Annotated in this window: 99 protein-coding genes (2 of these 99 running past the window's edge); 60 read left to right on the forward strand and 39 right to left on the reverse strand. The window is 69.8% G+C overall.

All coding sequences use genetic code 11. The features are described 5' to 3' along the window. Both rng and JR064_RS02125 read right to left on the reverse strand, forming a co-directional pair. Window positions 1-1,247, reverse strand: partial view of a ribonuclease G gene (gene rng / locus JR064_RS02120; protein ID WP_179563786.1) — the 5' portion only. It extends 244 nt beyond the left edge of the window; 1,247 of the gene's 1,491 nt are visible here — the first part of the coding sequence; it begins with the start codon at window positions 1,245-1,247; its stop codon lies beyond the left edge, outside the window. Then, the gene (locus JR064_RS02125) at window positions 1,247-1,813 is read right to left on the reverse strand and encodes a Maf family nucleotide pyrophosphatase (RefSeq protein ID WP_206228638.1); all 567 of its coding nucleotides are present in this window, start codon (window positions 1,811-1,813) and stop codon (window positions 1,247-1,249) included. The genes rng and JR064_RS02125 overlap by 1 nt, the downstream gene beginning before the upstream one ends. Window positions 1,814-1,945: 132 nt before the next feature. On the opposite strand from JR064_RS02125, the gene JR064_RS02130 reads away from it, so the two are divergent. The 3 genes from JR064_RS02130 to JR064_RS02140 all read left to right on the forward strand — a co-directional run bounded on the left by JR064_RS02130 (window position 1,946) and on the right by JR064_RS02140 (window position 6,524). Next, window positions 1,946-2,683 carry an SIMPL domain-containing protein gene (locus tag JR064_RS02130; RefSeq protein WP_206228639.1) on the forward strand — a complete coding sequence of 246 codons (738 nt, stop codon included), beginning with the start codon at window positions 1,946-1,948 and terminating at the stop codon, window positions 2,681-2,683. A gap of 238 nt (window positions 2,684-2,921) precedes the next feature. After that, a complete protein-coding gene (locus JR064_RS02135) occupies window positions 2,922-3,593 on the forward strand; it encodes an energy transducer TonB (RefSeq protein ID WP_206228640.1) in 672 nt (223 codons plus the stop codon). A gap of 219 nt (window positions 3,594-3,812) precedes the next feature. After that, the gene (locus tag JR064_RS02140) at window positions 3,813-6,524 is read left to right on the forward strand and encodes a TonB-dependent receptor (protein ID WP_338123853.1); all 2,712 of its coding nucleotides are present in this window, start codon (window positions 3,813-3,815) and stop codon (window positions 6,522-6,524) included. 171 nt (window positions 6,525-6,695) lie between these two features. Here JR064_RS02140 and rlmH read toward each other — a convergent pair whose 3' ends face one another. The 8 genes from rlmH to JR064_RS02180 form a co-directional block, all read right to left on the reverse strand. Further along, the gene (gene rlmH / locus JR064_RS02145; protein WP_064540057.1) at window positions 6,696-7,166 is read right to left on the reverse strand and encodes a 23S rRNA (pseudouridine(1915)-N(3))-methyltransferase RlmH; all 471 of its coding nucleotides are present in this window, start codon (window positions 7,164-7,166) and stop codon (window positions 6,696-6,698) included. Between the two features lie 178 nt (window positions 7,167-7,344). Next, window positions 7,345-8,475 (reverse strand): J domain-containing protein, encoded by a 1,131-nt coding sequence (locus tag JR064_RS02150; protein WP_206228642.1) that lies wholly within the window; start codon window positions 8,473-8,475, stop codon window positions 7,345-7,347. A 28-nt stretch (window positions 8,476-8,503) separates the two neighbouring features. Continuing rightward, complete coding sequence (gene rsfS / locus JR064_RS02155; protein WP_179563780.1) at window positions 8,504-8,917, reverse strand: ribosome silencing factor; 414 nt, start codon at window positions 8,915-8,917, stop codon at window positions 8,504-8,506. A gap of 59 nt (window positions 8,918-8,976) precedes the next feature. Beyond that, window positions 8,977-9,723: a nicotinate-nucleotide adenylyltransferase gene (gene nadD, locus JR064_RS02160; RefSeq protein WP_338123854.1), complete on the reverse strand. Its 747-nt coding sequence runs from the start codon at window positions 9,721-9,723 to the stop codon at window positions 8,977-8,979. Between the two features lie 50 nt (window positions 9,724-9,773). After that, on the reverse strand, window positions 9,774-10,808 hold the full coding sequence (gene holA, locus JR064_RS02165) for a DNA polymerase III subunit delta (RefSeq protein ID WP_179563778.1): 1,035 nt from the start codon (window positions 10,806-10,808) through the stop codon (window positions 9,774-9,776). Window positions 10,809-10,894: 86 nt separating this feature from the next. After that, entirely contained in the window at window positions 10,895-11,497 is a 603-nt protein-coding gene (locus JR064_RS02170; protein ID WP_191824765.1) for an LPS-assembly lipoprotein LptE, read from the reverse strand. A gap of 151 nt (window positions 11,498-11,648) precedes the next feature. Beyond that, window positions 11,649-14,291, reverse strand: a complete 2,643-nt coding sequence (gene leuS, locus JR064_RS02175) for a leucine--tRNA ligase (protein WP_206228644.1) — start codon at window positions 14,289-14,291, stop codon at window positions 11,649-11,651. Window positions 14,292-14,557: 266 nt separating this feature from the next. Further along, window positions 14,558-15,181, reverse strand: coding sequence for a DUF998 domain-containing protein (locus tag JR064_RS02180; RefSeq protein WP_206228731.1), 624 nt, complete (start codon window positions 15,179-15,181; stop codon window positions 14,558-14,560). A 210-nt stretch (window positions 15,182-15,391) separates the two neighbouring features. On the opposite strand from JR064_RS02180, the gene trxA reads away from it, so the two are divergent. From trxA to JR064_RS02200, 4 genes are all read left to right on the forward strand, one after another. Continuing rightward, window positions 15,392-16,255 (forward strand): thioredoxin, encoded by an 864-nt coding sequence (gene trxA / locus JR064_RS02185; protein ID WP_206228645.1) that lies wholly within the window; start codon window positions 15,392-15,394, stop codon window positions 16,253-16,255. 157 nt (window positions 16,256-16,412) lie between these two features. After that, complete coding sequence (locus tag JR064_RS02190) at window positions 16,413-18,092, forward strand: FecR family protein (RefSeq protein ID WP_206228646.1); 1,680 nt, start codon at window positions 16,413-16,415, stop codon at window positions 18,090-18,092. Next, entirely contained in the window at window positions 18,089-19,738 is a 1,650-nt protein-coding gene (locus JR064_RS02195; protein ID WP_206228739.1) for a CHASE2 domain-containing protein, read from the forward strand. The genes JR064_RS02190 and JR064_RS02195 overlap by 4 nt, the downstream gene beginning before the upstream one ends. Window positions 19,739-19,940: 202 nt before the next feature. After that, on the forward strand, window positions 19,941-20,393 hold the full coding sequence (locus tag JR064_RS02200; protein WP_206228647.1) for a DUF4442 domain-containing protein: 453 nt from the start codon (window positions 19,941-19,943) through the stop codon (window positions 20,391-20,393). A gap of 234 nt (window positions 20,394-20,627) precedes the next feature. On the opposite strand, the gene JR064_RS02205 is transcribed toward JR064_RS02200, so the two are convergent. Next, entirely contained in the window at window positions 20,628-21,962 is a 1,335-nt protein-coding gene (locus tag JR064_RS02205) for a hypothetical protein (RefSeq protein ID WP_338123855.1), read from the reverse strand. A gap of 87 nt (window positions 21,963-22,049) precedes the next feature. Between JR064_RS02205 and JR064_RS02210 the strand changes: the two genes are divergently transcribed. The 3 genes from JR064_RS02210 to JR064_RS02220 all read left to right on the forward strand — a co-directional run bounded on the left by JR064_RS02210 (window position 22,050) and on the right by JR064_RS02220 (window position 25,677). Further along, a complete protein-coding gene (locus JR064_RS02210; protein ID WP_179563772.1) occupies window positions 22,050-22,727 on the forward strand; it encodes a DUF502 domain-containing protein in 678 nt (225 codons plus the stop codon). A gap of 10 nt (window positions 22,728-22,737) precedes the next feature. Continuing rightward, on the forward strand, window positions 22,738-23,511 hold the full coding sequence (locus JR064_RS02215; protein ID WP_206228648.1) for a queuosine precursor transporter: 774 nt from the start codon (window positions 22,738-22,740) through the stop codon (window positions 23,509-23,511). 294 nt (window positions 23,512-23,805) lie between these two features. Continuing rightward, window positions 23,806-25,677: a DUF885 domain-containing protein gene (locus tag JR064_RS02220; protein WP_206228649.1), complete on the forward strand. Its 1,872-nt coding sequence runs from the start codon at window positions 23,806-23,808 to the stop codon at window positions 25,675-25,677. Between the two features lie 166 nt (window positions 25,678-25,843). On the opposite strand, the gene mmuM is transcribed toward JR064_RS02220, so the two are convergent. Next, a complete protein-coding gene (gene mmuM / locus JR064_RS02225) occupies window positions 25,844-26,797 on the reverse strand; it encodes a homocysteine S-methyltransferase (RefSeq protein ID WP_206228650.1) in 954 nt (317 codons plus the stop codon). A gap of 225 nt (window positions 26,798-27,022) precedes the next feature. Here mmuM and JR064_RS02230 point away from each other — a divergent pair, with 225 nt between their 5' ends. The 19 genes from JR064_RS02230 to JR064_RS02320 all read left to right on the forward strand — a co-directional run bounded on the left by JR064_RS02230 (window position 27,023) and on the right by JR064_RS02320 (window position 47,343). After that, a complete protein-coding gene (locus JR064_RS02230) occupies window positions 27,023-27,388 on the forward strand; it encodes a VOC family protein (protein WP_191824771.1) in 366 nt (121 codons plus the stop codon). Next, entirely contained in the window at window positions 27,385-27,780 is a 396-nt protein-coding gene (gloA2, locus tag JR064_RS02235) for an SMU1112c/YaeR family gloxylase I-like metalloprotein (protein ID WP_206228651.1), read from the forward strand. Before JR064_RS02230 ends, gloA2 begins: the two co-directional genes overlap by 4 nt. A 152-nt stretch (window positions 27,781-27,932) precedes the next feature. After that, window positions 27,933-28,826: an ABC transporter ATP-binding protein gene (locus tag JR064_RS02240; RefSeq protein ID WP_206228652.1), complete on the forward strand. Its 894-nt coding sequence runs from the start codon at window positions 27,933-27,935 to the stop codon at window positions 28,824-28,826. Between the two features lie 13 nt (window positions 28,827-28,839). Next, window positions 28,840-32,445, forward strand: coding sequence for an ABC transporter permease/M1 family aminopeptidase (locus JR064_RS02245; RefSeq protein WP_206228653.1), 3,606 nt, complete (start codon window positions 28,840-28,842; stop codon window positions 32,443-32,445). Between the two features lie 222 nt (window positions 32,446-32,667). Then, window positions 32,668-33,120 (forward strand): DUF2147 domain-containing protein, encoded by a 453-nt coding sequence (locus JR064_RS02250; RefSeq protein WP_191824773.1) that lies wholly within the window; start codon window positions 32,668-32,670, stop codon window positions 33,118-33,120. A gap of 181 nt (window positions 33,121-33,301) precedes the next feature. Continuing rightward, window positions 33,302-35,368 (forward strand): methionine--tRNA ligase, encoded by a 2,067-nt coding sequence (metG, locus tag JR064_RS02255; protein WP_206228654.1) that lies wholly within the window; start codon window positions 33,302-33,304, stop codon window positions 35,366-35,368. 80 nt (window positions 35,369-35,448) lie between these two features. Next, on the forward strand, window positions 35,449-36,051 hold the full coding sequence (locus tag JR064_RS02260) for an HAD family hydrolase (RefSeq protein ID WP_206228655.1): 603 nt from the start codon (window positions 35,449-35,451) through the stop codon (window positions 36,049-36,051). A 43-nt stretch (window positions 36,052-36,094) separates the two neighbouring features. Further along, window positions 36,095-36,511: an Rnf electron transport complex subunit RnfB gene (gene rnfB / locus JR064_RS02265; protein ID WP_206228656.1), complete on the forward strand. Its 417-nt coding sequence runs from the start codon at window positions 36,095-36,097 to the stop codon at window positions 36,509-36,511. Window positions 36,512-36,800: 289 nt separating this feature from the next. After that, window positions 36,801-37,589 carry a hypothetical protein gene (locus tag JR064_RS02270; protein WP_206228657.1) on the forward strand — a complete coding sequence of 263 codons (789 nt, stop codon included), beginning with the start codon at window positions 36,801-36,803 and terminating at the stop codon, window positions 37,587-37,589. Between the two features lie 88 nt (window positions 37,590-37,677). Continuing rightward, window positions 37,678-38,049 carry a DUF4345 domain-containing protein gene (locus JR064_RS02275; protein ID WP_206228658.1) on the forward strand — a complete coding sequence of 124 codons (372 nt, stop codon included), beginning with the start codon at window positions 37,678-37,680 and terminating at the stop codon, window positions 38,047-38,049. Between the two features lie 58 nt (window positions 38,050-38,107). Further along, window positions 38,108-38,665: a sigma-70 family RNA polymerase sigma factor gene (locus tag JR064_RS02280; protein WP_206228659.1), complete on the forward strand. Its 558-nt coding sequence runs from the start codon at window positions 38,108-38,110 to the stop codon at window positions 38,663-38,665. Further along, a complete protein-coding gene (locus JR064_RS02285; RefSeq protein ID WP_206228660.1) occupies window positions 38,662-39,444 on the forward strand; it encodes an anti-sigma factor in 783 nt (260 codons plus the stop codon). Before JR064_RS02280 ends, JR064_RS02285 begins: the two co-directional genes overlap by 4 nt. Window positions 39,445-40,446: 1,002 nt before the next feature. Then, window positions 40,447-41,439: an acyl-CoA desaturase gene (locus JR064_RS02290; RefSeq protein ID WP_206228661.1), complete on the forward strand. Its 993-nt coding sequence runs from the start codon at window positions 40,447-40,449 to the stop codon at window positions 41,437-41,439. Next, window positions 41,436-42,698, forward strand: coding sequence for an NAD(P)/FAD-dependent oxidoreductase (locus tag JR064_RS02295; RefSeq protein ID WP_206228662.1), 1,263 nt, complete (start codon window positions 41,436-41,438; stop codon window positions 42,696-42,698). The genes JR064_RS02290 and JR064_RS02295 overlap by 4 nt, the downstream gene beginning before the upstream one ends. Beyond that, on the forward strand, window positions 42,695-43,558 hold the full coding sequence (locus JR064_RS02300) for a DUF1365 domain-containing protein (RefSeq protein ID WP_206228663.1): 864 nt from the start codon (window positions 42,695-42,697) through the stop codon (window positions 43,556-43,558). Before JR064_RS02295 ends, JR064_RS02300 begins: the two co-directional genes overlap by 4 nt. Beyond that, the gene (locus JR064_RS02305) at window positions 43,555-44,916 is read left to right on the forward strand and encodes an SAM-dependent methyltransferase (RefSeq protein ID WP_241092796.1); all 1,362 of its coding nucleotides are present in this window, start codon (window positions 43,555-43,557) and stop codon (window positions 44,914-44,916) included. The genes JR064_RS02300 and JR064_RS02305 overlap by 4 nt, the downstream gene beginning before the upstream one ends. After that, complete coding sequence (locus JR064_RS02310) at window positions 44,913-45,464, forward strand: DUF2878 domain-containing protein (RefSeq protein WP_191824781.1); 552 nt, start codon at window positions 44,913-44,915, stop codon at window positions 45,462-45,464. Before JR064_RS02305 ends, JR064_RS02310 begins: the two co-directional genes overlap by 4 nt. Next, window positions 45,461-46,243: a DUF1295 domain-containing protein gene (locus JR064_RS02315; RefSeq protein ID WP_206228664.1), complete on the forward strand. Its 783-nt coding sequence runs from the start codon at window positions 45,461-45,463 to the stop codon at window positions 46,241-46,243. The genes JR064_RS02310 and JR064_RS02315 overlap by 4 nt, the downstream gene beginning before the upstream one ends. A 23-nt stretch (window positions 46,244-46,266) precedes the next feature. Then, a complete protein-coding gene (locus tag JR064_RS02320) occupies window positions 46,267-47,343 on the forward strand; it encodes an SAM-dependent methyltransferase (RefSeq protein ID WP_185820547.1) in 1,077 nt (358 codons plus the stop codon). A gap of 163 nt (window positions 47,344-47,506) precedes the next feature. Here JR064_RS02320 and JR064_RS02325 read toward each other — a convergent pair whose 3' ends face one another. Then, window positions 47,507-47,851, reverse strand: coding sequence for a RidA family protein (locus JR064_RS02325; protein WP_179563752.1), 345 nt, complete (start codon window positions 47,849-47,851; stop codon window positions 47,507-47,509). Next, entirely contained in the window at window positions 47,848-48,534 is a 687-nt protein-coding gene (locus tag JR064_RS02330; protein ID WP_206228665.1) for a DUF998 domain-containing protein, read from the reverse strand. The genes JR064_RS02325 and JR064_RS02330 overlap by 4 nt, the downstream gene beginning before the upstream one ends. A gap of 281 nt (window positions 48,535-48,815) precedes the next feature. Here JR064_RS02330 and mprF point away from each other — a divergent pair, with 281 nt between their 5' ends. Continuing rightward, entirely contained in the window at window positions 48,816-51,392 is a 2,577-nt protein-coding gene (gene mprF, locus JR064_RS02335; protein ID WP_206228666.1) for a bifunctional lysylphosphatidylglycerol flippase/synthetase MprF, read from the forward strand. Window positions 51,393-51,600: 208 nt separating this feature from the next. Here the strand turns inward: mprF and JR064_RS02340 are convergent, their stop codons facing one another. From JR064_RS02340 to JR064_RS02360, 5 genes are all read right to left on the reverse strand, one after another. Continuing rightward, window positions 51,601-53,052 carry a virulence factor family protein gene (locus tag JR064_RS02340; protein WP_206228667.1) on the reverse strand — a complete coding sequence of 484 codons (1,452 nt, stop codon included), beginning with the start codon at window positions 53,050-53,052 and terminating at the stop codon, window positions 51,601-51,603. 133 nt (window positions 53,053-53,185) lie between these two features. Further along, window positions 53,186-53,374 carry an oxidoreductase-like domain-containing protein gene (locus JR064_RS02345; protein WP_179563748.1) on the reverse strand — a complete coding sequence of 63 codons (189 nt, stop codon included), beginning with the start codon at window positions 53,372-53,374 and terminating at the stop codon, window positions 53,186-53,188. Between the two features lie 70 nt (window positions 53,375-53,444). Beyond that, window positions 53,445-54,050, reverse strand: coding sequence for an HD domain-containing protein (locus JR064_RS02350; RefSeq protein WP_179563747.1), 606 nt, complete (start codon window positions 54,048-54,050; stop codon window positions 53,445-53,447). Then, window positions 54,047-54,688 (reverse strand): 2'-5' RNA ligase family protein, encoded by a 642-nt coding sequence (locus JR064_RS02355; RefSeq protein WP_206228668.1) that lies wholly within the window; start codon window positions 54,686-54,688, stop codon window positions 54,047-54,049. The genes JR064_RS02350 and JR064_RS02355 overlap by 4 nt, the downstream gene beginning before the upstream one ends. A 223-nt stretch (window positions 54,689-54,911) precedes the next feature. After that, window positions 54,912-55,367, reverse strand: coding sequence for a PA2169 family four-helix-bundle protein (locus tag JR064_RS02360; protein WP_179563745.1), 456 nt, complete (start codon window positions 55,365-55,367; stop codon window positions 54,912-54,914). Between the two features lie 573 nt (window positions 55,368-55,940). Here JR064_RS02360 and JR064_RS02365 point away from each other — a divergent pair. After that, window positions 55,941-56,936, forward strand: coding sequence for a tetratricopeptide repeat protein (locus tag JR064_RS02365; RefSeq protein WP_206228669.1), 996 nt, complete (start codon window positions 55,941-55,943; stop codon window positions 56,934-56,936). Window positions 56,937-57,063: 127 nt separating this feature from the next. Here JR064_RS02365 and JR064_RS02370 read toward each other — a convergent pair whose 3' ends face one another. Further along, window positions 57,064-58,272 (reverse strand): MFS transporter, encoded by a 1,209-nt coding sequence (locus JR064_RS02370; RefSeq protein ID WP_179563744.1) that lies wholly within the window; start codon window positions 58,270-58,272, stop codon window positions 57,064-57,066. A 314-nt stretch (window positions 58,273-58,586) separates the two neighbouring features. Here JR064_RS02370 and JR064_RS02375 point away from each other — a divergent pair, with 314 nt between their 5' ends. Further along, window positions 58,587-59,675 (forward strand): alkene reductase, encoded by a 1,089-nt coding sequence (locus JR064_RS02375; protein WP_206228670.1) that lies wholly within the window; start codon window positions 58,587-58,589, stop codon window positions 59,673-59,675. A gap of 45 nt (window positions 59,676-59,720) precedes the next feature. Here JR064_RS02375 and JR064_RS02380 read toward each other — a convergent pair whose 3' ends face one another. Together JR064_RS02380 and JR064_RS02385 are read right to left on the reverse strand one after the other, a co-directional pair. Beyond that, a complete protein-coding gene (locus tag JR064_RS02380) occupies window positions 59,721-62,228 on the reverse strand; it encodes an alpha/beta hydrolase family protein (protein WP_206228671.1) in 2,508 nt (835 codons plus the stop codon). Window positions 62,229-62,311: 83 nt separating this feature from the next. Further along, window positions 62,312-63,190 carry a LysR family transcriptional regulator gene (locus JR064_RS02385; RefSeq protein WP_206228672.1) on the reverse strand — a complete coding sequence of 293 codons (879 nt, stop codon included), beginning with the start codon at window positions 63,188-63,190 and terminating at the stop codon, window positions 62,312-62,314. Between the two features lie 113 nt (window positions 63,191-63,303). Between JR064_RS02385 and JR064_RS02390 the strand changes: the two genes are divergently transcribed. Both JR064_RS02390 and JR064_RS02395 read left to right on the forward strand, forming a co-directional pair. Further along, window positions 63,304-64,497, forward strand: coding sequence for a serine hydrolase domain-containing protein (locus JR064_RS02390; RefSeq protein WP_206228673.1), 1,194 nt, complete (start codon window positions 63,304-63,306; stop codon window positions 64,495-64,497). Further along, on the forward strand, window positions 64,494-65,705 hold the full coding sequence (locus tag JR064_RS02395; RefSeq protein WP_206228674.1) for an MFS transporter: 1,212 nt from the start codon (window positions 64,494-64,496) through the stop codon (window positions 65,703-65,705). Before JR064_RS02390 ends, JR064_RS02395 begins: the two co-directional genes overlap by 4 nt. A 134-nt stretch (window positions 65,706-65,839) precedes the next feature. Here the strand turns inward: JR064_RS02395 and JR064_RS02400 are convergent, their stop codons facing one another. Then, a complete protein-coding gene (locus tag JR064_RS02400; protein ID WP_206228675.1) occupies window positions 65,840-66,181 on the reverse strand; it encodes a zinc ribbon domain-containing protein YjdM in 342 nt (113 codons plus the stop codon). A 101-nt stretch (window positions 66,182-66,282) separates the two neighbouring features. On the opposite strand from JR064_RS02400, the gene JR064_RS02405 reads away from it, so the two are divergent. The 9 genes from JR064_RS02405 to JR064_RS02445 all read left to right on the forward strand — a co-directional run bounded on the left by JR064_RS02405 (window position 66,283) and on the right by JR064_RS02445 (window position 72,813). Beyond that, entirely contained in the window at window positions 66,283-67,239 is a 957-nt protein-coding gene (locus JR064_RS02405; protein ID WP_179563737.1) for a cation diffusion facilitator family transporter, read from the forward strand. Window positions 67,240-67,362: 123 nt separating this feature from the next. Further along, complete coding sequence (locus JR064_RS02410; RefSeq protein WP_179563736.1) at window positions 67,363-67,833, forward strand: FKBP-type peptidyl-prolyl cis-trans isomerase; 471 nt, start codon at window positions 67,363-67,365, stop codon at window positions 67,831-67,833. Window positions 67,834-68,003: 170 nt separating this feature from the next. After that, window positions 68,004-69,362 carry an Hsp70 family protein gene (locus JR064_RS02415; RefSeq protein WP_206228676.1) on the forward strand — a complete coding sequence of 453 codons (1,359 nt, stop codon included), beginning with the start codon at window positions 68,004-68,006 and terminating at the stop codon, window positions 69,360-69,362. A gap of 244 nt (window positions 69,363-69,606) precedes the next feature. After that, window positions 69,607-70,287: a class I SAM-dependent methyltransferase gene (locus JR064_RS02420; RefSeq protein ID WP_179563734.1), complete on the forward strand. Its 681-nt coding sequence runs from the start codon at window positions 69,607-69,609 to the stop codon at window positions 70,285-70,287. Next, window positions 70,284-70,619 (forward strand): YkgJ family cysteine cluster protein, encoded by a 336-nt coding sequence (locus tag JR064_RS02425; RefSeq protein WP_179563733.1) that lies wholly within the window; start codon window positions 70,284-70,286, stop codon window positions 70,617-70,619. Before JR064_RS02420 ends, JR064_RS02425 begins: the two co-directional genes overlap by 4 nt. A 16-nt stretch (window positions 70,620-70,635) precedes the next feature. Then, window positions 70,636-70,833, forward strand: coding sequence for a hypothetical protein (locus JR064_RS02430; RefSeq protein ID WP_179563732.1), 198 nt, complete (start codon window positions 70,636-70,638; stop codon window positions 70,831-70,833). Window positions 70,834-70,930: 97 nt separating this feature from the next. Next, window positions 70,931-71,725, forward strand: a complete 795-nt coding sequence (locus JR064_RS02435; protein ID WP_191824796.1) for an EAL domain-containing protein — start codon at window positions 70,931-70,933, stop codon at window positions 71,723-71,725. Window positions 71,726-71,857: 132 nt separating this feature from the next. Then, a complete protein-coding gene (locus tag JR064_RS02440) occupies window positions 71,858-72,436 on the forward strand; it encodes a mechanosensitive ion channel family protein (protein ID WP_206228677.1) in 579 nt (192 codons plus the stop codon). Between the two features lie 104 nt (window positions 72,437-72,540). Beyond that, complete coding sequence (locus JR064_RS02445) at window positions 72,541-72,813, forward strand: DUF2789 domain-containing protein (protein WP_191824797.1); 273 nt, start codon at window positions 72,541-72,543, stop codon at window positions 72,811-72,813. A gap of 6 nt (window positions 72,814-72,819) precedes the next feature. On the opposite strand, the gene JR064_RS02450 is transcribed toward JR064_RS02445, so the two are convergent. Next, window positions 72,820-73,086, reverse strand: coding sequence for a DksA/TraR family C4-type zinc finger protein (locus tag JR064_RS02450; RefSeq protein ID WP_179563728.1), 267 nt, complete (start codon window positions 73,084-73,086; stop codon window positions 72,820-72,822). Between the two features lie 174 nt (window positions 73,087-73,260). After that, window positions 73,261-74,193 (reverse strand): LysR family transcriptional regulator, encoded by a 933-nt coding sequence (locus tag JR064_RS02455; protein WP_241092797.1) that lies wholly within the window; start codon window positions 74,191-74,193, stop codon window positions 73,261-73,263. 270 nt (window positions 74,194-74,463) lie between these two features. Between JR064_RS02455 and JR064_RS02460 the strand changes: the two genes are divergently transcribed. Further along, window positions 74,464-75,243 (forward strand): SDR family NAD(P)-dependent oxidoreductase, encoded by a 780-nt coding sequence (locus JR064_RS02460; RefSeq protein ID WP_179563726.1) that lies wholly within the window; start codon window positions 74,464-74,466, stop codon window positions 75,241-75,243. A gap of 172 nt (window positions 75,244-75,415) precedes the next feature. Here the strand turns inward: JR064_RS02460 and JR064_RS02465 are convergent, their stop codons facing one another. Further along, window positions 75,416-75,952, reverse strand: coding sequence for a DUF2058 domain-containing protein (locus JR064_RS02465; RefSeq protein WP_179563725.1), 537 nt, complete (start codon window positions 75,950-75,952; stop codon window positions 75,416-75,418). A gap of 124 nt (window positions 75,953-76,076) precedes the next feature. Between JR064_RS02465 and JR064_RS02470 the strand changes: the two genes are divergently transcribed. From JR064_RS02470 to JR064_RS02480, 3 genes are all read left to right on the forward strand, one after another. Next, a complete protein-coding gene (locus JR064_RS02470; RefSeq protein WP_179563724.1) occupies window positions 76,077-76,583 on the forward strand; it encodes a YgjP-like metallopeptidase domain-containing protein in 507 nt (168 codons plus the stop codon). 70 nt (window positions 76,584-76,653) lie between these two features. Continuing rightward, window positions 76,654-77,364, forward strand: coding sequence for an rRNA pseudouridine synthase (locus JR064_RS02475; RefSeq protein WP_206228679.1), 711 nt, complete (start codon window positions 76,654-76,656; stop codon window positions 77,362-77,364). A 159-nt stretch (window positions 77,365-77,523) separates the two neighbouring features. Then, window positions 77,524-78,615: a S41 family peptidase gene (locus JR064_RS02480; RefSeq protein WP_206228680.1), complete on the forward strand. Its 1,092-nt coding sequence runs from the start codon at window positions 77,524-77,526 to the stop codon at window positions 78,613-78,615. A gap of 109 nt (window positions 78,616-78,724) precedes the next feature. Here JR064_RS02480 and JR064_RS02485 read toward each other — a convergent pair whose 3' ends face one another. Together JR064_RS02485 and JR064_RS02490 are read right to left on the reverse strand one after the other, a co-directional pair. Continuing rightward, entirely contained in the window at window positions 78,725-79,519 is a 795-nt protein-coding gene (locus JR064_RS02485; RefSeq protein WP_206228734.1) for an SGNH/GDSL hydrolase family protein, read from the reverse strand. A 285-nt stretch (window positions 79,520-79,804) separates the two neighbouring features. After that, a complete protein-coding gene (locus JR064_RS02490) occupies window positions 79,805-80,941 on the reverse strand; it encodes a sensor histidine kinase (protein ID WP_206228681.1) in 1,137 nt (378 codons plus the stop codon). Window positions 80,942-81,762: 821 nt separating this feature from the next. Here JR064_RS02490 and JR064_RS02495 point away from each other — a divergent pair. Next, the gene (locus tag JR064_RS02495) at window positions 81,763-83,496 is read left to right on the forward strand and encodes an outer membrane protein assembly factor BamB family protein (RefSeq protein WP_206228682.1); all 1,734 of its coding nucleotides are present in this window, start codon (window positions 81,763-81,765) and stop codon (window positions 83,494-83,496) included. Between the two features lie 170 nt (window positions 83,497-83,666). Here the strand turns inward: JR064_RS02495 and JR064_RS02500 are convergent, their stop codons facing one another. The 5 genes from JR064_RS02500 to JR064_RS02520 form a co-directional block, all read right to left on the reverse strand. Then, window positions 83,667-84,416: a FadR/GntR family transcriptional regulator gene (locus JR064_RS02500; protein ID WP_206228683.1), complete on the reverse strand. Its 750-nt coding sequence runs from the start codon at window positions 84,414-84,416 to the stop codon at window positions 83,667-83,669. Window positions 84,417-84,659: 243 nt separating this feature from the next. Further along, window positions 84,660-87,878, reverse strand: coding sequence for a glycoside hydrolase family 2 TIM barrel-domain containing protein (locus tag JR064_RS02505; protein WP_338123856.1), 3,219 nt, complete (start codon window positions 87,876-87,878; stop codon window positions 84,660-84,662). A gap of 139 nt (window positions 87,879-88,017) precedes the next feature. After that, window positions 88,018-89,553: a glycoside hydrolase gene (locus JR064_RS02510; RefSeq protein ID WP_206228684.1), complete on the reverse strand. Its 1,536-nt coding sequence runs from the start codon at window positions 89,551-89,553 to the stop codon at window positions 88,018-88,020. Between the two features lie 22 nt (window positions 89,554-89,575). Next, complete coding sequence (locus tag JR064_RS02515; RefSeq protein ID WP_206228685.1) at window positions 89,576-89,737, reverse strand: hypothetical protein; 162 nt, start codon at window positions 89,735-89,737, stop codon at window positions 89,576-89,578. 138 nt (window positions 89,738-89,875) lie between these two features. Continuing rightward, complete coding sequence (locus tag JR064_RS02520) at window positions 89,876-92,692, reverse strand: TonB-dependent receptor (RefSeq protein WP_206228686.1); 2,817 nt, start codon at window positions 92,690-92,692, stop codon at window positions 89,876-89,878. A 467-nt stretch (window positions 92,693-93,159) separates the two neighbouring features. Here JR064_RS02520 and JR064_RS02525 point away from each other — a divergent pair, with 467 nt between their 5' ends. Beyond that, the gene (locus JR064_RS02525; RefSeq protein ID WP_191824810.1) at window positions 93,160-94,560 is read left to right on the forward strand and encodes a trypsin-like serine peptidase; all 1,401 of its coding nucleotides are present in this window, start codon (window positions 93,160-93,162) and stop codon (window positions 94,558-94,560) included. Between the two features lie 136 nt (window positions 94,561-94,696). Next, complete coding sequence (locus tag JR064_RS02530; protein ID WP_164914505.1) at window positions 94,697-94,849, forward strand: hypothetical protein; 153 nt, start codon at window positions 94,697-94,699, stop codon at window positions 94,847-94,849. A gap of 113 nt (window positions 94,850-94,962) precedes the next feature. Here the strand turns inward: JR064_RS02530 and JR064_RS02535 are convergent, their stop codons facing one another. Then, window positions 94,963-95,544, reverse strand: coding sequence for a glycoside hydrolase family 108 protein (locus JR064_RS02535; protein WP_206228687.1), 582 nt, complete (start codon window positions 95,542-95,544; stop codon window positions 94,963-94,965). Between the two features lie 213 nt (window positions 95,545-95,757). Here JR064_RS02535 and JR064_RS02540 point away from each other — a divergent pair, with 213 nt between their 5' ends. After that, window positions 95,758-96,246, forward strand: a complete 489-nt coding sequence (locus JR064_RS02540) for a pyridoxamine 5'-phosphate oxidase family protein (protein WP_206228688.1) — start codon at window positions 95,758-95,760, stop codon at window positions 96,244-96,246. 254 nt (window positions 96,247-96,500) lie between these two features. On the opposite strand, the gene JR064_RS02545 is transcribed toward JR064_RS02540, so the two are convergent. The 4 genes from JR064_RS02545 to JR064_RS02560 form a co-directional block, all read right to left on the reverse strand. Further along, window positions 96,501-97,178, reverse strand: coding sequence for a hypothetical protein (locus tag JR064_RS02545; RefSeq protein ID WP_206228689.1), 678 nt, complete (start codon window positions 97,176-97,178; stop codon window positions 96,501-96,503). Between the two features lie 174 nt (window positions 97,179-97,352). After that, window positions 97,353-98,285: an HDOD domain-containing protein gene (locus JR064_RS02550; RefSeq protein WP_241092798.1), complete on the reverse strand. Its 933-nt coding sequence runs from the start codon at window positions 98,283-98,285 to the stop codon at window positions 97,353-97,355. Between the two features lie 325 nt (window positions 98,286-98,610). Further along, window positions 98,611-99,090 carry a nuclear transport factor 2 family protein gene (locus tag JR064_RS02555; protein WP_179563710.1) on the reverse strand — a complete coding sequence of 160 codons (480 nt, stop codon included), beginning with the start codon at window positions 99,088-99,090 and terminating at the stop codon, window positions 98,611-98,613. Between the two features lie 165 nt (window positions 99,091-99,255). Then, entirely contained in the window at window positions 99,256-102,900 is a 3,645-nt protein-coding gene (locus JR064_RS02560; protein WP_206228690.1) for a methylmalonyl-CoA mutase family protein, read from the reverse strand. Window positions 102,901-103,129: 229 nt separating this feature from the next. On the opposite strand from JR064_RS02560, the gene JR064_RS02565 reads away from it, so the two are divergent. The 3 genes from JR064_RS02565 (at window position 103,130) to JR064_RS02575 (ending at window position 105,649) form a co-directional block, all read left to right on the forward strand. Beyond that, on the forward strand, window positions 103,130-103,447 hold the full coding sequence (locus tag JR064_RS02565; protein WP_241092799.1) for a YXWGXW repeat-containing protein: 318 nt from the start codon (window positions 103,130-103,132) through the stop codon (window positions 103,445-103,447). A 271-nt stretch (window positions 103,448-103,718) separates the two neighbouring features. Next, window positions 103,719-104,273 carry a hypothetical protein gene (locus JR064_RS02570; RefSeq protein ID WP_206228691.1) on the forward strand — a complete coding sequence of 185 codons (555 nt, stop codon included), beginning with the start codon at window positions 103,719-103,721 and terminating at the stop codon, window positions 104,271-104,273. Window positions 104,274-104,548: 275 nt separating this feature from the next. Beyond that, a complete protein-coding gene (locus tag JR064_RS02575) occupies window positions 104,549-105,649 on the forward strand; it encodes a Glu/Leu/Phe/Val dehydrogenase (RefSeq protein WP_179563706.1) in 1,101 nt (366 codons plus the stop codon). A gap of 498 nt (window positions 105,650-106,147) precedes the next feature. Here the strand turns inward: JR064_RS02575 and JR064_RS02580 are convergent, their stop codons facing one another. Beyond that, a complete protein-coding gene (locus JR064_RS02580) occupies window positions 106,148-108,988 on the reverse strand; it encodes an autotransporter serine protease (RefSeq protein WP_206228692.1) in 2,841 nt (946 codons plus the stop codon). Between the two features lie 195 nt (window positions 108,989-109,183). Here JR064_RS02580 and JR064_RS02585 point away from each other — a divergent pair, with 195 nt between their 5' ends. The 6 genes from JR064_RS02585 to JR064_RS02610 all read left to right on the forward strand — a co-directional run. Continuing rightward, complete coding sequence (locus tag JR064_RS02585) at window positions 109,184-110,359, forward strand: thiolase family protein (protein WP_179563704.1); 1,176 nt, start codon at window positions 109,184-109,186, stop codon at window positions 110,357-110,359. 123 nt (window positions 110,360-110,482) lie between these two features. Continuing rightward, entirely contained in the window at window positions 110,483-110,824 is a 342-nt protein-coding gene (locus JR064_RS02590; protein WP_179563703.1) for a hypothetical protein, read from the forward strand. A gap of 210 nt (window positions 110,825-111,034) precedes the next feature. After that, complete coding sequence (locus JR064_RS02595) at window positions 111,035-112,723, forward strand: molecular chaperone HscC (protein ID WP_179563702.1); 1,689 nt, start codon at window positions 111,035-111,037, stop codon at window positions 112,721-112,723. Beyond that, window positions 112,720-114,282, forward strand: coding sequence for a J domain-containing protein (locus JR064_RS02600; protein ID WP_206228693.1), 1,563 nt, complete (start codon window positions 112,720-112,722; stop codon window positions 114,280-114,282). Before JR064_RS02595 ends, JR064_RS02600 begins: the two co-directional genes overlap by 4 nt. A 90-nt stretch (window positions 114,283-114,372) precedes the next feature. Then, complete coding sequence (locus JR064_RS02605) at window positions 114,373-114,732, forward strand: hypothetical protein (protein WP_179563700.1); 360 nt, start codon at window positions 114,373-114,375, stop codon at window positions 114,730-114,732. Between the two features lie 187 nt (window positions 114,733-114,919). Continuing rightward, window positions 114,920-115,343, forward strand: the start of a protein-coding gene (locus tag JR064_RS02610; protein ID WP_206228694.1) for a diguanylate cyclase. 1,286 nt of this gene lie beyond the right edge of the window; 424 of the gene's 1,710 nt are visible here — the first part of the coding sequence; it begins with the start codon at window positions 114,920-114,922; its stop codon lies off the right edge, out of view.

Raw genomic sequence — 115,343 nt, forward strand, 5'->3', positions numbered from 1 at the left:
CTGCATTCCGGGCACGGCTCGGACAGCTGCCGCTCCAGGCTCTCGACGGTGCGCTTGCGGGTCATCTCGACCAGGCCCAGCGGCGAGAATTCGTACACCGTGGTCTTGGCGTGGTCGCGCGACAAGGCCTTTTCCAGCGTGCGCAGCACCTGGCGGCGGTGCTCGGCGTCGTCCATGTCGATGAAGTCGATGATGATGATGCCGCCCAGGTTGCGCAGCCGCAGCTGCCGCGCCACCGCCTGCGCCGCCTCCAGGTTGGTGCGGAACACCGTTTCCTCGAGGTTGCGCTGGCCCAGGAACGAGCCGGTGTTGACGTCGATGGTGGTCATCGCCTCGGTCTGGTCGATCACCAGGTAGCCGCCGGACTTCAGCGGCACCTGCTTGTCGAGCGCGCGCGCGATCTCGTCCTCCACGCCGTACAGGTCGAAGATCGGGCGGTCGCCGGTGTACAGCTCCAGGCGCTCGGCCAGGATCGGCATGTACTTGGCGACGAACGCCTGCAGCCGTTCGAAGGTCTCGTGCGAATCGACCTTGACCTTCTCCACGTCCTTGCGGATCAGGTCGCGCACCGCGCGCAGCGGCAGGCTCAGGTCTTCGTAGATGATGCTGGCCGGGGCGCCGTCGCGGCCGCGCCGCTCGACCACGTTCCAGACCCGCGACAGATAGGCGATGTCCTCGGCCAGCGCCTCGGCCGGCTGGCCCTCGGCATTGGTGCGGATGATGTAGCCGAAGCCGCCGTGGCTGGCGGCCAGGTCGGCGACCAGGGTCTTCAGGCGCAGCCGCTCGGCCTCGTCCTCGATCCGCGCCGACACCCCGATCACCCGCGACTGCGGCAGCAGCACCAGGTAGCGCGAGGGAATGCTGATCTGCGTGGTCAGCCGCGCGCCCTTGCTGCCGATCGGGTCCTTGACCACCTGCACCACGATGTCCTGGCCGTCGCGCAACAGCTCCACGATCGGCACCCCCGCCGCCACCGGCAGCGGCGGCGCCTCGTCGGTGTCGCCGTTGGCCACCGGCGCCGGCCGCACCACGTCGTTGGCGTGCAGGAACGCGGCGCGCTCCAGCCCGACCTCGACGAACGCCGCCTGCATGCCCGGCATGACCCGCTGCACCCGGCCCTTGTAGATGTTGCCCACCACCCCGCGGCGCCAGCCGCGCTCGATGTGCAGTTCCTGCAGCATGCCGTTCTCGATGACGGCCACCCGGGTCTCGCGCGGTGTGACGTTGACCAGGATCTCTTGCGACATCAAAGCACTCCGAAGGCGCGCAGCAGTTGGGAAGTTTGGTGCAGGGGCAGGCCCATCACCCCGGAATAACTGCCGTCCAGGCGGCTGACGAAGCGCTCGGCGCCGCCCTGGATCGCATAGGCGCCGGCGCGCCCCATCGGCTCGCCGCTGGCCACGTAGTCGGCGATGTCCTGCGCCGACAAGGCCGCGATGCTGACCTGGGTCGGCACCAGCAGCACGTCCTCGCGCGCCGCGGCGACCAGCGCCACCGCAGTGATCGCCTGGTGGGTGCGCGCGGACAACGCGGCCAGCATCGCCGCCGCGTCGGCGGCGTCGGCCGGCTTGCCGAACACGCGATCGTCCAGCACCACCTCGGTGTCGGCGCCGAGCACCACCGCATCGGCCGCACCGGCCAGCTGCGCCATGCCGGCGCGGGCCTTGTCCAAGGCCACGCGGCGCACATAGGCTTGCGCAGATTCGTCGACCGCGCGCACCTCCGGCACCTCCAGATCGAGGATCCGGAACGGCACGCCCAGGCGCGTCAGCAGTTCGTTTCTGCGGGGGGAACGGGAAGCGAGATACAGCATGGCTGAAGGATAACCCGGCGGGCCTGACTGAACGATCGCTAATTCCGGAGGCGCACACTCGACCCCGCTCCGAATCACGACGCGTTCATCGTCGCGGCAACACCCTCGCCTCACTTTCAAGGAGAACCTCCAATGCGTGCACCCTCCATCCGTCCGCTGCTGCTGGCCCTGACCCTCGCCCTAGGAGGCACGATGACCGCCCATGCCCAAACCTCCGCACCGGGCTACGCCGTGCCCGCCGACGGCACCCTGCTCAACATCGCCGCCCAGGCCGAGGCCAGGCACGCGCCGGATGTGGCCACGCTGTCGGCCGGCGTGGTCACCCAGGCCAGCGACAGCGCCGCGGCGATGCGCCAGAACGCCGAGCAGATGACCAAGGTGCTGGCCGCGGTGCGCGCCGCCGGCATCGCCGACAAGGACGTGCAGACCAGCGGCATCAATCTCAGCCCGCAGTACAAGTACGTCGAGAACCAGGCGCCGCAGATCCTCGGCTACCAGGCCAGCAACTCGGTCAACCTGAAAGTGCGCGACATCGCCAAGCTCGGCAAGGTGCTGGACGCGCTGGCCGCGCAGGGCGCCAACCAGATCAACGGCCCCACCTTCGAGATCGACGATCCGGAACCGCTGTACGACCAGGCCCGGGTCGATGCGCTGAAGAAGGCGCAGTCCCGCGCGCAGACCTACGCCAAGTCGCTGGGCCTGCGCGTGCGCCGCATCGTCAGCATCTCCGAAGGCAGCGGCGGCGGCGTGCGCCCGATGCCGATGATGCGCACGATGGCGATGAAGGCGGAGATGGACAGCACCCCGGTGGCGACCGGCGAAAGCAGCGTGTCGGTCAACCTGGACGTGGTGTTCGAACTGGGCAAGTAAGCCCCGCTCGCACCAGCTTGCCGACGACGGCGCCTGCGGGCGCCGTCGTCGTTTCTGCGCCCATGCGATGCCGTGGCGCCGGTCTGGCGTGCGGGTCCGCCGGCGATGCTTGCCATGGCGACGGCAACAGGCGCAATGTCGAAGGCGCGGGCGGGTGCCGCATCGACCCCGTCCGCCGCGCTGGCGCGTTTGGTCGTACCGCAAGTCCACAAGACGCACTTCATCATGGAGGTGGATCATGGTTCGCACGCAACTCCCCGCTCCCTCGTTCGGTATCGACCTGTCGCGGATCCTGGCGCTCAGCGCCGCGATCGGCCTGCACCTGTTGGCCATGCTGCTGTTGCTGATCCCGCTCTCGCACGTGGCGCCGCCGCAGGAGCCGGCCAAGCCGCAACCCATCTGGCAGCAACCGATCGTGGTTCCGGTCACTCCAACGCCGCCGCAAGCCACGGTGCAGCCCGAGAAGCGGCCGATGACCCAGCCGCGGATGCCGACCGCCGTGCCGGTCCCGACCCCGGTGCAGGCGCCGCTGGCCGACGCCAGCCCGATGCCGATGCAGGCCGAGGCCGCCGATCCGGCCCCGACCGCGGCCGAGCCGAGCGTGCCGCCGGATCAGGTCAGCGCACCGGTCGCCGGCATGCAGCTGCAGTACCTGCGTGCGCCGGCCCCGCCCTACCCACGCGATGCGCTGCGCGACGGCTTGCAGGGCAGCGTGTTGCTGCGCGTGCTGGTCGGCGTCGACGGCCAGCCGCTGGAGGTCAGCATCGCCAAGAGCAGCGGCCACCGGATCCTGGACCAGGCCGCGCGCGAGCAGGTGCTCAAGCGCTGGAAGTTCCATGCCGCACTGCAGCAAGGCGTGCCGGTTCAGGCTTACGGGTTGGTCCCGGTGGATTTTTCCCTGGGCCGTTGAATGCTGGTGCGACCCCGGTGCAGGAATGCGCATCGGGGCCGATTTAATTTAAAATTCACAATTCATTCACGTTAAATACACCTAGATGGCATCAGCCGACCGTTTGTGCCGGCGTTTGGCAAAAATTAGAAATCAAAACTTGCGCTTCCAGTTAGGAGAGAGACTGTGAACACCCAGAACCAACGGCGTGCAACCCGCCGCCTTGTCCTATGCGCGTGCGTGACCAGCGCCCTTGCGACCACCGCGGCAGCACCGGCGGCATTCGCCCAGGAAGCGGCGACCAACCTCGACCGCATCACCGTCACCGGCTCCAACATCCCCCGCACCAATACCGAAACCCCGTCCCCGGTCCAGGTGGTCACCCGCCAGGAAATCGATCGTACCGGCAAGAGCACGGTGGCCGAATACCTGCAGACGCTGACCTCCGACGGCGCCGGTTCGATTCCCAAGAGCTTCGGCAACGGCTTCGCCGGCGGCGGTGCCGGCATCTCGCTGCGCGGCCTGGGCGCCGGCTCCACCCTGGTGCTGTTGAACGGCCGGCGCATGGCCACCTACGGCCTGGCCGACGACGGCCAGAAGGTCTTCACCGACCTGAGCACCATCCCGCTGGACGCGGTCGAGCGGATCGACATCCTCAAGGACGGCGCCTCGGCGATCTACGGCTCCGACGCCATCGCCGGCGTGGTCAACATCATCCTGCGCAGCGACTTCGAAGGCGCGATCCTGCGCGGCTCCTACGGCATGTCCGGCGACAGCGACGGCAACACGCGCAAGGCGACCCTGACCGCCGGCACCGGCAACTTCGCCAACGACGGCTGGAACGCGTTCTTCAGTCTGGACGTGGGCAAGTCCGACGCGATCAAGATCAGCGACCGCAAGGACCGCAAGTGGATCGGCACCGGCGACATCCGCCGATACGGCTACGACGCCGCCGACGCACAGTTCCTCGGTGGCGCCTACCTCAGCGGTGGCACTGCCGGTGGCACCGGTCCGAACGGCTCGGTGTTCGACAACACCGCCCACCTGGTCGCCCTGCCCGGCTGCGCCGGCCTGACCACCATCCCCGGCCAGACCGATGCCACCGCGCAGGCCCAGGGCTGCCTGTGGGATCCGGCGCAGCAGTACCGCGACCTGAGCCCGGAAGAGAAGTACGTCAACGTGTTCGGCCGCGCCAGCTTCGCGTTCGGCGAAGGCGGCGAGATCTACACCGAGATCGGCTACTCGAAGAAGGAGACCGTGTTCTCCAACACCCCGTCCGGCGTGTCCGGCGGCTGGGGCTATCCCGGCGGCCCGGTCAACGCCAACAGCGGCGCCGGCGCCACCGTGCTCTACGCCGGCCATCCCGACAATCCGCTGCCCTACGCTGCGCGCCTGCGCTACAGCGCCTGGGACGTGGGCCCGCGGGTGACCGACAACACCAACGAGTTCAACCGCTTCCTGGCCGGGGTCAAGGGCAACTGGGGCGAGTGGAGCTACGACACCGCCTACCTGCATTCGGGCACCGACCTGGTCAACAAGCGCACCGGCTTCCTGCGATACAGCGCCGTGCGCTGCGTTCTGGGTAACCCGGCCTGCCCAGCTGGCACCTGGCGTATCGGCGACAACGCCGGTCTGAACTCGCAGGCGCTGTACGACTACATCTCGCCGACCATCAGCGCACGCGCCAAGTCGAGCCTGGACATGTTCAACTTCACCGTCTCGCGCAGCCTGGCCGACCTGCAGGGCGGCCCGCTGGGCCTGGCGCTGGGTACCGAGTGGCGCAAGACCAGCAACAGCCTGACCCCGCAGACCTACACCGACATCGGCGACATCATCGGCCTGGGCTACTCGGCCTATGACGGCACCCAGAACGTCTACGCCGCCTATGCCGAGCTGTCGGCGCCGGTGCTGGAGCAGCTGGAACTGTCGGCGGCGGTGCGCTACGACAAGTACGAGAGCGGCGACAGCAAGGCCACGCCGAAGCTGGGCGTGAAGTGGACACCGGCCACCTGGATCGCCCTGCGCGCCAGCTACGCCGAAGGTTTCCGTGCGCCGAACCCGGCCGAGAACGGCGATGGCGGCCTGGCCGCGTTCTCCAACGCACGCGACCCGGTGCGTTGCGCGATCGATCCGGCCAACGAATGCACCGCGCGCTCGGTGGCGATCATCACCCGCCCCAACCCGGCGCTGACCCCGGAAGAGTCGAAGAGCTACTCTGTGGGCTTCGTGCTGCAGCCGACCGCCAGCACCTCGCTGACCGTTGATGCGTGGCAGATCAAGCGTACCAACGAAATCGCCCAGGGCAGCACGGCCGACGCAATCGCCGCCGGCAACGTCCTGCGCGACAGCAACAACATCGGCGGCGTGGCCAACAGCGGCACCATCCTGGCGGTCAACACCGACTACGTGAACGCCAACTCCTCGCGCGTGCGCGGCGTCGATACCGACATCCGCCAGACCTTCGAGATCGGTCCAGGCCAGTTGGAAATGGACCTGCAGTGGAGCCATCTGCTCAAGTTCGAGCGCACCGAAGGCGACACCACGGTCGACTACGTCGGCACCCACGGCAACTGCGACGTGACCAACTGCATCGGCACCCCGCAGGACCGCATCAACTTCGGCACCACCTGGAAGCAGGGCAGCTGGAGCGTCAGCGGCGTGGTCAACTACATCGACAGCATCGAGAACAAGGACCGCCGCGGCGGCGACTACCTGGCGTTCTATGCGGACGGCAGCCCGGTCGAGAAGATCGCCTCGTTCACCACCTTCGATATGTCGGGCCGCTGGAACGTGACCGATGCGTTCGAACTGAACGCTTCGGTGCAGAACGTGTTCGACCGGATCGCCCCGCTGGATCCGTCCACCTACGGCGGCGTCAACTACAACCCGCTGCACTTCAGCGGCGCGGTCGGCCGCTACTTCACTGTGGGCGCGAAATACACGTTCAACTGATCGAACGCGTTGCGATACACGAAAAAGCCCGGGCGCGAGCCCGGGCTTTTTTGTTTGTGCCGACCTGCGCAGGTCGCGTGGCGATTGCGTTGCCGGCGTCGCGCCGGCGCCGCGGGCGACGCGCGGCTGGCGCGTCGTGCACGCGAGGGGCGAATCAGGCGAGCCTGGCGGTCATGCGCGATGGTAGGGATGGTTGGCCAGCATCGCCGCGGCGCGGTACAGCTGTTCGGCCACCACCAGCCGCACCAGCATGTGCGGCAGGGTCAGCGGACCCAGCGACCAGGATTCGCCGGCCACTGCCAGCACCTCGGGCGAATGGCCTTCGGGACCGCCGATCAGCAGCGCCAGGTCGCGGCCCTGGCCGCGCCAGTGTTCCATGCGCTGCGCCAGCTGTTCGGAACTGTACGGTTTGCCGGGTACGTCCAGCGCCACCACCAGCGCGTTCTTCGGCAGCGCGGCGAGCACGCGGCGGCCTTCGTCCTCGATCGCGCGCTGCGCGTCGCGGCCCTTGCCGCGCAACCCCGGTTCGATCTCGACCAGTTCCAGCGGCAGCCAGTGCGACAGGCGCTTGCGGTATTCGGCGAAGCCCTGCGCGACCCAGGCGGGCGCGCGTTCGCCGGTGGCGATGAGTCTGCATTTCATGCGGGCATGATAGCCGCGGCGCGGCCTGGCGATCGGCGCGCGGCTGTCGCGCCCTGATCGTGGAGCCAACCGCCCTCCCTGTAGGAGCGGCTTCAGCCGCGACCGCTTTTACCGGCCGCGCCCATAGCGCGCCATGGGCAGACCGCCCGCCATCGCACTTGCACCTGCCTGCTGCGCGCTACTCGTCGCGCTGCGCGTCGTCCAGCATGGCCTGGAACAGCATGGCCTCGCGCGAGATTTGCGGCGGCTGCGGGCGCTGCCGCTTGAGCCAATGCCGCAGCGTCGGCGCCTGCCGCAGTTCGCGCAGGTCTTCGGCCAGTTCGTCGATCTCGTCCTGCAGCGCGCGCTTGATCTCGGCCATCGCCGCATGCAAGCGCTCCGGCTTGAGCCGGCGCGTGCCGAACACCGCGTAGTCGGCCTTGAACGCGGCATCGATCCGCCGCAGCTCGTCCTGGGTGGTCTGCAATTGCTCGCCGAGCATGCGGTTGTAGCGCTCGATGCGGGGTTCGGCCATCGCCGCCAGCGCGGCGGCGTCGAGCTGGCCGGCCTGCAACTGCAATTCGAGCAGGCCGAGCAGGTCGGCATCGGCATAGGCCGCGTTGAGCCGTTGCATCAGCGCGGTCTTGCGCTCGCGCTGCAACGGATCGGCCTCGCGGTCCGGATGCAGCGCCGCGGCCAGCCTGCGGTACACCTCGCGCAACGCGGTCTGCGGATCGAACGCCGGCGCCGGCGCCGCCGAGGCGGCGCGCTGCGCCTTCTTCGCCTTGCGTGCGACCGCCGCGACCTGGGTCTGCCGGCGGCGCTGCTGCAGGCGCTCGAACAACGCCTGCGGCGATGCCAGATACGGCAGGGCATCGGCGTCCACACCGAAATGCACGGCGATCAACCCGCGCAGCGCCGCATCCGAGGCGGCGATACGTTCGTCGTAGGAGGTTTCCGCATGGCGGTCGTAGAGCGGCTTGAGGTCATGCAGGCCAACCTCGTCGATCAACGGCTCGATCAGCGCGCATAGCTGCGCCGACAGCGCGGCGCGGTCGCTCTTGCCCAGCTTCTGCGCCATGCCCGCCGCATCCAGCGCCAGCACGCGCTCGACGTGCAACTGGTCGCGCCGCTGCAGCAGGGGCTGCACCTGTTCGTGGAAGCGCTGCTGCCAGCGCGGCAGGGCCTCGCGCCAGGCGGCGAGTTCGCCGCGGCTGCGCTCCAGCTGCACCACCAGGCTGTCGAAGCGCTCGCCGGCGGCGCTGCGCAGCGCATTGCCGGCGCCCGGCAATGCGGCCGACAGGGTCAGGCCCGGGCTTGCATCCGCCACCGGCGCGTCATCGCGCCGGGGCGTCGGATCAGGCATCGCGCGCGTCGTCGTCCGCGTCGCTCGGCGGCTGGTCGCCGACCGTCCACAGCCGCTCCAGCGCATAGAACTCGCGCACCCGCGGCAGCATCACGTGCACCACCACGTCGCCGAGATCGACCAGCACCCACTCGGCCTCGCGCTCGCCTTCCACGCCCAGCGGCATCACGTCCAGCTTCTTGGCGTGCTTGATCACTTCGTCGGCGATCGACTTGACGTGGCGGGTGGAGGTACCGGAGACGACGATCATGTAGTCGGTGACGCTGGACTTGCCGCGCACGTCGATTTCCACCGCGTCCTTGGCCTTGAGCTCGTCGAGCGCGTTGCGGACGTGGGCGAGCAGTACCGGCAACGACGGCGGCGGGTTGGGCAGTTGGGTCTTGATGACGTGGGCTTGACTGGACAAAGGTGCGAACTCGATGGAATGGGCGAATTATAGGGAACTACGCGAAGACGCGTATTCAGCTAGTCGGCGCGGGCGCCGCTGGGGGCCGCCGCATACAGCCCGGCGGCACGGATGTAGTCCGCGACCGCGGCCGGCACCAGCGCCGCCCAGTCGCCGCCGGCGGCGATGCGCTCGCGCACCTGGCTGGCCGATTCGCTGCGCAGCGGCTGCCGCAGGCACCACAACAGGCCGCCCGGCGCGCCGGCCAGCGCCTGCGGCGACGCCGCCCAGCGCCCGGCCACCGCCTGCGCCAGTTCGGCCGGCAAGGCGCGTTCCCAGCCGCTACCGGCACGGTCGGCGACGACCAGGTGCGCCGTGTCGAGCAGGCTGCGCCAGTCGCGCCAGGCGTTGAAGCCGACGAAGCTGTCGGCGCCGATCAGCAGCGCCAGCGGCGCGGCGGCGCCGAGTTCGGCGCGCAGCTCGCGCACCGTGTCGATGCTGTACGAGGCCACGCCCGGCTGCGCCAGCGCTCGCTGCAGTTCGTGCCGGTCGAGCAACAGCCCGGCTTCGCCGTCGATCGCCAGCGCCAGCATCTCGCAGCGCTGCCGGGCATTGGCGCCCGGCGCGTCGCGATGCGGCGGATCGGCCGCCGGCATCAGCCGCACCGGCACCTCGAACGCATCGCGCGCCGCCCGCGCGATCGCCAGGTGGCCGTTGTGGATCGGGTCGAAGGTGCCGCCGTAGATCAGGCTGAGAGGCCGGGATTGGGGATTCGGGATTCGGGATTCGTCAACGGCGGCAACCTCTGCGCGGACATCCGACGCCACGGGATCGCCGCTGTTGCCAATCCCGAATCCCGAATCCCCAATCCCGGCCGTCATACCACCAACAACCGCACCGCCCGCGCCTCGGCGATGGCCAGCAGCAGGCGCTCCAGCGCGATCCAGGCGTCGCCGTCGGCGCGGCCCTTGGCGATGCGGTCGATGCGTCCTGCTTCGGCGGCGAAGCGCTCCCAGCGGCGCGGTTCGGCATGCCGCTGCAGGGCGCGCTTGAACGGCGCCTGGCGCGACTCCCAGATGCCCTGCCCCTTCATCTCCGCGGCCAGGTTGCCGCCGGCCGCCTGGACCTTGGCCAGCGCCGCGGTGCGCAGCAGTTCCTTGATCAGGATCGGCAGCAAGGCCGCCACCGCTTCGCCCTCGGCGCGCAACCCGGCGAGCATGCGTCCGACCACCGGCGCCTGCCCGGCCAGGGTGGCCTCGGCCAGGCGGAACACGTCGTAGCGCGCGGCGTCGGCGACCAGCGACTCCATCGCCGCCACATCCAGGCTCTGCCCGTCGGCCAGCAACGCCAGCTTGTCGATCTCCTGCGCGGCGGCCAGCAGATTGCCTTCGACCCGCTCGGCCAGGCGCTGCACCGCGCCGGCATCGGCGCGCAGGCCCTTGCTGCGCAGGCGGCGCTCGATCCAGTCGCCCAGTTCGTGCGGCTTGATCGCCCAGGCCACCGCGATCACCCCGAGCCGGCCGACCGCGTCGGCCCACTTGCCCTGGTGCGCCTTGCTCCATTCGTTGCAGGTGATCAGCAGCACCACGTCCGGCGGCGGATCGGCGCAGAACGCACTGATCACCTCGCCGCCTTCCTTGCCGGGCTTGCCGCTGGGCAGGCGCAGTTCGATCAGCCGGCGCGGGCTGAACAGGCTCGGCGCATTGAAACTGGAATACAGCTGGCTCCAGTCGAACTCGCGGCCGTCGGCGTCGAACACCTCGCGCTCGCCGATGCCTTCGGCGCGCGCACGCGCACGCACCGCGTCGGCGGCCTCGAGCACGCGCAGGGTTTCCGGGCCGGCGATCAGGTAGACCGGATGCAGCGGCTGCGCGGCCGGCTGGGTGACGAGCTGTTCGGGACGCAATTCCATGGCGGCAGCCTAGGGCCTGTCGCTGCGCGCCGCCAGCGGATCGCCCGCGACGGGCGAGCGGCGGGCGGCGGGCGGTGGCCGGCGGATCAAGGCTGCGGCGAGGTCGCCGGCGGCGTGCCGGTGGCCGGCTTGCCTTCGACCGGCGTGCCGGTGGCGGCGGGCGGCGCCTCGTTGACGTTCTTGCCGTTGCGCACTTCGGCGCGCACCACGCTGTCGATCCGGCGCAGCATCGAGGCCGACATCTCGCGGCGCAACTCGTCGGCGAGGATCTCGCGCTCGGTGGTGGTGCCGGTGGCGTCGGTCGGCGGCGACACGTAGTCGCGCGACAGCTCGATCACCTGCTGCGGCACCAGCACGCTGCCGTCGGCGCGGCGGAACACGAAGATCGCCGCATAGCGCAGGCTGTATTCCTGGGCGCGGCCTTCGGCATCGAGCGCGATCGGCAGGTCGCCCCAGCGCTCGGACAGCACTTCCAGGCGCGCCACGCCGGTGTTGACCTCTTTCGGCGCGATCTCCGCGCCGGCGGCGCGCAGGCCGCGTTCGAGCAGCTTCACCAGCTCGCTGTACGGCGCCGAGGAGACCACCTTCACCGAGGGCGTGCCGGCCGGCAGGGTCAGCTTGTCGCGCAGATGGAAACCGCAGGCGGTCAGGGTCGTCGCGAGGACGAGGGCGAGCAGGAGTCGGGTCATGGACACAGTCTGGAGGAGCCGGCTGGGCGCGGCAACAGGCGGCTAGCCTGCCCGATGCCGCGTGAACGAGGGTTGAGACGTGCCGAAGCGCGCGCCGACGGCGCCGCCGCCGCTGGCGCGGCGGCAACGCGTGCGACCGCGGCGGCGCGGTTCACGCCGCCACCAGGTTCACGATCTTGCCCGGCACGATGATGATCTTGCGGATGCTCAGGCCTTCCAGGAACTTGGCGGTGTTCGGCTCGGCCTGGGCCAGCGCCTCGATCTGCTCGCGCGGGGCGTCGGCCGCGACCTCGATGGTGCCGCGCAGCTTGCCGTTGACCTGCACCGCCAGGGTCAGCGCGTCGCGCACCAGCGCGGCCGGGTCCGGCTGCGGGAACGGCAGATCTTCCAGCAGGGTCGGCGCATGTCCCAGCGCCTGCCACAGCGCGTGGCTGGCATGCGGGGTGATCGGGTTGAGCAGCAGCACCGCCGCTTCCAGCGCTTCCTGGCGCACCGCGCGGCCCTGGTCGCCGGCGTCGTCGAACTTGGCCAGTGCATTGGTCAGCTCCATCACCGCGGCGATGGCGGTGTTGAAGCTGTGGCGGCGGCCGTAGTCGTCGGCGACCTTGCCGATGGTCTCGTGGGTCTTGCGCCGCAGCGCCTTGTGTTCGGCGCCCAGCGCGGCCGCATCCAGCGCCGGGGCGGCACCGTCGGCGACATGCTTGTGGACCTGCGCCCACAGCCGGCGCAGGAACCGCGCCATGCCGTCCACGCCGGCCTCGTTCCACTCCAGCGACTGCTCCGGCGGCGCGGCGAACATCGAGAACAGGCGCACCGTGTCGGCGCCGTACTTGCCGACCATCGCCTGCGGGTCCACGCCGTTGTTCTTGGACTTGGACATCTTCTCGGTGCCGCCGATCTGCACCGGCGCGCCGTCGGCGATCAGGGTCGCGCCGACGATGCGGCCGCGCTCGTCGCGCTGCACGTCCACGTCGGCCGGGTTGATCCAGTCCTTGGAACCGTCGCCGTTGTCGCGGTAGTAGGTCTCGGCGATCACCATGCCCTGGGTCAGCAGGTTGGTCGCCGGCTCGTCGCTATCCACCAGGCGCGCGTCGCGCAGCAGCTTGTGGAAGAAGCGGAAATACATCAGGTGCAGGATCGCGTGCTCGATGCCGCCGATGTACTGGTCCACCGGCAGCCAGTAGTTGCCGCGCTTGTCGACCATGTCCTTGGCGCCGGGCGAGGTGTAGCGCGCGTAGTACCAGCTCGACTCCATGAAGGTGTCGAAAGTGTCGGTCTCGCGCTCGGCCGCCGCGCCGCACTGCGGGCAGGTGGTCTTGCGCCATTCCGGATCGGTCTTCAGCGGCGAACCGGTGCCGCTCAGCGCCACGTTCTCCGGCAGCAGCACCGGCAGCTGGTCTTCCGGTACCGGCACCGCGCCGCAGCTGGCGCAGTAGATCACCGGGATCGGGCAGCCCCAGTAGCGCTGGCGGCTGACGCCCCAGTCGCGCAGGCGGTAGTTGATGCGGCGCTGGCCCTGGCCCTTGCGCTCGAAGCGCTCGGCCAGCGCCTCGAACGCGCCGTGGTAGTCCAGGCCGTCGAACTCGGCCGAGTTGACCAGTTCGAACTCGCGGGTCTTGTCGGTGTACCAGTCGCGCCAGACGCTCGATTCCCAGGTGCGCTCCTCGTCGTTCTTCGGCGCCGTCAGCGCGATCACCTGGCGGATCGGCAGCGCGTACTTGTTGGCGAACTCGAAGTCGCGCTGGTCGTGGCCGGGCACCGCCATCACCGCGCCGGTGCCGTAGCCCATCAGCACGAAATTGGCGACCCACACCGGGACCTGCTCGCCGCTGATCGGATGCACCGCCACCAGGCCGGTGTCCATGCCGCGCTTTTCCTGGGTCTCCAGTTCCGCCTCGGATACCCCGCCCTGCTTCAGCTCGGCCAGCAATGCGGCCAGTTGCGGATTGGATCTGGCCGCGTGCAGCGCCAGCGGATGTTCGCTGGCGATGGAGACGAAGGTCACCCCCATCAGCGTGTCCGGGCGCGTGGTGAACACGCGCAGCGGATCCAGCGCCGCGCCGTCGGCGTCGCGCACCTCGAACTGGATCTCCAGCCCTTCCGAACGGCCGATCCAGTTGCGCTGCATGGTCTTGACCGATTCCGGCCAGCCAGGCAACTGGTCCAGGCCGTCCAGCAGCTCCTGCGCGTAGTCGGTGATGCGCAGGAACCACTGCGGGATCTCGCGCTTCTCCACCAGCGCGCCGGAGCGCCAGCCGCGGCCGTCGATGACCTGCTCGTTGGCCAGCACGGTCTGGTCGACCGGATCCCAGTTCACCACCGCATTGCGGCGATAGGCCAGGCCCTTGCGCATCAGCCGGGTGAACATGCGCTGCTCGTGCACGTAGTACTCGGGACGGCAGGTGGCGAATTCGCGCGACCAGTCGATCGCATAGCCCAGCGACTTCAGCTGGCTGCGCATGTGCTCGATGTTGGCGTAGGTCCACTTCGCCGGCGCGGTCTTGTTCTTGATCGCGGCGTTCTCGGCCGGCAGGCCGAACGCGTCCCAGCCCATCGGCTGCAGCACGTTCTTGCCGTTCATCCGCTGGTAGCGGCTGATCACGTCGCCGATCGTGTAGTTGCGCACGTGGCCCATGTGCAGCGCACCGGACGGATACGGCAGCATCGACAGGCAGTAGAACTTGGGCTTGTCGGAGGTCTCGTTGACCTCGAAGGCGCGGGTGGCGTCCCAGAACTGCTGGGCGGACGATTCGACCTGCTGCGGGTCGTAGGCTGTGGGCTCGACGGCGGACATGGAAACGGGCAAGGGCCAGGCGGCAACAAAGCAGGCAAGGGTACCGCAGCGCAGCAGGCGGCTCCAATCGTGGCGACGAGCGGTGCCGGCGGCGCTCGCCTGCGCCCGGCCCGGCGAGCCCGACGCGCATCGCTGCCAGTGCGTCGGATACGGGGAAAACCACGCTGACCGCGCCGGCCGGCGCGGCGGACGGACCGCGCAACGGCCTCGCGCCAGGCCGGTTCGATGCGCTGCGGGACGGCGCCGATTGCGCGGCGGCGACGGTTTCAGCCGCGGCGCGGCAGCGCCTGCGGGCCGGACCAGCAGGCCAGCAGCGCCAGCCAGGCCCACCACAGCGCGAACACCAGCCGCTGCGCCACCGCCGCCGACAGCAGCGCGTCCAGCGCGAACGCGCCGAGCGCGGCCAGCAGCGCCACCGCCAGCGCGGCCCGCGCCCAGCCGCGCGCGCCGGGCTGGCGCCAGGCGCCGACGGCCAGCAGGCTGGTCGCCGCCACCAGCGCCACCACCCACAGCAGCCAGGCGCTGGCATGCAACTGAGTGGCGCGCGATTCCAGGTCGGCCGGATCCAGCGGCAGCAGGCCCATGCCGGCGAAGGCCAGCCCGGCCAGCAGCAGCAACTGGCCGCCGACGCGCAGCGACCAGGGCGCGCCACGGCCACTGCGCTGCAGCAGGCGCAGCGCCAGCGCCACCGCCAGCGCCCCGGGCAGCACGAAGGCCAGCAGGTCGAAGGCCCAGGCATGGGGGATGCCGCTGGCGCCGAGCAGCGCGACCGGATGCGACCACGGCAGGTAGCCCGGCAGCGCCCGTCCGAAGCCGACCACCGCGGCCACGGCGGCCAGCGCCAGCAACGGCCCTGCATAGCGCAGCGCCTGATCGTATCGGTTGGCCATCGTGTCTCCGGGCACCTGCGCCGCCACGCCACCGCGGCGCGCCAAGCGCCCATTGTCGCCGCTGCGGCCGCGGCTGGCACCCTGCGTGCCCGACACGGTCGCGATCGCCGCGGCGCCGGCATGGAGGCCATCGCCGGCCTGCGCGCCCTTGCGTCGCCGCCGGTCTGCCACCATAGAACCCATCATTCTTCGCCAGCCACGATGCCCCCCATGTCCGACATGCCCCACGTTTTCGACGCCAAGACCGAGACCTTCGAAGCGGAAGTGCTGCAGAAATCGCTGCAGATCCCCGTGCTGGTGGACTTCTGGGCGCCCTGGTGCGGCCCGTGCAAGACCCTGAGCCCGATCCTGGAGAAGCTGGCCGCCGAGTACCACGGCGCGTTCGAGCTGGCCAAGGTCGATGTGGACCAGGAGCAGCAGATCGCCGCCGCGTTCCAGATCCGCTCGGTGCCGACCGTGTTCCTGGTCAAGGACGGGCAGCTGGTCGACGGCTTCCCCGGCGCCATGCCCGAAGGCCAGCTGCGCGAGTTCCTGACCCAGCACGGCATCGCGCCGCTGCCGGCGCCGGCCGAGGTCCAGGACGACGCCCCCGCGGCGCCGCTGGACCCGCAGGCCGAGGTGCTGCGCCTGCGCGACGCGGTGGCCGCCGAGCCGGACAAGGACGAACTGAAGCTGGACCTGGCGCTGGCACTGGTGAAGACCGGTGCGGCCAGCGAAGCCGAGGCGTTGATCGACGCGCTGCCGGCCAACCTGGCCACCGACGAGCGCGCGGTGCGCGCGCGGGCGCGGCTGGGCTTCGTCAGCGCGTTGCAGGCGGCGCCGCCGGTGCAGACCCTGCAGGCGGCGATCGCGCAAGACCCGGCCGACCTGAAGTCGCGCTACCTGCTCGGCGTGCAGCGCCTGGTCGGCGGCGAGGACGAAGCGGCGCTGGAGCAGTTCCTGGAGATGCTGCGCCAGGACCGCAGCTTCGAGGACGGCCTGCCCAGGAAGTCGCTGATCGACGCGTTCCGGGTGATCGAGGACGAGGACCTGGTCGGCCGCTACCGGCGCAAGATGTCGGCGCTGCTATTCTGAGATTCATGTCACGGACGGGATCGGTTGGCGATGATCCCGCGGTTCGGCCACCCAGTGGCGGGACGAGTGGTCCGGCTCCCTCCGCGACATCACGACCAGGGGAAATCCACAGGCCCGGCCCGTCCGGCGTCGCGCACCCGGTCCTTGCCAGGGCGAGATGTTGAGCAGCCAGAACCGCACCCCCTCCCGCCGTGCCCTGCCCCTGCCCGTCTGGCGGCTGCTCGCCTTGCTGCTGGCCTGCGCGGTGCTGACCGCCGCGCCTCCGGCCGCGGCCCAGGATTGGATCTATCGCGTCCGCCCCGGCGACACCCTGTGGCAACTCAGCGACCGTTACCTCAAGCCCGGCCTGGACTGGCAGCGCCTGGGCCGGCACAACGGCGTGTCCGACCCCTATGCGCTGCCGCCGGGGCAGCCGTTGCGCTTCCCGATCGCCTGGCTGCGGGTGCAACCGGCGCCGGCGCGGGTGATCGCGCTGCGCGGCATGGCCAGCGTGCGCGGCATCGGCGCGGCGCCGGCACCGGTCCATGAGGGCATGTTGCTGCCGATCGGCAGCGCATTGCAGACCGAGGCCGAGGCCAGCGTGACCGTGCAGTTCGCCGACGGTTCGCAGATGCAGGTGCGCGAGAACAGCCGCGTGCGCTTCGACCAACTCGCCCGCTACGGCGCCACCGGCATGGTCGATACCCGCGTGCGGCTGGAACAGGGCCGCGCCAGCAACGAGGTGGTCCCGGCCCAGGGCCCGGCGTCGCGCTACATCATCCACACCCCGGCCGGCACCAGCAGCGTGCGCGGCACCCGCTTCCGCGCCGCCGCCGGCGGCGACGGCCAGTTGGCCGCCACCGAGGTGCTGCACGGCGTCGTGCAGGTCGGCAATACCCACGGCCGGCAGGTGCTGCATCCCGGCGAGGCCTCGCGCATGGCCGCCGACGCCTCGCCGCTGCAGGAACAGTTGCTTCCCGCGCCGGCGCTCGACGAGCCGCGCAGCCGCCTCGACCGCGCGCCGTATCTGTTGGCCTGGCAACCGCTGCCGGGCGCGGCCGCGTACCGGGTCGAAGCGGTTGATGCCGAGCGCCGCCAGGTGCTGCGCTTCGCGCGCCAGACCACGCAGGCGCAGATCGCCCTGGACGACCTGCCCGCCGGCCGCCTGCTGTTGCTGGTACGCGGCATCGCCGCCACCGGCGTGGAAGGCGAGGACGCCGAACGGCCGCTGCAGGTGTGGGCCACGCCGCTGCCGCCGCTGACGCTGCAACCCTTGCAGCAGCAGCAATTGCGCACGCCGCATCCGCGCTTCGAATGGACCCGCAGCACCGATGCCACCGCCACCGTGCTGCAGCTGGCGCGCGATGCCCAGTTCAGCGAGCTGCTGTTCGAGCGCGCGACCGACGCCACCCGGCTGCGCGCGCCGGTGCAGTTGCCTCCCGGCGAATACTTCTGGCGCGTGGCCTCGCGCGATGCGCAGGGGCGCCAGGGCCCGTTCGGACAACCGCTGCTGCTGCGGATCAGCGACGCGCCGCTGGACCCGTCGCTGCAACCGCCGGAAGCGGCCAAGAGCCAGCTGACGCTGCGCTGGCAGGCCGGCGAGCCGGGCCAGCGCTACCACGTGCAGATCGCGCGCACGCCGGACTTCGCCGCGCCGCTGCTGCTCGACCGCACCCTCGACACCCCGCAGATCTCGCTGCCGCGTCCGCGCGGCGGCACCTGGTACGTGCGCGTGCAGGAGGTGGACGACGACGGCTACGCGGCGCCGTTCTCGCCGACCCAGGCGATCTCGCTGCCGTGCCGCGGCTGCTATCTGGGCGGCGGTGCCGGCGCGCTGCTGTTGTGGTTGCTGCTGTGAAGGCGCCCACGCCGCTACGCTGGCTTGCGGCCGCGGCGGCGGCACTGCTGGCCGCCGCGCTCGGCCTGTCCGACGGCCTGTGGCGGCTGGACAACACGCTCTACGACACGCTGGTGACGCACTGGCGCTACACCCCCGATTCCACGGTGGTGCTGGTGCTGGTCGACGACCGCAGCCTGCAGGCGCTCGGGCAGTGGCCGTGGCCGCGCAGCACCCACGCGCGACTGCTCGACCGGCTGAGCGAGGCCGGCGTCAAGCGCGTGGCGCTGGACCTGGTGCTGAGCGAACCCGACCAGGCCGACCCGGACAACGATGCGCGACTGGCCGCGGCGCTGCGCCGCAACGGCAACACCGTGCTGCCGGTGACCACCAGCAGCACCGACGCCGGCGAGATGCCGCAGGAACTGCTGCCGGTGCCGGCCATCGGCCGCGCCGCGGCCGGGCTGGCACATACCGACATCGAGATCGATGCCGACGGCGTGTCGCGCGGCATCTACCTGCGCGCCGGCCTGGGCAATGCGCACTGGCCTGCCCTGGGCGTGGCCCTGGCCGGCCTCGCCCCGCCGTGGCCCGGCCTGGCATCGGATGCCGGACAAGCGGACGCGATGCCGTATCGCTGGCATCGCGACGACTACGTCGGGGTCCGCTACGCCGGGCCGCCCGGCAGCTTCCCGCAACTGTCCTACGTCGACGTGCTGGAAGGTCGTGTGCCGGCGCAAGCGCTGCGCGGCCGGCGGGTGATCGTGGGCGTCCGCGCCACCGGCCTGGGCCAGCGCTTCCTGACCCCGATGTCGCACGAAAGCTGGATGAACGGCGCCGAATATCAGGCCAACGTGGCCGCGATGCTGCTCGGCGGACATGCGATCACGCCCTTGTCGAAGAACCAGCAAATCGCCACCTCGGCGCTGCTGGCCCTGCTCGCCGTGCTCGGCATGACCTATTCGGTCCGCCAGCGGCGCTGGCCGTGGCTGGCCTTGCCGGTGATGCTGGCCTTGATCGTGGCCGGCAGCCTGCTGTGCGTGCTGACCACCGGCCGCTGGTTCGCGCCGACCGCATGCCTGGCGGCAGTGACGCTGGTGTCGGCCTGCTGGCTCGGCCTGCGCATCGCGCACTGGCGGCGCCAGGCCCATCGCGATGGACTCACCGGGCTGGCCAACCGCCACAGCTTCGAACTCGCCTTCCATCAGGAACTGGCGATGGCGCAGCGCAGCGGCAAGCCGCTGACCCTGATCGTGGTCGACGTCGATCATTTCAAGCGCTACAACGACGCCCTCGGCCACCACAGCGGCGACCGCGCGCTGACCCTGGTCGCCGCGGCGGTCGCACGTCATGCGCGGCGTGCGCACGACGTGGCCGCGCGCTTCGGCGGCGACGAGTTCGCGATGATCCTGCCCAACACCGCGCTGGACGATGCGCGCCAGATCGCCGAAGCGCTGCTCGAGGACATCCGCCGGCTGACTGTGCCCGGACCACAGGGCCCGGTGCCGATCACCGCCACCCTCGGCGTGCACAGCACCACGGTCGATGCGGATACCCGCCAACGCGACTTCTTCGCCCAGGCCGACGCGGCGCTGTACCGGGCCAAGACCGCCGGCCGCGACGGCTATGCCTGCAGCACGCCCGGGCAGCGTCCGGCACAGCGATGAAATAGCCCACGCCGCGGTTCGGCGTGCACGCGGCAAGGAACAACGCGGAGCCGACGGGCGATACGCGAGGGCGCGACGCCACCGGCCGCGAACGTGGCACGTTGCAAAACCGTGGGCAGCCGCACCCACGGATGCCGAAGACCCCAGCACACCATACCCATGCGAATGGTAAGCTCGCCGCTTCGTCCCGCCTCCACCCGTCATGAACAACGCTTCGCTGTTCCGCTTTGGCCTGAACCTGTGGCCGCCGTTCCTGTTCGCCGGTATCCACCTGGTGGAGCTGAGCCCGGACTACCGCTACGCGCGGGTCGAGCTGCGCATGCGGCCGTGGAACCGCAACTACGTCGGCACCCATTTCGGCGGCAGCCTGTTCGCGATGACCGATCCGTTCTGGATGCTGCTGGCGATGCAGAACCTGGGCAGCGCCTACTACGTCTGGGACAAGGCCGGCAGCATCGAGTTCGTGCGCCCGGGGCGCGGCACGGTGAGCGCGCAGTTCCGCCTGGACGACGCGCTGCTCGACGAACTGCGCACCGCCACCGCCGGCGGCGACAAATACCTGCGCTGGTTCGACAACGAGATCCTCGACGCCCAGGGCGAGGTGGTGGCGCGCACGCGCAAGCAGCTGTACGTCAAGCGCAAGCCGGCGCGGTAGCCGTTCGACGCCGAGGGCATCAGAGCCGGGATGCGCGCAAACGCGCGACGCTGCCTGAGCGGCGGCCCTGGCCTCGCAGGAAAGGCTTCAGCCCGATGCTGTCCCCTGCTTCGTTCGTCGCGGTTGCACCGCTCCTGCCCAGGGGCAGTAACCGGCATGGCCGGCATGCCGTGCCTGCGAAGAACTCACGGCGCGAGCGCCGGACCATCCGCTCCCGCGCCGGCACGCAGCGCGTCAGGGCCGCAGCCTGCTGCCCGGCGACGGCAAGCGCAGCACATCGCCCTCGCTGTCGGCATAAAGCGCCACCTGCACGCCCTGCCCGTCGGCTGTCGCCTGTAGCGGCCGCTGCTCCCCGCGCAACTCGGGCGGTAGCGCTGCCAGGCGCTGCGGCAGCGGCTGCGTGCCGGGATGCGCACGCAGCCACAGCAATGCCGAGGTCAGCCGCATCGCCGCAGCGGTATCCTGCAGCCTCCATTGCGGACCGCCGGCGACGGCGGACGGCGGCAAGCTCACCATCGCGCATCCGAACTGATTGGCCAGGCAGGCGAACGGCGAGCCCACCGATGCGGTCATCTGCGCCGGCGCCAGGCGCCGGTCTTCGCGCAGGCTGGCGCGCACATCGGCCGCGCACAACCGGGTGTAGGCCGGTGCGACCAGCGCCTCGCTACGCGCGCGGTCGAACAAGAGCGTCAAGCCCATCGATTCGTACCAGCGCTGGCGCGGCGCAGCGCGCGTGCGGTCGAGTTCGTCCAGCGCCGCGAACAGCGCCTGCGCCTCGCCGTGCATCGGCCGGCATAGGCTGACCTCGTCGACCGACAGCGGCGCGAAGGCCTGCGCGCACTGCGCCGGCAGCGCCTGCTGCGCGGGCAGCTCGGCGAGCATGGCGGCGAACAGGCGCGCATTGCCGCGCAACATCGCCGCCCCGATCGTCGTCGTCAGCACGTTGTCGCCACCGCGCAGCAAGACCCGCGCCACACTGGCGTCGTTGCAGACTCCGGCCAGGGCCGGAGCGGTCCGGCCCTCGACGAAATCCAGAGCGCGGCGCATCTGCGGCGTCTGCAGCACCGAGAACGCAGGCAGCGCCCCTTCCTGGTGGGCCGGGAATGGCGTGCGATAGCCCGATGCCGCCGTCGGCACCGGCATGCGCGCCAGTAAGGCGTCCTGCGTGGCCAGCGCCTGCGCATAGTCCCGCGGCCGCGCACGCACCTTGGCCAGGCAATCGTCGGCGTTCCAACTGCAACGCGGCACGCGCTCGGACGGCCAGTCCGGCGTGCGCGGATAATCACTGGCCGCACTGCGCAACGGCTGCCCGGCCAAGCCCTGGCGGAACCTGCGCAAGTCTTCGTCGAGCACCGCCTGCCGCTGTGCCGGCGGAATGGCGTAAGGCAGCAGCCACAGGTCGACGAACAGGTTCGGCCCCTGCAGCGGCGGCGGCGGTTGCCGCAGCTGCGCCAGCGCAGCGCGCTGCGCCGCTGGTACCGGCCACAACCTCGATGCCAGATACAGCGCCACGGCCAGCAGCAGCACCGCGCCGAGCCCTCCCCCGATCCACTTGCCGATCCTTGCCACGCCGCTTCCCCAATCGCACCTGCACGGAGTGCGCCATCTTAGCCGTCGGGCGCAGCGGCAGGCGCAGCGCGCCGCTACACTAGGCGGATGTCGCCCGATACCCCCGCTCCGCACCCCCGCCCGTCCCTGCAACGGCTGTTCTTCACCGGCCTGCTGACCCTGCTGCCGATCTGGCTGACCTGGGTCGTGGTCAAGTTCGTGTTCGTGCTGCTGTCGGGCATCAGCAGCCCGTGGGTGGTGCCGCTGTCGGCACGCATCGCCGCCTCGTTCCCGCACGAGATGGGCTGGGCCACCGCGCTGTGGGTGCAGAACACCATCGCGCTGGTCGCCACCCTGGCGGTGATCCTGCTGGTCGGCATCCTCAGCCGGCGGGTGATCGGGCAACGCCTGCTGCGCTGGTTCGAGGCGGTCATGCGCCGCATCCCGCTGGCCAGCGTGGTCTACGACAGCGCGCGCAAGCTGCTGGACATCCTGCAGACCCAGCCCGGCAGCACCCAGCGCGTGGTGCTGATCGACTTCCCGCACCGCGACATGAAGTCGGTGGGCCTGGTGACCCGGGTGATCAAGGAACAGGGCACCGGCCGCGAGCTGGCCGCGGTGTACGTGCCGACCACGCCGAACCCCACCTCCGGCTACCTGGAGATCGTGCCGGTGGAGCTGCTGACCCCCACCGACTGGAGCGTGGACCAGGCGATGAGCTTCATCATCTCCGGCGGCGCGGTGGCGCCGGACAGCGTGCCGTTCACCCGCACCATGGACCGCTGAGGGAAGACGCATGCGCAACGGCACGCTCGACGATCGCGCCGTTCGCCTGTTCATCGGCCTGGCCGCGTTCTTCTGCGTCAATGCCGCGCTCGCCGAATTCATCGGGGTCAAGATCTTCGCGCTGGAAGACACCCTGGGCATCGCGCCGCTGAACTGGGACCTGTTCGGCCAGACCGGCTCGATGAACTTCACCGCGGGCACGCTGCTGTGGCCGCTGGTGTTCATCCTCACCGACACCATCAACGAGTTCTTCGGCCGCCGCGGGGTGCGCTTCATCTCCTGGCTGGCGGTGGCATTGATCGGCTACGGCTTCCTGTTCGCATTCGCCGCGATCGCGCTGGCGCCGGCCGGGTTCTGGGTCGGCGCGGCGCAACACCAGGGCGTGCCGGACTACCAGGCCGCGTTCGCGGCGGTGTTCGGCCAGGGCCTGTGGACCATCGCCGGCTCGCTGGTCGCGTTCCTGGCCGGGCAGCTGATCGACGTGGCGGTGTTCCACCGCATCCGCAACGTCACCGGCGAAAAGCACGTGTGGCTGCGCGCCACCGGCTCCACCGCGGTGTCGCAGCTGATCGACAGCTTCGTGGTCATCTACATCGCCTTCGTGCTCGGCCCGCAGCACTGGTCGATCCCGCTGTTCCTGGCGGTGAGCACGCTCAACTACATCTGCAAGATGCTGCTGGCGGTGCTGCTGATCCCGCTGCTGTACCTGATGCGGCGGCTGATCACCGACTACCTGAGCCCCGAACGCGCCGAGCAGCTGCGCGAGGAAGCCGCGGCCGACTGAGTGCGCGGATCGGCCGCGCCGGCGCGGCAACGAGCGGATCCGCGCGCCCGGATGCATCCCGTATTCGCACGGCCGTCGCACCGCTGGCGCGGCCGTCTTCTCGCCCATGCACGGCCGGCGCAAACGCCGAAGACAACCGCCCCGCCTGGGTCGCGCGCGCCATGCGCACCCGCCGCCCCGGCCGCACCTGCCCTCTGGCTTCCCGGGTTTTTCCTGACCGCGCGCGCGGCGGTGGGTGGCCTCCACGGTGCGGATCGGGCAAGCTCCCGTGCTCGCTTGTCGTTGGAGCCCGCAATGCCGCCCAGCTTTCCCCGCCTGCTGTCGCTCGCCATCGCCGCCGTCCTGAGCCTGTCGCTGGCCGCACCGGCGGACGCGGCCAAGAAGAAGGCCGTCAAGAAACAGCAGACCGTGCAGACCCGCAGCAAGGCCAAGAAGGCGCGACCGGCACCGGCGCCGGTGGTGCGCAGCAAGGCCGAGCAGCTCAACCGCCTGTACGACGACTACTGGGAAGCGTCACTGAAGCTCAATCCGCTGCAGGCCACGTTCCAGGGCGACAGCCGCTACAACGACCAGTTGCCCAACTTCCTGTCGCCGGCGTTCCGCCAGCAGTCGCACGACTTCACCGTGCTGTGGCTGGGCAAGGCCGAGGCGATCGGCAAAGAAGGGCTGAGCGGGCAGGACCTGCTCAGCTACGAGATCTTCGTCAGCGATGCGCGCACTGCGCTGGAAGCGGAGAAATACCCGAGCTGGATGCAGCCGGTGAACCAGTTCTACAACGTCGGCAGCATCATGGTGATGCTCGGCTCGGGCACCGGCGCGCAGCCGTTCCGCACGGTCAAGGACTACGACAACTGGTCGCGGCGCGCGCTCGGCATTCCCGCCCTGTTCGACCAGGCCATCGCCAACATGCGCGACGGCATGAAGGCCGGCGTGGTGCAGCCGCGCGCCTTGATGGAAAAGGTGCTGCCGCAGCTGGACGCGATCATCAAGCCCACCGCCGAGGAGAGCCTGTTCTGGGGTCCGGTGCGCAACCTGCCGGCGGACATGCCCGAGGCCGACAAGCAGCGCATCACCGCCGACTACAAGCGCCTGATCGAATACCGGATCATGCCGGCCTACCGCGCGCTGCGCGGCTTCATCGCCACCGAATACCTGCCGGCCACGCGCAGCACCGCCGGCGTCGGCGCGCTGCCCGGCGGCGCGGACTGGTACGCGTACAACGTGCGCCAGAGCACCACCACCGACCTGAGCCCGGCGCAGATCCACCAGATCGGCCTGGACGAGGTCGCGCGCATCCAGGCGCAGATCCAGGTGGTGATGAAGCAGGTGAAGTTCCGCGGCTCGATGCCGAAGTTCTTCAAGTTCATGCAGACCGACAAGCGCTTCACCTTCAAGAGCGAAGACGAACTGCTGAACTACTACCGCGGCCTGGAGACGCGGGTGGACGTGGCGGTGCCGCGCCTGTTCGCGCTGAAGCCGAAGGCGGCGTTCGAGATCCGCCCGGTGGAGCCGTACCGCGCGCAGTCGGCGGCCAGCGGCTCGTACATGCGGCCCAGCGAAGACGGCACGCGCCCCGGCATCTTCTACGTCAACACCTACGACCTGCCCAGCCGCAAGACCTGGGACGCGGAAGACCTGTATCTGCACGAGGCCATCCCCGGCCACCACTTCCAGCTCGGCCTGCAGCAGGAGCTGAGCAACCTGCCCAAGTTCCGCCGCTTCGGCGGCGAGACCGCCTACATCGAAGGCTGGGGCCTGTACACCGAATCGCTGGGCAAGGAACTGGGCCTGTACCAGGATCCGTACAACTACTTCGGCTACCTGCAGAACGAATTGTGGCGGGCGATCCGCCTGGTGGTGGATACCGGCCTGCACAGCAAGGGCTGGACCCGCGAGCAGGTGATCGACTACATGCTCGAGAACTCGGCCACCAGCCGCACCGATGCCGAAGCCGAGGCCGAGCGCTACATGGCCATCCCCGGGCAGGCGCTGTCCTACAAGATCGGCGAGATGAAGATCCTGCAGCTGCGCGAATACGCCCGCACCCAGCTCGGCGCCAAGTTCGACATCCGCGAGTTCCACGCCGAGATCCTGAAGGACGGATCGGTACCGCTGGACGTGCTGCAGGAGAAGATCGAACGCTGGGTGGCGAGCAAGAAGGGTTGAGCGACGCGGCCCGGCTCGTATGGGAGGGGCTTCGGCCCCGACCGGGCCTTGCCGATAAAAAGCGGTCGGGGCTGAAGCCCCTCCTACAGTGGACTCCCGGCGCGTCGGGGCAGCCTGCGTTGCTCCCCAGAGCCGGCGTCGGTACAGCGCCGACAGGTTCGCCGGATCAACCACCGTGCAACGCGTTCGCGCGCAACCGCTGCGCCAGCTGCGCGATAGCGCGCGGCGTGGTGCGGCAACAGCCGCCGATCAGACGCGCGCCGGCAGCGCGCCAGGCATCGACACGGCCGGCCAGACCGCAGGCATCGCCGCCGTCGCCATCCCAGCGCTTGCCAGCGGCGTCGTAGCGCTCGCCGGAGTTCGGATACGCCACCAGCGGCAACCGGGTCAGCGTCGCCAGATGCTGCAGCGCCGGGGTGCACAGCGCCGGCGCGATGCAGTTGACGCCGAGCGCGACCACCTGCGGATGGCCATCGAGCAGCGCCGCCACCTCGCGCAGCGGCGTGCCGTCGCTGAGGTGCATGGCATCGCGCAGGGTGAACGAAAACCACGCCCTGCCCTGCGGAAACTCCCGCAGCAACGCCAGCAGCGCAGCGACCTCCGCCGCCGACGGCTGCGTCTCGCAGGCCAGCAGGTCCACGCCCGCGTCGACCAGCGCGGCGATGCGCGGGCGGTGGAAGTCCAGCATCTGCGCCTGCGGCAGCGCATAGTCGCCGCGGTATTCCGAACCGTCGGCCAGATAGGCGCCATACGGCCCCACCGAGCCGGCGACCAGCAGTGGGCCGGCCTCGGGATGCGCGGCCCGATGCGCGTCGCGCGCCTGCAGCGCCAGCTTTGCGCTCAGCACGATCAGCCGCCGCGACTGCACCGGATCGATGCCGCGCGCGGCGAACCCCAGCGGCGTAGCCTGATAGCTGGCGGTGATCGCGCATTGCGCGCCGGCTTCGAAATAGTCCAGGTGCACCTGGCGGATCAGCTGCGGCTGCTCGAGCAGCACCTTGGCCGACCACAGCGCATCGCCGAGGTCGCAACCGCGCGCCTCCAGCTCGGTGGCCAGTGCGCCGTCGAGCGCGATGCAGCGGTCGTCGGCCAGCAGCGCGGTCAACGGGTTGTGCGGCATGCTCGCGTCCTCGCCGGCGAAACGTGATGCCGCCATTGTGTCAGGCGGTGGCCGCTGCGCGGAATGTGGGCGGTCGCGCGCACCGCCATTTGCGCACACGCAGCGGACGGCACCGCCGCCGTATGCGAACGCATATCCCGCGCCACGCATCGCACAGACTCACACCTGACGCTGCGCTATGCTCGGCGCATGGCCGACCCTCTTCCTTCCTTGCCGGAGCAGCGCATGACGTTCACCGCGTTGACGCCGATGCTGCGCAGCGCCGACCTTGCCGCGGCGCTGGCGTTCTACACCGACACGCTGGAGTTCCGTCTCGACAGCGGTGGCGCGGACGCCGGCTGGGCCTCGCTGCGACATGGGTCGCTGGCGCTGATGCTGGCCGCGCAGCAGGCCACCACCGAGACTGCCGTAGCCGGTTTTCCCGGCTCGCTGTACTTCCGCACCGACGACGTCGACGCCTGGTGGCAGCGGCTGCAGCCGCGCGCGCGCATCGCCTATCCGCTCGAGGATTTCGCCTACGGCATGCGCGAGTTCGCGATCCACGATGCGGACGGCCACCTGCTGCAGTTCGGCCAGGCGCTGTGCCGATGAGCCTGACCCTGCGCGGCGTGCACCACGTGGCGATCATCGCCTCCGACTACGCCCGCTCGAAGGATTTCTACTGCCGCATCCTCGGCCTGCGCGTGATCGCCGAGGTCTACCGCGACGCGCGCGACTCCTGGAAGCTGGACCTGGCCCTGCCCGACGGCACCCAGATCGAACTGTTCTCGTTCCCCGCGCCACCGCCGCGGCCCAGCCGTCCGGAAGCCTGCGGCCTGCGCCACCTGGCGCTGCGCGTGGCCGACCTGGACGCCGCCGTCGCCCATCTGCAGGCGCACGGCGTGGTGACCGAGCCGATCCGCATCGACGAATACACCGGGCGCCGCTTCACCTTCTTCGCCGACCCGGACGACCTGCCGCTGGAGCTGTACGAGACCGGCTGAGCGGCGCCATGCCCGGGCGGTCCGGCCCTGTCGCACATCCACCCGCAGGCGCGCTCGCCGGCACGCAGCGTCGCCGATGGCAATGACTTCCGGCGCATGCGGCAGCGCACGATCGCACCAACAATCGGATATCGACCAGGGGAAGGTACGCCATGCTGCAGATCCGCGAGCTGTCCAAGACCTACGCCAATGGCGTCCATGCGCTCAAGGGCGTGACCCTGGACATCCCGCGCGGCATGTTCGGCCTGCTCGGCCCCAACGGCGCCGGCAAGTCCTCGTTGATGCGCACCCTGGCCACGCTGCAGGAAGCAGATTCCGGCAGCGCCACGCTCACCACCGCCGATGGCCAGACGATCGATGTGCTGCGCGACAAGGACGCGCTGCGGCGCAAGCTCGGCTACCTGCCGCAGGATTTCGGCGTCTATCCCAAGGTCAGCGCGCTGGACCTGCTCGACCATTTCGCAGTGCTGAAAGGACTCACCGAGCGCCGCCAGCGCAAGGAGCTGGTCGAGGGACTGCTGCAGCAGGTCAACCTGTGGGACGCGCGCAAGCGCAAGCTGGGCACCTATTCCGGCGGCATGCGCCAGCGCTTCGGCATCGCCCAGGCGCTGCTCGGCAATCCGCAGTTGGTCATCGTCGACGAACCCACCGCCGGCCTGGATCCGGAGGAACGCAACCGCTTCCTCAACCTGCTGGCCGAAATCGGCGAGAACGTGGTGGTGATCCTGTCCACCCACATCGTCGAAGACGTCACCGACCTGTGCCCGGCGATGGCGATCATGAACAAGGGCCAGGTCCTGCTGACCGGCCGCCCCACCGACGCCATCGCCACGCTCAGCCAGCAGGTCTGGCGCAAGCAGGTGCCCAAGAGCGCGCTGGCGGAGTACGAAGCGCGCTTCACCGTGCTGTCGACCCGGCTGGTGGCCGGCAGCCCGGTGATCCATGTGTTCAGCGCCGAGTGCCCGGAAGCGGGCTTCGAACCGGTCTCGCCCGACCTCGAGGACGTGTATTTCCAGCGCCTGCGCCAGCAGGCGCGGGCCGCCTGACGGAGCGACGACCATGATCCTGGCTTTCCTGCGCTTCGAGCTGCGCGAGCAGCTGCGTTCTCCCCTGCTGTGGCTGCTGGCCGCGCTGCTCGCCCTGCTCGCCTTCGGCGCCAGCTCCAGCGACGCGGTGCAGATCGGCGGCGGCATCGGCAACGTCCACCGCAATGCGCCCTCGGTCGTCGCCACGATGATGACCGTGTTCACCCTGGTCGGCCTGCTGGTGGCCACGCTGTTCGTCAGCAATGCGCTGCTGCGCGACTTCGAGCTGGGCACCGCCGAACTGGTGTTCTCCAGCCCGGTAAGGCGCCGCGACTATCTGCTCGGACGCATCGGCGCGGCCTTGCTGGCCTGCATGGTGATGTACCTGGTCATTGCGTTCGGCATCTTCATCGCCCAGTTCATGCCATGGATCGACCCGGTCCGGCTGGGGCCGGTGGCCGTCTCGTCCTACCTGTGGACGCTGGCGGTGATGGTGCTGCCGAATGTGCTGTTCGCCACCGCACTGTTGTCGCTGCTGGCGGTGACCGCGCGCAACATCCTGTGGGTGTATGTCGGCGTCATCGTGTTCCTGGTGCTGTACGGGGTCAGCCGCGCGGTGCTGGCCGACCTGGACAACGTCTGGGCGGCCACCCTGTCCGAACCGCTCGGCATCCGCGCGCTGGCGCAGACGCTGCGCTACTGGTCGGCGGAAGAGCGCAACCACAACCTGCCCGAACTCGGCGGCTATCTGCTGGCCAACCGTGGGCTGTGGCTGGGCGTGTCGGTGCTGCTGTTCGCGGCGACCTTCGCCCTGTTCCGCACCGAACGCAGCGGTACCCGCCGCCGTTTCGGCCGCAAGCCGCCACCGCCGGTTGTCGCGGCGCCCATGGCTGCAGCCGCGACCGCTGCGCGCGCCGTGCGACTGCCGGCAGTCGTCCCTTTCGCGCAAACCGGCGCCGGCTGGCGGCAACTGCTGCGGCAGGTGCGCTTCGACACCCTGGGCGTGTTCCGCAGCGCGCCGTTCGTGGTCCTGCTGCTGCTCGGCATCGCCAACTTCGTGCCGCAGGCCTTGTTCGGCGGCACCTACTACGGCACCGACATCTGGCCGGTGACCTCGATCATGTTGCAGGGACTGCAGAACAGCTACAGCTTCCTGCTGGTGATCATCGTGCTGTTCTACGCCGGCGAACTGGTGTGGAAGGAACGCGGCGTGCGCATCGACGGCATCACCGATGCGATGCCGGTCCCGAACTGGGTGCCGCTGCTGGGCAAGCTGTTGACCCTGATCGCGGTGATCGCAACGTTCCAGGCGGTTGGCGCGCTGGCCTCGATCGCGGTGCAGTTGGGCAAGGGCTATACCCAGATCGAACCGCTGCTGTACCTGAAGACGCTGGCGCTGGGCTCGGTGTTCTACGTGCTGATGGGCGGCATGGCGCTGGTGCTGCAGGTGCTGAGCAACAACAAGTTCCTCGGCTATGCGCTGCTGATCCTGCTGCTGATCGGGCAGGTGGCGCTGTCGATGCTCGACTATACGCAGAGCCTGTACAACTTCGGCAGTTGGCCGAATGCGCCGTATTCGGACATGAACGGCTTCGGCCACTTCCTGCCTGGGCAGCTGTGGCTGCAGGGCTACTGGGGCCTGTTCCTGCTGACCTTGCTGTTGCTGGCGGCCGCGTTCTGGCCGCGCGGCGTCGGCCACGGACCGCGCCAGCGGCTGCGGCTGGCACGGCAGCGCCTGCGCGGCGGCGCCGGGGTCGCGGCCGCGCTGTCGCTGCTGGCGTTCGCCGCGGTCGGCGGCTGGATCTACTGGAACACCAACGTCTACAACACCTTCCGCTCGCCCGACCAGGAACTGGACCTGCAGGCCCGCTACGAGCGCGACTACCGCAAGTACAAGGACCTGCCGCAGCCGCGCATCGTCGCCGTGTCCAACCAGGTCGATCTGCACCCGGAAACGCAGTCGGTCGTGGTGGATGCCACCTGGACCGTACGCAATACCCACGCCACGCCGATCGGCGACGTGCACCTGGGCATGAGTGGCGAGGACGGCGACGACACCCTGGTCGCGGTGGACCTGGGCGGGCAGACCCTGGTCAAGCACGACAAGACGCTGGGCTATCGCATCTACCGGCTGACCACGCCGCTGCAGCCCGGCGAGCAGCGCACGTTCCGCTTCCGTGTCGATCGCCACCCGCACGGGCTCACCGTGCGCCAGGCGCAGAGCGAGATCGTGGGCAACGGCAGCTTCTTCAACAGCAGCATGCTGCCGTGGTTCGGCTACAACGAACGGCAGCAGATCGAGGACCGCAACGAGCGCCGCAAGCGCGGGCTCGGCGAGCCCACGCGCATGCCCAAGCTCGAGGACCAGGCCGCGCGCGCCAACACCTATATCAGCGACGATGCCGACTGGATCGATTTCGCCACCACCATCTGCACCGCGCCGGATCAGATCGCACTGGCGCCCGGCTATCTGCAGAAGGAATTCAGCCGCCAGGGCCGGCGTTGCTTCAGTTACGCGATGGACCGGCCGATGCTGAATTTCTATGCCTACCTGTCGGCACGCTGGCAGGTGAAGAAGGCGCGCTACAAGGACATCCCGATCGAGGTCTACTACGACGCCAAGCATCCGTACAACGTGCAGCGCATGATCGAGGGCGTGCAGAAGTCGCTGGCCTACTACGAGCAGCACTTCACCCCGTACCAGCATCATCAGGTACGCATCATCGAGTTCCCCGGCTACCAGAGCTTCGCCCAGTCCTTCGCCAACACCATCCCGTACTCGGAGTCGATCGGCTTCATCGCCGACCTGCGCGACCCGGACGACATCGACTACGTGTTCTACGTCACCGCGCACGAAGTGGCGCACCAGTGGTGGGCGCACCAGGTGATCGGCGCCAACGTGCAGGGCGCGACGATGCTGTCCGAATCGCTGGCGCAATACTCGGCGCTGATGGTGATGGAGCAGGAGTACGGGCGCGCGCACATGCGCCGCTTCCTGAAGTACGAACTGGACCGCTACCTGAGCGGACGCGGCGGCGAGAGCCTGGAGGAGCTGCCGCTGTACCGCGTGGAGAATCAGCAGTACATCCACTACCGCAAGGGCTCGCTGGTGTTCTACCGGCTGCGCGAGGAGATCGGCGAGCAGGCGCTGAACCGCGCCTTGCACAAATTCCTGCTGGCAAAGGCCTTCCAGCAGCCGCCTTACACCACGTCGGCCGAGCTGCTGCAGTTCATCCGCGCCGAGGCGCGCCCCGAGCAGCAGGCGCTGATCACCGACCTGTTCGAGAAGATCACCTTCTACGACAACCGGGTCGAAGCGGCGACCGCGCGCAAGCGTGCCGATGGCCGCTACGACGTGACCCTGCAGTTGCACGCCGCCAAGCACTACGTGGACGGCAAGGGCAAGGAGCGCGACGGCGCGCTGGACGACTGGATCGAGGTCGGCGTCTTCGCCAAGGGACCATCGGGCAAGGAACGCGACGAGAAGGTGCTGTACCTGCAGCGCCTGCACGTGACCACCGCCGCGCCGACGATCACGGTGACCGTGGAGCGCTTGCCCAGCGAAGCCGGCTTCGATCCGTACAACAAGCTGATCGACCGGGTCTCGGACGACAACCGCAAGCAGGTGACGCTGCAATAGCCAGGGCTGCCGCTTCGGCGGCGGCGGGTACGCCGCCGGCCAGCCGGGACCCCTCGCGCCGCGGCCCGGATCGCGCGGCGCCGCCAGCCGCCGGCCCGGCAGCGCTGCCGACTCGCTGAACCGCCCGCGTCCGGCGATTCCCAGCACCATACGCTTGGGTATACAGTCGGCTCCAGGTCGGCATCGCGCCGGCCGCTTCGCACACACCCTGGGAGGGGACACATGCGCACCACCTTCAAGACCCTGCTGCTGGCCCTGCCGCTGAGCGTGGCCGCGTTCGTCGCGCAGGCCGCCGACACCTCGCCGGTCGGCCGCTGGCAGACCATCGACGACGAAACCGGCAAGCCCAAGTCCATCGTGCAGATCGAGCAGGCCGGCAACGGCACGCTGAGCGGCAAGGTCGTCGAGATCCTGCAGTCCAACCACGGCCCGAACCCGATGTGCGACAAGTGCGACGGCGCGCAGAAAGGCAAGCCGATCAAGGGCATGACCATCCTGTGGGGACTGAAGCCGGACGGCACCGCGGTGTGGAGCGGCGGTTCGGTGCTGGACCCGGCCAAGGGCAAGACCTACAAGGCCAAGGTCACCCTCACCGACGGCGGCAAGAAGCTGCAGATGCGCGGCTATATCGGCATCGAGGCGCTGGGGCGGACGCAGACCTGGATCAGGGAGTGAAGAGCCGGGATTCGGCATTCGGGATTCGGGATTGGTAAAAACGGGGCGCCTTCGGGCGCCCCTTTTTTTGCAGGCAGCTACTACGCCCCTGCAGGTACTGGGATATCTCCAATCCCGAATCCCCAATCCCGGCTTTCCAGACTAGTGCGATAATCGCGATCCCCCAGGATCGCCGTTCGCCATGACCCGCACCGCTCTCGTCACCACCGCCCTGCCCTATGCCAATGGTCCGCTGCACCTGGGCCATCTGGTCGGCTATATCCAGGCCGACATCTGGGTGCGCGCGCGGCGGCTGCGCGGCGACCGCACCTGGTTCGTCTGCGCCGACGACACCCACGGCACGCCGATCATGCTCGCCGCGGAGAAGGCCGGGGTCACCCCGGAGAACTTCATCGCCAACATCCAGGCCAGCCACGAGCGCGATTTCGCCGCGTTCGGCGTGGCCTTCGACCATTACGACTCGACCAACTCGGCCGCCAACCGCGCGCTGACCGAGGCGTTCTACGCCAAACTCGAGGCCGGCGGCCACATCGCGCGGCGCTCGGTGGCGCAGTTCTACGATCCGGCCAAGGGCATGTTCCTGCCCGACCGCTACATCAAGGGCATCTGTCCCAACTGCGGCAGCGCCGACCAGTACGGCGACAACTGCGAAGTCTGCGGCGCCACCTATGCGCCGACCGAGCTGAAGGAGCCGAAGTCGGTGATCTCCGGCGCCACTCCGGAATTGCGCGACTCGGAGCACTTCTTCTTCGAGGTCGGCCGCTTCGACGGCTTCCTGCGCGAATGGCTGGCCGGCGACGTGGCCCTGCCCGGGGTCAAGGCCAAGCTGATGGAGTGGCTGGACAGCGAGGGCGGGCTGCGCGCCTGGGACATCTCGCGCGACGCGCCGTACTTCGGCTTCGAGATCCCCGGCCAGCCGGGCAAGTACTTCTACGTGTGGCTGGACGCGCCGATCGGCTACCTGAGCAGCTTCCAGACCCTGTGCGCGAGCCTGGGCGAAGCGTTCGAACCGCACCTGGCCGCCGGCACCGCCACCGAACTGCACCATTTCATCGGCAAGGACATCGTCAACTTCCACGGCCTGTTCTGGCCGGCGGTGCTGCACGGCACCGGCCACCGCGCGCCGACCCGGCTGCACGTCAACGGCTACCTGATGGTGGACGGCGCGAAGATGTCCAAGTCGCGCGGCACCTTCGTGATGGCGCGCACCTACCTGGACGTGGGCCTGGAGCCGGAAGCGCTGCGCTACTACTTCGCCGCCAAGTCCTCCGGCGGCGTGGACGATCTGGACCTGAACCTGGGCGACTTCGTGGCGCGGGTCAATGCCGACCTGGTCGGCAAGTTCGTCAACCTGGCCAGCCGCTGCGCCGGCTTCATCGACAAGCGCTTCGGCGGCCGGCTGGCCGATGCGCTGCCGGACCCGGCGCAGTACGCGCGCTTCGCCGCCGCGCTGGCGCCGATCCGCGACGCCTACGAGCGCAACGACGCGGCCAGCGCGATCCGCCAGACCATGGCCCTGGCCGACGAGGCCAACAAGTACATCGACGAACACAAGCCGTGGGTGATCGCCAAGCAGGACGGCGCCGACGCGCAGTTGCAGGCGGTGTGCACGCAGGGCCTGAACCTGTTCCGGGTGCTGGCCGGCGCGCTGAAGCCGGTGCTGCCGCGCACCAGCGCCGAGGCCGAAGCCTTCCTGTCCGCGCCGCTCACCGCCTGGGAAGATCTCGACGCGCCGCTGCTGGCGCACGTCATCCAGTCCTACACCCCGCTGTTCACCCGAATCGACCCCAAACTGATCGACGCCATGACCGACGCCTCCAAGGACACCCTCGCCCCCGCGCCCGCCGCCAAGCCGGCGCCGGCCAAGACCGAAGCGAAAGCCGCCGCGAATCCCGAATCCCCACTCCCCAATCCCGGCCTAATCGGCATCGACGATTTCGCCAAGCTCGACCTGCGCATCGGCAAGGTGCTGGTCTGCGAATTCGTCGAGGGTTCGGACAAGCTGCTGCGTTTCGAACTGGACGCCGGCGAACTGGGCAAGCGGCAGATCTTCTCCGGCATCCGCGGCAGCTACGCCGAGCCGGAAAAACTGGTCGGCCGCAGCGTGGTGTTCATCGCCAACCTAGCCCCGCGCAAGATGCGCTTCGGCCTGAGCGAAGGCATGATCCTGTCGGCCGGCTTCGACGGCGGCGCGCTGGCGCTGCTCGACGCCGACAGCGGCGCGCAGCCGGGGATGCCGGTGCGTTGAATGCCGGGATTGGGGATTGGGGATTCGTTGAAGCGGATCCCTTGCCCGATCCGCTCCATGACGCGCTTTGCGAATCCCCAATGCCGAATCCCCAATCCCTTGCTCTTTTCGACTTCGACCACACAGTCACCACCACCGATACCTATTCGCGGTTCCTGCGTCGCGTCGCCACGCCGCGGCAGCTGGCGCGGGCGAAGTGGTCGGTGGGGCCGTGGCTGGCCGGGTATCGGCTGGGCCTGGTGTCGGCGCAGGCGATCCGCAGGCGGGTCACGCGGATCGTGTTCGCCGGCCGGGCCGTAGAAGAGATCGCCGCGCACGCCCGGGCGTATGCGCACGAGGTGCTGCCGACGCTGCTGCGGCCGGAGATGATGCAGCGCATCGCCTGGCATCGCGCGCAGGGCGACCGCGTGGTGCTGGTGTCCGCGTCGCTGGACCTGTACCTGCAGCCCTGGTGCGAACAGCACGGGCTGGAGCTGATCTGCAACCGCCTGGAAGCGCGCGACGGCCAGTTGACCGGGCGCTATGCCGATGGCGATTGCGGACCGCACAAAGCGCGGCTGATCCGCGCGCGCTACGATGTGGCCGCCTATCCGCGCGTCTACGCCTACGGCGACAGTCGCGAAGACCGGCCGATGCTGGCGCTGGCCCACGAGCGCTGGTACGGCGGACGCCGCATCGTCTGACCCTCGCCCTGCAGCGCGCCGCATCCGACGCGCCGAATCCGCCATGAAGCCCGCCCACGACACTCTGCTGGAACGCCTCGATCGCCTGCTGCCGCAGACCCAATGCGGCCAGTGCGGCTTCGATGGCTGCCGCCCGTACGCTGAGGCGATGGCGCGCGGCGCGGCGCAGGTGGACCGTTGCCCGCCCGGTGGCGATGCCGGTGCGCGGGCGCTGGCGCGCGTACTGGGCACGGTGCCGCTGCCCTACGACCGCGGCCGCGGCACGCACACGCCGCCGCAGGTGGCGTTCGTGATCGAGGCCGACTGCATCGGCTGCACCAAATGCATCCAGGCCTGCCCGGTGGACGCCATCGTCGGCGGCGCCAAGCACATGCACACGGTGCTGGCGCCGCTGTGCACCGGCTGCGAGCTGTGCGTGCCGGCCTGCCCGGTGGACTGCATCGAGCTGCGCCCGGTCTAGGCGCGCGATCCGCCCCCGCGCAGATCGCGCCACGCTTGCGCATGCATGGGGCAAGCAAGTGGGATGAACATGTGTCCACGCCCGCGAGCAGCTGCAGCACCGCGCGGGCGCCGGAGCGCTCCTGCGCCGGGCTTGCCGGGACAGTCACCGCCCCGCACCGCGTGACCTGACGCGGCCTGCCCGGACTGGACGACGCGCCCTGGCGCCCGGCATCGGCCGACCTTCAGCGCATCCGGATCGGCGTCCGCTGCGTATTGCCAGCTGTCACCGTTTCGCGGAAGCGCCACGCATGCCCATGCCGATCGCCACGTCCCCCCTCGCCCGCGCGCGCCTGCCGCTGGCCGCCGCTGCGTGCCTGGCCGCGCTGGGCGTCGCCGCCCCGGCGCGGGCGATGCTGCACTACGACGGCCTGGCCTATGCGCCGAACGGCCAGCAACTGCTGTACCGCGAGAGCCACTGGGTGCGCGACGACGGCGCGCGGCTGGTGCTGTACCGCTGCGCCGACGGCACGCCGTTCGCGCGCAAGCGCATCGCCGACGGCGGCATCGCCCCGGATTTCGAACTGGTCGACGCGCGCAGCGGCTACCGCGAAGGCGTGCGCCGTGCCGGTGGCGGCCGGGTGATGTTCAGCCAGCGAGACGGCGAGCCGGAACGCAGTGCGCCGTTGCCGGCGACGGCGGCGCCGCAGGTGATCGATGCCGGATTCGATGCCTTTCTGCGCCTGCACTGGGACGCGCTGAGCCAGGGCACACCGCAACGCGTCGCCTTCGTGTTGCCCAGCGCCCTGCGCACGCTGGAGTTCCAGATCAAGCCCGCGGCGGCCGACGCCGGCGTGCAGCGCTACACCCTGTCGGTGGACGCCTGGTACGGCGGCGTGCTGCCGAATATCGCGGTCGCCTACACGCGCAACGACCGCCGCCTGCTCGAATTCCGCGGCATCGGCAACGTCCGCGACGCGCGCGGCCGCTACGCGCAGGTGCGCATCGATTTTCCCGAGCGGCTGCGCGGCCAGGCCGACGCCGCCGCATGGAACCAGGCGCTGCAGCAACCCCTGGTCGCGCAATGCGCCGCGCGCTGAATCGCGCCGGCGCCACCTTCACGTCCGTCTGCGTCGCGGCCGCTACACCTATGCAGCGGTCCCCCACACCTCCCGACAAGGAACATCCATGGCCAAGGCCTATCTATGGTTCAACGCTGCGCTCTACGCAGTCCTCGCGCTGTGGTGCACGCTGTTGCCGGCGCAGACCGCCGCCGCGGTCGGCTACATCGGCCTGGACCGCTCCGGGCAGTCCGAATACCTGGTCATCTACGGCGGCCTGCAATTGGGGATGGCGTTCCTGTTCGGCTATTTCGCCCGTAGCGGGCAGACCCGTAACGGGCTGGTGCTGGCGCTCGCCTTCTACGTACCGATCGTGCTCTACCGCAGCGCCAGCCTGCTGCGGCTGTGGCCGGTCGGACCGACCACCACCGGCCTGGCCGTGTTCGAGATCGCGCTGCTGCTCGCCGCGCTCGCGCTGTGGCGCGGGCAGCGTCGTTGAGCGACGCGCGCGCCGAAAGCCTGTAGCATCGCTGCCACCTTCGCCACCGCTCCCCGGCATGACCGAGACGCCCGATCACGACGAAGCAGGCCAATTGCTGGTCGCCACTGCGGCCGGCGACAGCGCCGCGTTCGAACGCCTGTACCGCACCACGTCGTCGCGCCTGTTCGGCGTGTGCCTGCGCATCGTGCCGCAGCGCGGCGAAGCCGAAGACGTGCTGCAGGAAGTGTTCACCTCGGTCTGGCGCAAGGCCGCGCAGTTCGATCCGCAGCGCGCGCGCGGCCTCACCTGGCTGACCATGATCGCGCGCAACAAGGCCATCGACTACCTGCGCGCGCGCGCGCCGGCGCGTCAATCCGTGGCGCTCGACGACGCCGGCGAACTGCACGACGACGGCCGCGACCCGCTGGCCGAGACCGAGTGGCGCGTCGCCGGACGGCGCCTGGACGTGTGCATGGGCGAACTGGAGCCGCCGCGCGGCGACCTGATCCGCACCGCGTTCTTCGAGGGCATCACCTACGAGGAACTGGCTCACCGCAGCGGAACGCCATTGGGCACGGTCAAGAGTTGGATCCGGCGTGGTCTGGCCAAGCTGAAGGCGTGCCTGGAACGATGAACGCATCCGTGCCCGATCCGCAGGAAACCCCGCCGCCGCGCGACGTGCTGGCCGGCGAATACGTGCTTGGCGTGCTCGATGCAAGCGAACGCCGCGCCGCCGAACAACGCATCGACGCCGACGCCGAGTTCGCCGCGGCGGTGACGCAATGGCAGAAGCACCTGATGCCGCTGGCCGACGAGATCGCGCCGGTCGCGGTGCCGGAGCGCGTGTGGGTGCGCATCCGCGCATCGCTCGGCCTGGATGCGCCGGTGCCGCGCGCGCCGACGGCATCGCCTGGCTTCTGGGAAAGCGTGCGCACCTGGCGTTGGCTGAGCGCCGGCGGTTTCGCCACCGCAGCGGCGTGCATGCTCACGCTGATGGTCGCGCGGCAGCCGCTCCCGCCGCAAACGCCCACCCCGCCGGTCGCCACGGCGCCAGCCGACACCGGCATCGCGATGACCTCGACGCTGATGCAGGACGACGGCAAGCCCGGCTACGTGGTGCTGATGGACGCCGACAAGAAGCGCATCACCCTGACCCCGCTGGCCGGCAGCCGCGATCCCGCGCGCGTGCCGGAGCTGTGGCTGATCCCGGCCGACGGCAAGGCGCGCTCGATGGGCGTGTTCGACGACGCGCAGGCGCGCGCGGCGCGCATTCCCGACGCGCTGATGCCGTTGCTCAGCGACGGCGCCTTGCTGGCGGTGACGATGGAACCACCCGGCGGCGCGCCCGGCGGCGTCGCCACCGGTCCAATCGTGGCAAAGGGCGGTATCAGCACGCTGCGCCTGGCGCCGTAGCCAGGCCGCCGCGGCGCCAGCTGTTCCTTCTCCCTGCAGGAGAAGGTGCCCCGAAGGGGCGGATGAGGGTATGGGCGAAGCCTCAAAGATCCAGACGCGCCCGCCTGCCCGTGCCGACGTACCCTCACCCCAACCCTCTCCCGGTGGGAGAGGGGCTACTGCGGCTCGCAGACAATGCAACGCAGACTGCGCACCTCCCTTCTCCCTGCGGGAGAAGGTGCCCCGAAGGGGCGGATGAGGGTACGGGCGAAGCCTCAAAGATCCAGACGCGCCAGCCTGTCCGTGCCGACGTACCCTCACCCCAACCCCTCTCCCGGCGGGAGAGGGGCTACTGCGGCTCGTAGACAATGCAACGCAGACTGCGCAGCAACGCAGACTGCGCACCTCCCTTCTTCCTGCGGGAGAAGGTGCCCCGAAGGGGCGGATGAGGGGACGGGCGAAGCCTCACAGATCCAGATGCGCCCGCCTGTCCGTACCGACGTACCCTCACCCCAACTCTTCTCCCGGCGGGAGAGGGGGCTACTGCGGCTCGTAGACAATGCAACGCAGACTGCGCACCTCCCTTCTTCCTGCGGGAGAAGGTGCCCCGAAGGGGCGGATGAGGGTACGGGCGAAGCCTCACACATCCAGATGCGCCAGCCTGGCCGTGCCGACGCACCCTCACCCCAACCCCTCTCCCGGTGGGAGAGGGGCTTGAGCGCCGTGTGTCGGTGACACGCTCGGCGCTCGCGCTGCGCGTGATCATCAGAAGCACCGCGAACCCGCACGTTCACCCGGCCACCACTCGCGCGCAGGCAGCATCGCCGCAGCCGTCGCGCATGCGCCGGGCAGCCTGATCCTCCGACGATTCGACCTGCGTGGACGCCGCCGCTAGCGGCGACCGCATGCGCTGCCGTGGCCGGCCATCGATGCCGGCCGCAGCGCGCACAGACGCCGCGACGCGAGTGCATCCGTCTTCCGGTTTTGTCCGTATCGCTATCCGAATCCCCACGAGATGCGCTTGTGCCAAGCCCCGTTCCGGACCAGCCCCGTGAACCCACCGCTGCGCCTGCCGAGGCGCCCGCGCGCCGCGGCGGCGTGGCGCGCACGTTGCGGCGCTGGTTCGACACCGGCGCGGAGATCGAACTGGACGAGGCCCGCGCCGATCGCATCGACTGGCTGCGCGCCGCGCCCTATTTCGCCCTGCACCTGGCCTGCCTGGGCGTGTTCTGGGTCGGCGCGTCGTGGTTCGCAGTGGGCATGGCGGTGGCGATGTACGCCGTGCGCATGTTCGCGCTCACCGGTTTCTACCACCGCTACTTCGCGCACCGCGCGTTCAAGACCTCGCGCGTGGTGCAGTTCCTGTTCGCCGCGCTCGGCGCGACCTGCGTGCAGCGCGGGCCGCTGTGGTGGGCCGCGCACCACCGCAACCACCATCGCCACACCGATACCCCGGCCGACCCGCATTCGCCGCGGCAACACGGTTTCTGGTGGAGCCACAGCGGCTGGTTCCTGACCCCGCGCGGCTTCCGTACCGACTGGGAGGCGATCCCGGATCTGCGCCGCTTCCCGGAACTGCGCTTCCTCGACCGCTTCGACCTGCTGCTGCCGGTGCTGCTGGCGCTGGCGCTGTTCCTGCTCGGCGGCTGGCTGCAACGCCACCATCCGCAACTCGGCACCGACGGACCGCAACTGCTGGTGTGGGGCTTCTTCGTCTCCACCGTGGCGCTGTTCCATGCCACCTTCACCATCAACTCGCTGGCGCACCGCTTCGGCAGCCGCCGCTTCGACACCCGCGACGACAGCCGCAACAACGCCTGGCTGGCACTGCTGACCTTCGGCGAGGGCTGGCACAACAATCACCACTTCTTCCCCGGCGCGGCGCGGCAAGGCTTCCGCTGGTGGGAAATCGACCTGACCTGGTATGGCCTGAAGGCGCTGTCGTGGACCGGCCTGATCCGCCAGTTGCGGCCGTTACCGGCAGGGCTGGTACGGGCGCAGGCGCGCGCACGATGAGCCGCATCGCGGTAGTGGGCTCGGGCATCGCCGGGCTGGGCTCGGCCTGGCTGCTGTCGCAACGGCACGAGGTCACCCTGTACGAGGCCGCCAATTACTTCGGCGGGCACACCCATACCCATGCGATCGAACTGGGCGGCGTGGAGTACGCGGTGGACAGCGGCTTCATCGTGTTCAACCCTCAGCACTATCCGCTGCTGAGCAAACTGTTCGCGCAGCTCGGCGTGGCCGCGCAACCGACCACGATGAGCTTTTCGGTACACGAAGCGCGCAGCGGCCTGGAATACAACGCAGGCAGTCTCGGCGGCCTGTTCTGCCAGCCCGGCAACCTGGCCAGCCCGCGCTTCTGGCGCATGCTGGGCGATCTGCGCCGCTTCTACCGGCAGGCGCCGCAGGTGCTGGCCGATGCCGCGCAGGCGCAGCTGACGCTGGGCGAATTCCTGCAGCGACATGGCTATTCGGACGTGTTCCGCGACGCGCACCTGGTGCCGATGGCGTCGGCGCTGTGGTCTTCGCCGTCGCAGCGGATCCTGCAGTTCCCGATGCGCCAGCTGATCGGCTTCATGGCCAACCATCACATGCTGCAGATCAGCGGCCGGCCGCAGTGGCAAGTGGTGCAAGGCGGCTCCAACAGCTACGTGCGCGCGCTGCGCAGCCGCTGGCGGGTGCACGAGCGCATCGGCACGCCGGTGCGTTCGGTGCAGCGGCTGTCGCAGGGCGTATCGGTGCTGACCGAGGCCGACAGCGATGCCAATGCGCAGCACTACGATCACGTGGTGCTGGCCTGCCACGCGGACGACGCCCTGCGCCTGCTCAACGACGCCAGCGCCGCAGAGCGCGAGATCCTCGGCGCGATCGCCTACCAGGACAACGACACCGTGCTGCACACCGATGCGCGCGTGCTGCCGCGTAACCGCCGCGCCTGGGCCGCCTGGAACGCGCACGTGCCGGCCGATCCGGACGCGCCATGCACGGTCAGCTACTGGATGAACGCGCTGCAGTCGATCGCCTCGCCGCAGCCGTTCATCGTCAGCCTCAACCGCAGCGACGACATCGATCCGGCCAAGGTGCTGCGGCGCATGCGCTACCGGCACCCGCTGCAAACCCACGCTTCGGTCGCCGCGCAGGCGCGCAAGGGCGAGATCCAGGGCCAGCGCGGCACCTGGTTCGCCGGCGCCGGTTGGGGCTTCGGCTTCCACGAGGACGGTCTGCGCAGCGCGGTCGACGTCGCCGCCGGGCTAGGGGTACCCTGGCCATGAATCTGCTGCGCAGCGCTACCGTGTCCGCCCCGCCGGCTGGCGCCGTCTCGACAACGCCGGCGGCGGCGGGCACGACCAAGCGCGGGCTGCATAGCGCGCTCTACTGCGGCTGGGTCCGGCACCGCCGCCATGCGCCCAAGCCGCTGGCGTTCCGCTATCCGATCTTCCTGATGTACCTGGACTTGGCCGAACTCGAGCAGGTGTTCGCGCGGCGCTGGCTGTGGTCGGTCGGCCGCCGCAACCTGGTCGAATTCCGCCGCAGCGACTACCTCGGCGATCCGGCGCAGCCGCTGGACGAAGCCGTGCGCGACCGCGTGCAGCAGCACTGCGGCGAACGTCCGCTCGGCGCGGTGCGCATGCTGACCCACCTGCGCTACTTCGGCCACTGCTTCAATCCGGTCACCTTCTACTACTGCCACGACGCGCAGCAGCGCCTGCACAGCATCGTCGCCGAGATCACCAACACGCCGTGGAAGCAGCGCCACGCCTACGTGCTGCCAGTGGCCGCCGCGCGCAGTCACGGCAGCGTGCATGCCTGGCGTTTCGACAAGCGCTTCCACGTCTCGCCGTTCATGGCGATGGCGCACGAGTACGCATGGCGCTGCAGCGAGCCGGGCGCGCAGTTGCGCGTGCACATGGACGTGCTGGATGCGCAGCCGGCGGCCAGGCGCTTCGACGCCACGCTGGTGCTGCAGCGACGCGAACTCTCCGGCGCCAGCCTGGCGCGCGCGCTGCTGCGCTATCCGGCGATGACCCTGCAGGTCGTGGCCAAGATCCACTGGCAGGCGTTGCGCCTGTGGCTGCGCGGCAATCCGGTGCACGACCACCCCGACCATTCCCTTCCGCGAGAACGCCGATGAACGCTCCGCACGCGCCCTCCTCCGCTTCCGTCGCGCTGACCCCGGCCGCGCCGCCGCTGCGCGGTCTCGACCGCCTGCTGCGGCGGCGCCTGCTGGCCACGCTCGACGGCTTGCGCGACGGCCAGCTGCGCATCGAGGAAGCCGGCGCGATCACCACGTTAGGGAGCGCCACGTTAGGGAGCGCCACGTCAGGGAGCGCCCCCCTGGGCAGCGCCACGCAGGCGGACAGCGCACTGCACGCGCACCTGCGCATCCGCGATCCGCGCTTCTACCGCCAGGCCGCGCTGAACGGCAGCGTCGGCGTCGGCGAGGCGTACATGGACGGACTGTGGGAATGCGACGATCTGGTCGCGCTGGTGCGCCTGCTGGTGCGCAACCGCGAGCGCCTGGACGCGATGGAGACCGGCCTGGCCCGTCTCGGCGGCATGGCGATGCGCGGCCTGCACGCGCTGGCGCGCAACACCCGCGCCGGCAGCCGCCGCAACATCGCCGCGCACTACGACCTGGGCAACCCGCTGTTCGAACTGTTCCTGGACCGCAACCTGATGTATTCCTCGGCGATCTTCCGCGATGACGACGCCGCGCTCGGCGACGCCGCGCTGGAGCGCGCCGCCGAGCGCAAGCTGCAGCGCATCTGCGCCAAGCTCGACCTGCAGCCGCACCACCATGTGGTCGAGATCGGCACCGGCTGGGGCGGTTTCGCGCTGCATGCCGCCAGACATCACGGCTGCCGCGTTACCACCACGACGATCTCGCGCGAGCAGTACGAACTGGCCCGCCAGCGCGTGGACGCGGCCGGCGTGTCCGATCGGGTCGAGGTGCTGTTGCGCGACTACCGCGACCTCGACGGCCGCTACGACCGGCTGGTCTCGATCGAGATGATCGAGGCGATCGGCCACCAATACCTGGACACCTATTTCGGCAAGGTCGGCAGCCTGCTCAAGGACGACGGCCAGGCGCTGATCCAGGCCATCACCATCGAGGACCACCGCTACGCGCAGGCGCTGAAATCGGTGGATTTCATCAAGCGCCACATCTTCCCCGGCAGCTTCATTCCCTCGGTGGCGGCGATGACCGGCGCGATCGCGCGGGCCAGCGACCTGCGCCTGTTCAACCTGGAAGACATCGGCCCCAGCTATGCGCTGACCCTGCGCGCCTGGCGCCAGCGTTTCATGGCCAAGTTGCCGCAGGTGCGCGCGCTGGGCTACGACGAGCGTTTCATCCGCATGTGGGAGTTCTACCTGGCCTATTGCGAGGGCGGCTTCCTGGAGCGCTCGATCGGCGACGTGCACCTGTGGCTAAGCAAGCCGGGCGCGCGCCCGGCGCAGTTTGCGCCGGCGTTGGCAGGCGACGCATGAGCAACCTCGCCAACTACGTCGCGCTGCAGCTGCTGTGGCTGGCGGCCGTGATGGGCGCCGGGCACGGGCTGGCCTGGGCCGGCCCGGCGGCGCTGGCGCTGTTCGCGCTGTACCAGTTGCAGCCGCGCCGCCGCGCGCGCGGCGATGCGGCGCTGATGGCGCTGGCGCTGCTGCTCGGTGCCGGCGTCGATACCGTGCTGGCCGCGGGCGGCTGGGTACGCTACGCCGCGGCGCTGCCGCCGGCGCCGTGGGCGCCGCTATGGATCCTGGCGCTGTGGGCCGGCTTCGCACTGACCTTCAACCATTCGCTGGCCTGGGTCATGCGACACCCGTGGCGCGCGGCGCTGTTCGGCGCGGTGTTCGGCCCGCTCGGCTACGTGCTGGCCGCGCGCGGCTGGCAGGCGGTGACGCTGAGTGCGCCGCTGCTGCACCCCGTGCTCGCGCTGGCGTTGGCCTGGGCCGCGGCGCTGGCCGTGCTGAGCGTGGCGACGCGGCGGTTGTCCGCGACCGCGCAGCCCGCGCCACGCATCGCAGGCGCCGCGCCATGAACGCCTGGCCGCTGCTGCACGTGGGTGCGTTCACTGCGCTGGTCATGCTCGCCGGCTGGGCCTGGCAGCGGCGCAGCGGCAACGCCGGCGTGGTCGATGTGCTGTGGGCGGCATGCATGGCGCTGGCCGCGCTGTACTGCGCCTGGCGTGCCGACGGCGCGACGCTGCCGCGTGTGCTGACCGCGGCGATGGGCGGCCTGTGGGGCGCGCGCCTGGCCTGGCACCTGGGCGTGCGCGTGTTCGGCGATGCGCACGAGGACGGCCGCTATCGCGCGCTGCGCGAACACTGGCACGGCGACCAGCGTCGCTTCCTGCTGTTCTTCCTCGGCCAGGCGCTGGTGGTGGTGCTGTTCGCGGTGCCGCTGTCGATCGCCGCGCACGCTCCGCTGCCGCAATGGAGTGTGTGGACCACGCTGGCGCTGGCGACCTGGCTGCTGGCGGTGGGCGGGGAAAGCCTGGCCGACCGCCAGCTGGCCGCCTTCCGCGCCGATCCGGGCAACAAGGGCAAGACCTGCCGCCGCGGCCTGTGGCGCTACTCGCGGCATCCGAACTATTTCTTCGAGTTCGTGCACTGGTTCGCCTACGTGTTCCTGGCGGTGGGCAGCGGCGCGCTGTGGGTCGGCATCGCCGCGCTGGGGCCGCTGCTGATGTTCGCGTTCCTGTACCGCGTCACCGGCATTCCCTATACCGAACAACAGGCGCTGCGCTCGCGCGGCCAGGACTACGCCGACTACCAGCGCAGCACCAGCGCCTTCTTTCCGTTGCCGCCACGGCAATGACCCCGCTTCCAGGAGATTGCCCGATGTCCAGCACCCTCGCCCCTTCGCCTGCGCCCGCGCTGCCGGCCGAACCGCTGGCCACGCGCGTGGCCGAATCCGGCCTGCTGCCCGATGCGTTGCTGCGCGCCGCAATGCGCAAGCTGTGCACGCAGCGCCTGCGCGATGAGCGCAGCGGCGGCGCCGACGCGGCCTGGGAACGCCAGCGCGCCTTCGTCGAGGCCCTGCGCGGCAGCGCCATCGCGATCGAGACCGATGCCGCCAACCGCCAGCATTACGAACTGCCGCCGCGCTTCTTCGAGCTGTGCCTGGGCAAGCGCCTGAAGTACAGCAGTTGCTACTGGGACGCCGGCACCCAGGACCTGGACGCGGCCGAGGAACGCATGCTGCACCTGTACGCCGAACGCGCGCAGTTGCGCGACCGCCAGCGCATCCTCGAACTGGGCTGCGGCTGGGGTTCGCTGACCCTGTGGATGGCCGAGCACTATCCCGGCGCGCGCATCACCGCGGTGTCCAATTCGCGGCCGCAGCGCGAGCACATCGAGGCGCAGTGCCGCGCGCGCGGGCTGCGCAACGTGGAGGTCATCACCCATGACGCGAACACCCTGACCCTGCCGCACGCGAGCTTCGACCGCGTGGTGTCGATCGAGATGTTCGAGCACATGCGCAACTACCGCGAACTGCTGGCGCGCATCGGCCAGTGGCTGGTGCCGGGCGGCCGGCTGTTCGTGCACATCTTCTGCCACCGCGACCTGGCCTACCCGTTCGAGGTGCAGGGCGAGGACAACTGGATGGGCCGGCACTTCTTCACCGGCGGGCTGATGCCGGCCGCCGACACCCTGCTGCAGTTCCAGGACGACCTGGCGCTGGAACGGCGCTGGCTGCTGTCCGGCGAACACTACGAGAAGACCGCCAACGCCTGGCTACGCAACCAGGACCGGCACCGCGCCGAACTGATGCCGGTGCTGCAGGCCACCTACGGCCGCGACGCGAAGATCTGGTGGCAGCGCTGGCGCATGTTCTGGATGGCCTGCGCGGAGCTGTTCGGCTACGAGCAGGGCCAGCAGTGGGGCGTGGCGCATTACCGGTTCGTCAGGCGCTGAAGCGCCGGGATTGGGGAGTCGGGATTGGGGATTCGCAAAGGCGGGGCTGCGTGCCCTGAAGGGCGACGTGATGCGGAGCGGCCCTTGCAGCGATCGCATGGTTCAGGCAGCCGGAAGTGGGGATCGAATCCCGACTCCCCAATCCCCAATCCCGGCTTTCCACTCACACGGCAGCGGTGATCACGATCTCGATCTTCCACTCCGGGTTGGCCAGCTTGGCCTGCACGGTGGCGCGTGCCGGGGTGCTGCCCGGGCAGACCCAGGTTTCCCAGACCTTGTTCATCTCGGCGAACTCGGCCAGGTCGGTCATGTAGATCTCCGCGCGCAGCACCTTGCTCTTGTCGCTGGCGGCGCGCGCCAGCAGTTCGTCGATCGCCGCCAGGACCTGGCGGGTCTGGCCGGCGATGTCGGCGCTGGCGTCGTCGGCGATCTGCCCGGCCAGGTAGGCCACGCCGTTGTGCACGGTCATTTCCGACATGCGCGGGCCGGTATCGAATCGCTGGATCATGAGGCGGTGTCCTGAAGAGGGGAAACCCGGACATTGTCGCGCGATTGCGCCAGGCCTGCAGGCCGCCACAGCCGGTAGGCGACCAGCAGCAGCCAGGCCAGGATCAGCACGATCGCCAGCTTCTGGGTCAGCCCGCGCGGCGGCGCGCGCCACAGCACATGCACCCACAGCGCCACGAACGCCGCCACCGCCAGGGCCATCACCGTGCCGGCATGCCCCTGCCACGGCGCTTGCCGGCGCAGCCAGGCGCTCTGCAGCAGCATCGCGCTGGTCGCGCACAGGAACGCGGTCTGCGCGAACAGCGCGTGCAACAGCGGCGCCAGCAAGGGAGCGCGCTGCGGCAGGTAGCTGTCGCCGATCGCCACCCCGCACAGGCCCAGCCCGGCGACCGCGAACAGCAGCAGGGGCGCGGCGCTGCGTGCCGGCGGCGGGGCCTGCGCATACAGGCCGGCGGCCAGTGCAACGATCCCTGCCGCCAGCAGCACGTAGACAATCCGCAGCAGCAGCCCGCCGGGGCCGTGCAGGTACAGGCTCAGCGTCGCCTGCTGCCAGTGCAGGTCGGCGCGCAGCAGCTGCAGCGCCAGCGCCACGCCGAGGAACAGCAGGCACAGCAGCGTGGCGAGGGCGCCGGCGGCGCGCGGCCAGTGCGGCGGCGCGGCGGCGCGGGCCAGGGGCGTCGGCATGGGATCGGCTCCGGGTCGTAGCGGGAAACGCGATGCGCGACGCATGCGCGCGCCCGCACCCTCCGCGCACACCGACGCGGTGCCGACGTGCGATTCCACTATGATGCGCGTCGCCGGTGTCGCCGGTACAGCCCCAGGCCACCCGATATCGCGATGCACCAGCCCCGTTCCGCCTGCAGGCGCGCCATCGCGCTGGCCCGCACCGCCAACGCCACATGCCTGCGCGACGCCGCCGGCGCCTGCGCACAGTTCCCTCTCTCCTTCGCTTACGCTCCCCTGCAATGACCGACGCCGCGCCCCCCGTTTCCCCGCCCCCCTCCGCCGCTGGCTGGCGCCGTGCGCTGCCGGTGGTGTTCAGCCTGGCGATCCTGGCGCTGGCGCTGCGCGCGCTGGCCACCGAGTTCAGCACCCACGGCTACGCCGCGATCCGCCATGCCTTCAACCAGCTCAGCGTGGGCCAGATCGCGTTGACCCTGCTGCTGGGGCTGAGCAGCTACGCCTGCCTGATCGGCTTCGACGCGGTCGGCCTGCACCGCAGCGGGCGCAAGCTGCATCCGATGCGGATCGGCGTCACCGCGTTCCTGGCGCACGCGGTCGGACAGACCCTGGGCTTCGCCGCGCTCACCGGCGGCGCGGTGCGCCTGCGCGGCTACGGCCGGGTCGGGCTGAGCCTGGCCGAGATCGGCCAGGTGGTGCTGATGAGCACGCTCGGCTTCGTGTTCGGCGCCTGGCTGCTGCTGGCATTGGCGCTGACCCTGGAACCGGCGTCGGCGTCGGCGGCGCTGGCGCTGCCGCTCGGCGCCTCGGCGGTGCGCGCGTTCGGCATCGCGCTGCTGGCCGGCTTCGGCCTGATGCTGCTGCTGGCCGGGCGCGAAGGCCGCACCCTGCGCTGGCGCACCCACGAACTGTGGCTGCCGGACCGGCGCACCGCGCTCGGCGTGACCGCGCTGAGCGTGGTCGAACTGGGCCTGGCCAGCGCCGCGTTCTACGTGCTGCTGCCGAACGAATCGGGCATCGAGTTCGTCGGCTTCGTCGGCCTGTACCTGGTCGCGGTGGTGGCCGGCCTGATGTCCACCGTGCCGGCCGGCCTGGGCGTGTTCGAATGGAGCCTGCTCAAGCTGCTGCCCGGCGTGGCCCCGGCCGCGGTATTGGCGGCGGCGCTGATCTACCGCATCACCTACTACGTGGTGCCGCTGCTGCTGTCGGTGCTGATGGCCGCGGTCTCGGGCCTGCGCCGGCCGCTGGCGGCCAGCGCCGGCGGGGTGCGCGTGGCCTGGGGCACGCTGCGCCCGTGGCTGCCGCAGATCATCGCGATGGCGGTGTTCGCGGTCGGCGCGGCGCTGGTCATCGACGGCACCCTGCCGACGCCGAAGCGGCGCCTGGGCATGGCGCCGCTGTCGATCGTGGAGACCTCGCACCTGCTGGCCAGCCTCGGCGGCGTGGTGCTGCTGCTGATCGGCCAGGGCCTGCAGCGGCGCAGCCATGCGGCCTGGGTGCTGGCGATCGGCATCTGCGTGCTGCTGCCGCTGCCGGCCTGGCTGCGCGGCGGCCACGCCTCGGTGGCGCTGTCCTCGCTGGTGGTGGCGGCCGGGCTGTGGGGCGCGCGGCGCGAGTTCTACCGCCAGGGCGCGCTGCTCGACGAGGCCTGGTCGTGGCCGTGGCTGCGCAATCTGGGGCTGGTGCTGATCGCCACGGTGTGGCTGCTGTTCTTCGTCTACAGCCACGTCGAATACCAGAACGAACTGTGGTGGCAGTTCGCCACCTCGGCCAATGCGCCGCGGGCGCTGCGCGCGGTGCTGCTGGTCAGCGTGGCGGTGGTGGTGTTCGGGCTGGCGCGGCTGCTGCACAGCACGCGTTCGCCGCTGCCGGCGGCCGACGCGGCGCAGCTGGACGCGCTGGCGCCGGTGCTGGCCGCGGCCACCGACACTCAGGCCTGCCTGGTGCTGACCGGCGACAAGGCGCTGCTGCCCGACGAAGGCGGCCAGGGTTTCGTGATGATGCAGCGCTACGGCGGCTCGCTGGTGGCGATGGGCGACCCGGTGGGGCCCACGGAGGTCGCGCGGGCGCTGATCTGGCGCTTCCGCGAGGAAGCCGACCGGATGGGCCTGCGCCCGGTGTTCTACCAGGTCGGCGAGCAGCACTGGCAGACCTACCTCGACCTGGGCCTGACCCTGGTCAAGCTCGGCGAGGAAGCGATGGTGTCGCTGGAAGACTTCCACCTGGAAGGCCGCGACCGCGCCGACCTGCGCCAGGCCTGGAACCGCGGCAAGCGCAGCGGGCTGAGCTTCCGCATCGTGCCGCTGGAGGAGATCGACGCGCTGATGCCGGTGCTGGCCGACGTCTCGCAGCAATGGCTGGAGGAAAAGGCCGGCGAAGAGAAGGGCTTCTCGCTGGGCAGCTTCGACCCGGCCTATCTGCGCCGCTTCCCGATCGCGGTGGTCGAGGCCGAGGGCAAGGTCGTGGCCTTCGCCAACCTGTGGCAGGCGCCGGCCGGACACGAGCTGTCGGTGGACCTGATGCGGCACATCGCCGATGCGCCGAAGGGCACCATGGATTTCCTGTTCATCGAGCTGTTCCTGTGGGGCCGCGAACAGGGCTACAAGCGCTTCTCGCTGGGCATGGCGCCGCTGTCGGGCCTGGCCCAGCACCGCCTGGCCGGACGCTGGAACCGCTTCGGCAACCTGATCGTGCGCCATGGCGAGCGCTTCTACGGCTTCACCGGCCTGCGCCGCTTCAAGTCCAAGTTCGCGCCGGCCTGGCGCACCCGCTACCTGGCCGCGCCCGGCGGCATGCATCTGCCGGCGGCGCTGCTGGACGTGACGCGGCTGATTTCGCTGGATCCGCGTAAGCCCGATTGACGGCCGGGATTGGGGATTCGGGATTGGGGATTGGTAGCCAATCGACTGCGGACGCAGGGATTCGGAGACCTTGGATGGCGTCTCCGCGGCAACTGCCGGGTTGTGGGAGGGGCTTCAGCCCCGACGCTTTAGCGGCAGTGCGTCGGGGCTGAAGCCCCACAAATGCCGCTCTTGCGAATCCCAAATCCCCAATCCCCAATCCCGGCCTTCAATCGATGCGCTGCAGGATCTGCTTGGCCAGTTCCGCGTAATCGCCCTTGAAGTGATGGTCGCCCGGCAGCTTCACCTGTTGCGCGCCGCCGTGCGGCAGGTCCGGGCACAGCGTGTCGTCGTCGTCTTCGCCGTAGATGCACAGGGTCTGCGCGCCCGGCATCTTCGCCACTTCCGGGGCGATCGGCAGGCCGTCGTCGCCGGAGCTGATCCAGTTGGAGACGTGGAATTCGTAGTCGGCGGTCTTGCCCAGCGACAGCAGCGCGGTGGCCTGCACCTGCTCGCGCATCGCCGGCGGCAGTTGGTTGTAGGCCGCCGGCAGCACGTCGGCGCCCTGCGAGAAGCCGATCAGCACCACGCGTCCGCGCTGCCACAGGTGGCTGTAGTGGCGGTAGATGCGATCCAGGTCGGTGGCGAAGCCCTGCGGGGTGCGCTCGCTCCAGAAATAGCGCAGCGAATCCACGCCGACCACCGGGATGCCGGCCTGGGCCAGCGCGCCGGCGACCTGCTGGTCGAGCCCGGCCCAGCCGCCGTCGCCGGAAACGAAGATCGCGAACACCTGGTCGTTGGCGTTGCCGGTGGCTGCTGCGCCTGCCGCGGCCGGCGCAGCGACTGCAGGCACCTCGACCACCGGCAGCCCGGCCAGGTCGACCGGCGTCGGCGGCAGGCTGACCCCGCGCTGCGCGCCCAGCGAACGCACCGCCGCGCGCAGTCCGGGCAGCGGATCGCCGCTGGCGCTGCGGCGGAACTGCCGCGCCTGCGGCACCTTCTGCAAGAACGCATCGCTCTGCTGGGTGCAGCGGCGCTTGCCCGGCGCATCGATCGCCGCCAGCCACGGCAGCGGCAGCGTCGCCGGCTGCAGCGCGCGCGCCGGCGCGGTGATGCCGGCGCCGCAGATCTGGTCGTCCAGCACCTGCACCGGACAGAAATCCTCGGTGACCAGGCCGGCCAGCAGGTGCTTGGGCGCCTGCGCCGCGACCGCATAGGCCAGCGCGGCGCCGTCGCCATCGCCGACCAACAGGGGCAGGCGGTAGGTCGGCACATGGTAGTAGGCTTGCACGTAGCGCGAGAAGTTCTCCACGTCGCCGGCGGAGAAGCCGCAGGTGCCGGGGATCTTGGCCAGCACCGCCTGCAGGTGCGCGCCATCGATCACCACCACCATCGCGCCGTCGTCGCGCAGCGCCTCGATCTGGCGCATGCGCGCCGCCTCGCCGTGCTTGCCGCCGGCGAACCACAGCACCACGCGCTGCGCCTCGCCGTGCGGCAGCAGCACCGGGACCTGTTCGAAGCGGCCGTGGCTGAGTTTCTCCGGGACCGCAGCCGGTGTCGCCGCTGGCGCGGCTGGCGCTGGCGCCGCTGCCGTCGTCGCAGGCGCCGCCGAGGCGGCAACCGCGGCGGCCAGGCCGGCCAACGCACATCCCCACATCCATCCGCCACGCATTCGCATCATCCGGCAATCCTGAAAAGGCGTGTAAAGATAATCCCGAACGGCGGCGGCGCGAAGCACGGCGCGGGCGCCGGTTCATGCGGGGTACGCCGGGACGTTGCACGCGGGGCCGGCACGGCCGCCCGCAGGCGGGCGCTCACGCGCCCGGGTCGGCCTCGGGATGGCGCAGCCGCCACGCCGCCAGCGCCAGCCGATAGCGCGCCACTTCGTCGTTGTACAGGTCGTGGACGCACAGCGGGCAACCGCTGTTGCAGCAATCGCTGGGCAGCGGCGGCTGCGGCGCTTGCGGGCACGGATCGGCAGGGGCGGAATCGGGATCGGACATCACGGTGCGCGGCGGGTGGCACGCCAGCGGCGTGAACAGGTGCGCATTGTAGAACGCCGGCGCGACCGGCTCAGCCGATCGCCTGGCGCAGGTTGGCGCGCGCCGCCGCGTCGTAGCGCGCATGGAACCAATCGCTGAGGAAGATGCGCGGCTGCGCCAGCACCGTCTTCAGGAACGCCCGGCGCTTGCGCCGATACAGCCAGCCCGGCACCACGCCGCGGTATTCCTCGGCGATGGCGCGATCGTAGGCGGCGAACCCGGCGGGATCGGCGCCGAGAATGGCCATGTCGCAATCCAGGAACAGCGCCGCCTCGGCATCCACCGCAGCGGCGGACAGTTGCCCATGGCGCGCCGTCAGCTCGATCAGCGCGGCGACGCGCGCCGCGTCCAGCCCGGCAGCCGGCAGCCACTGCGCGATCGCCGCCTGCGCCATGCGTGCCGACTGCGCCTCGTTGTCGCCACGCCCGGCCTGATACACCGCGTCGTGATAGAGCACGGCCAGATAGACCTCGCGCGGCTGCCGCCAGCCCAGGGCCGCGGCGACCTCGGCATAGTGGCCCAGCACCGCCTGCACATGGCCGAAGTGGTGATAGGCGCGCGGCGGCGTGGCATAGGCCGCCTGCAACTGCTCCCATTGCGCGGCGGGCAGGGTCAGCGGCGGCGCCGGTTCGCTCATCGGATCGCCTCGCCGCCGGCAGACGCAGGCCCGGCCGCATCCGCCGACAGCGGCCAGGTCGCCTCGTGCACATAGCGTCCCTGCCCTTGCACGCTGCGGATCAGGCTCAGCGCGGCGACCGTGCAGCGCAGTTCCGGCACGGCTTGCGGCGGCACCGTCTGCTCGTCGTAGCTCAGGGTGATATGCGGGACATAGGCCGCGTCGGCGCGCGTGGCCACGCCCTGGCGGCCGAGTTGCCGCTGCAGCGCCTCGCGCAGCCGGCGCAGCGCGGGCGGCTCGGCGTCGCCAAGCAACACCAGCGGCCGCGTGCGCGCGCGGCCGCCGAAGCTGGCGACCCGATCGAAACACAGCTCGAACGGCGCCGCCGCCAGCGCCTGTCCGGCGGCATGCGCCTGCTGCAACAGCCGTGGCGGAATGCCGGCGTATTCGCCGAGGTAATGCAGGGTCAGATGCAGACGTTCCACCGGCAACGCGCGACCGCGCAGATCGTGCGCGGCACGCAGGCGCTCGCCAATCGCGAAGGCGCGCTGCGCGGTGGCCGGGTCCGGCAGCACGGCGAAGAACAGGCTCTCGCGCGGCGCGGGCGCAGCGAAGCCGAGCGAGAACTGCGCGTTTGCGGAAGAAGGATCGTGGGCCATCGGCAGGGTGCGGACGCCGCGGGCGCTGCGGCGACGGGACAGGGACCGCCATGGTAGCAAGCGCGTTGCGCCCGGCGCGCGACCGCTCGCTGCGCAACGCAAAAGGCCGACCGGATGGACTCCGGTCGGCCTTTGCGCCTTTCGGCATCGGCACGTTGCGATCCGCGCGGATCGCAACGTGCGTTGCCGTCGATGAAGGCCAGGCGGGAGCCCGGCCTGCGGCTCAGGCCGCGTTCTTCATCGCCAGCTTGCGGTTGCGCATCACGTCGTGACAGGCACGCACTTCCGGCAGCAGCTTGGTGGCGGCATCGCGCGCGGCGACCGGGGTATCGCTGTCGGCGATGGTCTCGTTGAACGCCTTCAACAGGCGATCCTCGGACTCTTCCAGCTCGGCCACGTAGCCGTACTTGGTGTCGCCCAGCGTCGCGCGCACCTTGCCATACATCTGCTGCATGCTGCCCACCAGCGTGCCGTGCTCGTCGGGCTTGCCGCCGACCGCCTGGACCACGGCGCTCAGGCTGCTGACGATGTCGGACTTGACCCCGGCAATGCGCAGGAACAGCGCGGACAGCTCGGTATCGCCGACCTTCTGCGCCGCTTCTTCGTAGAAATCCTTGCCGTCGCGGGAAATGGCGATCAGGTCGTTGAGGCTGTGGGTGGTCTTGCTCTGAATGCTCATGGATGGAACTCCTTCTGCAATGGGCCGGCGAACATCGCGCAACGGGCACGTCGGGTCGTGTTCCCTGGATGTCGCTTGGCCGCGGGATGAAGAGTCTTGCCGCGTTGCGTCGTGGGAGAGATGCTGGACGCCGGGGCATAAAGTGCACGTGAGCCGAAACGGCTGCGTCCTCACGCGACGCTGGCAGGCATGAACGAACATTCATCACCAGCACGCGGCACTCACTGGCGATATTTTCGCCAGGCCGTGCATGCGCCCGGCACGGCACGCCGCGGCGGAGTTATCCACATGCTTGCCCCGCACTCATCCACAATCGCTGTGGATGAATACGCGGCGCCGGCCAGCCGGCAGACACGACATCGCTCGCGGCCGCGATGGCCGCATTCCCTGGCACGTGCGACGCGCCGGCAAAGGGCTATATTTGCCGAAAGACCCTCCCATCCGGGATTCCCCACGAGGTGCGCCATGTTCGGCTGGACCGCATTCGCTCTGGTCGCCGCGACGGCGATCGCGCCGCCGCCCGCACCGCCGTCGCTGCCTGCCCCATCTGCGCCACTCGTCCCAGAAGAGATCATGCGCGTCCCGCCCGCGCTGCATGCGCTGGTGCAGCAGCGCATCGACCGCCACAGCCCGCCCGAGCAGCGCCTGCAGCAGTTGGTGCGGCTGGCCTTCGACGTGGACGGCCTGGATCTGCAGTACGACGCCAAGGCCACCAACAGCGTTGCCGAGAGCTATACGACGCGGCGCGTCAACTGCCTGTCCTTCACCCTGCTGTTCGTGGCCCTGGCGCGCGACGCCGGGGTGGACGCGCAGGTGCAGGAAGTCGGCCGCGTCCTGAGCTGGTACGAGGACGGCAACGCGCTGTACAACGCCGGCCACGTCAACGTCCTGGTGCGCATCGACGGCAGTCGCCGCAGCGTGGACCTTGACCGCAGCGTGCTGATGGACCGGCGCGGTCCGCAGCCGATTTCCGACCGCCGCGCACTGGCGCACTACTACAACAACCGCGGCGCCGAGCTGATGGCCAACGGCGACCTGCCCGCCGCGCAGCAGCACATGGAGATGGCGCTGCGGATGGATCGCGACTTCGCCGCCGCCTGGAACAACCTCGGCGTGCTGGCGCTGCGCCAGGGCGATCCGCAGACTGCCGCGAACAACTACGCGACCGCGCTGTCGATCGATCCCGGCCACGTGTCCGCGCTGTCCAACGCCGCCATCCTGTACCGGCACCTGGGCGACAGCCGGCACGAAGCGGCGATGCTGGCGCGGCTGCAACGGGTGCAGCTGACCGACCCGTTCCACCAGTACCTGCTCGGCAACGAGGCGGAACGGCGCCAGGACTATGCCGCGGCGATCGGCTACTACCGGCATGCGCTGCGTCTGTACGACAACGCGCACCTGCTGTATTTCGCCCTGGCCCGCGTCTATCTGCTCAATGGCGATCCGCGCCGCGCCAACTGGGCGTTGCAGCAAGCCGTGGAGCACGCCGACAAGACCGCGCAGCCGCGCTACCAGGCCAAGCTGGAGGCGTTGCGGCGGTTGACGCACAACACCCAGGCGCAGCGCTGAGCCGCAGCGGGCGAGCCGATCGGGCCGCGCGCGTGGCGTCGGCGTCGCGCATCCACGCAGCCACACCTACCACAGCGCGCCGCCCCACCCGCCTGGCGCGATCGCACCAGGCCCTATGCCGCCCGGCTCAACAGGCTTGCGCCAGGCGCTGCGCACGGCGCGCGTCGTGGCGCGCCCACAGGTACACCAGCAGGCCGCCCAGCGCCGCCGCCGCGCCGACGTAACCGGTCGACGTCCAGCCCAGCCCGGCACTGATCGCGATCCCGCCCATCCACGGTCCCAGCGCGTTGGCCAGATTGAAGGCGGCATGGTTGGACGCCGCGGCCAGGGTCTGCGCCTCGCTGGCCACGTCCATCAGCCGGGTCTGCAACACCGGCGCCAGCGCGCCCATCGTGCCGACCGCGACCACCGCCGGCAGCACCGCCCAGGGCGAGTGCGCGGCCAGCGGCCAGGCCAGCAACACCGCCATCGACCACAGCAGCACCAGCGGCACCGCACGGAACTGCAGCCGGTCGAACAACCAACCGCCGGCGAGGTTGCCGAGCAGGCCGCCGAAGCCGAACGCGCACATCGCGAACGGGATCCAGCGTTCGGACACCCCGGTGACCTGGGTCAGGGTCGGCGCCAGATAGCTGAACACGCAGAACATGCCGGCGAAGCCGACCGAGCCGATGCCCAGCGCCAGCCACACCTGCGGACGGTTGAACGCGCGCAGTTCGCGCAGCGGCTGCTGCCGCGGCTCCTGCGGATCGGCCGGCAGCAGGCGCGCGACCAGCACCACGGTCAGCACCGCGATCGCCGCCACCAGCGCGTACGCGTAGCGCCATTGCGCCACCTGGCCCAGCCAGGTCGCCAACGGATTGCCGACCAGCACCGCCAGGTTGAGCCCCAGCAGCACCCGGCTCACCGCCGCGCCGCGCTGGTCGGGGCGACTGATCGACGCGGCGACCAGGGTAGCCACGCCGAAATAGGCGCCATGCGGCAGCCCGGCGATGAAGCGCACCAGCAGCATGCTGTGGTAATCCGGCGCCAGCGCACTGGCCAGGTTGCCGACCGCGTAGAACCCCATCAGCGCCAGCAGCAGCGTGCGCCGCGGCCAGCGCGCGCCGACGATCGCCAGCAGCGGCGCGCCGACCACCACGCCCAGCGCGTAGGCGCTGATCAGGTGCCCGACCTGCGGTTCGTCGATCGCCAGCCCGCGCGCGATGTACGGCATCAGGCCCATCGTGGAGAACTCGCTGGTGCCGATCGCGAAGCCGCCCATGGCCAGCGCGAACAGGATCAGCACGTAGCCGCGGCGCGACAGCGGCGCCTGGGGAGTGACGGGAGTGGACATGCCCTGGGACCTGATCGAGGGCTGCCCATTATTGTGCATCGCAGCATGCAAAGGTACCCATGCGCGTGCAACACCGCGTTGCGCGCGGTCCTCGCCGGCGTCGCGCCAGCCGTCCGCCTCGCGCCTGGCGAGGCCGGCCGCGCAACGCCGCCAGCACGGCGCCGCCGTCGCTGGCGAGCCTGGCGCCAGCAACGCACTGTCCCATCGCGGCGACGCGCAACCGCGGCGACCATCCCCATGTCTTAGCGGGAGACGGCGACGCCTTCGGCGCTGTGCCGTCCATGCCCCCATTCCTAGTTCGAGAAACCCTGCCGATGACCGCTACCGCTTCCCCCCTGTTCGCCCCGCTGCGCCTGGGCGCGATCGAACTGGCCAACCGCATCGTGATGGCGCCGCTGACCCGCAACCGCGCCGAAGGCGAAGGCCGCATCCCCTCGCCGCTGGCGCCCGAGTACTACGGCCAGCGCGCCGGCGCCGGGCTGATCGTCGCCGAGGCCACCCAGATCAGCCCGATGGGCCAGGGCTACATGGATACGCCCGGGATCTACAGCGAGGCGCAGGTCGCCGCCTGGAAACAGGTCACCGCCGAGGTGCACCGCCGCGGCGGCAGGATCGTGCTGCAGCTGTGGCACGTCGGCCGCATCTCGCACGTCAGCCTGCTGCCGGACGGCGCCGCGCCGGTGGCGCCGAGCGCGCTGCGCGCCAACGCCAAGACCTATACCGCCGAGGGCTTCAGCGACGTCTCCGCACCGCGCGCGCTGCGCCTGGACGAGATTCCGGCGCTGCTGGAGGACTTCCGCCACGCCGCGCGCAACGCCATCGCCGCCGGCTTCGACGGCGTGGAAGTGCACGCCGCCAACGGCTACCTGATCGATCAGTTCCTGCGCGACGGCAGCAACCACCGCGACGACGCCTACGGCGGCAGCATCGAGAACCGGACCCGGCTGCTGTTCGAGGTGGTGCAGGCGGTGGCGCAGGAAATCGGCGCCGAGCGCACCGGCGTGCGCCTGTCGCCGGTGACCCCGGCCAACGACGCGCACGACAGCGACCCGCAGCCGCTGTTCGAGCGCGCGGTCGAACGCCTGGATCCGCTGGGCCTGGCCTTCCTGCACGTGATCGAGGGCGCCACCGGCGGCCCGCGCGACAACATCGCCTTCGACTACGCCGCGCTGCGCGCCAAGTTCCGCGGTCCGTGGCTGGTCAACAACGGCTACGACAAGGCGCTGGCCGAACGGGTGCTCGGCGCGGGCGCTGCCGACGCGGTCGCGTTCGGGCGTCCGTTCATCGCCAATCCGGATCTGGTGGAGCGGCTGCGCCGCGACGCGCCGCTGAACCCGCTGGATGCGGACACGCTCTACGGCGGCGGCGCCAAGGGCTACACCGACTACCCGACGCTGGACTGAGAAACCAGACGCGCGGCGGCACACGCGTGCCGCCGCCGCTGCACCTCAAGGCGTCGCCGCCTGCTGCGGCGGCGCATCCGCAGACAGATGCGCCTGCAGGAAGCCGGCCACGCCGCTCCACAGCGCGGCACGGTGATCGACGTCGGCGAAGCCGTGGCCCTCGCCCGCGAAGGTCAGACCCACCGGCGGGTTGCCGGCCATCTCCAGCATCCGCAGCATGCGCCGGGTATGTTCGTAGTCCACGCGCCGGTCCTCCAGCCCGTGCGCCAGCAGCACCGGCACCTTGATCGCCTCGTAGCGGTACAGCGGCGAAGTGCGGGTCATCTGCTCCAGCTGCGTGTTCGGATTGCCCAGCAGCCGCTCCAGGTCGGCGCGACTGTCGGCATCGCGCGCGCCGTCGCTGGCGGTGTATATCAGGATCCGGTCGGCGACCCCGGCGATCGACGCCACGCAACGGAAACGCGCCGGCCAGCGCATCGCCATCACCAGCGCCGAGTACCCGCCATAACTGGCGCCGAGCACGCACATGCGCTGCGCATCCAGCGGATAGCGCGCCAGCGCCTGTTCGATCGCCGCGTCGATGTCGTCCTCGATCAGCGTGCCGAAACCGTCGCGCCCGGCTTCGCGGAACGCGCGGCCGTAGCCGTCGGAGCCGCGGAAGTTGACCCGCAGCACCGCATAGCCGAGCGAGGCCAGGAACTGGGTGTCCGGATCGAAGCCCAGCGAATCGGCCACGCCGATCGGCCCGCCGTGCGGGAACACCACCAGCGGCTTGCGTCCGCCGCCCGGCGGCAGGGTCAGGAACGCCTCCAGCGGCAGCCCGTCGCGGCCCTTGAACTTGAGCACCTCGCTGGGCGCGAAATGCAGGCCCTGCAGCCACGGCATGTCCTCGGCGATCGGCGTGGCGGCGCGCTTGTCCAGGTCCAGGTGGTACAGCTGCGGCGGCTGGTCGGCGGCGTCGGCCCACAGGATCATCTGCCGTCCGTCCGCGTTGCGCGCGGCGATCTGCACGTTGCGCCCGGGCAGTGCGGCGCTCAGCGCGCGGCCGAGGCGTTCGTCGGTGCTTTCGAAGTAGTGGCTGACCAGGCGCCCGCTCTCGTAGTAGGTGACCCCGATCGGCGTGCGCCGCGGGCCCTGGATCAGGTCGACCACATCGACCCCGGGCTGGCTGAACAGGGTGCGCACGATCTTGCGCGCGGCGACGTCGTAGGCGACCAGATCGCGCTGGCCGCGCCCCTCGTCGGTCACCGCGTAGATCTCGCCGGCATCGAAGGACAGCCCGACCGGCTGGAAATCGCGCAGGTCGCTGAGCCTCATCACGTCGCGGTAGGTCGCGCCCATGCCGTCGCGGTACAGCAGCACGTAGTCGTCGTCGCGCCGCACCACCGCCAGGCGCAGCCGCCCGTTGCCGTCGGTCAGCCAGCCCACGTCGCGTTCCAGGCCGATGTTCAGCCGTTCCTGGAAACGCGGCCGCCAACGGTCGATCGCCGCCTGGCTGGACACGTCCATCAACTGCACCGCGTTGTCGCCGTTGCGCAGCGTGGTGGCGTACAGCACCGTGTTGGGCGCCTGCGGCAAGGCATCGACGATGTAGCCGCCATCGGGCAGGGTCAGCGCGCTCCACTTGCGCTTGCCGTCGGCGCCGACATCCACGCGCATGCCGCGCACCACGTCCTGGCCATGCGGCACGCGCACGGTGAACAGCAGCGCATCGTTGCCGGCCCACAGCAACTGCTTGATCGGCTCGACGCTGGTGGCCAGCAGGCGCTGCTGGTTGCTGGCCAGATCCAGCAGTTCGATGCGCCATTCGTCCTTGCGCTCGTGCAGCTGCAGCGCCAGCAGGTCGCCGCGCGGATTCAGCTCCAGCGCGTTGACCAGACCGCCGCGGAACACGGTGGCGGGGGCGATCGGCATTGCGGCCGGCGGCGGCGGCGCGCGCAACGCCACCTTCGCCGCCGGCGTGGCGTTGGGATGCTGGGCCAGCGCCTGGCGGTAGAACTGCGGGAACGGATCGGGATAGTGCCCCGAATAGCCCAGTTCGTAGTGCGCCCACACTGCCGGATGGGTCTGCTGCAGCCAGTCCATCGCCGCCAGCGAACGGTTGACCATGCCCAGGTCGAAATTGAACAGGGACTTGGGCCGGAACAACAGGTCGCCCGGATAGGTGATGCGTCCGGGCTGGATGCGGAAGCGGAACTCGTCGCTGTCGCGCATGTTGTAACTGAATCCCGGCAGCAGCGAGATCTTGCGCCAGGCGTAGTTGCCGACCGGCGCGATGTACAGCCGGTAGCTGATCCCCGGCTTGAGCTGGGACATGGTGCCGGCGCCGAAGATCTTGCCGTCCTTGTTCAACTCCACGCCGTACAGGTCGACATCGGTATCCACCGCGACCAGCACCAGGCCCTCGTCGGGCGCCAGCTGCGGCGTCTGCCCGGGTTTGACTTCCTGCATCCGCGCCCACGCCGGCAATGCCAGCGTGCACAACGCCAGCAGCAACAGCCACGCCAGCCGGCGCCCCACGCGACCGCCGGCCGCGACAACGTGCTTTTCCATGATGTCCCCTGTTTCCTTGCCGGGCGGCAGCCCCCTGCGCCCAGCGCGCATCATAGCCGCGCCGCAGCCGCCTACGGCAGCCGCTAGAGCACCAGCCGCGCGCCGAGGAAATCGACGAACACGCGCAGCTTCGGCAGCATGTGCCGGCCGGACGGCCACAGCAGGTGGAAGGTGCCGGTGGAGTCGACGTAGTCGTCGAGCAGCGTGCGCAGCGTGCCGGCCGCAAGCTCCGCGCGCACCGAGTGCTCCGGCAGGAAGGCGATGCCGCAGCCGCGCAGGGCGAAGCTCAGCCGCGTCTCGATGTTGTTGCAGACCATCGACACCGGCAACTGCAGGCCGGCTGTCGCCGCGCCCATCGGCCAGGCTTCCAGGCGTCCGCTGCTGCGGAAGCGGTAGTGCAGGCACTGGTGGGCGAGCAGGTCGGCCGGCCGCAGCGGCGTGCCGCAGCGCTGCAGGTAGTCCGGCGCGGCGACCAGGCAGCGGCGGAAGCGGCCCAGGCGGCGCGAGGCCAGCCGCGAGTCGTCCGGCTCGGCCACGCGCAGCACCGCATCGAAGCCCTCCTCGATCACGTCCACCAGGCGGTCGTCGAAATCCAGGTCCAGCTGGATCTGCGGATAGGCGCGCATGAAGTCGGCCAGCACCGGCAGCAGCACGTTGTTGTTCATCGGCAGGCTGATCCGCAGCCGCCCCTTCGGCGTCGTGGCCAGGCTGCCCAGCTCGCCGCGCGCCGCTTCGGCCTCGGCCAGGATGCGCCGGCAGCGCGGCAGGAACAGCTGGCCTTCGGCGGTCAGGGTCAGGCTGCGGGTGCTGCGATGGAGCAGGCGCACCCCCAGCGACTGCTCCAGCCGCGACACGCTCTTGGCCATCGCCGACGCGGACAGGCCCTGCACCCGCCCGGCCTCGGCGAAGCCGCCACTCTCCACCACCTGTACGAAGCCGCGCAGGCTGCCCAGACTGTCCATCGCACCGCCACCATTGCGGACATTTACGTCCTCGTAGCCAGGAACTCTACCCGTCTTTTTCCGCAATCGGCATGCGCCCACGCTGCACCTCCCCCCCTCCACGAGTCGCGCCGATGCCCACGTCCTCCACCGCCGCTCCTGCTTCGACGCTGTCGCCGCACCACGCCGCACCGCTCGATGCCGCGATCGACGCCGCGCTGCGCCAGCAACGTCTGGTCGGTGCGGTGGTGCTGGTCGCCCACCGCGGCGCCTGCCTGTACCGCCGCGCCGCCGGCTGGGCCGACCGCGAGGCGCAGCGGCCGATGCGCGAGGACACGACGTTCCGCCTGGCTTCGGTCAGCAAGCTGGTGGTGGCGACGGCGGCACTGGTGCTGGTCGCGCAGGGCCGCCTGGCGCTGGATGCGCCGGTCGCGCGCTGGCTGCCCTGGTTCCGTCCCGCATTGCCCGACGGACGGGTGCCGGACATCAGCCTGCGCCAGTTGCTCAGCCACAGCGCCGGACTCGGCTATCGCTTCCTGGAGCCGGCGGACGGCGCGCATGCGCGTGCCGGCGTCTCCGACGGCATGGACAACAGCGGGCTGAGCCTGGAAGACAACCTGCGCCGCCTCGCCGGGGTGCCGCTGCAGTACGCGCCCGGCACCGGCTGGGGCTATTCGTTGTCGATCGACGTGCTCGGCGCGGTGCTGCAGGCGGCCAGCGGCCAGGCGTTGCCGGCATTGGTGCGCGACCTGGTCACCGCGCCGCTGGGCATGCACGCCACCGCCTTCCATGCCGAGGACACGGCCCGCCTGGCCGTGCCCTACGTCAACGGCGCCCCGGCGCCGCACCGGCTGGGCGAAGGCGAAGTCGTCGCGCCGTTCGCCGAGGGCGCCGGCATCGTGTTCCATCCCTCGCGCGCGCTGGACCGCGACGCGTTCGCTTCCGCCGGCGCGGGCATGGTCGGCAACGCCGGCGACGTGCTGCGCCTGCTCGAGACGCTGCGCGGCGGCGGCGCGCCACTGCTGCCGGCCGCGCTGGTCGCCGAAATGGGCCGCGCGCAGGCCGGCGACTTCGGCCCGCCGGACGGGCCCGGCTGGGGCTACGGCCTGGGCTTTGCGGTGCTGCGCGATCCCGCGCCGACCGCGACCCCGGAAGCGCCCGGTACCTGGCGCTGGGGCGGCGCCTATGGGCACAACTGGTTCGTCGATCCGGCGCGGCAGCTGAGCGTGGTGGCGTTGACCAACACGCTGTACGAAGGCATGTCCGGGGCGTTCGTGGTCGAGCTGCGCGACGCGGTCTACGCCAGCCTGCGCGAGGTGTCGGCATGAGCGGCGAATGCCTCGCGCCGCGCCCGGCCGGGTCCGCTGCGGCCGCGCCGCCGGCGGCGCGGCGCCTGCCCTGGAGCGGATTGCTCGCGCTGGCCTGCGCCGGCTTCATCACCATCCTCACCGAAGCGCTGCCGGCCGGCCTGCTGCCGGCGATGGCGGCGGGGCTGGGCGTCGGCGAAGCCTGGGTCGGCCAGTTGGTCACGCTCTACGCGCTCGGCTCGCTGCTGGCGGCGATCCCGCTCACCGCCGCCACCCGCCGCTACCGGCGGCGCCCGTTGCTGCTGCTCGCCATCGCCGGCTTCGCGCTGGCCAACACGGTCACCGCGATCTCCGCCAGCTATCCGTTGATCCTGGCCGCGCGCCTGCTCGCAGGGGTCAGCGCCGGATTGCTGTGGGCGCTGCTGGCCGGCTACGCGCGCCGGATGGTGGCCCCGGCGCAGCAGGGCCGCGCGATCGCGGTGGCGATGGTCGGCACGCCGCTGGCGCTGGCGCTGGGCGTGCCGGCCGGCACCCTGCTCGGGCAACAGTGGGGCTGGCGCTGGACGTTCGGCGCGATGTCGCTGCTGAGCCTGGGCCTGCTCGGCTGGGCGCGCGGCGCGCTGCCCGATTTCGCCGGCCAGGCGGCGACTGCGGCGCTGCCGCTGCGTCGCGTGCTGGGCCTGCGCGGCGTGGCCCAGGTGCTGGCGGTGATGCTGTTGTTCGTGCTCGCGCACAACCTGCTCTACACCTACGTGGCGCCGCTGCTGGCGCTGTCGACCGCGGCGGCGGCGCTGGACCGCTACCTGCTGTTGTTCGGCGCGGCCTCGCTGCTGGGCATCGTCGTGGTCGGCGTGTGGATCGACCGCTGGATGCGGCCGCTGCTGCTGGCCAGCATCGGCCTGTTCGCGCTCGCCGTGCTGGCGATGGCGCTGTGGCCGCGTTCGCCGGCGTTGCTGGCGGTGGCGCTGGCGACCTGGGGCGTGGCGTTCGGCGGCTGCGCCACGTTGTTCCAGACCGCGATCGCGCGCCGTGCCGGCGACGCCGCCGATCTGGCGCAGTCGCTGGTGGTCACCGGCTGGAACCTGGCGATCGCCGGCGGCGGCATGCTCGGCGGCGCATTGCTGCAGCGTTCCGGCGCCGCCGCCCTGTCCTGGGTGGCGCTGGCGCTGCTGGCGCTGGCGTGGGCATTCGCGCAACGCCGGCACGGCTGGGCGAACGCCGACGAGTGAGCCGCAGCGCCACCACCGGCGCCGGCCATGCGCGTGCCGAGTGCCGGCGTCCCGTGCGCAACGCCCGCTACGCGGCGCCGCGCACCGCCGCTGCTCGCCGCGAACGCGATGCCGGCGCCGGCGGCCGACGCGGCTCAGGCCTTGCGCAGGAAGCAGGTCTTCAGCACGAGGCCCTTGATCTTGTCCGAATTGCCTTCGATGTGCTCGGCATCGTCCTCGACCAGGCGGATGCCGCGGATCACCGTGCCCTGCTTCAGCGGGATCGACGAGCCCTTGACCTTCAGGTCCTTGATCACCACCACGGTGTCGCCGGCCTGCAGCACGTTGCCGTTGCTGTCGCGCACCACCATTTCCGCGGCGGCTGCGGCGTCCGCCGCCGCCGGCCATTCGTAGCCGCAGTCGGCGCAGATCCACAGCGCCCCGTCGACATAGGTGTTTTGCAGGGTGCATTGCGGACAGGCGGGTGCGGCGGACATGGCGTTCCTTGATACGGCGACGACGGGAGGACGCCTATTGTAGCCGCCCGCTCCACGCCGCCGCGTGCCGCGGCCCCGGCCGCTCTTCCCGCAGGAATCCCATGTCCGCCGCTTCCGGTTCCCGCTTCGCGATCTATGCCGCGCTCGCCGGCAACCTGGCCATCGCCATCGCCAAGTTCGTCGCCGCCGCGTTGTCCGGCAGTTCGGCGATGCTCAGCGAAGGCGTGCATTCGCTGGTCGATACGGTCAACGAGCTGTTGCTGCTGTACGGCCTGCGCCGGGCCGCGCGGCCTGCCGATGCCAGCCATCCGTTCGGCTACGGGCGCGAGCTGTATTTCTGGAGTTTCATCGTCGCCCTGCTGGTGTTCGCGCTCGGCGCCGGGGTGTCGCTCTACGAAGGCATCGCGCATGTCCGCAATCCGGAGCCGGCCAGCAACCACACCCTCAACTACGTGGTGCTGGGCCTGTCGATCCTGTTCGAGGGCGGTTCGTGGTGGGTGTCGCTGCGCGAGTTCCGCGCGCGCAAGGGCGCCATGGGCTACGTGCAGGCGTTCCGCGAGAGCAAGGACCCGAGCCTGTTCACCGTGCTGCTGGAAGACAGCGCCGCGCTGATCGGCCTGTTCATCGCCTTGCTCGGCCTGCTGGCCGCGCAGTGGCTGCAGATGCCCGAACTGGACGGCGTGGCCTCGATCGGCATCGCCGCGGTGCTGGCCTGCTCGGCCTTCGTGCTGGCGCGCGAGAGCAAGGGTCTGCTGATCGGCGAACCGGCGGCACGGCCGCTGAGCGATGCCTTGCGCCGCATCGCCGGCGCCGATCCGGACGTGCGCGCGGTCAACGGCGTGCTGAGCGTGCAGATGGGGCCCGAGCAGGTGGTCGCCGCGCTCAGCGCCGAGTTCGAGGACCAGCGCAGCACCGCGCAGATCGAGGCCTGCATCGAACGCATCGAACGCGCCGCGCGCGCCGAGCACCCCGAATTGCAGTCGCTGTTCGTCAAGCCACAGACGCCCGAGGCGTGGCGGGCGCGACGCAGCGCGTTGCGCGCCCCGCCGCCGGCCTGAACGCGCGATCCGGCGCACAGACTTGCGATCCGCCGCCGCTTTTCGTTAGGGTATTCGGGTAGCACCTCCCATCGCGCTGTGACTGTGCCGGCGTATCCCACTTCCTACTGAATGAGGTTTCCCATGGAGATCGCCAATGGCCTTGTCGCCACCATCCACTACACCCTGACCGACGACGCCGGCGAGGTGATCGATCAATCCGCGCCGGACAATCCGCTGAGCTATCTGCACGGCGCCGGCAACATCGTGCCGGGGCTGGAAAAGGCGCTGACCGGCAAGCGCCCCGGCGAACGCGTGCAGGTCGACGTGATTCCGGCCGAAGGCTACGGCCCGCGCCACGAGCAACTGCAGCAGCAGGTGCCGCGCAGCTCGTTCCCGGATGCCGAGGGCCTGCAGCCCGGCATGCAGTTCCAGGCGCAGACCGACCAGGGCCCGCTGCTGGTCACGGTCACCGAGGTCGGCGCCGAGCTGGTGACCATCGACGGCAACCATCCGCTGGCCGGGCAGGTGCTGCATTTCGCGGTGGAAGTGGCCGGCGTGCGCGATGCCACCGAGCAGGAAAAGAACCAGGGCCACGCGGGCGCGGCGCTGTAACCGCCCGCATCCCGGCTGCAACCGCACGAGGCCCGCAATCGCGGGCCTCTTGCATTGTGCGGCGGCGGCGGCCACAGGCGCGGCCACCTCCCTGCAGCGGCCGCCGCCGGCTTGCGCCGCGCTGCGGCTTGCCGCACAGTGCGCGGCCCCCTGCCCGGCCCCGCAGCGACATGAGACTCGGCATCGACTTCGGTACCAGCAACTCCGCCGCCGCCGCGGTGATCGATGGCCGCGTGGTGCCGATCGGCTTCGGCGACCAGCACCAGTTCCGCACCACCGTGTACTTCCCGGAAGTGATGCGCGATCCGTCCGATTTCGAGCTGACCCCTGTGCTGGAGCGGCAGGTGGACGAGCTGATCGAGGCCGGCCGCCGCGATGCGGCCGCCGCCGGCCGCGAGCGCAGCCGCGACGAGTTGCGTCGCGACGCGATCCGCGTGGTGCGCCGGCAATGGATGGAAGCGCAGATGCGCGAGCCGCGCAGTTCCGCGGCGCTGCTGCAGAACGCGGTGTACGGCGACGCGGCGCTGGACGCGTATTTCGTCGAAGGCGAAGGCAGCCTGGTGCAGAGTCCGAAATCGATGCTCGGCTACAACCTGCATCCGCGCGCCAAGCAGACCATCACCGGCATCGCCACGCACATCCTCGAGCACATCCGCCTGACCGCCTCGCAGCAACTCGGCGTGCAGGTGCGCAGCGCGCTGCTCGGGCGACCGGTGCAGTTCCGCAGCTCGATCGGCGAGGCCGGCAACGCGCAGGCGCTGGATATCCTGCACAGCGCCGCGATCGCCGCCGGCTTCGACGACATCGCGTTCCTGGAAGAACCCGCCGCCGCGGCGATGCACTACCACGCCGGCAGCGGCGAGCGCCACGACGCGGTGGTGGTGGACATCGGCGGCGGCACCACCGACATCGCCCACGCCAGCGTCGGCGGCGACGGCGCGCCGCAGGTGCATCGCGCCTGGGGCATCGCCCGCGGCGGTACCGACATCGACCTGGCGCTGAGCCTGGCCAGCTACATGCCGCTGTTCGGCCGCGGCAGCACCCGCGTGCCGGCGCACCACTACGTCGAAGCGGCGATGGTGCAGGACACCACGCGCCAGCGCGATTTCCGCCAGCATCGCTACGACGAAGTGCCGCACCCGTACGACACGCGGCTGCAGGCGTTGCAGGACACCGGCAACACCGCGCGCCTGTACCGCGCGGTGGAGCGCAGCAAGATCCTTCTCAGCGACAGCGCGCAGCACGAGGAGGCGCTGGATTACATCGAAGCCGGGCTGCAGGTGCAGGTGCGGGCCGACGAGCTGACCCACGCCGCACGCAGCTATCTGGAAGCGCTGGGCGAACTGCTCGCGCAGGTCCGCAGCGACATCGCCTGCGATCCGGCCGCGGTGTTCCTGACCGGCGGCATGTCGCGCGCCGGCTACATCCAGCAGGTGGTCGCCGCCGCGTTCCCGCAGGCGCGCCTGGTGCACGGCGATCCTTCGTTCGGCGTGGTCCAGGGCCTGGCCCTGGCCGCCGCGCAGCGCTGACCGGCGCGAGGCCCGCGGCGTCTCGCCAACCGCGCCGCAGCGCGCGCTGGCGCGGCCGCGCGTGCGCAAGGCGCTAGCGCAGGTTCCGTTCATACGCAAGAGGCGCGACTGGCGTAATATGCGCGGTCACGCTTCAGCGTCACGTTTCTACACGCGTCTCGTCCGGCCGTTTCTGTCGCCCGACTCGCCCCTCTTCTCGCGCCAGCCTCCGTCCCGCTTCGGGCCGGATCCACCGGGAGCGCCTGTGTCCGGCTACACCACCCAGATCAACACGCTCAACCTGGGCGGCCAGGACTATCGCATCCGTTCGCTGCTCGATACCCAACAGTTCTCCGATCCCGACGCGCAGGCCGAAGCGGCCGGCATTTCCTCGGCGCAATGGAGCCTGTTCGGCAACGTGTGGCCGGCCGGGCGGCTGCTCGCCGAAGCGATGGCGCTGTACGACTTCGGCGGCAAGCGCATCCTCGAGATCGGCTGCGGCCTGGGCCTGGCCAGCCTGGTGCTGCGCCGCCGCGGCGCCGACATCGTCGCCAGCGACCGCCATCCGCTGACCGAGGTGTTCCTGGCCTACAACGCCGCGCTCAACGAAATGCCCGCGGTACCGTACCGCCGCCTCGACTGGGACCAGCCTAACCTCGAGCTGGGCCGTTTCGACGTGATCATCGGCAGCGACGTGCTGTACGAACACCAGCATCCGGCGCTGCTGGCCGAGTTGCTGGCGCGGCATGCGACGGCGAGTGCGGAAGTGCTGATCGCCGATCCGGGCCGCGGCAACAGCGCCGCGCTGACCCGCGCGCTGGCCACGCAGGGCTATGCGCTCAGCGAACAGCGCGAAATGCCGTTGGGTCCGGACGATCTGCCGCCCTACCGCGGCCGCGTATTGCGCTTTCGCCGCGATGCCATGCCCATCGGCGGCAACGCGTGAGCGCGCAACCGGCAACACCGCGCGCCCCGGCCGAAAAATCCGTCGCCTGCGACCGCTGCGACGCGATCTGCTGCCGCCTGACCGTGCTGCTGATGCCCGACGACAAGGTGCCCGACCACTACACCGAGCACACCGCCGAGGGCCTGCACGTGATGGCCCGCGACGAGGACGGCTGGTGCGTGGCGGTGGACAGCAAGCGCATGTGCTGCTCGATCTACGAACAGCGCCCGGCGATCTGCCGCAAGTTCACGATGGCCGGCCCGTATTGCCGCGACATCCGCCGCATCCACAACGATCAGTTGGCGCGCGGCATTCCCCTGACGATGTACTGACTCCAGGAGATTCACCATGGCACGTCCCACCAGCAAGACCCCGCCCCCGACCGCCAAGACCGCACGCAGCGGCGCCGGCGACAAGGCGCAGAAAGGCCTCAGCCGCGAGCGTATCGAGGCCGACATGGCCGCGTTCCGCAAGGCCGGCGGCCGCGTCGAAGTGCTCGGCACCACCCGCGTGCTGAAGAAAGTCGACGAAGCCGAAGCCGGCTGAGCCGGCGCGCTGCGGCAGCGCCGCAGCCGATGTCGGCGCCGTCTTCACGGCGCCGGCCGATAATCCAGGCCTCTTCGCTGCGGTAGACGCACGTAGCATGCTCCTGCGATCCCTCTCCGCTGAACTGGGCCAGCCGGCCTGCGGCAATTGCCGCGATGGCGAACCGCTCGACTTCGGCATCCGCATGGCGTTCCAGCCGATCGTCGATGCGCGCGCGCGCACGATCTACGCCTACGAGGCGCTGGTCCGCGGCGAGGACGGCAGCGGCGCGGCCGCGGTGTTGGCGCGGGTCGGCCCGCAGCAGCTGTACCGCTTCGACCAGACCTGCCGGGTGCAGGCGATCGCCACCGCGGCGCGGCTGGGCCTGCGCACCCGGCTGTCGATCAATTTCATTCCCAATGCGGTCTACGAACCGGCGACCTGCATCCGCCTGACCCTGGCCGCGGCCGAGCGCTACGGCGTGCCGACCGGCGATCTGATCTTCGAGATGAGCGAGTCCGAGCACATCCGCGATCTCAGCAAGGTGGTGCGGATCCTGCGCGACTACGCGCAGCGCGGATTCCTCACCGCGATCGACGATTTCGGTGCCGGTCACTCCGGGCTCAACCTGCTCGCCAATTTCCAGCCGCATCTGCTCAAGCTGGACATGGCCCTGATCCGCGACATCGATACCAGCGCGCCGCGCCGGCATATCGTCGCCGGCATCGTCGGCATGGCGGCCGCACTGGGTTGCCAGGTGCTTGCCGAGGGCGTGGAAACGCCCGCCGAATACCGCGCGCTGCGCGCGTTGGGCATCGACCTGTACCAGGGTTTCCTGTTCGCGATGCCTGCGCTGGAGGCGCTGCCGGAGATCCCTGCGGAACGCTGGGCCAGCCTGGAACAGGCCGCCTGAGCGACGCCCGGCCGCGCGCCTGCGCTGCAGCGTCGGCGTGGCGGCGATGGCGCCGGCCGGACGCCATCCGCACTTGCCCGATGCGGCGACGATTGCGACCATCGCGCCTCCCCCGCCATGCCGAACCCGCCGATGTCCTCGCTGCACACCATGCTGCCACCCTGGGCCCACCGCTGGCTGGACCTGATCGTGCCGAGCGCGCAGATCGCGCTGATCGTGCTCGGCGCATGGCTGTTGCGCACCCTGCTGCGGCGGTTGGTGCGGCGACTGAGCGAACACCACGCGCTGCCGCCCGAACTGACGATGCTGGCGCGCCGCGGCAGCGGCTTCGTGATCTACAGCACGGCGCTGCTGCTGATCCTGGACCGGCTCGGCGTGTCCGGCACGGTGCTGTGGACCGCGTTCACCGGCTTCGCCGCAGTGGCGGCGGTGGCGTTCTTCGCGGCCTGGAGCGTGCTGTCGAACATCTTCTGCACGCTGCTGATCTTCGCCACGCGGCCGTTCCGCCTGCACGACCACATCGAACTGCTCGAGAACGGCGAAAAGCCCGGACTCAAGGGCCAGGTGGTGGACATCAACCTGATTTACACCACGCTGCGCGAGAACCGCGACGACGATGGCGACAGCGTGCTGCAGATTCCCAACAGCCTGTTCTTCCAGCGCAGCACGCGGCGCTGGCGCGGCCACCCGGTGCCGCCGGGACTCGGCTAGCGCGCAAGCGCACGTCCTAACAAGACACTGATCGCACGAGCGGTATCGTGCCTGGCTCGTGCGCCGCCGCATCGCGGCACGCGCCCCCAACGACAAGGTGCCCCATGGAACAACCCGTCCACCCGTTCGCCGAGCTGTTCGCCCAGTTGGGCCTGCCCAATAGCGAAACCGAGATCCGCCAGTTCATCGGCCGCCATTCGCCGCTGCCGGACACGATGCGGCTGGAAGAAGCGCCGTTCTGGACGCCGGCCCAGGCGCAGTTGCTGCGCGAGGAACGCATCGACGACGCCGACTGGGCGATGGTGGTCGATCAACTCAACATCGCGCTGCACTCGCGGCCGGTACCGCCGGTCAGCAACGCCGCCAACGACGACTGAGTCGCCTCAGCGCAGCTGGCTGTCCTTGCTGCCGCGGCGGTTGTAGCCGCTGTGCTCGTGCCGTTCGTGGTCGTGCGCTTCCTGGCAGGCCACGCACAGGCGCACGCCGGGCACCGCCTTGCGCCGCGCCTCGGGAATCGGCGCATCGCAGGCTTCGCAGTGCTCCAGGCTCGGGCCCTGCGGCAGCTGGCTGCGCGCACGCTTGATCGCATCTTCGACGGTGGCGTCGATCTGGTCCTGCACCGCGCCGTCGTTTGCCCACCCTGTGGCCATCGCCGTCTCCTGCTGTGTCGCCTGTTTCCGATGATGCGGCCGGCGCCCGCCAATGCAATGGCAGGCGCCTTCACATTGCTTGGGGATTCAGTCGCGACCCCGACGCGGCAAAGCCGGCCACTGCACCGATGCCGGGAACCCGCGCGTATCGCGCAATGGATCCGTAGCGCAAGATCAGGCGTCCCGGTTCCCGAGTCCCGGCTCGCGCCCAGCCAGAAACCGCTGCAACCGCGGCACCACGAAATCCAGGAACACGCGCACGCGCTGCGGCAAGCGCGGGCCGCCGCGATAGAGCGCATGGATCTCCTCGGTATCGCCTTCCACCGCTTCCTGCAGCACTTCCACCAGGCGGCCCGCGGCCAGATCGTCGCGCACGTGATAATCGCCCAGCCGCGCCAGGCCGATGCCGGCGACGGCCATGCGCCGCACCGTTTCGCCGTTGTTGGCGAGCAGCGCGCCCTGCACCGTGCGATCGACGATGCGGCCGCTGTGCGCGAGCGGCCACACCGGTGCGGCGCGACGGAAATTGAAGCCCAGGCAGCTGTGCCGCGACAGCGCGTCGATGCTGCGCGGCGTGCCGTGGCGCGCCAGATAGGCCGGCGCGGCGACGATCTTGCGCCGCGCCACGCCGACATGCCGCGCCATCATGCTCGAATCCTGCAAGGCGCCGACGCGGAACGCGACGTCGGTGCGATCCAGGTACAGATCGACCATCTCGTCGGACAGCGAAAGATCGACCACGATCTGCGGATGCGCCTGCCAGAACGCCGGCAGCATCGGCTCCAGGCCGAGAATGCCGAACGCCACCGACGCATTCACCCGCACGCTGCCGCCGGCGCTGGCCGCGCCGCGGCCGAGGTCGCGCTCCACGTCGTCGAGTTCGGCGAGCAGCGACAGGCTGCGCTCGTAGTAGACCTGGCCTTCGGCGGTCAGCGACAGGCGCCGGGTCGAACGCTCCAGCAGGCGCACGCCAAGACGGGTCTCGACGCGGCCGATCAGCTTGCTGACCGTGGACGGCGTCATGCGCAGCAGGCGTGCCGCCGCAGAGAAACTGCCGGCATCCACGACCCGCAGGAACACCTGCATTTCGCCGGCGCGATTGTCCATTGCGACCAACCTGTGAATTCGCTTCACAGATCATAGGCGTGCGCGGCGGATTATCAAATCCGCCGCCGCGGCCTATCGTGGCGCTTCCGACCGAACCGCAAGCCCGCGCTCTCCATCAGCGCAGCATCGAAACCCGGACGAACAGCGCGGCCACGCCTGGCGGCAGCACGATGCCGGACCCGCGCGCGCAGCGCCCGCCGCACCCCACCTTTTCCGCCGGATGCGGCCAGCGCCGCACCGCTTCCCTCTCTCTCACCGAAGGATGACCTCATGGATCTGCAACTCGACGGCAAGACCGTTCTCGTCACCGGCGCCACCGCCGGCATCGGCCTGGCCATCGCCCGCACGCTCGCCGCCGAAGGCGCCGAGCTGATCATCTGTGGCCGCAACCAGGCCAATCTGGACACTGCCGCCGCCAGCATCGGCGGCAACGTGCGCAGCGTGCTGGCCGACCCGGCAACCGCGCAAGGCGCCGCGGCGCTCACCGCCGCGCTGCCGCAGGTCGACGTGCTGGTCAACAACCTGGGCATCTACGAATCCAAGGAATTCGGCGAGATCAGCGACGCGGACTGGCTGCGCTTCTTCGAAGTCAACGTCCTGAGCGGCGCGCGCCTGGCCCGGCATTACCTGCCCGGCATGCTGGCGCGCGACTGGGGCCGGATCATCTTCATCTCCAGCGAAAGCGCGGTCCTGGTCCCACCCAACATGATCCATTACGGCATGACCAAGACCGCGCAGCTGGCCATTTCGCGCGGCCTGGCGGCGACCACCAAGGGCACCCGCGTCACCGTCAATGCGGTGCTGCCCGGCACCACGCGCTCGGCCGGCATCGAGGAGTTCATGCGCAGCGTCGCCAGCGATCCGGACATGCCGCCCGAGGCGATGGAGCGCGAGTATTTCGCCAAGGAACGCGCCAGCTCGCTGATCCAGCGCATGATCGAGCCCGAAGAGGTCGCCAGCCTGGTCGCTTACGTGGCGAGTCCGCTGTCGGCGGCAACCAATGGCGCGGCGCTGCGCGTGGATGGCGGCATCACTCCGACCATCGTGTGAGCCGCGGCGCGACGTGCGCGCAGCGGCAATGAATCGATCCGTATCGCCGCCACGTTCATGGGCGAGATCCGATGCGGCCATTCCAATACGCCGCGCGGCGCATCGTGTCCGCGCACGCCGCACGCCGTTTTTCGCGCACGCCGAGGGGTGTCGAGCGTGGCGGTGCCGGCGGCTACCAGATCAGGTCGTCCGGCACCTGGAAGCGGCTGTAGTACGCGTCGTCCTCGTCGCTGGCTGCCGGCGCGGCCTGGGTGGTGTCGAGCACGATCGCGGCGGGATCGCGGCTGGCCACCTTTTCCACCACCGCGCGCGGAATCGGCGCATAGCCGGCATCCAGCCGCGCGATCACCGCCGCGCCGCTGATCAGCTGCGCGCGCAAGGCCGCGTCGACGCGCAAGCGCTGGATCTTGCCGGCGTCGGTGAAGTGGTAGTCGATCTCGCCATCGGCCTTGAGCTTGTGGCTGTCGACGAGTTGCCGCGCCTGCGCGCGCTGTTCCTGCGCGCGCACCTGCGCATTGCGCTCGGCGGCCAGCGCGCGGTCGCGCTCCACCCGTTCCAGCCGCAGCCGCTCGCTCTCCAGCTGCTCGGCGCTGGGCGGCGGCGGCGCCTTGCCATGGCGCGCCTTGGCCTGCTCGCGCGCGACCTGCGCCACCTGGTTCTTCTTCACCAGGCCGGCCTTGAGCAGTTGTTCCTGCAGGGGATTGCGCATCGGGAAAATCCAGTCGATCCAAGACGTTGGCCGCTATCTTACCCGCTGCGGCAGACCCCTGGCCGCGACTGCGCGGCGGCGGCCACCGCTCGTGCCGGCGGCCATGGCGCGCTATCGTGGCGCCATGCAAGCGCTGAAATACCTCGTCGGCTATCCGCCGCATGTGCAGGACCAGGTCCGCGAACTGATCGCGCGCGATCGCCTCGGCGAATGGCTGCGCAAGCGCTACGACACGCCCAATCCGGTCCGCAACGACCGCCAGCTGTACGACTACACGCTGGCGTTGAAGGACCGCCACATGCGCAGCTCCGAGCCGCTGCACAAGGTCATCTACGACAACCGGCTGCAGGCGGTGAAGCACGCACTGGGCACCCACACCAGCGTCTCGCGGGTGCAGGGCAGCCGGCTCAAGGCCAGCCGCGAGATCCGCATCGCCGGCGTGTTCCGCGACGCGCCGGCGGCGTTTCTGCAGATGATCGTGGCGCACGAACTGGCGCATCTGAAGGAAAGCGCGCACAACAAGCCGTTCTACCAGCTGTGCACGCACATGGCGCCGGACTACCACCAGCTGGAATTCGACCTGCGCCTGTACCTGACCCAGCTCGACCTCGCCGGTACCGCGGACCGCTGAGCGTCGCCGCGCATGGCAGCGCGGCGACGGCTGCACGTACACTGCCCTGCCCTGATCGCCGAGCCATTCGATGTCCGCCCCTACCCGCCTCGACAAATACGTGGCCGCCATGCTGCCGTGCTCGCGCAGCGAAGCGCAGCAGTACATCGAGGGCGGCTGGGTCAGCGTGGACGGCGTGGTGGTCGAGGAACCGCAGGCGGCGGTGACCACGCAGCAGGTGACCCTGGCCGCCGACGCGCAACTGGGCGCGGTCGAGCCGGCCACCCTGCTGCTGCACAAGCCGGCCGGGCTGGGCCTGGACGCCGCCCTGGCCCTGGTCACGCCGGCTACGCGCAGCGGCCTGGACATGGCCGACGTGCGCGTGCTGAAACGCCACTTCCTGCGCCTGAACGCGCCGCTGCCGCTGGAAGACGCCGCCAGCGGTCTGCTGGTGCTGAGCCAGGATGGCCGCGTGCTGCGCCGCCTGACCGAGGACGCGACCTCGATCGAACAGGAATTCGTGGTCGAGGTGCGCGGCGAACTGCGGCCCTACGGCATGTTGCGGCTGGCGCACGGCCTGGTCTACCGGCAGCGCAGCCTGCCGCCGTGCAAGGTCAGCTGGCAGAACGAGGACCGCCTGCGCTTCGCGATCAAGCACGTGCAGCCCGGGCAGCTGCAGCACATGTGTGCCGAGGTCGGGCTGGAAGCGATCAGCCTGCGGCGCCTGCGCGTGGGCCGCATTCCGTTGGGCAAGCTGGCACCGGGCGAATGGCGTTATCTGCCCGGCGGCGAGCGCTTCTGAGCGGCGGCGGCCGGAACCGGTGACGCGCCGACGCACGGCGCACGCAGCCGTGCCGGCGCGCACAATCGAGCCTGGCGGCGCGAAGTCCCCCTGCCTTGCGGCCTATTGCGCGCGTCGCGACTGGCGGCCGACACTCGCCGCGGGCAAAAGGGGACACGCATGATCGCAACGATTCTGGCCGCGGCACTGGCCGTGGCGCCGACCGATGCCGCGGTGGCGCAAGCCGACCTGCAGTTCGCCGCCGCGCGCATCGCCGCCGATCATCCGGGCCTGGCCCCCGGCGCGGATCCGACACTGGCCGCGCAGGCGCGGCAGGCGGCGAGCGCGGCGCAGGCCCAGGCGCGGCGCATCGTCGATCGTGCCGGCTATGCCCGGGTCATGCAGGCCTATGTCGCCTCGTTCGGCGATCCGCATGTCGCGATCGAACTGGCCTCGCCCGACACCACCGCCGCGAGCGCGACCGCACCCGACACCGCCGCGCAGGGCGCATTCGAACGCCTCACGCCGACGGCCTGGAAACTGACCCTGCCGACCTTCTATGCCGGCGATCCCGGCTTCGAAACGACGCAGGCCGCGATCGCCGCGGCGGCGGACGCGCTGCGCCAGCGCACGCCCGCATTGCTGGTGCTGGACCTGCGCGGCAACGGCGGCGGCGCCGCGGCGCCCGGCGACGCGGTGCTGGCCGCGATCTGGGGCGAGCAGGCGCTGCCCGCGCTGGACCGCCGCCGCGCCAGCGCCTCGCTGTGGCGGGTCTCCGACGGCGTGATCGACAACCTGCAGACGCGCCGCGCGCGGATCGCCGTGCGCTATCCGCAGGAACTGCCCGGCTTCGACCGCTTGCTGGACGGCCTGCGCGCGGCGCAACGCCAGGGAGAGGCGCTGTTTCGCGACCCGCTGCCGAGCGCGGCCGGCGGCACCCCGCCGCGCGGCGGCCCGGCACGCATCGTCGCGATCACCGACGGCGCCTGCATCAGCGCCTGCCTGGATTTCACGGACCGGCTGCTGGAAGGTCCCGGCGTGGAGCAGGTCGGCCAGCCGACCGGCGCCGACACGCTCTACACCGAAGTGGAAAGCGTGCCGCTGCCGAGCGGCCGCGCGACGTTGCTGCTGCCGATGCAGCGCCTGGAGGGGCGCCAGCGCGGCGCGATGCAGGCCTATGCGCCGCATGTGTACCTCGCCGACGACGCGGCGGTGAGCGCCTGGCTGCGCCGCGAAGTGGCCGCGGTGTCGCCCGCCAACGGCGCGCCCTAGCACCTTCGCGCGATCGCGATCGGCTGATCCGGCTGCGCCGAATGCCTGGCCGCGGCAGCGCTCAAGGCGCGTCATCACTCCACAAGCAGGTGCTGTGGAGTTACACGCCCTACGGCTGCGCCAACGCGCGCTCCACCGCCTGCTGCGCCAATGGCGCCATCAGCGCGTAACCGGCCGCGGTGGGATGCACGCCGTCGTTGGCCAGGGCCTTGTCCAGGCCGCCCTGGCGATTGCTCATCCTGCCGTGGTAGTCCAGGTACACCGCGCCATGGCTTTGCGCGTACTGCTTGATCCACGCGTTGAGCGCGCGGATCTTTTCCGCCGGCTGCAGGCCCGGCCGCCACGGGTAGTCGCTGACCGGCAGCACCGACGCCAGCACCAGCTTGATGTGGTTGGCCTGCGCCAGCTCGGCCATCGAGCGCAGGTTGTCTTCGATCATGCGCTGCGTGGACAGGCCGGTGTTGCCGGCCAGGTCGTTGGTGCCGGCCAGGATCACCACGGCCGCCGGCTTCAGGTCGATGACGTCCTGGCGAAAGCGCACCAGCATCTGCGCCGTGGTCTGCCCGGAAATGCCGCGATTGACGTAGGGCTTGCCGGGGAAGAACTCGGCGCCCTCGCTACGTCCCCACATGTCGGTGATCGAATCGCCGTAGAACACCACGCGCCGCTCGCCCGCGGCCGGCGGCGCCAGCGCGGCGTTGTCGGCGCGATAGCGATTGAGCTGCGCCCAGTCCAGCAGGCGCTGCTGCAGCTCGGCCACGTCCTTGGCCTGCAGCGTGTCCGGCGCCTGCGTGTACAGCGCGTCCACCTTGCCCTGCAATGCGTCGGCGGCAGGCGCGGCGGTCTGCGCGGACGCAGGATGGGCGACACTCAGGCACAGCGACAACAGTGCGGCATGCGACAAGGGCTTCACGATCCACCTCCAGCTCGGGGAAACGCGTCACCCTAATCCAAATCGTGCGCCTGCGCGCGGGGCGGTGGCTTGGGCGGTGTGCGCGGAGCGCACAAGCAGTGTGCGCGGCATTGCCGATGCAGCGTTACCCGCGGTTTCTGCGCACGGCGCTCGCTCGTATTCTCGCCTCGGCGATGCTGCAACCGCCCCCTCACCCCAACCCCTCTCCCGTGAGGAGAGGGGCTTGTGCTCCGGTGCGAACGCGCCGTCGCTGGTGGCGCGGCAGGCCGGCTTCGCTCAGTTGCTGGCGGCGGCCTGCCGCGGCAGCGTCGCCAGGAAACGGGTGCCATCCTGCTGCGAGGAGCTGACCTCGATGCGCCCGCCATGCGCCGCGACGATCCGGTCGACGATGTACAGGCCCAGGCCCAGATTCGCGCCGGCGACCTGTGGCGTGCCGTCGGCGTGCGCGGTGGTGGTCAGCGGCTCGAACACCGAGGCCAGCATCGCCTCGGGAATCGGCGGCCCCAGGTTGTGCACGCTCAGGCCCACCTCGTCCGCCGCCAGGCCGTTCAATGCGATCGTGATCTGCTGATCGCGGCTGCCGTATTTCAATGCGTTGTTCAGCAGGTTCGCGATCACCCGGCGCAGCCGCATCGCGTCCCAACTGCCGTGCAAATCGCCGACCGTGAGCACCTGCATCGCCCGTTTCGGATAGATCGTGGCCATCTCGTCGACGACGTCCTGGGCCAGCGCGTCCAGGCTGGCCGCTTGCGGACGCACCGGCGTGGACACGCCCAGGTTGTCGCTGGTGAAGTCCATCAGGTCGTCCAGGATCGCCTTCATCTGCATGGCGCTGCGCAGCAACACGCGCGCCTGCGGCGCTTGCGCCTCGCCCTGCCCCAGCATCAGGTCCGCGCAGCTCATCACCGCCGACAGCGGCCCGCGCAGGTCGTGGCCAAGGATGCCCATGAACAGGTGCTGGGTCTGCTCCACGCTCTCCATGAAGGCGCGCACCGAATCGGCCAGGATCTGGTCCAGCGCCTCGTTGAAACGGCTCATGTCCGGCAGATCCTGCACGCCCGGCGTGTGTTCGGACCGGCTCCACAGGCGCATCACGCTGGCGCGCAGCGCACGGAATTCCGAGACCAGCTGCATCATGCCGAAGCCGTGCTTGACCCGTTGTCGGGCATGCAGGCTCGCGGCGCCGTCGGTCTCGAATTGCTCCGAGCCGGCATCCAGCGACCTGAGCCGTAGTTCCGTCGCGCTCATCGGCGCGCGCATGTCGGCGACGATTTCGGCCAGCAGCTGCGCGGCGTGATCGCGCAACTGGAATGCGCTCATCGCCTCGCCTTCCGCACCGCGGGTGCGCGCGAACGCGATCCAGTCGTCGCACAACGGCTCGATGTTCGCCTCGATGAAATCGGCCAACTTCATGCCGGCCCCCTCGCACTTGGCCGGCCGCGCCGTAGCCGCCGAGCACGACCATTCGCCGCGAGCACGCCCCCGGTGCCGCTTGCCGCCGTCGCCGCGCGGCCTTCCAAGCAAAACATCCTCATTGCATCAGCCCCCAGCGTCGATGCGCCAGCTTAAACATTCCCGGTTGAATGCGTACATCTGGGCCCTGCCGGAACGGACGAGGCGATGCCATGCGCCGCCGCCCGGTGTTCGCGGTGGCGCGCGGTTGGTGGCGCGCGGTACCACACGCGGCCGCTGAACGGATCGATTCTCGTATGCGGCACCGAAGCGACAAGGCGCACGGCCGTACCGATGCGACATCGGGAATGTGCGCAACGGCGATCCGCCAGGGACCGGCACGCGAACGCCGCACACGCCAGCGATGCGACGCGCAACCTGTCACCAAAACGCCACGCGGCAGCCTCCGCTTGGGCCGATCGCAGGCGTGCCGCCGCGCCACACGCCCGGCATTCAGTCGCCACTCATGCGCCGGCGCCTGCCCCGCATCGGCACGCCTACCGCGCAAGGACGAACGCCCGCATACCGGATGCCGAAGGCACAAGCCGTTGCCCGACAAGGGAAGCGGCGAATGCCGAAGCGCAGATGCTGCGGCATGTCTGCCATCGGCAATGCACACGTTTGCTACGCGATGCCGCGTGCGCGATTGTTTTTCGCTATCCATGCAACCTTTTCGCCGGCCCTAACTTTTTTGTACGTACATGACACGCGCTGTTTTCCGTTCCTACCATTGCGCCGGTAGTGAAGGGGGGGTCCCCACTCCAAGCCCCGAAGGACACCGCATGAACAGGCATTACGCGCACCGGAAACTCTCTCTGCTGTGGCTGGCGTTGGCTCCCGGATTGATGCTCGCCACGGCGGCGTCGGCACAATCCGCAAGCCCTGCCCCCGCGCAAGCTCCGAACGACAGCGCAGCGTCCGCCAGCCCGCAGGGCGGCAGCTACGGCGACAACGCAAGCTCCGGTTCCACCGCTGGCTATGGCACGGCATTCGGCGGCGGCGCGCCCTATGCCACGCGCAGCAGCTGGGAAAACGCCGGTGGCGGCTATCTCAACACGCGCTTCGCCCCGGCCGAATGGCAGATCACTCCGTTCAACGCGGCGCGGCTGAAGACCGCATGGACCTTCACCACCGCAGGCGACGTGTCCGCCACGCCGACCGTGCAGGGCAGCGCGCTGTACGTGCCCGACTGGGGCGGCCAGCTGTATCGCATCGACACCACGCTGGGCAAGGCGGTGTGGCAGGTGAAACTGTCCGACTACACCGGCAATGCCGCCTCGCTGTCGCGCAACAGCCCGGCGATCGCGCGCAACAGCGTCCTGGTCGGCGACCAAGCCAGCGGCACGGTGGTGGCGATCGACAAGAACACCGGCAAGCTGCTGTGGAAGACCCTGGTCGAAGCCAATGCGCAAGCGCGCATCACCGCCTCGCCGGTGGTGTACGGCGATCGCGTCTACGTCGGCGTGTCTTCCGGCGACTGGGGCGGACTGAGCCCTGGCTACAAATTCTCCTTCCGCGGCAGCGTGGCCGCGCTCGACCTGAAGACCGGCAAGCTGCTGTGGAGCTTCCGCACCGCGCCGGAAGGCTATACCGGCGCCTCGGTGTGGGGCACGCTGGCGATCGATCCGCAACGGCAGCGCGTCTACGCCACCACCGGCAACAACTATTCGGTGCCGCTGGACGTGGCCAGCTGCGTCAAGAACGCCAACGGCGACAAAACCGCACAGCTGGCCTGCCTGGCGCCGGACAACTACGTGGATTCGGTGCTGGCGCTGGACATGCGCAGCGGCAAGCCGGTGTGGACGCGCCGCCTGCAGGGCGCCGACGCCTGGTCGCTGTCGTGCCTGGTCGCGCCGACCGCCGGTGTGTGCCAGGAACCGCAGGGGCCGGACTACGACTTCAGCGGCGGCGGCGCCAACCTGTTCACCGCGATCCGCAACGGCAAGCCGCAGGCCCTGGTCGGCGCCGGGCAGAAGAGCGGCGTGTACTGGGCCTTCGACGCCGACAGCGGACGCACCGTGTGGTCCACCCAGGTCGGTCCGGGCGGCACCGCCGGCGGCATCGAATGGGGCTCGTCGGTGGATCCGTTCAAATCGCGGGTCTACGTCGCCATCAACAACAACAACCACACCAGCTACACCCTGGCCCCCGGCAACACCGAGACCTGGAACGCCGGCTCGTGGGCGGCGCTGGACGCGGCCAGCGGCAAGATCCTGTGGCAGGTGAAGGTGCCGGGCATCGATCCGATCCAGACCACGTTCGGCGCCGGCGGCCGTGGCCCGCTCGCGTCCTCGCCCGGGCTGGTCTACGCAGGTTCGATGTCCGGCGCGATGACCGTGCTCGACGCCGAGACCGGCAAGACCCTGTGGAGCTTCGATGCCGGCGGTTCGGTGTCCAGCGCGCCGGCCGTGGTGGACGGCGCGGTGTACTGGGGCGCGGGCTACAGCCGCTTCAACTTCGGCACCGGCGTGCACAAGCTGTACAAGTTCGTCCCGGCCACCTCGCACGCTCACTGATCGCGCGGCGGCGCAGCCGAGACAGGCTAGAACCGACAGCCCTCCTGCGCATGCAGGAGGGCTGTTTTCGTAGACGATGCGGCCGCTGCGAGGCGGCAGGTCGGCGGCCGGCAGCGCGACAGTGGCGCTTCCACCACGCAGGCGACAAGCGCGCAGCCCAGCGCCAATCCTTACGACCGCTTCTTCTTTTTCGCTTCCCGGCTTTCTTCGCCCGCAATCAGCGACAGCACGTCGTGGATGATGGTGAACATCGCCGCGTGCGCCTTGTCCCCGTCGCCGCTCTTGATCGCGTTCAGGACCCGACGGTGCGCCGGGATGCTCGCCGTATGCCCGCCGATGCGGTTGGTGAACTGGATCGAAAAACTCAGCGCGGTGTTCACCAGCTCGTGGAATTGCATGTAGAACGGATTGCCGGTCGCGTCGAGGATCGCGACATGGAAGGCCACGTCCGAGGACAGGTGATCGTCTTCGCCGCGGCCGGCCGCGATCATGCGTTGCAGCGCGTGCTGGATCTTGCCGATCGCCTCGGCATTGCCCTGCTGCGCGGCCAGCTTGGCCGCCATCGGCTCGATGCCCTGGCGCATTTCGGTGAACGAACGCAGCAGGCTGTGCGAGAACTTGCGTTCCAGCATCCAGCGCAGCACGTCCGGATCCAGCAGGCTCCAGGTCTGCTCGGGCCGGACCACGATGCCGCTGCGCGGGCGCGCGGACAGCAGGCCCTTAGCGGTCAGCATCTTGATCGCTTCGCGGGTCACGCTGCGGCTGGTGGAGTACGCCGAGGAGATCTCCGCCTCGGTGGGGAAACTCTGCAAACCGTAGATGCCGGCCACGACGTCGCGCCCCAGCGCATCGAGCAATTGCGAGCTGAGCGTCGTGCTTCCGAACTGTCGCGCCCCCCTGCCCAGATGGTGCGATTTCATTGCAGGTAGCCGTTTTTACAAGGAAAGATCGAGAGTAGCACGGCGATTTCGGCGCGGAAGTCTTGATTTTTTCACGGCAAATCCGGTGGCCCGGGACACCCGCGGACACGTCCTGGACACCGGCCGCGCACGCGTGCCGCCGGCCGCCAAACGCCTCACGGCAGCCGTGCGGAAGCGGTCGCGCCGCGACCGGCGATGGGCCCGCACCACGCGCCTCGCCGTGCTGCGCTGCCCTGCCACCGCTCATTCGTCGCGCCCAGGCATGGCCTGCTCCGCGACCCCGCCCGGCGTCGCGCTCGGCTGCAGGCGGAACCGGTAGCTCGCCGGCTGCAGCGCGATGCGATACGCCGCGTGCGGCTGGCCCCATTTGCTCCACTGGTCGTCGCCGCCCAGGCCGATCTGGCGATCGTCGATCAGCAGCGACACCCGGCCATGGGCACGGATGTCGGAACTGTGCGCACTGCCGACCGGCCTGCGCTCCAGATCGGAATACGGGAACGCGAGCGCGTTGACCGACAGCGGCGCGCGCCCGCTCACGGTCAGCGCCGCACCCTGCTCCGGCGCCAGCCGCAGCCAGCGCACGCCGACCTTGTTGCCGGTCTCCTGTGGGCGGATGTAGTCGTGGTGCTGCTCGGCGATCTTGCCCGCATACAGCGCGATCTCGCCGCTGCTGTAGCGATCGGCATAGGTTTCGTGCGGACCGCGGCCATACCAGGCCAGGTCGACGAAGCGGTCGGGCATGGTGAACGCCATCCCGAAGCGCAACGGATCCGGCAAGCCGGGATAGCGCGGGTCGAAGCGCGCGGTCACCTCCACCGAGCCGTCGCGCGCCATTACGTAGGCGACGTCGTAGCGCACGTCGGCCGTCGCGCCATCGCCTCCGAGATCGAAACCGATGTCGATCCTGGCGCTGCCGTCATCGGCCTTGCTGGCGCCGATGGAGCGGACCCGGCGCGTTTCCGACAAGGTCTTCCACACCAGGTGCGTCGCGTACAGGCCGGTGCCGATGTCGTTGTCGGTCGGCGCGCGCCAGAAATTGGGCGCACCGCCCTGCAGCAATTCCTGGCCGCGGTAGGCATAGCGTGCGACCAGTCCGGTGCCGCGGTCGATGCGCAGTTCCGCACCCGCCGCGCGCAGGCTCAGCTCGTCCGGCGCGTCGCGCAGCGCGACCGCGGCGCCGTCCGCCCGTGCCACGGCCGCCGCCGGCGGCGACGCCAGCGCGAACTGCTCCCAGGACACCACGTGCCCGGCAGGCACCAACGGGATCGCGCCGGCGCGCGCGTGGGCGCGCACGCTGATCAGGTACTCGGCGCCGGCCTGCTTGTGCAATGCCGGCAGGTCCAGCTGCAGCTCGCCGGCGGCGCCGGCGGCGATCGCCAGGTCCGGCGCGCGGCCCTCCTGCACCACCCGCCCGTCCTGGCGGATCTGCCAGTCGAAAGAGAATCCCGACAGGTCGATGAAGGCATGCCGGTTGCGCACCAGGAAGCGCCCGCGATCGGCGTCGATGGCCTCGAACTGGATCGGGCCGTAGACCTTGGCCAGCTCGTGCAGGTGCGGGTTCGGGGTGCGGTCCGACTGCAGCAGGCCGTCGCCGAACTCGATCGCGCTCTGGCCCGAGGGGTTCGGCCCGTAGTCGGCGCCATAGCCCCAGTACGGACGGCCGTCGGCGGTCTTCAGCAGCATGCTCTGGTCCACCCAGTCCCAGATGAAGCCGCCCTGCAGGCGGTCGTGCGCATAGATGGCGTCCCAATAGGCTTTCAGGTCGCCCAGGCTGTTGCCCATCGCATGCGCGTACTCGCACATGATCAGCGGCTTGTGCGCGTACTCGGTGCTTGTCGCGTAATCGACGATGCGCGCCACCGAGTCGTACATCGGCGCGTAGATGTCGGCATAGGCATTGGGCGCGTGCTGCGCGTACAGCGTGCCCCAGCCCAGGTAGCTCACCAGCCGGGTCGTGTCGCGCGCGTGCAGCCAGTTGGCGGCCTTCTCGAAACTCGGGCCGATGCCGGCCTCGTTGCCCAGCGACCAGAAGATGATCGACGGATGGTTCTTGTCGCGCTCGAACATCCGCTGCACCCGCTGCAGGTGCGCCAGCTCCCAGGTCGGGTCGTAGCCGAGCTGCACCTTCTCGCGCGGGCGCATGCCCTCGTTGCCGGCCTGCATGTAGGCATGCGATTCGATGTTCGCCTCGTCCATCACGTACAGGCCGTATTCGTCGGCCAGCGCGTACCACAGCTCCGCGTTCGGATAGTGCGAGGTGCGCACGGCGTTGATGTTGTTCTGCTTCATCAACGCGATGTCGCGCCGCATCGAGGCTTCGGAGATCACGTGGAACGTCTGCGGATCGTGCTCGTGCCGGTTCACGCCGCGGATCTTGACCGGCTTGCCGTTGACCTTGACCAGCCCGTCCTTGACCTCGACGGTGCGAAAGCCGATGCGGCTGGCGCTGGCCTGGATCAGCCGCGCGTCGGCATCGTGGACCTCCAGCAGCAAGGTATACAGATTGGGCCTTTCCGCGCTCCACGGGCGCACCTTGCCGATCGCCCCGGACAGCGTGAGCGCCGCCTCCTGCCTGGCCGCCGCCACCGTCGCCTGCCGCACCAGCACCGGCGTATCGCCGTCGAGCAGCGTGGCGGTGACCCGCGTGCCCTTGGCCGCATGCACCAGGCCGACATCGACATCCAGCGCGCCGCCGACATAGCGCGCATCCAGCGTGGCGCGCGCGAAGAAATCGCGCAGCCAGGTCTGCGGCGTGGCCAGCAGGTAGACATCGCGCTCGATGCCGCTGACCCGCCAGAAATCCTGGTCCTCCAGATAGCTGCCGTCGGACCAGCGATAGACCTCGATGGCGACAGAGTTGCGCCCCGGACGCAGCTGCGCGGTCACGTCGAATTCGGCCGGCAGCTTGGAATCCTCGCTGTAGCCGACCCGTTGTCCGTTGACCCAGACATAGTAGGCCGCGCCGGCCGCGCCGATGTGCAGCAGCACCCGGCGCCCGTCCCAGCCCTGCGGCACCTCGAAATCCCGCCGATAGGAGCCGACGCTGTTGATGGCGTGGGCGATGAACGGCTGGTTGGCCGGGAACGGGTAGTCGATGTTGTTGTACAGCGGCTGCCCGTAGCCCTGCGCCTGCCAGTCGGACGGCACCGGAATGGTCTTCCAGGCCGACACGTCGTAGTCGTCGCGGTAGAACTGCGCCGGGCGCCGCTCCGGCGTGGGCGAGAACATGAAGCGCCAGTCGCCGTTGAGCGAGAGGTGGTAACGGGAATCGCCGATGCGGCCGGCCTTGGCCAGTTCCACCGATTCGTACGGGAAGGACGTGGCCCGCGCCGGCAGCCGGTCGATCTCGTTGACCTCCGGGCGCTCCCACTCGGGCAGCGTGGCGGCGGCGGCCGAAGTCGTGGCCATGTGCAGGCCGATCAGCAGCAAGACGCTCGCGCTGGCCAGGAGTCGTTGTCGCACTGTCGGTTTCATGGAAAGCCCCTCGTGTACAAAACGGGCGGTCGGGTCGCATTGCGGCGGCGATTCCCGACGCCGGGATGCAGCGCCGGTACTGCGACGCGTGAACATGCGCGGCCGCGCGGCTGGGCGCGTGCTGGCTTCATGGTTTGCGCAGGACCACGCTGACCACCGACTGCGGCGGCGCCAGCGCCGCTTGCGCACCGGGCGCGGCCGCGCGGCGGCAACCGGTTTCGGCACGCTGCGAGGCCGAGGTGACGATCACCTGCTGCGACCACGCGCCAGCCCCCAGCGCCTGCGGCGCGATCGCCAGGCGCCGCGCCGACAGCCCGGCGTTGACGTGCACGAACACCAGTTCGCGCCCATCCGCCGACAGCGCCGCCACCGTATCCGGATCGTCCACCGGCAGCAGGCGCATGCCCGGCCGCAGATAGCGGCTGAAGTTGGCCATGGCCCAGTACTTGCGGGTGACCTGAAACGGATGCTCGGCCGCCGCCGCGGCGCTCAGATCCATCCGGATCAGGCCCCAATGGCGGCCGGAACCGGGCTTGCCGGCGGCCGACGTCTCGATCGCCTGCCAGAACACCCACGCCGACGGCTGCAGGCGCTTGAGGTCCAGCACCATGTGCTCGGCCAGCGCCAACGCCGGGCGCATGTCGTCCACGCCCTCCGCCACGTTGGGCGGCGACAGGTCGTTTTCCGACATCCACAGGCGAATGCCGCTGGCGGCGGCGATATCGCGCACGCCGGTCTGCCCGGTGCTGTCGTAGCTGTGCACGTTGAGCTGGCCCAGCACCGCCTTGGTGGCTTCCGAATAGCCGGACCAGTTGCGGATGAAGCCCAGCGCGCTGGTTTCGTCCATCGCCGCGACGCGCGTCTGCAAGCCGCGCGCGCGCAGCGCGCGATCGCTGGCCTGGAGGATGCGCTCCTGCGCCGGCACGCTCCAGTGCGCGCCTTCCTGGGTGTTGCCGGCGAACCAGTAGGGCGTGTCCGGTTCGTTGACCGGCGACAAGGTGCGGAAAGCGATGCCGTGGCGGCGCTGCAGTTCCTCGACCACCCGCGCCAGGTAGGTCGCGAATGCCGCGTCCTGGCCGGGCCGCAGATTGTCGTCCAGCCCGCGCTCGGCGCCGGAGACGCGGCCGCTCACGGTCATGAACCACGGCGGCGAGTTGGAAAACGCCTCGAAGATGCGCAGATCCGCGGGCACCCGCGCGCGGATCGCGTCCAGCCACCAGCGCTGGCCCTGATCGGCCGACCAGTCCCACATCGCCGGATCGTCCGCACGCCACCAGTCCTTGCCCGATGCGCCCGCCGGCTGCCGCCAGAACCCCGGTATCGCCGCGCCGGGGCGCAGATACGGCGGCGTGTCGGCCGCATTGCCGCCGCCGATGTTGTAGCGGGCGATCACCCAGCCCAGGCCGTCGCGGCCATAGAGCAGGTCGGCCAGGCGGTTGCGTACCGGATCCGGATAGGTGCCGGTCACGTTGGCGAACCAGGCCAGCGCCGTGCCGAAGCCTTCGAAGCGGGTCCGCGGCGACTGCAGGTCCGGACGCAAGGCGACGGTGACCGGCGCGTCGGCATCGCACAGCGGCGCGCCGAGACACGGCAGCGCCAGCGCCGCGGCCGCGATGCCGCCGAGCCAGCGGCGCCGCAGCAGCGCAGGCCACGTGCGCGGCATGCACGGGCGACGCAGTGCGGCGCTACGCATGCGCCACCTGCATCGGCGTCACCATCAGGCTGCCGCCGCATGCCGGCAAATCCAATCCGCATTGGGTCTCGTCGGCGGCCGCGGCCATCCCGCCCGCGATACCGCCGCCGACGATCGCGATGCGGCGCAACGGCTCGCTGGCATTCACGTCCATTGCCACCGGTACCGCTGCGTTGCCGAGCGTGATTGCATCTTCATCGGTCCTTGCAAGACATCGATCGCAGGTGCCCGGCCCATGCAGGCATGGGCCGGATGCAGCCCGCTTGAACCACCGAAGCGGGCAGCCACCGCATCAGTAGGTGATCCGTGCCGAGAAGCCGTAGCGCCGGTCGTTGAGTTCGTAGCGCAACGGCGCGCTCGCCGTGCCGATGTAGATCTCGTTCATGCGGTTGTTCAAGTTCACTGCATCGAACGACAGCGCGATGTGCTCGTTCACGTTGTAGCTGACCGAGGCATCCAGCGAGGCGTAAGGCTTCTGGTATTGCGGAATGCCGTTGGCGCCGCTGCCCTGGGTGGTGTCCAGGTATTCGCCACGCCAGCTCCAGGCCAGGCGCGCGGTGACGGGACCCTTCTCGTACAGGGCCACCGCGTTGTAGCTGTGCTTGGACAACTTCTCCAGCGGCACCGTGGCCGGGATGTCGGAGCCGGCGGTGGCGAAGGGATTGGACACGCTGCTGTCCACGTAGGTGTAGTTGAACTGGAACCCCAGGCCGCTGAGCCAACCGGGCAGGAAATCGTAGAACTGCTGGTAGGCGAATTCGGCGCCGCGGATGGTGCCGTTGCCGGTGTTGAGCGAGGTGCTGATGTCGTAGTCCAGGCCGTTGTAGTTGCGTACCACGGTGCCGCTGGCCAGGAAGCCGTCCACCTTCTTGTAGAACAGGCCGGCGGTGAGCGAGCCGGCAGGAGCGAAGTACCATTCCAGCGTCGCATCGTAGTTGTCCGACTGGACCGGACGCAGGAACGGATTGCCGGAGGACCCGCCAGGCCGCCCGGTGATCGGATTCAGCTGGCTCGATGCGCCCAGCGAGACGTTGGTCGACATCTGGTCGAAGTTGGGCCGCGCGATCAGCTGCGAATAGGCGAAGCGCGCCTGCAGGGTGTCGCTCAGGTGCGCGCGCAGGTTGAACGACGGCAGTACGTCGTTGTAGGTGCGCTCGACCGACAGCGGAGTGATGCCGCCGCCGTCCATGAACACCGCGCCGTCCGAACCGGTGGTGGTCCTGACCAGGCGCACGCCGATGTTGCCGTCCAGGCGCAAGCCGGCCAGATCGGTGTCGTAGTCGGCGGTGAAATAGCCGGCCCAGGTCTTTTCGGTCTGGTAGTTGAGGTCGCTCGGCTTGAACGCGGTCTGCGGCGCGAAGCCGAACAGCGCCTCGGTGCGCGCGGTGCGGTCGAACAGGCCGCCGCCGCTGGCGAACTCCGGATACAGCACGCCGCCGGTCAGCGTCTTGCCGTCGAAGAAGTCCGGCGACGGCCCATTGCGCACCAGTTCCGGATGCGCCGAAACCGACGGGTAGACCAGGGTCGTGGCGCAGGTCGGATCCGCCCCGGTCACGCCCAGGCAGGCGGCGTTCCAGGTGCCGCGCAGGTCGATGCTGCTGTCGGCGTAGCGCACGCCGGCGCTGAACTTGGTGAACAAACCGCCCTCGGTGAAGTATTCCAGGTCCGATTGCAGCGCCAGCTGGTCGGCGTCGTTGCGGGTCAGCGCATCGGCGATATAGCTGAAGCCGTAGTTGTTGGGATCGCTCAGCAACGCCGGATCGCGCACGTTGAAGCGCGGGTTGCCGCCGCGCAGGTCGAAGTCGACGATCGAGCGGTTGGCCGCGTTGCTGCTGTCCTCCGATGCGCGGTCGTAGAGCGAGACGACGAAGCCGTTGCGGTCGGCATCGTAGGACGAGGTGAGGTATTGCGCGTCGAACGTCACCGCCAGCTTCTCGCTGGGATTCCAGCGCAGGTTGAGGCTGTAGTTGGTGTTGGTCGAGGTGAGATCCTGGTCGTAGCGCGCCGACTCGAACATCTGGTTGTCCAGCGCGCCCGAGGTGGCGTAGCCGTTCTTGTCGAAGGTGAAGTCCGCGCCCGCCAATGGCGACGCGGCATCGCGTCGGTTGGCCTGGTAGAAGTACTTGCCCTGCCGGTAGAAGTCGTAGGTCGTGCGCAGGAACTGCCCGGTGACCAGCACCGTATCGGACGGCTTCCACTGCAGCGCGGCCGCCGTGCCCAGGCGCTTGCGGTCGCCGCCGTCGTCGTAGATCTGGAAGCCGGAGGGAATCTGCGCGCCGCTCGGCGCGCCGGCGATGACGCCGTCCGGCACCGCGACGAACGGGCCGGTCAGGATGCCGTCCTGGCGATAGCTGGAGCGGCCATAGCCGACATTGAACAGCACGCCGATCTCGCCGGCGTCGGTGTCGAAGCGGTCGCTATACAGGCCCGACGCCGACCCGCCGGTCTTGTCGGCGCGGTCATAGTAGTTGCCTTTGGCGGTGGCGCTGATGACCCGGCCGGGCGCGTCGAACGGCAGCCGGGTGCGCAGGTTCACCACGCCGCCGACGCCGCCCTCGATGATGTTCGCAGGCGGATTCTTGTAGACGTCGATACCGGACAGCAGCTCCGGCGGAATGCCTTCCAGGTCCAGCGTGCGGCCGCCGGAAGCGGAAAACGTATCGCGCCCGTCAAGGAAATTGCGCACCTGGGTCAGGCCGCGCACGGTGACGGCCGGCTGCGTGCGGTGATCGAAATCGGTGGCGCCTTCGCCGTAACGGCGCTGGATCTGCACGCCGGTGATGCGCTGCAGCGCTTCCACCGTGTTCGCATCCGGCAGCTTGCCGATGTCCTGGGCCTGCACCGAATCCACGATCTGCGTCGCGTCCTGCTTGATCGCCTGCGCCGAGCGCAGGCTTTCGCGCACGCCGGTGACCACGATGCTGTCCATTGTCTTGACGTCGGTGCCGGCCGGCTGCGCAGCGGCATCCTGCGCGCCTTGCTCGGCAGGAGTGGTGGGCTTGGCCTGCGCCCACGCCAGCAACGGCGTCAGCATCGCCAGGCCCAAGGCGCTGGCGAGGGGATTCCTGTGCTTGGGGTATTTACGCTTGAAGGGCGCACGACTTGTCATTCGAACTCTCTCCGGTACTGACGAAATTGACCTTCGTATCGAAACCGACATCGGCCTTGATGCTGCGCACGATGGACAGCGAAGTTCTTGCCGGTGGTGGCGACAACTGCAGCGACGGCAGGCAGGGATTTCAAGCTGTATTTCAAGCTATGTTCATATTTATATGACAATTAGAGAGGGCGCACGTTGCGTCGCAACACGCCTTCTGCACAGGCGTTCACAACGCCGCGCACCTTGCGGCGCCGACGTTTGACGCCCTATGCGTCGACACTGACACCGGTTGTAGATGCAGGCGACGGCGTATCGCGACGCCGCACCTGTCTACGAAATCGGCCCTGTACGCGTGACGCCGCGCACGCAATCGCCGTGCCCGCGCCCGTAGCCTCGGCATGCACCGTGGAAGTGGGTGCAACGGCATCCGGTCCCCTGCCGGATGGTCTAGTCGTCTTCTAGCAGAAGGAAGATCCATGAATCGCAAGAACGCGCTGTATCTGGCCCTGCTGGCCGGCATCTCCGGTCTTTCCCCCGTCGCCATGGCCGCCAATCCCCCAGCGGCCGAGATGGACTCCGCTCCCGTCGAAGCCCGCCCCAATGCCGCCGCGCTCGGCGGCGCCGAACTGCGCAGCCTCGCCACTGGTAGCGCGCATGCGCCGCGCGTCATCGAACTCGGCGCTCCCGACAGCGCCCAGGCCGCGACGATGAAGCAACTGCGCGGCCAGCAGGTCAAGCATGGCCAGCCGCTGCAGATCGGCTTCTCGCGCGACATCGCCAAGCCGGCGATCAACCTGCGCCGGCTCAGTTGGCAGAGCCTGCCCAACGGCGCGCAGGTCACCAGCTTCGAAATCGTCTCCACCGATGCGGCGGCGCTGCGCGCGGCATTGCAGCTCAGCGGCAGCGGCGCCCAGCCGGGCGACCCGAGCAAGGCCACGCTGCGCTTCGCCGGCGACGACGGCCGCGTGTTCGAACAGAGCGGCGCCGATTTCGCCGGCAGCGAGCCGGGCTGGTCCGCGGCGGTGTCCGGCTCGCGCCTGGTGGTGGAGATCGAACTGCCGGCCGGCCAGTATCCGCAGGGCTTCGCGCTGAAGATCCCGCAGATCTCGCACATGGACATCAATCCCGTCGCCAGCGAGGAAATGATGCGGCCGATGATCGGCGAGAGCGATTCGTGCGAGCGCGACATCGTCTGCCGCGCCAGCCCCAGCAGCGGCTTCACCTCGGCCGCCAAGTCGGTGGCGCGCATGGTGTTCAGCACCAGCAGCGGCTCCTACCTGTGCACCGGCACCCTGCTCAACAACAGCAACTCGCCGAAGAAGTACCTGTTCTGGACCGCGGCGCACTGCATCAGCACCCAGACCGTGGCCAACACCCTGCAGACCTACTGGTTCTACGACGCCACCACCTGCAACGGCTCCACGGTCAGCTCGTCCTACACCACGCTCAGCGGCGGCGCCTATCTGCGCCACGCCAACACCACCCGCGACACCTCGCTGCTGGAACTGAAGACCGCTCCGCCCAGCGGCGCCTTCTATGCCGGCTGGAGCAGTTCGGCGATCGGCTCCACCGGCACCGCGATCGAAGGCATCCACCACCCCGCCGGCGACGTGAAGAAGTACTCGCTGGGCAGCGTCACCGCGCTGTCGTCCTCGATCGACGGCAAGTCGCCGCTGTACAAGGTGGTCTGGAACACCGGCGTCACCGAAGGTGGCTCCTCCGGCTCGGGCCTGTTCACCGTCAACAGCAGCGGCGCCTACCAGCTGCGCGGCGGCCTGTACGGCGGCACCTCGTACTGCAGCGCGCCCAGCGACCCGGACTACTACTCGCGCTTTTCCGACGTGTATTCCACCATCCAGCCCTACCTGAGTCCGTAAGCCCAGGCCCGGGAGGGCCGTACTCCCGGACCCGGACAGGCCACGCCGCGCGCGTGGCCTGTCCGTACGGCCTGCCACCACCCCGGCATGCAGGGGTTACACTGGGGGCCCCATCTCACACACGGCAGGCATCCACTTGGCAAAGCCCAACTATTCCTTCGAAAAACGTCAGCGCGAAATCGCCAAGAAGAAACAGCAGGACGAGAAGGACGCGCGCAAGCGCGAAGCCCGCGAGGCGGCCAAGGCCGCAGCGGACGCCGAAGCGAAGACGCCCGACAGCGGCAACTGAGCAGCGTCGGCGGAACCGGTCCCGTACCGGCTCCCGCCAATGCGTGCCTCCCGCGGCGTTGCCGGCCATGCGCAATGGCAGGCGCCATTGCCTCGTCTTGCGCCTGGATCGACTCAGGCGATGCCGGTGGCCGGCGGAGCGGCGGAGGTGGACGCGGACGGCAACGTCGCCGGGAACCACTCCGCGCGTGCCAGCCAGCCCTTCAGGAATTTGTCGTCGGCCGGACGCTCCTGCGCCAGCCGGTCGTAGTAGTCGATCCGGCCCTGGCGATACAGCGCATAGACCTGCGCCTGGTCGGCCGCCTGCAGTGCCGCCAGCGTGGCCGGCCCCATTTCTCCATCGGTGGCCAGACCCGTGGCGACCGATTGCTGCAGGATCCGCTGCAGCAGCAGGACCGCCTCGGTCCCGGCATTGACGTAGAAATCGAACAGGATCTCGGCCAGCGGCTGCGAGGCGATCTGATCGCCGTCCAGCTTGTCCCAGTATGCATTCCGATAGATGATGCCGGCCTGCTCCGGGGTCAGCGCGCGCAGTGCGTCCAGCGTCGGCTGCTCGCCGAGCAACGGCTGCGCATAGCGCTCGAACGTCGCCAGGGTGATGCCGAGGTTGGTAGCGCCGCCGGGATCGGCCGGATCGTCGACGTAGCCCCCTTCGAACCGCAACAACTGCGGCAGATACAGATCCAGCGATGCCATGGCGACGCACTCCTTGACGAACGACAGGACGTCAGTGTGGCACCGAACCGGCAAACCAAGCTGTGCCCCAGGGAACAACTTGCGTAGCCGGAACGCTGTACGGACGTGGGCGACGGACGGCGCCTACACGCCCCGTCGACGCCTCCGTCACGACTCGCCTGCGCGCGGCAATGCACAGTCCGGGCAGGCATTCACGCCCTATCGGAGACCCGCATGGCCAGCCCGCAGGAACTGGAAGAGAAATTCTGGAAAGCGCTCAAATCCGACCGCACGGTCATGCTCGGCCTGGACGGCGTCGAGGACGGCCATGCGCGACCGATGACGGCGCAATTCGAAGGCGACGGCGGCGGTCCGATCTGGTTCTTCACCTCCAAGGACAACGCCCTGGTGCAGAAGCTGACCCAGAGCCAGCGTGTCATCGCCGCGTTCAGCGCCAAGGACCACGACCTGTTCGCCAGCATCAGCGGCACGCTCAGTGTGGACAACGACCAGGCGGTGATCGAGCGCCTGTGGAACGGCTTCATCGACGCCTGGTACGAGCAAGGCAAGGACGATCCCAAGCTGGCGCTGCTGCGCCTGGATCCGGACCACGCGCAGATCTGGCTCAACGGCTCCAGCCTGGTAGCGGGCATCAAGGTGCTGTTCGGCATCGACCCGAAGCGCGATTACCAGGACAAGGTCGCGGACGTGCCGCTGCGCTGAGCCGCGCCGAAACGCATTAAGGCCGATGGTGCCGGTGCGTTTTCTGGGCGCAGCGGCGGTGGTGCCAGACGTGACAGGTGTAACTGGTCGTAGGAATGGCGGCCGCCACCAAGTCTGGCACCTTGCCCTGTGTCCGCAACGCTTCGACCTGCACCGAAGTGCGGCAACGGTCAGGAACGCGCAGGCCATCCACCCGGCAGGCCGCCTGGCCGCATCGAGGCCTTGCAGACTTGCGCCAGTTCTGCCAAGGCCGACTAACCATCGCGCATTACATCGAAGGACGAGGCACCGAGCCGCCGGTACTTGGCCCGCAGTGCATGGAACAGATCTCCTGCCTTCACTCGCTCCCATTCCTGTTTCAGCATGCGGCTGGAGGTCTCGAGCAAGTCGTCGATGTCCTGCAGCAACTTATCGTAGGAGAATGGCTGGTCCTGCAAACCACGACCAAGGACGGCGAGGATCGACTGGAGCTTCGCATCCATCTGCTGGTGCAGCGGATCGGTCCCTTTATCGCCCTCGGCAGCAAGATTCAAGCGCAACGTGATCTTGTAATGGTTTTTTCTGCATACATCCAGATACGTGTCCAGCTTGGTCGCGATGGCTCCCTCGAGTTCGGTCAGCGTCAGCAAGTGTTTCCTTCGCTCTTCCGCGTCCACCCTCAAGTTTGAATACCCGTTCTTTTCCACGTTCTGGTTATGCGCGTCCACATCGCGTACCCAGTCGGCGATGACCTTGCGGCTGGCCGCCGCTCCCTGTCCCTGGTCCAACAACGATCCAAGCGTGCGCGCTGCGCCACAGAACAAGGAAAGTTCCTCGCGCATCGCATCGATCCAGGCCTGTCTGAATTCGGACACCTTGTTTCTTTTGTTGATGTGCAAGGTCATCAGACCGAATCCGCCTGCAATGATCGGTACCCACAGCGTACTTTCCATTGGTGCAACTCCTCTCATCAAAAGGAAACGGCGATCTAGGCGGCCACGCTGGCCGCTATCCAAAACTTGCCGCATGTCCGGGACACGGCAATTCAAGCGTCGGCATACATCCTCGCAAGACGCATCAAGACCGCCGCGTCCACAATTGGCTTTGCGCTTACGCTATTGCCACGCTCACGCTTGGCCGTCGATCAATCGTTCGCCCACTGTCGCATCGTGCTGCCGATCACGCGCAGCCAACAGGTCGGCAGCCACCAATGCGCGCGTACTGCGCAGCGATCGCGCCAATGCACTACGGCCCTGCAGTGTTGGAGCCTCGGTTTGCTCCAGCGCTTTCTGCACCCGCTCGGACAGTCCCCAATCGGCGGAGATGGCCTTCGCGCACTGCGCAGTCCAGTTCTCCAGCAAGCCGGCGACCACGTCGGGATCCGGCCGCACTGCGGCATGCCTTGCATACGCATCGCGGACCACCTGCACCACCGCGACCGCTCCCAACCCATACAGCAGCGCCAGCAACTGCGCCGCCGCGGGATGCTCGCGCTCGGCATCCTCGGCATGGCGCGCGGTGGCCTTGGCCGACAGCAAAGTGTGCTCCCACAACAGCGCCGCGCAGCGGCCGAACGCGCTGCCGTCGTCGGCAATGACCGGCTGCAGCAGCGCGGCCAGCACGATCTGGCGCAGGCCCTCGGTGCCGAGCAAGGCCACCGCGCGCTCCAGGTTCTCGATCGGCTCGGCGTGGCGGCGGTACGCGGCACTGTTGGCGATGCGCAGCAGATTGCCGGCCAGCGCCGGATCCTGGCCGAGAATCGCGGCGATGGCCTGGGCGCCGGCAGCGGGATCGTTGAGCGCGCGAGTCAGCTGCGGCAGCAGCTGCGGGCGGCGCGGCGTATAGCGTGGATGCGCATCGATGCGCGCCAGGACCGCGACGGCCGCCGCGGCGATCTCGGCCTGCGCGGCAGCCGAGGCCGCGCTGGGTTCGGGCGCAGGCACGCCGGCGAACGCCAGCGCGTACAGGCGCAGCAATAGCGCGGATTCCTGCGCTGCGGAAAGTTCGGCGGCAGTTGCGGCCACGCCCTGCCCCGGCTCCGCCGCGATCACCGCATCCATGCCGGCGTCTTCGCCGGTGGCACGGTGCGCGGGCGCGGCGACGGTTTGCGCAACGGCGATCGGCGCGACAGGTCCGCGCCGGCGTCCACGGCGCCACATCCAGCCGCCGATACCCAGCAGCAGCGCAACGGCAACGCCTGCAATCCAAATCGACGGCACCATCATCGGCATCCGCAAGGTCGCCAGATCCCCCACCCGGCTGGAAGCGCAACCACGGCCAGGCGCGCCACGCCATTCAAGCATGGCGCGCAGGTTCCTGCTTGAACGGCCGCGGCGACCTGCACGCGAGGCTGCAGCGACTGCGCGGCGCCTCCGCCATGCACGCTCAGGGCGCCGGCGCAGCCGCCGCGCGATGGCCGTAGCTGAGCACCCGCGTCAGCTTCCAGCCGTCCTGGTCCTGGCGCCACACCATCACGAATTTTGCGATGCCTTCGCAACGCCCGCTGGCCAGCTCGCAGAAGCGGTGTTCGCCCTCCTCGATCGCACCGAAGTCCTTGACCGGGTAGACCCGCAGCGTGCCGTCCACCAATTCGCGGCGCACCTTGCCGCAGATCCACTTGCGCGTGTTGTCGACCACGGTCTTGCGGTCCCAACTGGCGCCGCCGGTGTCGTGATAGAACTCCACGTCGGGCACGAACAGTTGCTCGAACGCCGCCATGTCGCAGCGGTTGTAGGCGCCGAACAGGCGCTGGTCCAGTGCGGCGACCGTGTCGAACAGCGGCCCCGCAGTGCCGTCCTCGGTCGGCGCCGCGGCTCGCGCGGTCGCCGCGCAAGCCAACAGCAGGAGCGATCCCCATATCTTCATCCGCCACCTCCCCCGTCGTCGATGCGCAACTATGCGTCTCCCCAGGCCGCGCCTGCAATGGCGCCAGGCACGTGCCGCAGGCAGTGGGCTGGGCGGCGGCAAACGCAGAGATGGCTGGCTGCAGGCACCCGCAGCGCATGCGCCACGGCCGCCGTTGGCCGGCGGCTACATGTTGCGCCGGTACTCCCCGCCCACTTCGTACAGCGCGTGGCTGATCTGCCCCAGGCTGTGGGTCTTCACCGCCTGCATCAGCGCGGCGAAGACGTTGCGGCGCTCGCGCGCGGCACGCTGCAGATAGCCCAGGCCCGCCGCATCGCCGGGAGCCGGCGCGGCGGCCGCTTCGGCCGGTTCCGCTTGCAGCGGCTGCGCCGGCGCAATGCCGTTGCGGCGCTGCTGCCAGTCGCGCACGTTGGCGATCTGCTGGCCCTTTTCTTCCTCGGTGGAGCGGATCAGTTCGATCTGGGTCGCGGTCTCGCCGGCGTGCTGCTTGGGCAGGAAGGTATTGACCCCGACCAGCGGCAGGCTGCCGTCGTGCTTCTTGTGCTCGTAGTACAGGCTCTCTTCCTGGATCTTGCCGCGCTGGTACATGGTGTCCATCGCGCCGAGCACGCCGCCGCGCTCGCTGATCGCCTCGAACTCCTTGTACACCGCCTCCTCCACCAGATCGGTGAGCTGCTCGACGATGAAGCTGCCCTGCCAGGGGTTCTCGCAGAAATTCAGCCCCAGCTCCTTGTTGATGATCATCTGGATCGCCACCGCGCGGCGCACGCTTTCCTCGGTCGGCGTGGTGATCGCCTCGTCGTAGGCGTTGGTGTGCAGGCTGTTGCAGTTGTCGAACAGCGCATACAGCGCCTGCAGCGTGGTGCGGATATCGTTGAACTGGATCTCCTGCGCATGCAGCGAGCGACCGGAGGTCTGGATGTGGTACTTCATCATCTGGCTGCGTTCGTTGCCGCCGTAGCGCTCGCGCATCGCCCGCGCCCAGATGCGCCGCGCCACGCGGCCGATCGCGGTGTACTCCGGATCCATGCCGTTGCTGAAGAAGAAGCTCAGGTTGGGCGCGAAATCGTCGATGCGCATGCCGCGCGCCAGGTAGTACTCGACGATGGTGAAGCCGTTGCTCAGGGTGAAGGCGAGCTGGCTGATCGGGTTCGCGCCGGCCTCGGCGATGTGATAGCCGGAGATCGACACCGAATAGAAGTTGCGCACCTTCTGCTCGACGAAATACTGCTGGATGTCGCCCATCATGCGCAGCGCGAACTCGGTGCTGAAGATGCAGGTGTTCTGCGCCTGGTCCTCCTTGAGGATGTCGGCCTGCACCGTGCCGCGCACGCTGGACAGGGTCTGCGCCTTGATCTGCGCATAGGTCTGCGCGTCGACCAACTGATCGCCGCTGACGCCGAGCAAGGCCAGGCCCAGGCCGTCGTTGGTCGGCGGCAAGTCGCCGTGATAGCGCGGCCGCTGCCGGCCTTCGAACAACTGCGCCAGAGTCTGCTCGGCCTGCGCCCAGCGCTGCGCATCGGCCTTGAGGTATTTCTCCACCTGCTGGTCGATGGCGGTATTCATGAACATCGCCAGGATCATCGGCGCCGGGCCGTTGATGGTCATCGACACGCTGGTCGTCGGCGCGCACAGGTCGAAGCCGGAGTACAGCTTCTTCATGTCGTCCAGGGTGGGAATGTTGACCCCGGAATTGCCGATCTTGCCGTAAATGTCCGGGCGTGGTGCCGGGTCCTCGCCGTACAGGGTGACGCTGTCGAAGGCGGTGGACAGGCGCGCGGCCGGCTGGCCCACGCTCAGATAGTGGAAGCGGCGGTTGGTGCGCTCCGGCGTGCCCTCGCCGGCGAACATCCGGATCGGGTCCTCGCCGGCGCGGCGGTACGGATAGACGCCGCCGGTGTAGGGATAGCTGCCGGGCAGGTTCTCCTTGCCGAGGAAGCGCAGCAGCTCGCCCCAGCTCCTGTAGCGCGGCGCGGCGATCTTCGGGATCGGCTGATGGCTCAGCGACTGGCGGTAGTTCTCCACGCGGATCGCCTTGCCGCGCACTTCGTATTCGGTGACCTCGTCGGTGATCGACTTCAGCCGCTGCGGCCACTCGCGCAGCAACTTCAGCGACTCGCTGGACAGCGCCTGCAGCGCGTCGTTGTAGCGCTGGCGCAGCAGCAGCAAGGTCGCATCGACGGCGGCGCCGGCCATGGCGGGCGCATCGGCGCTGCGCGCGGGTGGCTGCAGTTCCTCGACTGCGTAAAGGTCCAACTGCTTCGGCAACTGCGGGTCCTGCAGTTCGTGCAGCGATTGCCAGAACGATTGCGCGCGATCCGCGGCCTCGGCCTGGCGTTCGATGCCGGCGTTGAGCGCGCGACCCTGTTCGGCGATCTCGGCCAGGTAGCGCACGCGCGCACCGGGGATCAGCACGGTGGCGCGCGGCTCCTTCAGCGTGGTGTCCAGCTGCGGCCGGAAATCGCAGTGCGGCGACGCCGCGGCGTGGCGGGCGGCGCTGCTCGTTTCGGCTCCGGGGTCGGACGCCTCGAGGCCCAGCTTCGCGCGCAACAGCCGGCACAGGTTGACGAACATCCAGCTGATGCCGGGATCGTTGAACTGGCTGGCGATGGTCGGATACACCGGCACCGCCTCGTCCTCCAGCTGGAACGCGACGCGGTTGCGCCGCCACTGCTTGCGCACGTCGCGCAGCGCGTCCTCGGCGCCGCGCCGGTCGTACTTGTTCAGCACCACCAGCTCGGCGAAGTCGAGCATGTCGATCTTTTCCAGCTGGCTCGGCGCGCCGTAATCGCTGGTCATCACGTACACCGGGAAATCGACCAGATCGACGATCTCCGAATCGCTCTGGCCGATGCCGGCGGTCTCCACGATCACCAGGTCGTAGCCGATGCCTTTCAGGAACGCGATGCAGTCCTTGAGCACGCGATTGGTGGCCGCATGCTGGCGCCGCGTGGCCATCGAGCGCATGTACACGCGCGGGCTGCGCAAGGCGTTCATGCGGATACGGTCGCCGAGCAGCGCGCCGCCGGTGCGGCGCCGGCTCGGATCCACCGACACCACCGCGATGCGCATCTGCGGGAAGCCGGCCAGGAAGCGGTTGAGCAATTCGTCGGTGACCGACGACTTGCCGGCGCCGCCGGTGCCGGTCAGGCCCAGCACCGGCGCTGCGTGCCGCGTGCGGGACTCGGGACCCGGCAGGCCGGACTGCCATTGCTTGCGCAGCAGGGCCAGTTCGGACTCGGAGAACGCGCCATCCTCGAGCGCCGACAACACCTTGCCGATGCCGATCTCGTCGTCGATGCTCGGAAGCGGGACGCCGGCCTGTTCCGGGTCCCGAGTCCCGGGTCCCGAGTCCCGCGCACGCGAAGCGCGCGCCACCACGTCCTCGATCATCTCCACCAGACCCATCTTCATGCCGTCGTTGGGGTGGTAGATGCGCTCCACGCCGTAGGCCTGCAGCTCGGCGATCTCCTCCGGGGTGATGGTGCCGCCACCGCCGCCGAACACCCGCACATGGCCGGCGCCGCGTTCGCGCAGCATGTCCACCATGTACTTGAAATACTCGACATGGCCGCCCTGGTAGGAGGACAGCGCGATCGCGTCGGCGTCCTCCTGCAAGGCCGCGCGCACCACGTCCTCGACGCTGCGGTTGTGGCCGAGATGGATCACCTCCGCGCCCTGCGCCTGGATCAGCCGGCGCATGATGTTGATCGCCGCATCGTGGCCGTCGAACAGGCTGGCAGCGGTGACGAAGCGCAGCGGGCTGGTATCGGCTTGCGGCAGCGGCACGCGGGACGCGGGAATGCTCATCGAGAAGACATCGGCAAGAGAATGCGGCAATTCTAGGCGCGCAGCGCAGCGTGGGCAGGTTGCGCTGCAACATGCGGCGACCCGCGCGCTGGCGGCGAGCGCGCCGCCGGACGCCACGGCGAACGTAGCTATCCGGGACATGAATGCGGCAGCTCGGCGCGTCAACAGCGGCGGCGCCTGCCGCGTTTGCGTTGACGTCGGCACACCGCCGATGTCCCTGGAGAATCGCATGTCCCTTCGTCCTTTGTTGCTGGCCTCCCTGCTCGGCAGCGCGCTCGCCGGCGGCATGCTGGCCGCGCCCGCGCAGGCGCGCCCGGTGGTGGAACTGTCGGTGCAGACCGCGCCGCCGCCGCCGCGGTTCGAACGTGTGGTGGTGCGCCCGGGCTATGTCTGGGCGCCGGGCTACTGGCATTGGAACGGCCGCCGCCATGTCTGGGTCGCCGGCCGCTACGTGGTCGCACGCCCGGGCTATGTCTATGTCGGCCCACGCTGGGAGCATCGCGGCCCGGCCTACCGCTTCCACGACGGCTATTGGGTACATCGCTAGGCCACGGCGTGGCGGCGCGGCCATGTTCCCGCCGCCACGATGCTGCGCGGCGTCGTGACCGTCTTCATCGCGCTTTGCGATAGTGCGCGAACCACGGCACCCGCCGGTTCCCGAGAGAACGCATGTTCAGGCCTTCGCTGTCGCGTGCGTTCCTGCCGTTGTCGCCGGCCCCTGCCGTGCGTGGCGCCTGCGGGGTGCGCGATCCGTCGCGCACTGCAGGCCATCGCCTGCCCGGCCTGATTCGGCACTCGCTGCGTACCGGATCCTAGCGATGCCGTCGCGCGTCCCGCCAGGCACCTACGCGATCGCCATCACCGTGCTGGCGGTGGCGATCGCCAGCGTCGCCGCATGGCGCGAACGCCCCACCGACGCGGCCTCGCACCGTGGACTCGGCGATGCCATCGACGCCACGGCGAAGACGGTCGCGGCGCGCAAACGCACCGCCATGCCCGTCGCCAGCGCGCCGGCCGCGCCGAGCGCCACCCCGACCAGCGACGCACCCCGCTTCGACCAGCAAGGCCGGCTGCTGCCGGATCCGGCATTGCGGCACTACCTGGATCGCTATCTGACGGCCGTGGATGCACAGGCCGTGGCGACGCAGCGCCAGGACCTGGAGCGCGACCTGGCCGCGATGCCCGCCGCGCAGGCGGGTCAGATCCTTGCCTGGTTCGATCGCTACGCCGCCTATCTGCAGGCCGAAGCGGCAGGCGCGCGGCGCGGCGCCGACCCGCAGCAGCAGGCGCGGCAGGCGCGTGCACTGCGCGAACGCCTGCTCGGACCGCAAGCAGCCAGCGCGCTCTTTGCCGACGAGACCGCCACGCGCTGAACGGAACAGCGATCGGCGCCGTGAGCCAAAGGCACCCTCCGCACCGCGCCTGGACACCGTCCGAGCGTCGCAAACGGTACCGAGATGCCTATGCCGCACGGGTCTGCACGGAGCTGCCGGAGACTGCACGGCCCGCAGGGAATTGCTTTAAAATGCGCTCATCGCGACGATCAGGACCCGTTCCGGAACCCGTCGCGTTTTTCGTTTTGCGCACCCTCACTAGGCAAGTTCCTGGAACCAAGGTGTCCTACACCTGCAACGCCAGCGGAGCCCCCATGCTTTTCGAAACGCTAGCCACCACCGGCCACGAACAAGTCGTCTTCTGCCACAACCGCGACGTGGGCCTGCAGGCGATCATCGCCATCCACAACACCGTGCTCGGCCCCGCGCTGGGCGGCGTGCGCATGCGCCCCTATCCCAACACCGAGGCCGCGCTGCACGATGCGCTGCGGCTCAGCCGCACGATGACCTACAAGAACGCGCTGGCCGGGCTGAACATCGGCGGCGGCAAGGCGGTGATCATCGGCGATCCCAAGGCAGACAAGTCCGAGGCGCTGTTCCGCGCGTTCGGCCGCTACGTGGATTCGCTGGGCGGGCGCTACATCACCGCCGAGGACGTCGGCACCGACGTCAACGACATGGAACAGATCTACCTGGAGACCGAGTACGTCACCGGCGTGCACCAGGTGCACGGCGGCTCCGGCGATCCGGCCCCGTTCACCGCCTATGGCGCGCTGCAGGCGCTGATGGCGTCGCTGCAGCGCAAGCTCGGCCACGAGGAGATCGGCAAGGCCAGCATCGCCGTGCAGGGCCTTGGCCACATCGGCATGGAGCTGGTGAAGCTGCTGAAGGAGCGCGGCGCCAAGCTGTACGTCACCGACCTGGACCAGGCGCTGGTCGAGCGCGCGGTCGCCGAATACGGTGCAGAAGCGGTCAAGCCGGACGAGATCTACGACGTGGCCGCCGACGTGCTGGCGCCGTGCGCGCTGGAAAGCGCGATCGACGAGGCCACCCTGCCGCGGCTGAAGGCGAAGATCATCTGCGGCACCGCCAACAACCAGCTGGCCAACGCCGCAGTGGGCGAAGAACTGCACCGCCGCGGCATCCTCTATGCCCCGGACTATGCGGTCAACGCCGGCGGGGTGATGAACGTGTCGCTGGAGATCGACGGCTACAACCGCGAGCGCGCGATGCGCCTGATCCGCAGCCTGTACCACAACCTCGGCAAGATCTTCGACCTGTCCGAGCGCGACAACATCCCGCCGCAGCAGGCCGCCGATCGCATCGCCGAAGCGCGCATGCACGCCATCGGCAAGCTCAAGCTGCCGCTGGGCCGCACCGCCCCGCGCTCGATGGGACATCTGCGCGGCGAGTAGGCGAGCCGGCAGCAGGACCTCCCGACGCGCAGCGCGTCGGGACTGCAGTCCCTCCCACGAGAGCCGGCACGCCATCGGCAGGCAATATGACTTCCGTAGGAGCGGCTTCAGCCGCGACGAACGAAGCCCCGAACCTGCCGCAATCCATACGCATCGGGGCCGAAATCCCTCCGACCATAAGCCGGCACGGCATCGCCGGACCGGGCGCCCCTGTAGGAGCGACTTCAGTCGCGACAAAGCGAAGACTGGAAACCTGACGCCGCCCCGGCGCGTCGGGGACCGAAGCATCCTCCGCGAATCAAGCGCGACTGCCTCGACCGCACTGCATCGGCACCCCAGCCGACGATAAGCCGGCACCGCATCGCCGGACCGGGCGCCCCTGTAGGAGCGACTTCAGTCGCGACAAGCGCGAAGAGGGAAACCCGACGCCGCCTCGGCGCGTCGATGCCGAAGCTTCCTCTGCGAATCAAGCGCGGGCCATGCCAGGCCCGCACCGCATCAGAACCCCAACCGATACCGCAGCGACATCGCATGATCGTCGCCGCGCGGGCCGAAGCGCCGGTCGTAGCCGATGCCCAGCGCGCTGCTGCCCCAGCGCCGGTCCAGGCTCGCGCCGAACAGTCCGCCCGAACGCGCCGGCTGCAGATCCACCAGCGGCGCCCAGGCGTCCACGCCGACGAAACTGGCCTGGCGCTGCAAGCCTTGCGCGGCCAGAGTCTGCTGCCATTCGGCATAGCCCTGCAGCGACCAGCCGCGCCCGCCGTAGCCGGCACGCAGGCCGGCCAACGCCTGGCTGCGCGAAGAGGACGCGGCCGCGGCCATCAGCCCGAAGCCGTCGCCGCCCTGCTCGCGGAAGCCGTCGCTGTCGATGCGGCTGTAGTCGGCGCCGGCATACGGGGTCAGCGACGCCTTGCCGCGCCCGAAGCGGTAGCCGACTTCGACGCTGCTGGACAGGAAGCGTCCGGCGTAGCGGCTGGACGCATCGGCGACGCTGTCGCCGAGCAGCAGGCTGCGGTCGAGCTGGCGCCGGTACTGCCCGGTGCCCAGCTGCGCCAGCGCGTAGGCATTGCCGGCGACCGCGCCGAGATAGGCCTGGCCCTGCACCTGGCGGTCGCGGCTGTGGTCCAGGCCGCCGTCACCGCCGCCGTCGGCGCGGCTCTCGCCGAAAGCGAAACCGGCCACGCCGTGCTCGCCCAGGCGCAGGTCCTGGCCCATCATCCAGCCGTCGAGCTGGAACTGGCTGCCGGCGAAGCTGCCCTGCCCGGTCTCGCCCAGGCGCTGGCTCCACGCGCCGATCGCGCGCGGTTGCGCGACCAGGCTGTCGAAACGGCCGGACAGCGCGCGCCGCTGCAAGTCGATGCTGTCGAAGGTCATCGCGGTGGCCGCCGCATGCGCTTCGCCGGACAGGCTGCGCAGCGTCGCCGCCGCGGCGGCCGCGCTCGGCGATTGCTGCACCGCGCCGGCCGCCTTCAGCAGCGACGCATCGACCGTCGCCGGATCGCGGCCCAGTTGCGCATCCAGTTGCGCGAACGCCGCGTCCACGCGCGTGGCGGAGGCGAGCGTGGCGGCGGTGATGCTACCGAAACTCGCCGCCGCGGCGGTGACGCTCAGCGCCTGCACGGTGATCGAAGCGCTGGTGCTGTCGTAGGCGAGCGACGAGGTCAGGAACACGTTCGACGGCGTGGTCACCGAGGCGAACGTGCCGCTCAGTCCGCCGCTGGTCTCGAGCACCTTGTAGGCGGTGTTGTTGACCACGTAGTCGCGCTTGCCGAGCACGTACAGCGCGCCGCCCTGCAGCGTCGCGGTACCGGTCACCGAGAGCTTGTCGCCGACCAGCAAGGCCAGCCGGCCGTTGCTGTCCTGCACGTAGTTGCCGCTCAGGCTCAGCGCCGCGGCACCGACCTGGAAGGTGCCGGAATTGCTGACGTTGCCGCGCAGCGGCCCGGTGCCGATGAAGGTGGCGCCATTGCTGATCGCCACGTTGGAGCCGCCCAGGCTGGCCGCGCTGAGCGTGCCGGCCTGCACCTGGGTCGTGCCGCTGTAGCTGTTCTGGGTGCCGCTCAGGGTCAAGGTGCCGCTGCCCTGCTTGATCAGGCCGCCGCTGCCGGCGATGTCGTTGGCCCAGGTCGAGCTGCCGCTGAAGGACACGCTGACGTCGCCCCAGTCGAACCTGGCCGGCCCCAGCACCGCCTTGCCGACGTTGAGCAGGCCGTAGCCGAAGGTGGCGTCCACGCCGGGCGTGCCCAGGTCGGTGGCGGTGCCGAGCAGGGTCTGCCGCAGCAGATCGTTGCTGAAGTAGGGAAACGCCTGCCACACCAGCGCCGCGGCACCGGAGACCAATGGCGCAGCGAACGACGTGCCGCTGCCGTAGTAGTAGTCCGGGTTGGCGGTGGCGGTGGTCGCCTTGGGATCGACGAACACTTCCGTGCCCGGCGCCACCAGGCAGTAATGCATGGCCACGCCGCAGGCGTTGGAATACGACTCCAGCTTGCTGCCGGTGCTCGCGTCCACCGCGGCCACCACCAGCCAGCCGCGTTCCAGGTCCGCCGCAGGACGGCTGCCGCCGGGGCCGGGCTGGCTGGGCAGCGCGGCGACGTCCGACGGATCGGCCTTGGCTTCGTTGCCCGCGGCGAACACCACCAGCCCGCCATTGCTCAGCACGAACGGGCGATATTCGTCGGCGATGGCGTTGGTCGCGGTCGGGTCGGTCCAGTAGATGCCGCCCCAGGAATTGTTCATCACCTTGACCCCGGCGTTGATCAGGTCCTGGTGGACGGAGGCCAGGCCCAGCGCGCCGCTGGTCTGGTTGCCCTCGCCGCTGCCGTCGTCGTCGGGCGAGGTGTCGCTGATGATGCGCGCCGACACGATCTGCACGCCGGGCGCGATGCCGCCGGGCCACGCGCCCACCGCCTTGCCCGCGGCCAGCTGCGCGACCGTGGTGCCGTGGCCGTCGACATCGTCGACGTTGACGTTGTTCTTGGCCGGATCGACGTAGATCAGGTTGGACACCACGCGTCCGGCCAGCGCCGGGTGGTTGCGGTTCACGCCGGTGTCGACCACGCCGATGCGGTAGCCGCTGCCGTCGTAGCCGGCGTTGTGCGCGGCCAGCGTATTGGTCAGCGCCAGATGCGCGTCGAACGCCGGCTGCGGCGGTGGCGGCGAGGTCGGCGGCGAGGTGGGGGGAGAGGTCGGCGGCGGCGGTGGCGGCGGTGAGGTGGGCGGCGGCGAGGTCGGCGGCGGATCGCTGCGGGTCAGCCCGCCCCCGCCGCCACCGCCGCAGGAGGTCAACGCCACCGCCAGTGCGGTCGCCAGCAGCGACCGGGCCATCAACTTGCGCATGCTCTCTCTCCGAAGATAAGCGCGCCGGCCAAGTCGACCGGCAACACTGCGTTAGCGGCCGCAAACGGGCGACCTGAATCGACACGAATCTACACCGGAATTCCACCCCCGCCACCATCCCCGCCCGCGCACCGCGATTGGCAGGAGCGGCGCCGAGGCAGATAATCGGCGACTAATCTTTCGTAAGGGTTTGCCATGACCGAGATCGTCATCGCCGCGGCCAAGCGCACCGCCATCGGCGCCTTCCTGGGCCAGTTCAACGGCGTGCCCACGCCGGAACTCGGCGCCGCGGCCATCCGCGCCGCGCTGGAGCAGTCCGGCATCCCCGCCGCCGACGTGTCGGAGGTGATCATGGGCTGCGTGCTGCCGGCCAACCTCGGCCAGGCGCCGGCGCGCCAGGCCGCGCGCGCCGCCGGCGTGCCCGACGCCACCGGCGCCACCACGATCAACAAGGTCTGCGGTTCGGGCATGAAGGCGATCATGCTCGGCCACGACCTGATCAAGGCCGGCTCGGCCAGCATCGTCGTCGCCGGCGGCATGGAATCGATGAGCAACGCGCCGCACCTGCTGCCGAATTCGCGCACCGGCAACCGCTACGGCAACTTCCAGGCGGTCGATCACATGGCCTGGGACGGCCTGACCAACCCCGACGACGGCCAGGCCATGGGCGTGTTCGGCGAGGCCACCGCGGAGAAGTTCGGCTTCAGCCGCCAGGACCAGGACGCGTACGCGATCGAGTCGGTGACGCGCGCGCAGGCCGCGCAGCGCGATGGCGCCTTCGACGCGGAAATCGTGCCGGTGCGCGTGGCCACCCGCAAGGGCGAGGCGGTGTTCGCCAGCGACGAGCAGCCGGGCAAGTCCGACATCGCCAAGATCCCCACGCTGAAACCGGCGTTCAAGAAGGACGGCACGGTCACCGCCGCCAGTTCCTCCAGCATCTCCGATGGCGCCGCCGCCACGGTGCTGCTCAGCGCCGACGACGCGGCCCGCCGCGGCGTCGTGCCGCTGGCGCGGATCGTCGGCCACGCGACGTTCTCGCAGGCGCCGGAATGGTTCACCACCGCCCCGGTCGGCGCGATCAGGAAGCTGCTCGAGCAGGTCGGCTGGAGCCTGGACCAGGTCGACCTGTTCGAAATCAACGAAGCGTTTGCGGTGGTGCCGATGGTGCCGATCAAGGAACTGGGGCTGGACCCGGCCAAGGTCAACGTCAACGGCGGCGCCTGCGCGCTCGGCCATCCGATCGGCGCATCCGGCGCGCGGCTGGTGGTGACATTGCTAAACGCGTTGCGCACCCGCGGCGGACGCCGCGGAATCGCCACCCTGTGCATCGGTGGCGGCGAGGCGACAGCGGTCGCCATCGAATTGATTTGATTGGGATTAACCCTTAAAACACAAAAATGAATGCGCGTGCGCTTGACAGCCGACTTTGGCTTGTCATCATGTTGAGGGCGCGCAATAGCGCGTTGCCTAACTAAACGACGAGGATAGACACACATGAGCATCAACAAGCTGCTGATCGCAATGGCCCTGGGCCTGGCCCTGGCCGCATGCTCGAAGCAGGAGCAGGCGCAGGACGCCGCTGCTTCGGCTAACGAAGCCGCCACCGACGCGCAGGCTGCTGCCGACCAGGCTTCGGCCGCCGGTGCCGCCACCGCCGATTCCGCCCAGGCTGCTGCCGACACGGCCGCTACCGCTGCCAACACCGCTGCCGACGCTTCGGCCGCTGCCGCCGCTGCCCCGACCGATGCCGCTGCCGACAAGGCTGCCGACACCGCCAAGGCTGCTGACGACACCGCCGACAAGGCCAAGGACGCTGCCGAAGAAGCCAAGAAGTAATCACTTCTCGCTTCAGGCACGTCTGAAGAAGCCGCTGGTTCGCCAGCGGCTTTTTCTTTGCCTGCGATTTGCCCAAGCGCATGCGCGACACCGGCGCTGCACGCTGCGCCGGGCTTTCGGCCGACGCTATCATTGGCGAGCGCGAGCGCCTGGCCGGCGCCATCGGCGCCGCCACTTCCCGGCCGCATTTCTTTCGCAACGGACCTGCCAATGATCGTCGGTATCGACCTCGGCACCACCCATTCCCTGATCGGCGCCTACTTCGAGCAAGGCAGCCGTTTGTTTCCCAATGCGCTCGGCGAGGTGCTGACCCCGTCGGTGGTCAGCGTCGACGACAGCGGCATCCTGGTCGGCCAGGCCGCGCGCGAACGCCTGGTCAGCCACCCGCAGCGCAGCGTGGCGGCGTTCAAGCGCTGGATGGGCAGCGACCGCGAGACCGTGCTGGGCGAACATCGCTTCCGCCCGGAAGAACTGTCGGCGATGGTGCTGCGCTCGTTGCTGGCCGATGCCGAAGCCGCGCTCGGCGAAAAGGTGCGCGAAGCGGTCATCAGCGTGCCCGCGTATTTCTCCGATGCCCAGCGCAAGGCCACCCGCGCGGCCGGCGAACTGGCCGGCATCCGCATCGAGCGGCTGATCAACGAACCCACCGCGGCCGCCCTCGCCTACGGCCTGCAGGAACGCCAGGGCCATGGCCGCTTCCTGGTGCTGGACCTGGGCGGCGGCACCTTCGACGTGTCGATCCTGGAAATGTTCGAAGGCGTCATCGAGGTCCACGCCAGCGCCGGCGACAATTTCCTCGGCGGCGAGGATTTCCTGGAACTGCTGCTGCAGGCTTTCCTGGCCGACCATGCGCTCGCGCCGCAGGCGCTGAGCGTGCAGGAAAGCGGCCAGCTGCGGCGGCGGCTGGAAACGGCCAAACGCGCGCTGTCCAGCGGTCAGGAAGCGACCGTGCAGATCGGCGTGGCCGGCCAGGCCTTGCACTGGACGCTGCACGAGGAACGCTTCAACCGCCTGGCCGAGCCCCTGCTGCAGCGCATGCGCGCGCCGCTGGAACGGGCGATGCGCGATGCGCGGCTGCAGCCGGCGCAACTGGACGAGATCGTGCTGGTCGGCGGCGCGACGCGGATGCCGCTGGTCGCCAAGCTGGTCACGCGCATGTTCGGACGGCTGCCGATGCGCCACATCAATCCCGACCAGGCGGTGGCGCTGGGCGCGGCGGTGGCGGCCGGAATGAAGGCGCGCAATGCCGCGCTGGAGGAAGTGATCCTCACCGACGTGTGCCCGTATACGCTCGGCACCGAAGTCGCCTCGCGCGACGCGCACGGCCAGCTGCGCACCGGCCTGTTCCATCCGATCATCCAGCGCAACAGCACCGTGCCGATCAGCCGCGAGGACAGCTTCTACCCGGTCCACGACGAGCAGGAACACCTGGTGATCGACGTCTACCAGGGCGAGAGTCCGCTGGTGGCCAAGAACATCAAGCTCGGCGAACTGCGGGTGCCGCTGCCCAAACACCTGCCCAAGGCCGAGAAAGGCGTCACCACCCGCTTCACCTACGACAACAACGGCCTGCTGCAGGTGGAAGTGACCGAGCACCACAGCGGTCTCAAGCACGAACTGATCCTGGAGCAGAATCCCGGCCTGCTCGGCGCCGAGCAGATCCGCGAACGGCTGGCCGCGCTGCAGGCACTGAAGATCCATCCGCGCGAACAGCAGGACAACCTGAGCCTGCTCGCGCGCGCCGAACGCATGTACGAGGAATACCTGGACCTGCGCGAACAGATCCAGGCCTGGATCGTCGCCTTCCGCGGCGCGCTCGACACCCAGGACCTGCGCCTGATCGACGACCATCGGCAACGCCTCGGCGAGGCGCTGGACGCACTGGAGCGTCGCGCTTGAACTGGGCGTTGCGGTGGCTGCAACTGCCGCCCGATGCCGACGAAACCGCGATCAAGCGCAGCTACGCCAAGCGGCTGCGCCAGCATCGCCCGGATACCGACCCGGAAGGTTTCCAGCAACTGCACGCGGCCTACCAGGCCGCACTGGCCTGGGCGCGGGCGCGCAGCGACGAGGACGAGGACGTAGAGGACGACGACGCTCGCGCCGCTCCGGAGGCCGCGACCATTGCTGCCGGCCTTGGCGCCAGCAGTGGCGATGGCGCCGATCGTCGCGACGCGCAGCCGAAGCCGGCCGTTGCATCCGCCACGGACAACGATTTCCTCGATACCGAGCGGCTCCCCCCAGATACCGACGGCGACAACGCGCGCCTGCTGCAGCAACGCCCGACGCCGCCGACACCGCCGCCTGCGCAGATCGACGTAGCGCAACCTCCCCCGCTGCCCGCGCCCGATCCGGATGCGCTGTGCGACGAACTGCTCGCCCTGGCCACGCGCGCCGAGCCGCAGACGCTGCAGCACTGGCTGGAACGGCAGCCCACGCTATGGTCGCTGCGCGACAAGGCTCAAGTCGGCTGGCTGCTGTGCCATCGACTGCAGCAGCGAATGCCGCCGATCCAGCGCGACAATTTCGCGCTCCTGCTCGGCTTCTTCGGCCTGGACGACATCGCTGCCGGTAGCGCCGCGCAGACGCTGCCGATGCTGCAGGAGCGCTTGCACCTGGCCTGGGAAATGCAGCCGGGGAACGCCCACGCCCTTGCCCGGCGCGTGTATCCGGCCGGCGACAAACGCTATCGGGTCCCCGCGCTGATGCGCCAGTTGACGCGTCCGTTCGCGCTGCCGCAGGCGCTATGGACAGGCCTGATGCCGGGACGGCCGCGGGCATTGCGGCAATTGCTGCTGCGCCTGGACCAGGGCCGTCTCGACACCCTGCCGGCACCGCTGGATCGGCAGCAGATCGGCTTCTGGATGCGCGCCACCGACGCCGGCTACCTGACCCGCGCGCGGCTGCTGGTCGGCTTGGCGCGATGTGCCGCAGCCGCGCTGCTGCTGGCCATCGTCGTGGTCCTGGCCACTGCCGCCAGCGCCCTGTCGCCGGATCCGGTGCCGATGTCGTTCGCTTTGTCGCGCAGCGGCATGGCCGCCGTGACGATCGCCGCGCTGTGGGCAGCGTGGCTGGTGGTCGGCATGCTGCTGCGTTGGCAGAGCGAACCGGAGTCGGCGAATCGCTCGCCGGCGCCGCTGTGGCTGCGGCTGTTGTTCATTCCGTTGCTGGTCGGCATCGCCCTGGGCTTGATCTACGGCGCCGGACAGCGCATCCCCGGCAGCAGCGTCGCCATGCTTGCGCTGCTGCTGTCGATCGTACGGGTGTGGCGGCGACGCGGCCTGGAATATCGCCTGAGCGTGCGCAGCACCTGGTGGACGATCTTCGTGATCCCCAGCCTGTTCAAAGGTTTGCTGGCATTGCTCAATTCCGGCGAGATCGGTGCGGCGCTGGCGCTCGCCTTATGGTCGTGGGACCTGCTGCACCAGCGCCGGCTGCTGCGCTGGCGGCGTAGCTGAACGCGAGCCGGCGCCGTGCGCCGGCATTGACACCGGCTGCATGCGCGCCCGCCTAGGCTGCGCCGCATCACCCCGCAATGGAGAACGCGCATGAACAAGACCCCGATCGCGGCAATGGCCCTGCTGGGCGCCCTGGCGCTTGCCGCCTGCCAAGGCCCGGAAGCGCAGCAGGCGCAGCGCGACGCCAAGGTGGCGGCGGAGCAGACTGGCGAAGCGGCCAAGGAAGCCGCCGACCAGGCCGCGCAGACCGGCCACGAAATCGCCGCCGACGCCCGCGACGCGGCACACCGCGCCGCCAACTCCGAGGCGGTGCAGGATGCCTCGGCCGCTGCCAAGGAAGCCGCGGCCGACGCCAGCGAGGCCACCGCCAGCGCGGCGCAGAAGCTCGCCGACAAGGCGCGCGAGAACGCCAACGAAGATCCGCACAACGGCGACAAAGAGAAGCATTGACCGCCCCCGCCGCACTCGCGCCCTGCGCACGAGTGCGGCGGTCGCGTTGCGGCTCCGCGAACCGCGCAGCCCAGGCAAAACCGGCGTTGCTGCGCCGATGTCGCAATCCGGCCGCGCCGCGGCGTGACCTAGGGCACCTTTTGCACGCGAAGGTTCGGCCGATCCGGTCCCTGGTTACAATTCCCCCATGTCGACGTTCCAACGCGTGCGGATCAGAACCCGCCTAGCGCTTCTGTTCTCCGCCCTGGTCTTCGTCTCGATCGGGTTCGGGGTGTTTTCCGGCGCACAGCGTTCGATCTCCGATGCGGCGCGCGTGGCCCACACCCACCAGGTGCTGCGCAGCATCGACGAAGTGCAATCGACCCTGCTGCAGGCCGAAACCGCTGCGCGCGGCTACGAACTCACCGGCAACCAGGCCTACCTGAGCAACTATCGCGACAGCGCCGAACGCGTGCCGCGGCACCTGGCGCAACTGCGCGCACTGGTCGTCGACAATCCGGTACAGACCGCGAACCTGGACATCCTGCAGCGCCTCGTGCAGGCGCGGCTGACGCAGATGCGGCAGATGCTCGACCTCTACCAGCGCGATGGATTGGAGGCGCTGCAGCGCG

It is taken from the genome of Xanthomonas bonasiae (genome assembly GCF_017163705.1).
Taxonomy (GTDB): Bacteria; Pseudomonadota; Gammaproteobacteria; order Xanthomonadales; family Xanthomonadaceae; genus Xanthomonas_A; species Xanthomonas_A bonasiae.

Bases quoted from the DNA above. Each gene is read 5' to 3' on its own strand.
- JR064_RS02125 (WP_206228638.1), bottom strand. From the start codon at position 1,813: ATGCTGTATCTCGCTTCCCGTTCCCCCCGCAGAAACGAACTGCTGACG.
- JR064_RS02130 (WP_206228639.1), top strand. From the start codon at position 1,946: ATGCGTGCACCCTCCATCCGTCCGCTGCTGCTGGCCCTGACCCTCGCC.
- JR064_RS02135 (WP_206228640.1), top strand. From the start codon at position 2,922: ATGGTTCGCACGCAACTCCCCGCTCCCTCGTTCGGTATCGACCTGTCG.
- rlmH (WP_064540057.1), bottom strand. From the start codon at position 7,166: ATGAAATGCAGACTCATCGCCACCGGCGAACGCGCGCCCGCCTGGGTC.
- holA (WP_179563778.1), bottom strand. From the start codon at position 10,808: ATGGAATTGCGTCCCGAACAGCTCGTCACCCAGCCGGCCGCGCAGCCG.
- JR064_RS02170 (WP_191824765.1), bottom strand. From the start codon at position 11,497: ATGACCCGACTCCTGCTCGCCCTCGTCCTCGCGACGACCCTGACCGCC.
- leuS (WP_206228644.1), bottom strand. From the start codon at position 14,291: ATGTCCGCCGTCGAGCCCACAGCCTACGACCCGCAGCAGGTCGAATCG.
- JR064_RS02180 (WP_206228731.1), bottom strand. From the start codon at position 15,181: ATGGCCAACCGATACGATCAGGCGCTGCGCTATGCAGGGCCGTTGCTG.
- trxA (WP_206228645.1), top strand. From the start codon at position 15,392: ATGTCCGACATGCCCCACGTTTTCGACGCCAAGACCGAGACCTTCGAA.
- JR064_RS02190 (WP_206228646.1), top strand. From the start codon at position 16,413: ATGTTGAGCAGCCAGAACCGCACCCCCTCCCGCCGTGCCCTGCCCCTG.
- JR064_RS02200 (WP_206228647.1), top strand. From the start codon at position 19,941: ATGAACAACGCTTCGCTGTTCCGCTTTGGCCTGAACCTGTGGCCGCCG.
- JR064_RS02210 (WP_179563772.1), top strand. From the start codon at position 22,050: ATGTCGCCCGATACCCCCGCTCCGCACCCCCGCCCGTCCCTGCAACGG.
- JR064_RS02215 (WP_206228648.1), top strand. From the start codon at position 22,738: ATGCGCAACGGCACGCTCGACGATCGCGCCGTTCGCCTGTTCATCGGC.
- JR064_RS02220 (WP_206228649.1), top strand. From the start codon at position 23,806: ATGCCGCCCAGCTTTCCCCGCCTGCTGTCGCTCGCCATCGCCGCCGTC.
- mmuM (WP_206228650.1), bottom strand. From the start codon at position 26,797: ATGCCGCACAACCCGTTGACCGCGCTGCTGGCCGACGACCGCTGCATC.
- JR064_RS02230 (WP_191824771.1), top strand. From the start codon at position 27,023: ATGACGTTCACCGCGTTGACGCCGATGCTGCGCAGCGCCGACCTTGCC.
- gloA2 (WP_206228651.1), top strand. From the start codon at position 27,385: ATGAGCCTGACCCTGCGCGGCGTGCACCACGTGGCGATCATCGCCTCC.
- JR064_RS02240 (WP_206228652.1), top strand. From the start codon at position 27,933: ATGCTGCAGATCCGCGAGCTGTCCAAGACCTACGCCAATGGCGTCCAT.
- JR064_RS02245 (WP_206228653.1), top strand. From the start codon at position 28,840: ATGATCCTGGCTTTCCTGCGCTTCGAGCTGCGCGAGCAGCTGCGTTCT.
- JR064_RS02250 (WP_191824773.1), top strand. From the start codon at position 32,668: ATGCGCACCACCTTCAAGACCCTGCTGCTGGCCCTGCCGCTGAGCGTG.
- metG (WP_206228654.1), top strand. From the start codon at position 33,302: ATGACCCGCACCGCTCTCGTCACCACCGCCCTGCCCTATGCCAATGGT.
- JR064_RS02260 (WP_206228655.1), top strand. From the start codon at position 35,449: ATGCCGAATCCCCAATCCCTTGCTCTTTTCGACTTCGACCACACAGTC.
- rnfB (WP_206228656.1), top strand. From the start codon at position 36,095: ATGAAGCCCGCCCACGACACTCTGCTGGAACGCCTCGATCGCCTGCTG.
- JR064_RS02270 (WP_206228657.1), top strand. From the start codon at position 36,801: ATGCCCATGCCGATCGCCACGTCCCCCCTCGCCCGCGCGCGCCTGCCG.
- JR064_RS02275 (WP_206228658.1), top strand. From the start codon at position 37,678: ATGGCCAAGGCCTATCTATGGTTCAACGCTGCGCTCTACGCAGTCCTC.
- JR064_RS02280 (WP_206228659.1), top strand. From the start codon at position 38,108: ATGACCGAGACGCCCGATCACGACGAAGCAGGCCAATTGCTGGTCGCC.
- JR064_RS02285 (WP_206228660.1), top strand. From the start codon at position 38,662: ATGAACGCATCCGTGCCCGATCCGCAGGAAACCCCGCCGCCGCGCGAC.
- JR064_RS02295 (WP_206228662.1), top strand. From the start codon at position 41,436: ATGAGCCGCATCGCGGTAGTGGGCTCGGGCATCGCCGGGCTGGGCTCG.
- JR064_RS02300 (WP_206228663.1), top strand. From the start codon at position 42,695: ATGAATCTGCTGCGCAGCGCTACCGTGTCCGCCCCGCCGGCTGGCGCC.
- JR064_RS02305 (WP_241092796.1), top strand. From the start codon at position 43,555: ATGAACGCTCCGCACGCGCCCTCCTCCGCTTCCGTCGCGCTGACCCCG.
- JR064_RS02310 (WP_191824781.1), top strand. From the start codon at position 44,913: ATGAGCAACCTCGCCAACTACGTCGCGCTGCAGCTGCTGTGGCTGGCG.
- JR064_RS02315 (WP_206228664.1), top strand. From the start codon at position 45,461: ATGAACGCCTGGCCGCTGCTGCACGTGGGTGCGTTCACTGCGCTGGTC.
- JR064_RS02320 (WP_185820547.1), top strand. From the start codon at position 46,267: ATGTCCAGCACCCTCGCCCCTTCGCCTGCGCCCGCGCTGCCGGCCGAA.
- JR064_RS02325 (WP_179563752.1), bottom strand. From the start codon at position 47,851: ATGATCCAGCGATTCGATACCGGCCCGCGCATGTCGGAAATGACCGTG.
- JR064_RS02330 (WP_206228665.1), bottom strand. From the start codon at position 48,534: ATGCCGACGCCCCTGGCCCGCGCCGCCGCGCCGCCGCACTGGCCGCGC.
- mprF (WP_206228666.1), top strand. From the start codon at position 48,816: ATGACCGACGCCGCGCCCCCCGTTTCCCCGCCCCCCTCCGCCGCTGGC.
- JR064_RS02340 (WP_206228667.1), bottom strand. From the start codon at position 53,052: ATGATGCGAATGCGTGGCGGATGGATGTGGGGATGTGCGTTGGCCGGC.
- JR064_RS02345 (WP_179563748.1), bottom strand. From the start codon at position 53,374: ATGTCCGATCCCGATTCCGCCCCTGCCGATCCGTGCCCGCAAGCGCCG.
- JR064_RS02350 (WP_179563747.1), bottom strand. From the start codon at position 54,050: ATGAGCGAACCGGCGCCGCCGCTGACCCTGCCCGCCGCGCAATGGGAG.
- JR064_RS02355 (WP_206228668.1), bottom strand. From the start codon at position 54,688: ATGGCCCACGATCCTTCTTCCGCAAACGCGCAGTTCTCGCTCGGCTTC.
- JR064_RS02360 (WP_179563745.1), bottom strand. From the start codon at position 55,367: ATGAGCATTCAGAGCAAGACCACCCACAGCCTCAACGACCTGATCGCC.
- JR064_RS02365 (WP_206228669.1), top strand. From the start codon at position 55,941: ATGCGCGTCCCGCCCGCGCTGCATGCGCTGGTGCAGCAGCGCATCGAC.
- JR064_RS02370 (WP_179563744.1), bottom strand. From the start codon at position 58,272: ATGTCCACTCCCGTCACTCCCCAGGCGCCGCTGTCGCGCCGCGGCTAC.
- JR064_RS02375 (WP_206228670.1), top strand. From the start codon at position 58,587: ATGACCGCTACCGCTTCCCCCCTGTTCGCCCCGCTGCGCCTGGGCGCG.
- JR064_RS02380 (WP_206228671.1), bottom strand. From the start codon at position 62,228: ATGGAAAAGCACGTTGTCGCGGCCGGCGGTCGCGTGGGGCGCCGGCTG.
- JR064_RS02385 (WP_206228672.1), bottom strand. From the start codon at position 63,190: ATGGACAGTCTGGGCAGCCTGCGCGGCTTCGTACAGGTGGTGGAGAGT.
- JR064_RS02390 (WP_206228673.1), top strand. From the start codon at position 63,304: ATGCCCACGTCCTCCACCGCCGCTCCTGCTTCGACGCTGTCGCCGCAC.
- JR064_RS02395 (WP_206228674.1), top strand. From the start codon at position 64,494: ATGAGCGGCGAATGCCTCGCGCCGCGCCCGGCCGGGTCCGCTGCGGCC.
- JR064_RS02400 (WP_206228675.1), bottom strand. From the start codon at position 66,181: ATGTCCGCCGCACCCGCCTGTCCGCAATGCACCCTGCAAAACACCTAT.
- JR064_RS02405 (WP_179563737.1), top strand. From the start codon at position 66,283: ATGTCCGCCGCTTCCGGTTCCCGCTTCGCGATCTATGCCGCGCTCGCC.
- JR064_RS02410 (WP_179563736.1), top strand. From the start codon at position 67,363: ATGGAGATCGCCAATGGCCTTGTCGCCACCATCCACTACACCCTGACC.
- JR064_RS02415 (WP_206228676.1), top strand. From the start codon at position 68,004: ATGAGACTCGGCATCGACTTCGGTACCAGCAACTCCGCCGCCGCCGCG.
- JR064_RS02430 (WP_179563732.1), top strand. From the start codon at position 70,636: ATGGCACGTCCCACCAGCAAGACCCCGCCCCCGACCGCCAAGACCGCA.
- JR064_RS02435 (WP_191824796.1), top strand. From the start codon at position 70,931: ATGCTCCTGCGATCCCTCTCCGCTGAACTGGGCCAGCCGGCCTGCGGC.
- JR064_RS02440 (WP_206228677.1), top strand. From the start codon at position 71,858: ATGTCCTCGCTGCACACCATGCTGCCACCCTGGGCCCACCGCTGGCTG.
- JR064_RS02445 (WP_191824797.1), top strand. From the start codon at position 72,541: ATGGAACAACCCGTCCACCCGTTCGCCGAGCTGTTCGCCCAGTTGGGC.
- JR064_RS02450 (WP_179563728.1), bottom strand. From the start codon at position 73,086: ATGGCCACAGGGTGGGCAAACGACGGCGCGGTGCAGGACCAGATCGAC.
- JR064_RS02455 (WP_241092797.1), bottom strand. From the start codon at position 74,193: ATGGACAATCGCGCCGGCGAAATGCAGGTGTTCCTGCGGGTCGTGGAT.
- JR064_RS02460 (WP_179563726.1), top strand. From the start codon at position 74,464: ATGGATCTGCAACTCGACGGCAAGACCGTTCTCGTCACCGGCGCCACC.
- JR064_RS02465 (WP_179563725.1), bottom strand. From the start codon at position 75,952: ATGCGCAATCCCCTGCAGGAACAACTGCTCAAGGCCGGCCTGGTGAAG.
- JR064_RS02470 (WP_179563724.1), top strand. From the start codon at position 76,077: ATGCAAGCGCTGAAATACCTCGTCGGCTATCCGCCGCATGTGCAGGAC.
- JR064_RS02475 (WP_206228679.1), top strand. From the start codon at position 76,654: ATGTCCGCCCCTACCCGCCTCGACAAATACGTGGCCGCCATGCTGCCG.
- JR064_RS02480 (WP_206228680.1), top strand. From the start codon at position 77,524: ATGATCGCAACGATTCTGGCCGCGGCACTGGCCGTGGCGCCGACCGAT.
- JR064_RS02490 (WP_206228681.1), bottom strand. From the start codon at position 80,941: ATGAAGTTGGCCGATTTCATCGAGGCGAACATCGAGCCGTTGTGCGAC.
- JR064_RS02495 (WP_206228682.1), top strand. From the start codon at position 81,763: ATGAACAGGCATTACGCGCACCGGAAACTCTCTCTGCTGTGGCTGGCG.
- JR064_RS02500 (WP_206228683.1), bottom strand. From the start codon at position 84,416: ATGAAATCGCACCATCTGGGCAGGGGGGCGCGACAGTTCGGAAGCACG.
- JR064_RS02510 (WP_206228684.1), bottom strand. From the start codon at position 89,553: ATGCCGCGCACGTGGCCTGCGCTGCTGCGGCGCCGCTGGCTCGGCGGC.
- JR064_RS02515 (WP_206228685.1), bottom strand. From the start codon at position 89,737: ATGGACGTGAATGCCAGCGAGCCGTTGCGCCGCATCGCGATCGTCGGC.
- JR064_RS02520 (WP_206228686.1), bottom strand. From the start codon at position 92,692: ATGACAAGTCGTGCGCCCTTCAAGCGTAAATACCCCAAGCACAGGAAT.
- JR064_RS02525 (WP_191824810.1), top strand. From the start codon at position 93,160: ATGAATCGCAAGAACGCGCTGTATCTGGCCCTGCTGGCCGGCATCTCC.
- JR064_RS02535 (WP_206228687.1), bottom strand. From the start codon at position 95,544: ATGGCATCGCTGGATCTGTATCTGCCGCAGTTGTTGCGGTTCGAAGGG.
- JR064_RS02540 (WP_206228688.1), top strand. From the start codon at position 95,758: ATGGCCAGCCCGCAGGAACTGGAAGAGAAATTCTGGAAAGCGCTCAAA.
- JR064_RS02545 (WP_206228689.1), bottom strand. From the start codon at position 97,178: ATGGAAAGTACGCTGTGGGTACCGATCATTGCAGGCGGATTCGGTCTG.
- JR064_RS02550 (WP_241092798.1), bottom strand. From the start codon at position 98,285: ATGGATGCGGTGATCGCGGCGGAGCCGGGGCAGGGCGTGGCCGCAACT.
- JR064_RS02555 (WP_179563710.1), bottom strand. From the start codon at position 99,090: ATGAAGATATGGGGATCGCTCCTGCTGTTGGCTTGCGCGGCGACCGCG.
- JR064_RS02560 (WP_206228690.1), bottom strand. From the start codon at position 102,900: ATGAGCATTCCCGCGTCCCGCGTGCCGCTGCCGCAAGCCGATACCAGC.
- JR064_RS02565 (WP_241092799.1), top strand. From the start codon at position 103,130: ATGTCCCTTCGTCCTTTGTTGCTGGCCTCCCTGCTCGGCAGCGCGCTC.
- JR064_RS02570 (WP_206228691.1), top strand. From the start codon at position 103,719: ATGCCGTCGCGCGTCCCGCCAGGCACCTACGCGATCGCCATCACCGTG.
- JR064_RS02575 (WP_179563706.1), top strand. From the start codon at position 104,549: ATGCTTTTCGAAACGCTAGCCACCACCGGCCACGAACAAGTCGTCTTC.
- JR064_RS02580 (WP_206228692.1), bottom strand. From the start codon at position 108,988: ATGCGCAAGTTGATGGCCCGGTCGCTGCTGGCGACCGCACTGGCGGTG.
- JR064_RS02585 (WP_179563704.1), top strand. From the start codon at position 109,184: ATGACCGAGATCGTCATCGCCGCGGCCAAGCGCACCGCCATCGGCGCC.
- JR064_RS02590 (WP_179563703.1), top strand. From the start codon at position 110,483: ATGAGCATCAACAAGCTGCTGATCGCAATGGCCCTGGGCCTGGCCCTG.
- JR064_RS02595 (WP_179563702.1), top strand. From the start codon at position 111,035: ATGATCGTCGGTATCGACCTCGGCACCACCCATTCCCTGATCGGCGCC.
- JR064_RS02605 (WP_179563700.1), top strand. From the start codon at position 114,373: ATGAACAAGACCCCGATCGCGGCAATGGCCCTGCTGGGCGCCCTGGCG.